General features: G+C 60.0%; 97 protein-coding genes and 10 pseudogenes (2 of these 107 running past the window's edge). 65 read left to right on the top strand and 42 right to left on the bottom strand.

The features are described 5' to 3' along the window. The 7 genes from KFO72_RS02475 to KFO72_RS02505 all read left to right on the top strand — a co-directional run. Window positions 1–356 carry the final stretch of a Gfo/Idh/MocA family protein gene (locus KFO72_RS02475; protein WP_060607953.1) on the top strand. The gene continues 652 nt to the left of window position 1, outside the view, so 356 of the gene's 1008 nt are visible here — the last part of the coding sequence; the start codon falls outside the window, past its left edge; its stop codon occupies window positions 354–356. Continuing rightward, the gene (locus KFO72_RS02480) at window positions 353–1204 is read left to right on the top strand and encodes a shikimate dehydrogenase family protein (protein ID WP_225031311.1); all 852 of its coding nucleotides are present in this window, start codon (window positions 353–355) and stop codon (window positions 1202–1204) included. Before KFO72_RS02475 ends, KFO72_RS02480 begins: the two co-directional genes overlap by 4 nt. Before the next feature lie 183 nt (window positions 1205–1387). Further along, complete coding sequence (locus tag KFO72_RS02485; protein WP_054932114.1) at window positions 1388–2404, top strand: aldo/keto reductase; 1017 nt, start codon at window positions 1388–1390, stop codon at window positions 2402–2404. A 128-nt stretch (window positions 2405–2532) separates the two neighbouring features. Continuing rightward, window positions 2533–3555 (top strand): zinc-dependent alcohol dehydrogenase, encoded by a 1023-nt coding sequence (locus KFO72_RS02490; protein ID WP_225031312.1) that lies wholly within the window; start codon window positions 2533–2535, stop codon window positions 3553–3555. A gap of 69 nt (window positions 3556–3624) precedes the next feature. Then, complete coding sequence (locus tag KFO72_RS02495; protein ID WP_225031313.1) at window positions 3625–5112, top strand: sugar ABC transporter ATP-binding protein; 1488 nt, start codon at window positions 3625–3627, stop codon at window positions 5110–5112. Between the two features lie 3 nt (window positions 5113–5115). Next, a complete protein-coding gene (locus KFO72_RS02500) occupies window positions 5116–6108 on the top strand; it encodes an ABC transporter permease (RefSeq protein WP_197496932.1) in 993 nt (330 codons plus the stop codon). A gap of 27 nt (window positions 6109–6135) precedes the next feature. Continuing rightward, window positions 6136–7074 carry a substrate-binding domain-containing protein gene (locus KFO72_RS02505; protein ID WP_225031314.1) on the top strand — a complete coding sequence of 313 codons (939 nt, stop codon included), beginning with the start codon at window positions 6136–6138 and terminating at the stop codon, window positions 7072–7074. Between the two features lie 627 nt (window positions 7075–7701). Here the strand turns inward: KFO72_RS02505 and KFO72_RS02510 are convergent. The 5 genes and pseudogenes from KFO72_RS02510 to KFO72_RS02530 all read right to left on the bottom strand — a co-directional run bounded on the left by KFO72_RS02510 (window position 7702) and on the right by KFO72_RS02530 (window position 14163). Next, entirely contained in the window at window positions 7702–8040 is a 339-nt protein-coding gene (locus KFO72_RS02510; protein WP_225031315.1) for a hypothetical protein, read from the bottom strand. A gap of 277 nt (window positions 8041–8317) precedes the next feature. After that, complete coding sequence (locus KFO72_RS02515; protein ID WP_225031316.1) at window positions 8318–9463, bottom strand: YncE family protein; 1146 nt, start codon at window positions 9461–9463, stop codon at window positions 8318–8320. 1116 nt (window positions 9464–10579) lie between these two features. Continuing rightward, entirely contained in the window at window positions 10580–11845 is a 1266-nt protein-coding gene (locus tag KFO72_RS02520; protein WP_225031317.1) for a diguanylate cyclase, read from the bottom strand. Between the two features lie 869 nt (window positions 11846–12714). Further along, window positions 12715–13388: pseudogene (locus tag KFO72_RS02525) on the bottom strand (hypothetical protein); the annotation flags it as partial. Window positions 13389–13836: 448 nt separating this feature from the next. Further along, entirely contained in the window at window positions 13837–14163 is a 327-nt protein-coding gene (locus tag KFO72_RS02530; RefSeq protein WP_060610412.1) for an H-NS histone family protein, read from the bottom strand. 359 nt (window positions 14164–14522) lie between these two features. Here KFO72_RS02530 and KFO72_RS02535 point away from each other — a divergent pair. Continuing rightward, a pseudogene (locus tag KFO72_RS02535) lies at window positions 14523–14816 on the top strand (IclR family transcriptional regulator C-terminal domain-containing protein); the annotation flags it as partial. A 147-nt stretch (window positions 14817–14963) separates the two neighbouring features. Here KFO72_RS02535 and KFO72_RS02540 read toward each other — a convergent pair. The 5 genes from KFO72_RS02540 to KFO72_RS02565 all read right to left on the bottom strand — a co-directional run bounded on the left by KFO72_RS02540 (window position 14964) and on the right by KFO72_RS02565 (window position 18221). After that, entirely contained in the window at window positions 14964–15281 is a 318-nt protein-coding gene (locus KFO72_RS02540) for a hypothetical protein (RefSeq protein ID WP_225031318.1), read from the bottom strand. A gap of 704 nt (window positions 15282–15985) precedes the next feature. Then, a complete protein-coding gene (locus KFO72_RS02550; RefSeq protein WP_054923536.1) occupies window positions 15986–16174 on the bottom strand; it encodes a ribbon-helix-helix protein, CopG family in 189 nt (62 codons plus the stop codon). A gap of 146 nt (window positions 16175–16320) precedes the next feature. Continuing rightward, window positions 16321–16548, bottom strand: a complete 228-nt coding sequence (locus KFO72_RS02555) for a hypothetical protein (RefSeq protein WP_007740954.1) — start codon at window positions 16546–16548, stop codon at window positions 16321–16323. Between the two features lie 255 nt (window positions 16549–16803). Continuing rightward, window positions 16804–17190 (bottom strand): hypothetical protein, encoded by a 387-nt coding sequence (locus tag KFO72_RS02560; protein WP_263627263.1) that lies wholly within the window; start codon window positions 17188–17190, stop codon window positions 16804–16806. Between the two features lie 260 nt (window positions 17191–17450). Beyond that, the gene (locus tag KFO72_RS02565) at window positions 17451–18221 is read right to left on the bottom strand and encodes a YoaK family protein (RefSeq protein WP_225031320.1); all 771 of its coding nucleotides are present in this window, start codon (window positions 18219–18221) and stop codon (window positions 17451–17453) included. A gap of 404 nt (window positions 18222–18625) precedes the next feature. On the opposite strand from KFO72_RS02565, the gene hyfB reads away from it, so the two are divergent. Genes hyfB through KFO72_RS02600 form a run of 7 tightly spaced genes read left to right on the top strand, consistent with a single transcriptional unit; the run spans window position 18626 to window position 26260 of the window. Continuing rightward, window positions 18626–20635, top strand: a complete 2010-nt coding sequence (gene hyfB, locus KFO72_RS02570; protein ID WP_225031321.1) for a hydrogenase 4 subunit B — start codon at window positions 18626–18628, stop codon at window positions 20633–20635. Further along, window positions 20632–21582 carry a respiratory chain complex I subunit 1 family protein gene (locus KFO72_RS02575; RefSeq protein WP_060607988.1) on the top strand — a complete coding sequence of 317 codons (951 nt, stop codon included), beginning with the start codon at window positions 20632–20634 and terminating at the stop codon, window positions 21580–21582. Before hyfB ends, KFO72_RS02575 begins: the two co-directional genes overlap by 4 nt. Continuing rightward, the gene (locus KFO72_RS02580; protein ID WP_054932125.1) at window positions 21583–22251 is read left to right on the top strand and encodes a hypothetical protein; all 669 of its coding nucleotides are present in this window, start codon (window positions 21583–21585) and stop codon (window positions 22249–22251) included. Then, a complete protein-coding gene (locus KFO72_RS02585; protein WP_062917946.1) occupies window positions 22244–23704 on the top strand; it encodes a hydrogenase 4 subunit F in 1461 nt (486 codons plus the stop codon). The genes KFO72_RS02580 and KFO72_RS02585 overlap by 8 nt, the downstream gene beginning before the upstream one ends. Before the next feature lie 3 nt (window positions 23705–23707). Beyond that, window positions 23708–25270: an NADH-quinone oxidoreductase subunit C gene (locus tag KFO72_RS02590; RefSeq protein ID WP_225031322.1), complete on the top strand. Its 1563-nt coding sequence runs from the start codon at window positions 23708–23710 to the stop codon at window positions 25268–25270. Beyond that, window positions 25270–25800: an NADH-quinone oxidoreductase subunit B family protein gene (locus tag KFO72_RS02595; RefSeq protein ID WP_225031323.1), complete on the top strand. Its 531-nt coding sequence runs from the start codon at window positions 25270–25272 to the stop codon at window positions 25798–25800. Before KFO72_RS02590 ends, KFO72_RS02595 begins: the two co-directional genes overlap by 1 nt. A gap of 19 nt (window positions 25801–25819) precedes the next feature. After that, the gene (locus tag KFO72_RS02600; protein WP_062917949.1) at window positions 25820–26260 is read left to right on the top strand and encodes a hypothetical protein; all 441 of its coding nucleotides are present in this window, start codon (window positions 25820–25822) and stop codon (window positions 26258–26260) included. 120 nt (window positions 26261–26380) lie between these two features. Here the strand turns inward: KFO72_RS02600 and KFO72_RS42400 are convergent, their stop codons facing one another. Beyond that, window positions 26381–26662 (bottom strand): universal stress protein, encoded by a 282-nt coding sequence (locus KFO72_RS42400; RefSeq protein WP_412101751.1) that lies wholly within the window; start codon window positions 26660–26662, stop codon window positions 26381–26383. 1289 nt (window positions 26663–27951) lie between these two features. On the opposite strand from KFO72_RS42400, the gene KFO72_RS02610 reads away from it, so the two are divergent. The 6 genes and pseudogenes from KFO72_RS02610 (at window position 27952) to KFO72_RS02635 (ending at window position 36075) form a co-directional block, all read left to right on the top strand. Continuing rightward, window positions 27952–29454, top strand: a complete 1503-nt coding sequence (locus tag KFO72_RS02610; protein WP_060608000.1) for an efflux transporter outer membrane subunit — start codon at window positions 27952–27954, stop codon at window positions 29452–29454. Further along, entirely contained in the window at window positions 29451–30521 is a 1071-nt protein-coding gene (locus tag KFO72_RS02615) for an HlyD family secretion protein (RefSeq protein WP_225031324.1), read from the top strand. The genes KFO72_RS02610 and KFO72_RS02615 overlap by 4 nt, the downstream gene beginning before the upstream one ends. Before the next feature lie 5 nt (window positions 30522–30526). Next, on the top strand, window positions 30527–33304 hold the full coding sequence (rbbA, locus tag KFO72_RS02620; protein WP_225031361.1) for a ribosome-associated ATPase/putative transporter RbbA: 2778 nt from the start codon (window positions 30527–30529) through the stop codon (window positions 33302–33304). Between the two features lie 2 nt (window positions 33305–33306). Then, complete coding sequence (locus tag KFO72_RS02625) at window positions 33307–34434, top strand: ABC transporter permease (RefSeq protein ID WP_263627256.1); 1128 nt, start codon at window positions 33307–33309, stop codon at window positions 34432–34434. Between the two features lie 270 nt (window positions 34435–34704). Further along, window positions 34705–35241, top strand: a pseudogene (locus KFO72_RS02630) (ATP phosphoribosyltransferase regulatory subunit); the annotation flags it as partial. Between the two features lie 372 nt (window positions 35242–35613). Further along, window positions 35614–36075: a Type 1 glutamine amidotransferase-like domain-containing protein gene (locus tag KFO72_RS02635; protein WP_318248419.1), complete on the top strand. Its 462-nt coding sequence runs from the start codon at window positions 35614–35616 to the stop codon at window positions 36073–36075. 270 nt (window positions 36076–36345) lie between these two features. Here the strand turns inward: KFO72_RS02635 and KFO72_RS02640 are convergent, their stop codons facing one another. Then, window positions 36346–36963, bottom strand: a complete 618-nt coding sequence (locus KFO72_RS02640) for an NAD(P)-dependent oxidoreductase (protein ID WP_054932134.1) — start codon at window positions 36961–36963, stop codon at window positions 36346–36348. Window positions 36964–37307: 344 nt separating this feature from the next. Here KFO72_RS02640 and KFO72_RS02645 point away from each other — a divergent pair, with 344 nt between their 5' ends. Next, complete coding sequence (locus KFO72_RS02645) at window positions 37308–37943, top strand: TetR/AcrR family transcriptional regulator (protein WP_063786992.1); 636 nt, start codon at window positions 37308–37310, stop codon at window positions 37941–37943. A 160-nt stretch (window positions 37944–38103) separates the two neighbouring features. Here the strand turns inward: KFO72_RS02645 and KFO72_RS02650 are convergent, their stop codons facing one another. Beyond that, a complete protein-coding gene (locus KFO72_RS02650; protein ID WP_224099312.1) occupies window positions 38104–38649 on the bottom strand; it encodes a TetR/AcrR family transcriptional regulator in 546 nt (181 codons plus the stop codon). Between the two features lie 86 nt (window positions 38650–38735). Between KFO72_RS02650 and KFO72_RS02655 the strand changes: the two genes are divergently transcribed. From KFO72_RS02655 to KFO72_RS02670, 4 genes and pseudogenes are all read left to right on the top strand, one after another. After that, window positions 38736–39110 (top strand): alcohol dehydrogenase catalytic domain-containing protein, encoded by a 375-nt coding sequence (locus KFO72_RS02655; RefSeq protein ID WP_225031325.1) that lies wholly within the window; start codon window positions 38736–38738, stop codon window positions 39108–39110. Window positions 39111–39157: 47 nt separating this feature from the next. Then, window positions 39158–39757: a zinc-binding dehydrogenase gene (locus KFO72_RS02660; RefSeq protein ID WP_225031326.1), complete on the top strand. Its 600-nt coding sequence runs from the start codon at window positions 39158–39160 to the stop codon at window positions 39755–39757. 57 nt (window positions 39758–39814) lie between these two features. Beyond that, window positions 39815–40186: a nuclear transport factor 2 family protein gene (locus KFO72_RS02665; RefSeq protein ID WP_176053462.1), complete on the top strand. Its 372-nt coding sequence runs from the start codon at window positions 39815–39817 to the stop codon at window positions 40184–40186. A 282-nt stretch (window positions 40187–40468) separates the two neighbouring features. Next, window positions 40469–40570 (top strand): annotated as a pseudogene (locus tag KFO72_RS02670) (cold-shock protein); the annotation flags it as partial. A gap of 81 nt (window positions 40571–40651) precedes the next feature. On the opposite strand, the pseudogene KFO72_RS42405 reads toward KFO72_RS02670, so the two are convergent. Then, window positions 40652–40837, bottom strand: a pseudogene (locus KFO72_RS42405) (integrase); the annotation flags it as partial. A 502-nt stretch (window positions 40838–41339) separates the two neighbouring features. Between KFO72_RS42405 and KFO72_RS02680 the strand changes: the two are divergent. The 4 genes from KFO72_RS02680 to KFO72_RS02695 are packed head-to-tail and all read left to right on the top strand — an operon-like array spanning window position 41340 to window position 45907. Continuing rightward, entirely contained in the window at window positions 41340–42488 is a 1149-nt protein-coding gene (locus tag KFO72_RS02680; protein WP_225031327.1) for an SGNH/GDSL hydrolase family protein, read from the top strand. Between the two features lie 7 nt (window positions 42489–42495). Further along, window positions 42496–43770 (top strand): hypothetical protein, encoded by a 1275-nt coding sequence (locus KFO72_RS02685; RefSeq protein WP_054932140.1) that lies wholly within the window; start codon window positions 42496–42498, stop codon window positions 43768–43770. Between the two features lie 12 nt (window positions 43771–43782). Further along, window positions 43783–45612 (top strand): carbamoyltransferase, encoded by a 1830-nt coding sequence (locus tag KFO72_RS02690; RefSeq protein ID WP_225031328.1) that lies wholly within the window; start codon window positions 43783–43785, stop codon window positions 45610–45612. Further along, window positions 45605–45907 (top strand): hypothetical protein, encoded by a 303-nt coding sequence (locus tag KFO72_RS02695; protein WP_054932142.1) that lies wholly within the window; start codon window positions 45605–45607, stop codon window positions 45905–45907. Before KFO72_RS02690 ends, KFO72_RS02695 begins: the two co-directional genes overlap by 8 nt. A gap of 436 nt (window positions 45908–46343) precedes the next feature. Here the strand turns inward: KFO72_RS02695 and KFO72_RS02700 are convergent, their stop codons facing one another. After that, complete coding sequence (locus KFO72_RS02700; RefSeq protein ID WP_060608015.1) at window positions 46344–46991, bottom strand: response regulator transcription factor; 648 nt, start codon at window positions 46989–46991, stop codon at window positions 46344–46346. 316 nt (window positions 46992–47307) lie between these two features. Next, on the bottom strand, window positions 47308–47565 hold the full coding sequence (locus KFO72_RS02705) for a hypothetical protein (protein WP_054935269.1): 258 nt from the start codon (window positions 47563–47565) through the stop codon (window positions 47308–47310). A 567-nt stretch (window positions 47566–48132) separates the two neighbouring features. On the opposite strand from KFO72_RS02705, the pseudogene KFO72_RS02710 reads away from it, so the two are divergent. Next, a pseudogene (locus KFO72_RS02710) lies at window positions 48133–48336 on the top strand (PAS domain S-box protein); the annotation flags it as partial. Window positions 48337–48633: 297 nt separating this feature from the next. Here KFO72_RS02710 and KFO72_RS02720 read toward each other — a convergent pair. Genes KFO72_RS02720 through KFO72_RS02730 form a run of 3 tightly spaced genes read right to left on the bottom strand, consistent with a single transcriptional unit; the run spans window position 48634 to window position 52448 of the window. Then, window positions 48634–50106 (bottom strand): PAS domain-containing protein, encoded by a 1473-nt coding sequence (locus KFO72_RS02720; RefSeq protein ID WP_054932169.1) that lies wholly within the window; start codon window positions 50104–50106, stop codon window positions 48634–48636. After that, window positions 50103–50555 carry a response regulator gene (locus tag KFO72_RS02725; protein WP_225031329.1) on the bottom strand — a complete coding sequence of 151 codons (453 nt, stop codon included), beginning with the start codon at window positions 50553–50555 and terminating at the stop codon, window positions 50103–50105. The genes KFO72_RS02720 and KFO72_RS02725 overlap by 4 nt, the downstream gene beginning before the upstream one ends. Window positions 50556–50558: 3 nt before the next feature. After that, window positions 50559–52448: a PAS domain S-box protein gene (locus tag KFO72_RS02730; protein ID WP_318248420.1), complete on the bottom strand. Its 1890-nt coding sequence runs from the start codon at window positions 52446–52448 to the stop codon at window positions 50559–50561. Here KFO72_RS02730 and KFO72_RS02735 point away from each other — a divergent pair. After that, entirely contained in the window at window positions 52435–52755 is a 321-nt protein-coding gene (locus tag KFO72_RS02735) for a hypothetical protein (RefSeq protein ID WP_054932149.1), read from the top strand. The two genes, KFO72_RS02730 and KFO72_RS02735, sit on opposite strands and share 14 nt — an antisense overlap. A gap of 21 nt (window positions 52756–52776) precedes the next feature. On the opposite strand, the gene KFO72_RS02740 is transcribed toward KFO72_RS02735, so the two are convergent. The 4 genes and pseudogenes from KFO72_RS02740 to KFO72_RS02755 all read right to left on the bottom strand — a co-directional run. Next, window positions 52777–53145 carry a DUF3564 domain-containing protein gene (locus KFO72_RS02740; protein WP_054932150.1) on the bottom strand — a complete coding sequence of 123 codons (369 nt, stop codon included), beginning with the start codon at window positions 53143–53145 and terminating at the stop codon, window positions 52777–52779. Window positions 53146–53190: 45 nt separating this feature from the next. After that, a complete protein-coding gene (locus KFO72_RS02745) occupies window positions 53191–53535 on the bottom strand; it encodes a c-type cytochrome (protein ID WP_062917959.1) in 345 nt (114 codons plus the stop codon). A gap of 35 nt (window positions 53536–53570) precedes the next feature. Continuing rightward, window positions 53571–54483, bottom strand: a pseudogene (locus KFO72_RS02750) (Acg family FMN-binding oxidoreductase). Between the two features lie 317 nt (window positions 54484–54800). Then, window positions 54801–55052: pseudogene (locus tag KFO72_RS02755) on the bottom strand (response regulator transcription factor); the annotation flags it as partial. Window positions 55053–55229: 177 nt separating this feature from the next. Here KFO72_RS02755 and KFO72_RS02760 point away from each other — a divergent pair. Then, entirely contained in the window at window positions 55230–55697 is a 468-nt protein-coding gene (locus KFO72_RS02760) for a universal stress protein (RefSeq protein WP_225031330.1), read from the top strand. A gap of 124 nt (window positions 55698–55821) precedes the next feature. Here KFO72_RS02760 and KFO72_RS02765 read toward each other — a convergent pair. Continuing rightward, a pseudogene (locus tag KFO72_RS02765) lies at window positions 55822–56358 on the bottom strand (universal stress protein); the annotation flags it as partial. Window positions 56359–56571: 213 nt separating this feature from the next. Between KFO72_RS02765 and KFO72_RS02770 the strand changes: the two are divergent. The 5 genes from KFO72_RS02770 to KFO72_RS02790 all read left to right on the top strand — a co-directional run bounded on the left by KFO72_RS02770 (window position 56572) and on the right by KFO72_RS02790 (window position 61489). Further along, the gene (locus tag KFO72_RS02770; RefSeq protein WP_060608031.1) at window positions 56572–57042 is read left to right on the top strand and encodes a universal stress protein; all 471 of its coding nucleotides are present in this window, start codon (window positions 56572–56574) and stop codon (window positions 57040–57042) included. 68 nt (window positions 57043–57110) lie between these two features. Next, a complete protein-coding gene (locus KFO72_RS02775; protein WP_054932154.1) occupies window positions 57111–58247 on the top strand; it encodes an ABC transporter permease in 1137 nt (378 codons plus the stop codon). Between the two features lie 2 nt (window positions 58248–58249). Next, entirely contained in the window at window positions 58250–58948 is a 699-nt protein-coding gene (locus KFO72_RS02780) for an ABC transporter ATP-binding protein (RefSeq protein WP_054932155.1), read from the top strand. Then, the gene (locus KFO72_RS02785; RefSeq protein WP_054932156.1) at window positions 58945–60030 is read left to right on the top strand and encodes an HlyD family secretion protein; all 1086 of its coding nucleotides are present in this window, start codon (window positions 58945–58947) and stop codon (window positions 60028–60030) included. Before KFO72_RS02780 ends, KFO72_RS02785 begins: the two co-directional genes overlap by 4 nt. Next, window positions 60008–61489, top strand: a complete 1482-nt coding sequence (locus tag KFO72_RS02790; protein WP_054932157.1) for an efflux transporter outer membrane subunit — start codon at window positions 60008–60010, stop codon at window positions 61487–61489. Before KFO72_RS02785 ends, KFO72_RS02790 begins: the two co-directional genes overlap by 23 nt. A 49-nt stretch (window positions 61490–61538) precedes the next feature. Here KFO72_RS02790 and KFO72_RS02795 read toward each other — a convergent pair whose 3' ends face one another. Further along, the gene (locus tag KFO72_RS02795; RefSeq protein ID WP_054932170.1) at window positions 61539–61982 is read right to left on the bottom strand and encodes a hypothetical protein; all 444 of its coding nucleotides are present in this window, start codon (window positions 61980–61982) and stop codon (window positions 61539–61541) included. A 209-nt stretch (window positions 61983–62191) separates the two neighbouring features. Here KFO72_RS02795 and KFO72_RS02800 point away from each other — a divergent pair, with 209 nt between their 5' ends. After that, window positions 62192–62467 (top strand): DUF1488 domain-containing protein, encoded by a 276-nt coding sequence (locus KFO72_RS02800; protein ID WP_082433906.1) that lies wholly within the window; start codon window positions 62192–62194, stop codon window positions 62465–62467. Here KFO72_RS02800 and KFO72_RS02805 read toward each other — a convergent pair. From KFO72_RS02805 to groL, 3 genes are all read right to left on the bottom strand, one after another. Continuing rightward, window positions 62361–64145 carry an AAA family ATPase gene (locus KFO72_RS02805; RefSeq protein ID WP_412101752.1) on the bottom strand — a complete coding sequence of 595 codons (1785 nt, stop codon included), beginning with the start codon at window positions 64143–64145 and terminating at the stop codon, window positions 62361–62363. The genes KFO72_RS02800 and KFO72_RS02805 overlap by 107 nt on opposite strands. Before the next feature lie 12 nt (window positions 64146–64157). Then, window positions 64158–65438: a polyhydroxyalkanoate depolymerase gene (gene phaZ / locus KFO72_RS02810; RefSeq protein WP_225031332.1), complete on the bottom strand. Its 1281-nt coding sequence runs from the start codon at window positions 65436–65438 to the stop codon at window positions 64158–64160. A gap of 123 nt (window positions 65439–65561) precedes the next feature. Continuing rightward, window positions 65562–67184: a chaperonin GroEL gene (gene groL / locus KFO72_RS02815; RefSeq protein WP_225031333.1), complete on the bottom strand. Its 1623-nt coding sequence runs from the start codon at window positions 67182–67184 to the stop codon at window positions 65562–65564. Between the two features lie 255 nt (window positions 67185–67439). Here groL and ftsH point away from each other — a divergent pair, with 255 nt between their 5' ends. After that, complete coding sequence (gene ftsH, locus KFO72_RS02820; RefSeq protein WP_225031334.1) at window positions 67440–69323, top strand: ATP-dependent zinc metalloprotease FtsH; 1884 nt, start codon at window positions 67440–67442, stop codon at window positions 69321–69323. Between the two features lie 215 nt (window positions 69324–69538). Then, window positions 69539–69976, top strand: a complete 438-nt coding sequence (locus KFO72_RS02825; protein WP_225031335.1) for an Hsp20/alpha crystallin family protein — start codon at window positions 69539–69541, stop codon at window positions 69974–69976. A 194-nt stretch (window positions 69977–70170) separates the two neighbouring features. Here KFO72_RS02825 and KFO72_RS02830 read toward each other — a convergent pair whose 3' ends face one another. Both KFO72_RS02830 and KFO72_RS41970 read right to left on the bottom strand, forming a co-directional pair. Further along, a complete protein-coding gene (locus KFO72_RS02830) occupies window positions 70171–70839 on the bottom strand; it encodes a SagB/ThcOx family dehydrogenase (RefSeq protein ID WP_054932171.1) in 669 nt (222 codons plus the stop codon). A gap of 153 nt (window positions 70840–70992) precedes the next feature. Further along, window positions 70993–71232 carry a rhomboid family intramembrane serine protease gene (locus tag KFO72_RS41970; protein WP_250637320.1) on the bottom strand — a complete coding sequence of 80 codons (240 nt, stop codon included), beginning with the start codon at window positions 71230–71232 and terminating at the stop codon, window positions 70993–70995. Window positions 71233–71684: 452 nt separating this feature from the next. Between KFO72_RS41970 and KFO72_RS02840 the strand changes: the two genes are divergently transcribed. From KFO72_RS02840 to KFO72_RS02850, 3 genes are all read left to right on the top strand, one after another. Beyond that, entirely contained in the window at window positions 71685–72335 is a 651-nt protein-coding gene (locus KFO72_RS02840) for a BON domain-containing protein (RefSeq protein ID WP_060608052.1), read from the top strand. A 63-nt stretch (window positions 72336–72398) separates the two neighbouring features. Continuing rightward, window positions 72399–72638: a hypothetical protein gene (locus tag KFO72_RS02845; protein ID WP_054932163.1), complete on the top strand. Its 240-nt coding sequence runs from the start codon at window positions 72399–72401 to the stop codon at window positions 72636–72638. A 99-nt stretch (window positions 72639–72737) separates the two neighbouring features. Continuing rightward, the gene (locus KFO72_RS02850) at window positions 72738–74594 is read left to right on the top strand and encodes a PHA/PHB synthase family protein (RefSeq protein WP_225031336.1); all 1857 of its coding nucleotides are present in this window, start codon (window positions 72738–72740) and stop codon (window positions 74592–74594) included. Window positions 74595–74649: 55 nt separating this feature from the next. Here the strand turns inward: KFO72_RS02850 and KFO72_RS02855 are convergent. Together KFO72_RS02855 and KFO72_RS02860 are read right to left on the bottom strand one after the other, a co-directional pair. Then, window positions 74650–74849: pseudogene (locus KFO72_RS02855) on the bottom strand (MBL fold metallo-hydrolase); the annotation flags it as partial. A 137-nt stretch (window positions 74850–74986) separates the two neighbouring features. Further along, window positions 74987–75949 (bottom strand): universal stress protein, encoded by a 963-nt coding sequence (locus tag KFO72_RS02860; RefSeq protein ID WP_225031337.1) that lies wholly within the window; start codon window positions 75947–75949, stop codon window positions 74987–74989. A 227-nt stretch (window positions 75950–76176) separates the two neighbouring features. On the opposite strand from KFO72_RS02860, the gene KFO72_RS02865 reads away from it, so the two are divergent. The 4 genes from KFO72_RS02865 to KFO72_RS02880 all read left to right on the top strand — a co-directional run bounded on the left by KFO72_RS02865 (window position 76177) and on the right by KFO72_RS02880 (window position 80852). Next, window positions 76177–76827 (top strand): BON domain-containing protein, encoded by a 651-nt coding sequence (locus KFO72_RS02865; RefSeq protein ID WP_054932166.1) that lies wholly within the window; start codon window positions 76177–76179, stop codon window positions 76825–76827. A gap of 159 nt (window positions 76828–76986) precedes the next feature. Continuing rightward, window positions 76987–77358 carry a hypothetical protein gene (locus KFO72_RS02870; protein WP_225031338.1) on the top strand — a complete coding sequence of 124 codons (372 nt, stop codon included), beginning with the start codon at window positions 76987–76989 and terminating at the stop codon, window positions 77356–77358. 41 nt (window positions 77359–77399) lie between these two features. Continuing rightward, window positions 77400–79838 (top strand): phosphoenolpyruvate synthase, encoded by a 2439-nt coding sequence (gene ppsA, locus KFO72_RS02875; protein ID WP_225031339.1) that lies wholly within the window; start codon window positions 77400–77402, stop codon window positions 79836–79838. Between the two features lie 9 nt (window positions 79839–79847). Further along, window positions 79848–80852, top strand: coding sequence for a 1-phosphofructokinase family hexose kinase (locus KFO72_RS02880; RefSeq protein WP_060608067.1), 1005 nt, complete (start codon window positions 79848–79850; stop codon window positions 80850–80852). Between the two features lie 193 nt (window positions 80853–81045). Here KFO72_RS02880 and KFO72_RS02885 read toward each other — a convergent pair whose 3' ends face one another. From KFO72_RS02885 to KFO72_RS02890, 3 genes are all read right to left on the bottom strand, one after another. After that, entirely contained in the window at window positions 81046–81429 is a 384-nt protein-coding gene (locus KFO72_RS02885; protein ID WP_225031340.1) for a cation-transporting P-type ATPase, read from the bottom strand. 210 nt (window positions 81430–81639) lie between these two features. Then, a complete protein-coding gene (locus KFO72_RS41980; protein WP_263627259.1) occupies window positions 81640–81765 on the bottom strand; it encodes a hypothetical protein in 126 nt (41 codons plus the stop codon). A 333-nt stretch (window positions 81766–82098) separates the two neighbouring features. Further along, complete coding sequence (locus tag KFO72_RS02890) at window positions 82099–82968, bottom strand: LOG family protein (protein ID WP_176053446.1); 870 nt, start codon at window positions 82966–82968, stop codon at window positions 82099–82101. A gap of 203 nt (window positions 82969–83171) precedes the next feature. On the opposite strand from KFO72_RS02890, the gene KFO72_RS02895 reads away from it, so the two are divergent. From KFO72_RS02895 to KFO72_RS02915, 5 genes are all read left to right on the top strand, one after another. Further along, window positions 83172–83588, top strand: a complete 417-nt coding sequence (locus KFO72_RS02895) for a hypothetical protein (RefSeq protein ID WP_225031341.1) — start codon at window positions 83172–83174, stop codon at window positions 83586–83588. A 230-nt stretch (window positions 83589–83818) separates the two neighbouring features. Continuing rightward, entirely contained in the window at window positions 83819–84511 is a 693-nt protein-coding gene (locus KFO72_RS02900; RefSeq protein WP_054932177.1) for a CBS domain-containing protein, read from the top strand. A 141-nt stretch (window positions 84512–84652) separates the two neighbouring features. Next, complete coding sequence (locus KFO72_RS02905) at window positions 84653–85009, top strand: hypothetical protein (RefSeq protein WP_225031342.1); 357 nt, start codon at window positions 84653–84655, stop codon at window positions 85007–85009. Between the two features lie 119 nt (window positions 85010–85128). Further along, a complete protein-coding gene (locus KFO72_RS02910; protein ID WP_225031343.1) occupies window positions 85129–86619 on the top strand; it encodes a PAS domain S-box protein in 1491 nt (496 codons plus the stop codon). Between the two features lie 361 nt (window positions 86620–86980). Then, window positions 86981–87994: a hypothetical protein gene (locus tag KFO72_RS02915; protein ID WP_225031344.1), complete on the top strand. Its 1014-nt coding sequence runs from the start codon at window positions 86981–86983 to the stop codon at window positions 87992–87994. Between the two features lie 186 nt (window positions 87995–88180). Here KFO72_RS02915 and arcD read toward each other — a convergent pair whose 3' ends face one another. Further along, the gene (arcD, locus tag KFO72_RS02920) at window positions 88181–89662 is read right to left on the bottom strand and encodes an arginine-ornithine antiporter (RefSeq protein ID WP_098021687.1); all 1482 of its coding nucleotides are present in this window, start codon (window positions 89660–89662) and stop codon (window positions 88181–88183) included. A gap of 188 nt (window positions 89663–89850) precedes the next feature. Continuing rightward, the gene (locus KFO72_RS02925; RefSeq protein WP_225031365.1) at window positions 89851–90708 is read right to left on the bottom strand and encodes a transporter; all 858 of its coding nucleotides are present in this window, start codon (window positions 90706–90708) and stop codon (window positions 89851–89853) included. Between the two features lie 315 nt (window positions 90709–91023). Here KFO72_RS02925 and KFO72_RS02930 point away from each other — a divergent pair, with 315 nt between their 5' ends. From KFO72_RS02930 to KFO72_RS02955, 6 genes are all read left to right on the top strand, one after another. Next, complete coding sequence (locus tag KFO72_RS02930; protein ID WP_054932201.1) at window positions 91024–92445, top strand: DUF2252 domain-containing protein; 1422 nt, start codon at window positions 91024–91026, stop codon at window positions 92443–92445. 80 nt (window positions 92446–92525) lie between these two features. After that, window positions 92526–93257 (top strand): hypothetical protein, encoded by a 732-nt coding sequence (locus KFO72_RS02935; RefSeq protein ID WP_225031345.1) that lies wholly within the window; start codon window positions 92526–92528, stop codon window positions 93255–93257. 78 nt (window positions 93258–93335) lie between these two features. Continuing rightward, window positions 93336–95126, top strand: a complete 1791-nt coding sequence (locus KFO72_RS02940) for a SulP family inorganic anion transporter (protein ID WP_225031346.1) — start codon at window positions 93336–93338, stop codon at window positions 95124–95126. A gap of 65 nt (window positions 95127–95191) precedes the next feature. Beyond that, window positions 95192–96643, top strand: coding sequence for a DUF2254 domain-containing protein (locus tag KFO72_RS02945; protein WP_063825955.1), 1452 nt, complete (start codon window positions 95192–95194; stop codon window positions 96641–96643). Window positions 96644–96722: 79 nt separating this feature from the next. Beyond that, a complete protein-coding gene (locus KFO72_RS02950) occupies window positions 96723–97328 on the top strand; it encodes a hypothetical protein (RefSeq protein ID WP_225031347.1) in 606 nt (201 codons plus the stop codon). A 261-nt stretch (window positions 97329–97589) separates the two neighbouring features. Then, a complete protein-coding gene (locus KFO72_RS02955) occupies window positions 97590–98444 on the top strand; it encodes a hypothetical protein (protein ID WP_225031348.1) in 855 nt (284 codons plus the stop codon). 1083 nt (window positions 98445–99527) lie between these two features. Here KFO72_RS02955 and arcC read toward each other — a convergent pair. From arcC to arcA, 3 genes are all read right to left on the bottom strand, one after another. Then, window positions 99528–100472: a carbamate kinase gene (gene arcC / locus KFO72_RS02960; protein ID WP_176053438.1), complete on the bottom strand. Its 945-nt coding sequence runs from the start codon at window positions 100470–100472 to the stop codon at window positions 99528–99530. Window positions 100473–100566: 94 nt separating this feature from the next. After that, the gene (locus KFO72_RS02965) at window positions 100567–101577 is read right to left on the bottom strand and encodes an ornithine carbamoyltransferase (RefSeq protein WP_060608096.1); all 1011 of its coding nucleotides are present in this window, start codon (window positions 101575–101577) and stop codon (window positions 100567–100569) included. Window positions 101578–101637: 60 nt separating this feature from the next. Next, window positions 101638–102894, bottom strand: a complete 1257-nt coding sequence (arcA, locus tag KFO72_RS02970) for an arginine deiminase (RefSeq protein WP_060610421.1) — start codon at window positions 102892–102894, stop codon at window positions 101638–101640. 1235 nt (window positions 102895–104129) lie between these two features. Between arcA and speC the strand changes: the two genes are divergently transcribed. The 4 genes from speC to KFO72_RS02990 all read left to right on the top strand — a co-directional run bounded on the left by speC (window position 104130) and on the right by KFO72_RS02990 (window position 111787). Then, window positions 104130–106493: an ornithine decarboxylase gene (gene speC, locus KFO72_RS02975; protein ID WP_225031349.1), complete on the top strand. Its 2364-nt coding sequence runs from the start codon at window positions 104130–104132 to the stop codon at window positions 106491–106493. A gap of 35 nt (window positions 106494–106528) precedes the next feature. Then, complete coding sequence (potE, locus tag KFO72_RS02980; protein WP_062917981.1) at window positions 106529–108775, top strand: putrescine-ornithine antiporter; 2247 nt, start codon at window positions 106529–106531, stop codon at window positions 108773–108775. 118 nt (window positions 108776–108893) lie between these two features. After that, window positions 108894–110138 carry a hypothetical protein gene (locus KFO72_RS02985; protein ID WP_054932186.1) on the top strand — a complete coding sequence of 415 codons (1245 nt, stop codon included), beginning with the start codon at window positions 108894–108896 and terminating at the stop codon, window positions 110136–110138. 386 nt (window positions 110139–110524) lie between these two features. Further along, window positions 110525–111787: a cation:proton antiporter gene (locus tag KFO72_RS02990; protein WP_225031350.1), complete on the top strand. Its 1263-nt coding sequence runs from the start codon at window positions 110525–110527 to the stop codon at window positions 111785–111787. A 199-nt stretch (window positions 111788–111986) separates the two neighbouring features. Here the strand turns inward: KFO72_RS02990 and KFO72_RS02995 are convergent, their stop codons facing one another. After that, window positions 111987–113369: a sensor histidine kinase gene (locus KFO72_RS02995; RefSeq protein ID WP_197496934.1), complete on the bottom strand. Its 1383-nt coding sequence runs from the start codon at window positions 113367–113369 to the stop codon at window positions 111987–111989. A gap of 17 nt (window positions 113370–113386) precedes the next feature. After that, on the bottom strand, window positions 113387–114148 hold the full coding sequence (locus tag KFO72_RS03000; RefSeq protein WP_225031351.1) for a DUF4239 domain-containing protein: 762 nt from the start codon (window positions 114146–114148) through the stop codon (window positions 113387–113389). A 259-nt stretch (window positions 114149–114407) separates the two neighbouring features. Between KFO72_RS03000 and KFO72_RS03005 the strand changes: the two genes are divergently transcribed. Together KFO72_RS03005 and KFO72_RS03010 are read left to right on the top strand one after the other, a co-directional pair. Beyond that, window positions 114408–115100, top strand: coding sequence for a DUF3313 domain-containing protein (locus KFO72_RS03005; RefSeq protein WP_082433913.1), 693 nt, complete (start codon window positions 114408–114410; stop codon window positions 115098–115100). A 69-nt stretch (window positions 115101–115169) separates the two neighbouring features. Continuing rightward, window positions 115170–115343, top strand: the beginning of a protein-coding gene (locus KFO72_RS03010; RefSeq protein ID WP_225031352.1) for an NAD(P)-binding protein. Its footprint extends 627 nt past the window's final position; the window shows 174 of its 801 coding nt (coding positions 1–174); its start codon is at window positions 115170–115172; the stop codon falls past the right edge of the window.

The raw sequence follows: 115343 nt of genomic DNA on the forward strand, positions 1-115343 counted from the left end.
GCGCCATACTCACGTTCGAAAGCGGCGCCGCCGGTCACGCGCTTGCGACGACGGCGGCGTATCCGGGTTTTCCTGAGCGAATTGAGCTGATCGGCACCAATGGGACAGCGGTTCTCGAAGGGGGACATTTGCGCGCGTTTTTCCACGATGGTCGTGTCGATGAATTTCATGATCCTTCGTCGTCGGGTTTTGGCGCCAAGCCAATGGACTTTTCCCATACGGCGCATCGTGATTTGCTCAAGGACTTCCTCTGCGCGATTCGCGAGGATCGCAGCCCATTGGTAACGGGCGACGATGCGCTGCGCGTGCAGCGTCTGATCGAACGCATTACCGCACAGACAGGACGCCGCCAATGATGCACATCGACGGAGAAACCCGGATCGTCGCCATTCTGGGCGACCCCATCGCGCAGGCAAAGTCGCCGCAACTCTTCAATGCGTGCTTCCAGCGGGACGGCGTGAATGCGACCCTCGTGCCGTTTCACGTGCCCGCTGCTCACCTTGGGCCCGTGCTCGAAGGGCTGCGTGGCATCGTCAATCTGGCCGGTGTGGTCGTCACGGTGCCGCACAAGCTCCAGGCGACCGTTCACGCGGCGCGATTGTCGGAGGCGGCGCAGCAAACGGGCGGGGTCAACTGTCTACGGCGCGAAGCCGACGGTTCCTGGACGGGCGCGATGTTCGACGGTGAGGGCTTCGTCAAAGGCCTGCCTGGTCGTGGCCACGGGGTTCGCGGCAAGTCGGCGCTCATCGTCGGGACAGGCGGCGCTGGTGTGGCAGTCGCGCATGCGCTGATCGACGCGGGTATTGCATCGCTCGATCTCTTTGACAGCAATGCGACGTCGTTGCGGCGGCTCGCGCAAGCATTGCAAAAGCGTGGGAGCGGCGTGGTCGTCCGGGAGAGTGCGCCGCGCGCTCAGGCCTGTCACGATTTGGTGGTCAACGCGACACCGTGCGGCATGCGCCCTGGCGATCCGCTTCCGATCGATCTCGCTGATGCCGGTCCGCATGCTGTCATCGCAGACCTCATCATGAAGCCTGCGCAAACTCGCCTGCTGGAAGAAGCGGAAGCCAGAGGTTTAACCACCCACCCGGGTCGTCACCTGCTTGAAAATTCGGTCGAAGCGATGGTTGCGTTTTTGCGGCTGCTTCCACCATCCCGTGAGCGTGCAACAACTGGCTGCCAGGCGTGGATCGAGTCCGCGTAAGCCGGCAAATGCTCCGGGAAAACCCCCTTTGATTGATCCTGGATCGGGGCATAGTATGAATCACAAGTAACTATCCGGTGGGTTACGTAACAGATTCGACAGTAGCCGACTTTCGTTCGCAACGACTTGCATCGGACCAGTAAATGCGCGAATAGCGCCGCCGCTGGTCGACAGGAGACAACGATGAATCCAACAGAAAAGCGCAAATGGCCGCGCTCGGGACTCGAAACAACGCTGATGGGCTTCGGCGCCGCGCCGATCGGCAACATCTTCCGGCCGATCACGGAGGAGGATTCCGCGGCCCTGATCAAGGCTGCCTGGGACGCCGGCGTGCGCTATTTCGACACAGCTCCCATGTACGGCCATGGTTTAAGCGAAGCTCGCTGTGGGCAGGGGTTGCGCTGGTATCCGCGCGACCAATATGTGCTGTCGACGAAGGTGGGACGACTTCTCAAGCCCCGCAAGCGCGCGGAAATCGACTTTACGCCGTGGGTCGACGGCCTGCCGTTCGAAATGAAGTTCGACTACAGCTACGACGGTGTCATGCGGTCGATCGAGGACAGCCTGCAGCGACTGGCGTTGGAGCAGATCGACATCGCACTGATCCACGACATCGACAGCTATACGCATGGAGACAGGCAGCCGGAAATGTTCGAGGCGGCCATGTCGGGCGCGGCGAGGGCGCTGCTGAAGTTGCGCGACGAAGGCGTCGTGAAGGCGGTAGGCGTGGGTGTGAACGAATGGCCGGTTGCGCATGAGGCCGTCAAACGCCACGACTTCGACTGTCTGCTGCTCGCCGGACGTTACACGCTGCTCGAGCAGGACGCGCTCGACGGCTTCCTGCCCCTGTGTGAGGAGAGGCAGGTGTCGGTCATCCTCGGCGGCGGCTACAACAGCGGCATTCTCGCGACGGGCGCGGTTCCCGGCGCGAAATACAACTATTCGCCCGCGCCCGATGCGGTCCTCGAACGGGTGCGCAAAATTGAGAAGGTGTGCCGGGAATACTCGGTGCCGTTGAAAGCGGCGGCGCTGCAGTTCGTGCTCGCCCACCCGACCATACCCACCAATATTCCCGGCGTGCGCACGGTCGCCCAGCTCGAAGACAATCTGCAAACGTTCCGGGCACAGATTCCATCCGCATTCTGGGCCGAACTGAAGCGTCGTGAGCTGATCCGGCAGGACGCGCCCACTCCTCAATAACGGTTCGTCGCCGACCCGCAATCGGGTAGCAGAGAACGACTCGCGGGTTCCGCGCCCGCTTCCTCCGCCGCGCAATTACGTGGCGGATGGGACCCGTCGTGCCCGCATTTCAACGTCAGGGAGAAGTCATGAAAGCTGCCGTACTTGTTGCTCCGATGCAGTTCGAGTTGCGCGACGTGCCTGTTCCTGAGTGCGGCGCGTCGGACGTGCTCATCAAGGTCGAGCGCTGTGGGATTTGCGGAACCGACTTGCACATCTATCACGGCAACTACTCGAGCGACCGCCTGCCATTGATTCTGGGACACGAGTTCTCCGGGACGATCGCCGAAGTCGGCTCGGCCGTAAAAGGGCTGAAGGTCGGTCAGGCGGTCACCGCCGACATCAATCTCGGTTGCCGCAGTTGCTTCTATTGCCGCAAGAACGAGATTCTCAATTGCACACAGATGGTTCAACTCGGCATTCATGTGGACGGTGGCATGGCCGAGTACGTGCGTGTGCCGGCCTATGCGGTCGTCCCGTTGCCCCCGGCGATGCCCGTGGAAGAAGGCGCGATGGTCGAGCCGCTTTCGTGCATCGTGCGGGCGTTTCGGAAGGGGCATCTGCGGCTTGCCGAGAGTGTGCTGGTGATCGGCGCGGGGCCGATCGGCCAGATGCATATGCAGCTCGCCGTCCGCGCGGGCGCGGCACCTGTCATCGTCGTCGAGCCGAATGAGCAGCGTGCGCGACTCGCAAAAGAACTGGGCGCGGATCTGGTCGTGACCGACCCCGCTCAGCTCGAGGCCGCCGTGCGCGGCGCAACCGATGGACGCGGCGTCGACGTCGCCATTGAAAGCGTCGGTTCCACCGAACTATACGAAAAGGCGTTCACGCTGATTCGTCCTGGCGGACGTGTGATTGCGTTTGGACTTGCCAAGCCGGGTCATACGTTCAGAATTTCCGCGCTCGATTTCGTGCTGCGGGAGCAGGGTGTGCAAGGCAGTGTTGCCGGCATGGGCGATGACATGCACGAGGCCGCGACCCTGCTCGGCTACAGGCGCGTGAACGTTGCGCCGTTTCTCACCACGATCTATCGCCTCGATGACGTTCAGGCTGCGTTCACGCGCCTCGCTGAAGACAGGAACGTATTGAAGATCCAGTTGCAGGTCGCGTGAATTGCCCGGCCGTCGCAGCGGTTCGAAGTCATGTCAACACGGTGTTGCATCGCCTGGCAGAGGCAGTCCATGAATGCTCTCGAAGTGAAGGGAATCAGCAAGACCTACCCTGGTGTACGGGCTCTGGATCGCATTGAATTTTCATGCAGCCGTGGGTCCGTGCACGCGCTGGTTGGAGAAAACGGTGCGGGCAAATCAACGCTGATCAAGATTCTGAGCGGCGCCACTGCACCCGATGAAGGCGAACTGTTACTCGACGGCAAATCCTACTCACCGGCATCGCCGAGCGAAGCAGTGACGGTGGGCGTATCGACGATTTATCAGGAGTTCAATCTGATCCCCGGCTTGAGTGTCGCCGAGAATATTTTTCTGGGCCGTGAACGGATCAGTCGTGGCTTGCTCGATGCCGCATCCATGCGCAGCGAAGCGAAGGCGCTGCTCGCGCGCATCGGCGCACCGATCGACGTGCGAAGGCGTGTCGGCACGCTGTCGGTAGCTGAACAGCAACTCGTCGAGATCGCCAAGGCGCTCGCCGTCTCAGCGCGCGTGCTGATCATGGATGAACCGTCAGCGACGCTTTCCGATCGTGAGATGACTCTGCTCTATAACGTCGTGCGAACCCTGTCGCGCGATGGAGTGACGATTCTCTATGTGTCGCACCGGATGGATGAGATTTTCGACCTTTGCCACACCTGCACGATCATGAAAGACGGTCGCTCGGTCTGTACGCGTAGGGTGGCGGACCTCGATCGCGCATCGCTGATACGGCTCATGGTGGGCCGCGAAGTCGATACACGCTTTCCTGATCGGCGCGACAACGGCGACGAACCTGCTGCGCAGATTGTGCTCGATGTAAAGGCGCTGCGACTCGCGGAGCGCGTAAAGGACGTCACTTTTAGCATACGTGCCGGTGAGATCGTAGGCCTCGCGGGACTCGTGGGCGCGGGACGTACGGAAGTGGCCCGTGCGATCTTCGGACTCGACGACATCGCGTCAGGCGAGATATCGCTGCGAGGGCGTGCACATCGCCCGAAGACGCCCGCCGAGGCGATCGAATCAGGCGTCGCATTGGTGCCGGAGGATCGCAAGGCTCAAGGGCTGGTGCTCGGCCTCAGCATCCGCGAGAACGCGATGCTTCCCACACTCAAGAGCATTTGTCGCTTCGGCTTCGTTAGCCGACGCCGCGAACAGTCACGAGTGGCGTCCGTGTGCCGGCAACTCGCGGTGTCGGCATCGAGTGCGGAAGTGCCCGTCGGAACTTTGTCGGGTGGCAATCAGCAGAAGGTCGTGTTCGGCAAATGGATTGCCCACGACTACACACTTCTGATTCTCGACGAACCGACGCGGGGCGTTGATGTCGGCGCGAAGGTCGAGTTCTACAGGTTGATTGACGAGATTGCACGCTCTGGCAAGGCGGTTCTGTTGATCTCCTCGGAAATGCCTGAACTCCTTGGCATGGCGGACCGCATCGTCGCGCTGCGTGATGGCGTAGTGACGGGGGAAGCTTCCGCTCATGGCGCAACAGAAGAGTCGGTCCTTCAAATGATAGCGAGGTAAATCATGGCATTCGCAGAACCTATGTCCGGGACTGCTTCGAGCGGACGATTTTCAGGCGGCGCCTATCGGCGCATTGAGCTCATCCAGCGCTTTGGCATTCTCGCCATCTTCATGCTGCTGTGCGTGACGGCGGCAGTGTCATCGCCTTACTTTCTCACGGCCGAGAACCTGTTGAATGTCGTACGCCAGGTGTCGGTGGTGGGACTGACATCGCTGGGCATGACGTTCGTGATATTGACGGCGGGTATCGATCTTTCCGTCGGATCGATTCTCGCGCTCACGACGCTCGCCATTGCGGGTCTCAAGCCATATGGGCCGGTGGCATCGCTCGCGGGTGGCCTCGCAATCGCGCTGATTTGCGGGTGGGCCAACGGCGTTATCACGACCAAAGGCCGTATCCAGCCGTTCATCGTCACGCTTGGCATGATGACGGCGCTTGTCGGCGTCGGACTCGCTTATTCGGATGGTCAGCCGGTCATTGGTGTTCCGGCGTCGCTTGCATGGATTGGACGTGGACGCCTCGCAGGCGTGCCCGTTCAGGCGCTGCTTTTCATCGTGATGGCCGTGGCATCGGCGGTAATTCTGAGAATGACGCGCTACGGAAGGCACGTGTATGCCGTGGGCGGCAATGCGGAAGCCGCGCGCCTGTCGGGCGTACCTGTCGACAGGATTCGCGTGATTGCCTACTGCCTTTCCGGGTTGTTCGCGGGGCTCGGTGGTCTTGTGATGTCGACGCAACTGAACATCGGTGAAGCGAACCTCGGAAAGGGGCTTGAACTCGATGCGATTGCCGCTGTGGTGGTCGGTGGCACGAGTCTGTCGGGTGGCGCGGGTGGCATCGGAGGCACGATCGTTGGTGTCTTGCTGATCGGCGTGCTGAACAACCTTCTCAATCTGCTCAACATCCCTGCCTATACGCAGTTGATCGTCAAGGGCGCAATTATTGTCGGCGCGGTGTTGATCCACGCGCAACTCAGTCGTTCAAAGGGCCGATAGACCGGTCGAAAATCCCAGGAGACAACGATGTTCAACACGAAGCTGATGCAGACAGCGGCAGCCACGACTCTTGCATTCGGATGTGTCGCGAGCGCGCTCGCTGCCGACACGATTGGCCTTTCGCAGGAGAGTCTCGATCATCCGTGGCTCGCGACCCAGCGCAAGCAGATCAACGCCGCTGCCTCAGCGGCCGGCGTACGCGTGCTCGCCACCGACGGGCAGGGCAATGTCGCGGGCCAGATCGCAGGCATCGAAGACATGGAGTCGAAGGGGATCAAGCTTCTTCTGGTGCAGGCCGGGAAAGCAGAGGGGTTGCGTCAGGAACTGGCCTCGCTAAAGGAGCGAGGCGTGCCGTACATGTTCGTGGGTAAGCCGATCGAGAACGCGGGCGCAATCACAATGGTATCGGGCGATAACCGCGCACTGGGTGTGGATGCGGGTCAGTACATCGTCGAAACGCTTACAAAAAAGTACGGCAAACCCAAAGGCAACATCGTATTGCTCGAAGGCATTCCAGGTGACGAGACATCCGTGAACCGGATAGGCGGCGTCACGTCGGTGACCGGGAAATCCGCGGACATCAAGGTCATCGCGAAACAACCGGCCGATTACCGCCGGCCGAAAGCCTACGCTGTGATGCAGAACATCCTGCAGGCGCATCCTGCCGGCACGGTCGACCTTGTATTCGCCGCGAACGGCGAGATGGCGCTCGGCGCGATCCAGGCGATCAAGGAGAGCGGCCGGTCGAGTGAGATCAAGGTGTTGGGCCTCGACGGGCAGAAAGAAGAGTTTGAAGCGATCCGGGCCGGTGACGAAGCGGCCACGTGGCTGTATCCGCCCGCTGGAACTGAAAGCATGGCAGTCGCGCTAAAGATCCTGAAAGGGGAGAAGGTGCCGCCCAAGGTTGTGTTGCCAACTGTCCGGGTCACGAAGGAAAACATTGACTCGGTGAAGCCGGCCTTCTAGAACGGCCGACGAAATTGCGTCAGTTTCTGAAACGCGCGGATCTCTTCTGGCGTTCGGCAACTCGCATTTCAGATCCCGCGAACATCATGATCTACAAACGTTAAACGGGTAGCGGATGGATCGAACAGGATACTTCCCGATATCATCTTGATCTTAAGAATCTAGGGTTGCCGCTGGTGGTCGTTTATGTAGCGACCTCGATCGGCAGTATATCGGGCGGGTGGCTATCGTCGCGCCTGATCGCTCGCGGATGGGATGTCACTCGAGCACGTCAGATCACCATGCTTGGCTTGGCGTTCCTCGTGGTAGCCATAGCGTTTTCGCCCTGGATCGACAACATGTGGGCAATGGTTGGACTTCTCAGCCGATTGTCGGAATGGGAGGCATGGCTGGCGCAATTGGTGGAACTGTCTTTCCCTTGTTTGTCGGTGCGCTTCTTGATCACTTCAAGGCTCTCGGAAACGTCAATGCGGGCTACAACATATTGTTTGCGATATGTGGGTCGGCATACGTGATCGCATCGACTATCATGCGTCTGATTCGGTCTTCGAATCCGCGAACGGACCTTGGGTCCATGCGAGCCGATTCAGTGACTTGATTGCAGTCTGAGGTTAATGCCGGAGCCGTTCAAACATCGAATGGATTGGAGTCTTCATGTGCTAGCCTAACGCTACCGAGAAGAAGAAATCTGGGGCGGCGTGCCATTCGACACGTCCCGCGAATGTCGAGTAGCGGGGGATCGCCCTTGACCAGCCCAGCGGCAAACGCCGCAAAGAAGCTCTTGCCCGGATGCTCGCCCAGCAGCCCGGCACCCTGCTCCTCGACGTGAGCATGCGCCGTCTCGGCCACCTGTCCCAGCATCTGCTGGGCGTCGTCGGCATTGATACCTTGATCGGCTAGTGCCTGGGTTGCCTGACTCCCATGTTCCGACGCGAGAAATTCAGAAACCAGTTCCTGCATGTCCATGACAAATGCTCCAGAAATCGAGGCGTTGGAAGGACCGACCTGGAAAAGGCGGCTGCAACACCTTGCTCGGCGTATGAGCAGCGATGCCTGCCCCATTGTCGCTGGACAACCTTTCGGACGGACCACACTGCGCGCGGACGCCGCGCGGCATAACTCCACGGCAGTCGACCAGTCATATTTCGATGAAGCGAAAAAGCCAGCGCACAATTTCTTGTCCACTGGCTGAACACTGCGACGACCGGAATCTCGTGCAGAGACCGTCTACGTGAGGACTCGACTACTTCGTCGCGAAGACCGAGATTCCGCCGTTCGGAAACGCGGCGGCGCCTGGCTGGAACGGCACATAGACCTGGCCGAGGCCGCTGTCGATTGCAACCGAGTGCGCGCCGGTGCCTACCGCGACGGTGTAGAGCAGCTTGCGCGTCGCGCCGTCGATCACGCCCATCTGGGGCGTGAAGCCCGATGCCGCCGCCGTTCCGCTCGTCACCCAATGGCGCGCCGGCAGGAAATAGCGATTCGAGCCGGGATCGTAAGCGACCTGGTCCGTTCCGCCAAAGGGTATCGACGCAAGTTGGGCCCCCGTGTTGCGGTCGAGAATCAACGTGATCAGCGGATTACCCGCGGACGGATCGCAGCCGATCAGCACATCGCTGTTAGGCCCGAGTGCAATGCCAGACGGCTCGCATTTGCCGAGTGAAAATGCCTTGCTGACAGCAGGCGTACCCGATGTGACGGAACTGGCTGTGATGACGTCCAGTTCGCCCGTCGGATTAGCCGTCGTTCCGTCGTTATTGATGAGGAAACTCTTCGACGCCGCGTCATACGTGCAAGCTTCCAGTCCCGATGAGCCGGTGAAAGTCAGCTTCGATACGACTGCTTGCGTCGTTGTCGAGATGAACGTGACGTACGGCGGCGTCTCGCCCGGGCTTGCGAACATGATGAGATGATCATCGGGATCGTAACAGCCTTCGTCGACGCGCGAACCTGACGTACTGATCGGAATCGTCTTGACCGTTTTCATCGCGGCCGTATCGACGATTTTCACCGAATCGACGTCGCCCACATACAGCGTGTTCGTTCCCGTCACACCGACGATGCCGTCGGGCCCGGACGCATCCGTGCTCGCGCCTGCGCCCGTAAAACCTCCCGTAATTTGCGCGATCAGCGTGTTCGATTTCGTGTCGACGACGTCGACGGATTTGTTATTTCGGTCCGCCAGATAGTACCTGCCTGCTTCCGTGTAGCCGATATCGAAACTGAACGCCGGCGTCGTGGAATTAGGCACGGCGATGGTCGTCAACAGCTTGGACGGCGCGGGGGCGGGTGTCGATGAAGCCGGCGTCGATGCGGAGTTGTCTCCTCCGCCGCACGCTGCAAGCACGGCCGTCGCCACGAGTAGAACGACCAGTAACGGTTTTTTCATCAGTCGGCTCCTTTGAGCAGCAAAACAGGTGAGAGAAACGCTTGAGTGCTGTGTGCAGTGCTTCGTTCCGGTGGTAAGGATGAGGAAGGAGTGGCAAGAATGCACAGAAAATAATTTGATGGTTTGTATAGATAGGTGCGAATGAATGTATGGATAACGAAATATTCATACACTTGCCTGTCGATATTTTCGTAATGTTGAATTCCCGTTTAGGACGCTGAATGACAATGAGAAGCGATGCAGGCACGTCGACAACAGAACTTATGCGGCATTGCCGCATTCATTTATATCGTTGGTGGAATTGTGGAAAGTGGTGCTTGATTGGGAACAACCTGCCGTCAAGTTACCGTGTAGAGACTGACATGCTGTACTTCGCCTTGCTCTCGCGGCTCTGTAAGGCCAGGTTATGCAGTAGAAAGCGTAAATTTCAGTGAGCAGAGAAAAACGCGGCGGGAAGAACATCGAAGGTCAGGGAAAACGCCTGGCACCGGATCCGTTCATTGACGAGATAAGACATTGCAACAAGAAATAATGCCTTCTTTAATAAATTTCCCGGATGATTCGCGTAATTATTGCCGGAATATAAAAATAAATATCAGATGCCATGAAATGCCTCCTCCTCTTAATCAAAACCTAAGATTGCGGGAATACAATTCATTGCTCTATTGCCCGAACTCCAGAAACGAAACATTCGCTTCCAGAAAAGTGAGATGTCGACAGTTTATGTTGGGTCTGCCCAGAACGGGTTTACACGTATCGACGAGAAGTGGCGGACGTTTCGGAGAGGATGTCGATCGTCCGCTCCTGTCAGACCACAGCCCGATAGTGGCGGTCCATCGGTGATGGCGGCGTTGTCGAGCCAAGTGCGGTTACTTGACGTAAAAACCGAACGCGCCGGTCTTCGCAGTGAAATGCGCTCGACGGGCGTCAGGTCGTCGCCACCGCGACCAGCCGATCCCTGGTTCGGCTCACAACCTGTAGGCCCATAGCGCTTTAAAGGTCGAACCCACCAATCCCGAGCGCTTACGACCGTTTTTACATCACCGGGCCCTCGCTCATCCGGTCCGCGTCAGGACTGCGTGCGGCGTGCGTGTCCCGTTCTGCTAAAAACATGATCTATCCCGCTTCGACACGATTACGGCCAGACTTCTTGGCCCGATAAAGCGCGCGGTCCGCACGCTTCATTAACGTCTCCACGTCGGCCTCGTGTGTTTCGCGGGTAACCACGCCGATGCTCACCGTGAACGGAATCGGTTTGAGGTGCGATACGTGCGCGAAATCCTGTCGTTCGTAACGTTCGCGCAACGCGTTCGCGATGTCATACGCAACACGGGCATCAGCGCCCGGCAGCGCTGCCACAAACTCTTCGCCGCCCCAACGCGCGAACAGACATGGCCGGCTCGTCATTGACGCTCCAACTTTCGCGAGCGTGCGTAACACTTCATCGCCAGCATCGTGTCCATGCTTGTCGTTTATTTCCTTGAAGAAATCGATGTCGAGAATGAAAACTGAAAACACGTCTGTATTGCCAAGTAACGCTTCTATGTATTCCAGACACTCCCGACGATTCGGCAAACCTGTTAGCGCGTCGGTCGTGGCCTGCTTCTTCAGCAGTTCCATTAGCCTGGCGCGATCGGTGATGTCGCGTACCACCGCCATGAATTCGACCCCACCGTTCAGGTCGATTCTGGACACCGCGATTTCGACGGGTATGATCGACCCGTCACGACGTCGACCGTACACGCTATTGGTTTCGTCCATACGTGGAGCAGTCGCCCGCCGCAGGTTCGGCTGGTAGGAGTCCGCGAACTGCTTCACCCTGCGTGGATGATCAGCGCGGAACTTCTCGGGCAACAGGGTAACGATCGGCCGACCCATCACTTCGGCTGACGAATAACCGAAGAGGTTCTCCGCCGCGCGGTTGAACAAAGTGATGTTGTGCTCCTCGTCCATCGTCACGATCGCGTCGTAGGCCAGGTCGACCAAGGCGCGATAACGCGAGGCCTCGACTTCTGGCTCCTGTCGCTGGTCGATCCGCGCGCTCATGTCGAGACCCGTCATGAGAATCTTGTGCACACTGGCGCCGTTGCTCTCATGCCTGATCGGTTTAAGCGACAGACGCCACCAGACGGTGCCTTTGCGGATGTCGTGAGTTTGCTCTGGTTGCTGCACCCAGCCGGACCGAAAGCACGCGAGCAGTTTCTCGCGAAATTCATTCGCTATGGAACCCGTGACCATTACGTCGAATGGAACTGGAAAAGTCTGTGCGTCGTTGACCGGTGAGCCCGTCAACCGGAAAAACTGGTTATCGCAAGCGGTGACGATGAGCTGCTTACGCTCATCAAGTCCGATCATGGCGACGCATGTGGCGATGTCATTCACGACTGGGTTTCTCTTCCTTGAACCGATCAGACAGGCTTCGCCTTACTTCACCTTACAAAAAGCGCGTTCATCGCCAGGGCAGTGATGGATAGCCGTCGGACAGGCAGTAAATCTAAAACGTTCACTGATTTATCGGCCGTTTGCGGCAAAAACTTTATGAGAGTTCATCGAGATTCGAGGACCGATGCGTGTGGGTGTCAAACAGGGCTGTGAGCGATCCGGTGGAAGGTGACCGGGCTCGCTGGAAGTGGCGACCAGAAGGGGCGGTCTGTGACACTACCCGGATCCGCGTACTGAAGAACAATCGCCTCAGGGTACGTCGGTGGTCGCCGTTGAGGTGGTGCCACTCGTTGAGAGCGGGATCAGACGGCGGATCCATTTGGTACGAGGTCGGCCCCGTGTTTCTCCCGGGGCGCGGAACGTCGGCCGGACGCGCACGACAAGGCAGCGGTGCTCCGGATTGCAAGGATTCTCTTCGCCGATCGCTGTATCTCAGCGCGGCGACTTACGTCGCCACCTCACGTCAGAACTTGTGACGTATCCCCACCTGCCGCGCAGGTTGGTCGTTGTATCGCACGGAACGAGTGCGTTGACACTTTTATGTGCCTTCGGCTCGCTATCAAGGCGTCAACCTGCGTAGGTCCGTATTTGATGGAGGAGTTTCAAAGACCAGGTGCAACGCGCGAGCCGGTTGCGCGCCGATCATGTTGATCGGGCAGAGGAAAATTGGGGCTAGCGGTCAAGCGGTCGGCAAAGGCGAGGCGCAAATCGCCTAATCGTCGGCTGCGGCGGAGAACGCCTCGTCGCGAAGAAAGTTATCAAGGGCACCAAGCAGGCTGCGTTGTCATAGATCAGGTGCCGTTGCCGCCGGGGAAAATATCGACATTAGGTTGCGGGCTGACGACGATCGACGCCTTGTCTTCCGCGACGTCCGACGAAACTATCGAGGGGCTGTCCGAATCGTGCAAGGCGGTTGCACGCTCGCGCCTGGTGCGCGTCTTACCGCCCGAGCGGTCGGCTTTCGCGCCGTCGATCGTTGCTAGGGCAGGCGGCTCGTGTTGCTGAACGGATGCCCGACCACGTGGACCGGGTGCAAGCATGTCCGACACGGACTCTGGAATCTCGCCTTCGGTGCGCGGGTTGTCCAGCCAGCCAACTGGGGCAGTCCGAGTCGCTCCGTGAACCGGCTCGCTTCGACACTGTCGATGCGCTTCTTGCCATTCGGGCGATCGGCGATGTCGAAGCCGCTCGCGGAGGCCCGCGCGAGTGCTTCGTACCCGGCGTCGAATCCTTCATCGATCTGAACGAAGTCAAGCAGCGACTTCAGGCGAGCGATGGTCTCGTCCGCGAGGGCGGGATTGGGCTGGTCGAAAAAGCCGTGCGGTAACCCGAGCGTGGTTTCCATGTGAAAGGCGGTCTCGGGTGTGAACCTTTTACCTTTCATCAGTTCGGCCACACGCGTCATGCTCGATGCCAGCGCGATGGCGATATTGTCTGCGCCTACCGCGTTGACCAGAAACTGAAATGATCGTGTCTTGACAATACAGGCCGTGTCCGAGGAGTCTCAAGGCGGCGTCTTCACATACGGTTGGCCCTGCCGGTCAGGCGCGGCTTTTTTTCCGTAGTGGGGTTTGCCGCTCTGACGAGCTTTAACTCATAAACTGGCGTTCCGTACGACGTTCGAAATAGGAGTATTCGGTTGTAGGCGAGGCCATATTTCATTCCATACGCCCGTAGCTACCCCCGCCATTTTAGACCTCGGTCTGAATGTTCTCCTTCGCGGCCATACCAGATGCACCAGGCACACGCCGTTTTTAGGCCTTCCACCGGTAAAGGTGAGAGATCCGAAGAAGCGGAGATGCTGTCGACGCGATGTGTACCGGACGGCCTTTCCGTTCTCGCGCGTTCCCACAGACTGGTAGGGAATAGGGCCTGTGCGATCGGACACACAACGTCGTAAGCCGCATTAGTCCAGTACGAAGGCGAACTCGTCAGTCGGCGTGCTGTCGCGCGAGTGGGCTCCCTGCGAAAGGGTCGTCCCGCCAGTTGATTGTCTTTTGCCGCGTATCAGGCATCGATGACGCTGACGCCGTCTCAAAGTGATCGAGTCTCTGTCCCGCGCTAATCGCCTGCTTCAGCCACTGGGGCATTTCCCCGTCGCCTGTCCATGTGTCCCCAGTCGCATTACGATATCGGGCTCGCTCCTGTAGTTCCTGATCACCGGCTATTGCCGAAGCCAGGTCGTCCGGTTCAATGTCATATTCTTCCATCCGGTGGCGGAGATAAGCAATCATGCTGTCCCGCTTACGTTCATCCATATCGGTTCCATCGGTGAGTACCGTCCAACTGTCCTTCCACATGATCTGCGGACAGCCGTTCTTCAGCGGATTCTAATCTGCTCAATCTTACCGGATCGCAGAAGGGTGCTGGTTTCCAGCAGAAGATTAAAGCAGCACGTATCTCATCAGCCGCATATCAGCGGTCGTGGTTCCGACGCCGGGGCTGATTGAATCCGGTTGGTAGAGTCCCGGCTGCAGCTTCCATCCTGGCCCGGGAGTCGCGGTCGCTTGTCAGTCAGGGAAGGCACCGCCGAAGCGGGCACCGCAGAATCCGGTAGCGGCTGAGCCAACCAGTGTTAGCACGCCGGCGCCCGTCTCAGCCTGATTACCTCGTATTCCTGTCGCGCACGAATCTCGTGCCGTATACGTCGTCGACCGTGTATCAGCCGCGCAAGATCAAAGACCGCATCGCGCAGATCCGAAAGCAGGGCTACGCGTATGTTGAAGACGAGTACTTCGTCAGCGATATTTCGACAGCGGCGGCGATCACCAATGCGCACGGGCGAGGGATAGGCGCGTTGAATATCGCTGTGGCCAGATCACGATGGCATGCATACCGCGACGAGCGGCGCTTCACCGATCCGGTGATTTCCACGGCGTCGGCAATTTCGACGCGACGTCGCGTCGAATAGCGCTCCCTACTTGTCGCTCAACCCGCCCCGTGCTGGCCGGAAGGCCCCGAGCCACGAATAGCAATACAACTCGCACCAGTTCCGAGCGCGGATTCCAAGTCTGGCGACGTAACAACACAACGTCATAAGAATCAGAGATCAATTAAGTTAAGCATCGCCACATATGTGCTTCGCCGAAACAATTTCTTCGCCTAAAGATGCGAAATATGCTCTCCAAAATCCCACTGCTTCTTCTGCAGACACCTGATCCGGAAGACACTCGATCTCGAAAACGTCACAATCTGAAAGGTGTCCAAACATGCACCATCTCTTCAAGGCCGCGTCTGCTCCGCCGCTAATGAGACTGATGATATTCGCGCGACGTTGCTCTATGCTCCCCGCGACATAATCAATAAACAGGCTGGAATCTGATGGTCGAGAGACCCCAAAAACCTGGTATCGAATCGGATAAGGTGAGCCTTCCATCGTACCCTCCTTCAGTCTCTATCGATCGCTAAACATTGATGGTGCAACGAGTAGTATTGCTCTCGCGTGAGCAAGCCCGTCGGCTGTGCTCGATCGCCGCAGGGGCCTTCTGCCGTGATAACTGCTCCATCGAGCATGTGTTTGAGCCGTCAGCGTACAGGAAAAAAATCGGCAACTATGTGCGCTGCCGCTTATGGGAGTCACAGATGCCGCAGTTTGAGCGCTCAAGGTGAGAAATTCGCAAGGGGCGCAAACCGTCTGTCCTGCCGTGCCGTTGCTGTTCGACACGCGCTTCGCGCCGGAGCCCTATCTGGCCGCGTAGAAGCTTCGACGCGAAGATCGATGGACGGGGGCAGGCCGATCTTGGGGGCGACCTCTGGGCAGTGGTGGCAGGGATTGGATTACGCGGGCAATGGACTATCGAAACCGACGGCTGCCGGGGCTGGCAGCCGTATGGGAGCGTCAATCAATCGCGGCGCGAGTGCAGTGGCGGCGTGAACACACGGTTTGGGAGCGACCCGTTTCATCCGCGCGAAGACGCCACCTGGATACGAGTTGCCGGCGGCGTCACGACGCTGCGTTCGCCGCATTCCAGCACCTACGCACAGGCTGGTTACCGGCCCTGGTGGGCAATGCCGACGGTGGAGGAGGTCGAGGCGTGCAGGGTGATCCTGAGCTTCGTTAAGCGTGTTGGGCAGAAACTGTCATCGCCGTGTACGTGCGCCGATGGTACTCCGCGTTTTCCACGTCACGCCGTGCTGCTCGAGGTAGTCTCTGATAAGCTGCCGCACAACCTGGGATGGTGTCAGGTCCTGTGCGGCGCAGAGTTTCTCGAACGCTTCTTTTTTTACGGGGTCAATCAGGACTGTCAGTCTGGCGCTTTTCGATTCCATGGTGGCAGCGAAGGTTGGAACATGTTAATCAAATTATAATGGATTGTTCGCTTTCGCTACAGTAATTGATGTCACGGCGCTCAATCGACAGGCGTGCGCTTAAGTCCAGGTGGCAGTTCTAGCGGCCGCCAGCAGCAACAAGAGCGTCAGATTTGCGTCCGCCCAAGCAGAAAACTGCGTCCCGCCTGGGTGAGCGTCGTGGCCCCGCGACCGTTTTCGGAGACGGCAACAAACCCGGCACGGATCAGTTCGTGAGTGACGGACCAGCTCAGGGCTGGTGTGTCGCGCCCGTAGCGTGGTTGCGAAAGGCGCTCGAGCGCCCAGATCGCTGCGTGGCTTAATGTGACTGGCTGAAGGTCCGTAGGCTCGGTCATGTCTCGTCCTTGTAGTGGCGTGGTTCAGGATGGGAGAAGCGGGGTGAATTCAATCCGGCTGGGGGAGTGTGTCTGGTCAGGTCTGTGAGCAGGCCGTGCGTTCGTCCCAGTCAATCCTTTTGCCGTATTCGATCCTTATCGCCGCTACGGTCTCATCGACTCCCCATTGGGCCGTCACCCGAATCAAAGCATCTACCACAGCGTTTCTCCCTTCCTGCGCGTCGGTCCTATCAGGCCGATACGACTCGAATCGACCTAGTGCAGACGCCGTCCAACAATGTCCGCAAGAAAGCTGCGCAACGCATCGTGCCATGTCTCGCTGTCCAGCATCACGCAGGTAGTATCGACGGGTCGCATATCGGCGTCGAGATAGACCGCGCGGACAGCTCTAGGCGGTAGTGGTGTTCGAAAGAGCCGGCCATCGCCGTCGAGAAAGAGGCATGGCTTTCCGCGATAGCGGGCGCCACGGATCGAGACCGCGTCGAACACATGGCGCGCCGATGCCTTCGGATAGACAAAAACGATGTTGATTCCGTGAGCGTCGAGACTGTCGGATATCTCCGCAAACCGGTGAAGCATCTGGAACCCGCGTTCCCCGGCCGTGCCGACGCCGACCACGACCAGGCCGTGTTCGCCCTTCATGTCCCGAGCGAGTCGGCATGCGTGGTCGTACGACAGCAGGGCAGCACCAGGATCAATCACGTTCTTTCCTTGCCGGTCTTTCGGACACGTTTCGCACGTCTGTTCGTGGCACCGTCTCAAGACTTGCTACAGGCAGCCCGGTGTCAGTGTATTTCGTCAGACTGAAGCGCAAATCAAATGATAATGACATTATCATAACATGTGCGTGTTTCGCCGACATGGATGAGGTGACTCCGCGCCCTGTCAGTTCGTCGCCGCGGTCATTGCGGCTTGCGCGCGGGCCGCCACGGGCGCTCCCGAAGATCGTCAAGCAATGGAATGATTGCTAGCGCCGTCAGCACGGCCGCGAGCGGAATGGTCGATGCGTAGCCGACATGCTTGAAACCGAGGGCACCTGTGATGCCGCCCGCAAAGAAACTCGCGAGCATGCCGGCGTGCACCTTGAGTCGCTCCCGGTTGGCGATAACGGGTTTTGAGGCAGGATCATCGTTCGACGCGTTCCAGTAAAAGAGCTTGCCAAGTTCGATACCGATGTCGGTGACGATGCCCGTCATGTGCGTGGTGCGGATTTCCGCGCCTGACAGCTTGGTGATCATGGCGTTCTGCAGTCCCATGATGAAGCAGAGCAACACGACAGTGGCGGGCACGAACAAGGTGTCCCGTAGAGCCAGATGACTGCCGACCAGGCCGAAGCACAGAAGCAGGGCGGCTTCGAGCATGAGTGGGGAAGCATATTGACTGTGCAGGCGCTGACGGCGTCCCCAGTTGACGAGCACCGCCGAGCAGGCCGCGCCCAGCAGAAACGAAATCAGCGAGCCGATACCGGCAAGCACCAGCGCGACATCACCCAGCACCGCCTCGTCCGCGATCGCGGAAACGATGCCGCTCATATGCGAGGTGTACTGCTTCACGGCCAGATAACCGCCCGCGTTCGCCGCGCCTGCCACGAACGCAAGGGAAAACCCGAGGCGCCTGTTCGCCTCGGTACTGCGGTCCTTTCCGGTCAATGTTCGAAAGAAGTGCGCGGGCATGCGTGAAAGACTCCTTCCGTCACACGATAGGTATGCGGCCTTGCGTGGGCGTGAATAGCCATTTGATGGGAGTGAAAACACGACGGCGCCGTGGCGCAGCGGGTGTCATCGCTGCCGTATGGAATCCTGCGGGCAAAGCTGATAGGATGATAACGACATTATCATAATCTGATAACTGTATGTTCCTGGCGCACGATCCCGTACGTGTGGATCCCCGCCTCGTGAGGAGACATCCAATGCAGTGCGGATTTGCAGCAGGCGCACAGCTTCTTCAACTGGACGGTCAGGCAGGCGGGCGCTCAGGCGTCACCGATGCTGGAGGACGTGCTACGCAAGTCGTCGATCGCTTCGCGTCTGATGCGGCTGTAGGCCGCGAATAGGCAGACAGCGCAGAGCGACGCACGATGGCCTCTCTCACCATCCTTCCGTTCGTGCTTGCCGTGATAGCCGGTTGGCTCGTTGTCGGGGTGCTGGGACTCATAAGTCTGCATCGAACGCGAGTCGTTGCACACGCGCTGTTCCCGGCAGGCGCATTGTTTGGGTTGCTGCTCTGCGCGCTGGGTATTGCCAGTATCTTTTCCCCTTCTCAAGAGGCGATCCTGCCACTGGGTCTGCCGGGTCTGCCGTTCCATGTCAGGCTCGATGCGCTGTCGGCATATTTCCTGGCTGTACTCGGCATGGTTAGCGCAGGCATCAGTGCCTTTTCCGCCGGCTATTTCCGCAAGGGTGAAGGCACGCCCCCCGGACTGCTCTGTTTCGAGTACCACGTGTGCCTTGCGGGCCTCGCACTCGTCCTCGTGGCAAACGATGCCTACGCCTTCATGGTCGCCTGGGAAACGATGACGCTGTCGGCGACGTTTCTCGTCATGAGCAACCATCGCATTCCCGAAATCCGGCGGGCCGGCTACCTGTACTTCCTGATTTCGCACGTGGGCGCGCTCGCTCTGCTGCTGTGTTTCGGGCTGTTGCAGGCGGGGACGGGCGACTACACGTTTGCCGGCATGCGGCAACAGCATCTGGACATGTTCTGGGCATCCATCGCGTTCGCGCTGGCGCTGCTCGGCTTCGGGGCGAAGGCGGGGATTTTCCCGTTGCACGTCTGGTTGCCCGAGGCGCATCCGGCGGCACCCTCGCCTGTGTCGGCACTGATGAGCGGTTTTGTTCTGAAGGCAGGGCTTTACGGCATGCTGCGGACGGTGTTCGACCTGATGCACGTACAGATCGCATGGTGGGGTGTCGTGATGCTGGCGCTCGGCCTTTTCACCTCGCTGTTCGGCGTTGTATTCAGTGCGATCCAGACCGACATGAAACGGCTGCTCGCCTACTCGTCGGTCGATAACATCGGTCTGATGTTCGTCAGCATGGGACTCGCGGTCCTGTTCCGGGCGTTCGACATGTCGGCGCTCGCCGCGTTGTCGCTGACGGCGCTGCTCTACCAGATCGCAAGCCATGCCGCGTTCAAGAGCCTGCTGTTCATATCGACAGGCTCCGTCCTGCATGCAACGGGTGAGCGCAATCTCGGACGCCTGGGCGGACTGATCCGGTTCATGCCATGGACCGCATGGGTCGCATTGCTGGGCGCGCTTTCGAGTGCTGGGCTGCCGCCCTTGAGCGGGTTCGTGTCCGAATGGCTGCTGTTGCAGAGCTTCCTGTTCACGCCCGACCTGCCGGACTCATTCCTGAACATGATCGTTCCGCTCGTCGCGGCGCTGATCGCACTCGTTGCCGCGCTCGCCGGTTATACGATGGTGAAGTTCTTCGGGATCATCTTCCTCGGGCAGCCGCGCGAGCCAAAGCTTGGTAACGCGCGGGACGCAAGCCCATGGGAGCGTGTCGGCTTCGTATGGCTCGCGGCGACGTGCGTGCTGCTTGGCTTGCTGCCCGTGCAGTTCGTGGCCGTGCTCGATCGTGTGACGCAGGCGCTGATCGGCGCAGGCATCGGGCCGGCGGTCGCCCGGAATGGCTGGTTGCTGCTGGCGCCCACGAACATCGGTCGTGCGAGTTACATGCCATTGGTCTTTCTGCTGTTCTTCGTCGGCTGCTGCGCGCTGGCCTGGATACTGGTGCGCCGGTTCTACCATGGGCGGTTGCGCCGCGCGAGTCCGTGGGCTTGCGGCCATCCGTTCGTGAATGCGCGCATGCAGGATACAGCCGAAGGGTTCGGGCAGCCGATCCGCGAAATCTTCGCGCCACTGTTCAGGATCGAACGGCAGCTCCCGTCGCCCTTCGACGCGCGCCCCACATATCGCGTCGCCGTGACGGACCGCACGTGGGCGATGCTTTACGAACCCATCGAACGCATTGTCAGACGCATCGCTGCACTGGCCGGCCTGCTCCAGGCGGGCCGCATCGCTGTCTATCTGATGTACAGCTTTCTTGTGCTCATTGTCCTGCTGATACTGGTCAGACGATGATCACGCTGTCCGGACTAACCTCGCAGCTGCTCGAAATCCTGCTGGCGCTCGCGGCGGCTCCGCTGCTGACGGGCTGGATCAACATGTGCCGTGCCTGGCTGCAGAACCGTCGCGCGCCATCCATCTGGCAGCCGTACCGGATGCTGCACAAGCTGTTCAACAAGGAATCGGTCGTCGCACATCACGCGAGCCCCGTGTTTCGCGGTGCGCCATACGTGATCTGGGGCTGCATGACGCTCGCGTGCGCCATCGTACCGACGCTCTCGACCGATCTGCCGTTGTCGACCGCTGCCGACGCCGTTGCCCTGGTCGGGCTGTTCGCGCTGGCGCGCGTGGCAATCTCGCTCGCCGCAATGGATATCGGCACGGCATTCGGCACGCTGGGCGCGCGTCGCGAGATGCTGGTCGGGTTCCTGGCGGAACCGGCTCTGCTGATGGTGCTTTTTTCCGCGTCGCTGATTACCCACTCGACGCTGCTCACGCATATCGTGGGCACGCTGAGCCATCAGGAGCTTGCGATCTATCCGAGCCTCGCATTCGCGGGCATTGCGTTCACGATGGTGTCGTTGGCCGAGAACGCACGATTGCCCGTCGATAATCCGACCACGCATCTCGAACTGACCATGATTCACGAGGCGTTGATCCTCGAGTATTCCGGGCGGCATCTCGCGCTGATGGAGTGGGCGGCGAGTCTCAAGCTGTTTGCCTACTCGTGCATCGGGCTGTCCCTGTTCGTGCCCTGGGGCATCGCGGAGGCCGGCAATCCCGTCGCGCTGCTGCTCGCCATACCAACGCTGTTCGTCAAGCTGCTGGTAGGCGGCGTGGCGCTCGCCGTGGTGGAGACGACCAACGCGAAGATGCGCATCTTCCGGGTGCCGGAGTTTCTCGCCACGGCCTTTCTGCTCGCGGTGATCGGCATGCTCGTCCACTTTCTGCTGGGGGCATGAATGCACGGTCTCCACGGTCTGTCGACGCAGATCATCAACCTGTTGGCGGCCGTGTTGTTGATGGTGTCGTTTGCGATGCTCAGCCAGCGCCGCATCCTGTCGCTGATTCACCTCTACACGCTGCAGGGTATCGCGCTGGTATCGGCGAACTTCGTGCTGGGCTTTGTTTCGCAGGACGTTCATCTGTACGTCTCCGCGCTGCTGACACTGGTCCTCAAGGTTGGCCTGATCCCGTGGATTCTTTACCGGCTGGTGCAGCGCCTCAACGTCAAAACCGATGTCGAGACACTGCTCAATATCCCGACGACGCTGCTGATCGGAATCGTGCTCGTGATCGTGGCGTTCAACGTGGCGACGCCGATCAGCCAGCTCGCGTCTTCGGTTGCGCGCGGCACGCTCGGCATCGCGCTCGCGTGCGTGCTGCTCTCGTTCATGATGATGATCACGCGGTCCAAGGCGATACCACAGGTGATTGGCTTTCTTTCGATGGAGAACGGCCTTTTCTTCGCGGCGGCAGCGGCGACTAACGGCATGCCGATGATCGTCGAACTCGGCATCGGGCTCGACGTGCTGGTCGGCATCCTGATTCTCGGCGTCTTCATGTTCCAGATCCGCGAGCAGTTCGACAGCCTGGACATCCACCACCTGGAAAAGCTCAAAGATGACTGAAGCGTGGATCCTGCTGCTGGTCTTCGGCATTCCGCTCGTCGCGGGCGGATGTCTGGCACTCGTCGGACAGCACCATCTGGCGCCGGAACTCAACGTAGCCTTCAGCTTCCTGACCTTCATTGCGGCGATGCTGCTGGCCGCGCAAACCGTTGCCCACGGTCCGGCCTTTGCACTCGGAAAGCTTTTCTTCGTCGATCCCCTCAACGTCTTCCTCGTTGCACTGACGGCGTTCGTCGGCTGGACCACGTCGATTTTCTCGCGGCCGTACATGCGCATCGAGCAGGGGCGCGGCAAGATGACGGCGGCGCGTATGCGTCTCTATCACAGCATGTATCAGCTGTTCGTGTTCGCGATGCTGCTCGCGCTGCTCACCAACAACGTCGGCATCCTGTGGGTCGCGATGGAGGCCGCGACGCTCGCGACGGTGCTGCTGGTGAGCGTCTATCGCACGGCGGCCAGTCTCGAAGCGGCGTGGAAATACTTCATCCTGTGCGGGGTCGGCATTGCGCAGGCGCTGTTCGGCACGATCCTGCTTTATCTTGCGGCAAGCCGTCAGCTCACGGGCGGCGATGCCTTGCTCTGGACCAGTCTGAGTGCGGTGAAGGGCGCGCTCGACCCAACCATCATGTCGCTTGCGTTTGTTTTTCTGCTGATTGGTTATGGCACGAAGGTCGGCCTCGTTCCGATGCACAACTGGTTGCCGGACGCGCACGCCGAAGGGCCTACGCCGATTTCCGCCGTGCTCTCCGGCCTGCTGCTCAACGTGGCGCTGTACGCGGTATTACGTTGCAAGGTGCTTGCCGACGGGGCTCTGCAGAACGGTCTGCCGGGGCGCCTGCTGGTCGGGTTCGGACTGGTGTCGGTGCTGGTCGCCACCTTTTCGCTGTTGCGGCAGAAAGACGTGAAGCGCCTGTTCTCGTATTCGTCGATCGAACACATGGGCCTGATGACGTTCGCTTTCGGACTGGGCGGGCCGACCGCGACATTCGCCGGTCTGCTGCATATGACCGTGCATTCGCTCGTCAAGTCGGCGATCTTCTTCACGGTCGGCCATGCTGCCCAGAAGGCCCACACGCAGATGATCGACGACATTCGCGGGCTGTTGCGCGTGAGCCCGACGGTCGGGTGGGGCATGATGCTGGGTGCGCTGGCCATTCTCGGCATGCCGCCGTTCGGCGTCTTCGCGAGCGAGTTCCTGATCCTGACGACGGCCATCAGCGAACTGCCGTGGGCGACACCTGTGCTTCTGATCGCACTTGCGGTGGCGTTCGCGACCATCTTCGCGCGCGTGCAGCACATGGTATTTGGCGAGACGACGGCAACACCGCTCGAACACCCGCCGGCACTCCTGCCCGTATTTGTGCATCTGGGCCTCGGTCTCATGCTGGGGCTTTACATTCCGCCGTATCTTGCCGCGTGGTACCGGCAGGCGGCAGCGATGATTGCGGGGTGACGCATGCGGATCGACTCACTCGGACTTTCGGACCTTACGCGGATATCGGCGTCGGCCGGCCGGGCATCTGCCTGGCTGGCACACACCGACGCCGCAACGTGGGTCCGCATCGCCAGCACAGCGCGAGAGGGGGGCGACCGGCTGATCTCGTTGTGGGGTGCAGAAGCGGGTGCGGGCACATGCGTGATGTCGGCAGCCTATGCGATGCAGGATGGCCTGTTGTGGGTGCGGTTGCCTGTCGCGATGGGTAATGAAGGCGCGGCAAGCTATCCGGATCTGTCCAGCATCTTTCCATGTGCGTCGCGCATGCAGCGTGCCGTCCACGATCTGCTCGGGCTGTACGCGACGGGCGCGGCGGACACGCGACCGTGGCTGAATCACGGCAACTGGCCATCCGACTATTTTCCGCTTCAGAAACTGTCGTCCGGAAACGAGCGCTTCGAATCGCAGGAAGCTGACTACCCGTTCGTGCAGGTCGCTGGAGACGGTGTTCATGAGATCGCGGTGGGACCGATACATGCGGGCATTATCGAGCCGGGACACTTTCGCTTCTCCGTCGTCGGTGAGAAGGTGTTGCGACTGGAAGAGCGGCTCGGTTATACGCATCGCGGCATCGAGCGGCTGTTCGGGCAGACGCCGTTGCTGCTCGGACATCGTCTGGCGGGACGGATTGCGGGCGACACGACGGTCGCTTTCTCGTGGGCTTATTGCATGGCCGCGGAACGCGCACTGAACGTCTTTGTGCCGCCACGCGCGCAGTGGTTGCGTGCCCTGTTGCTCGAACGTGAGCGTATCGGCAATCATCTGGGCGATCTCGGCGCGCTTGGCAACGATGCCGGCTTCGCCTATGGGCTCGCGCAGTTCTCCAGGCTGAAGGAAGACTGGCTGCGTCTGAACGACCGGGTATTCGGACATCGCTATCTGATGGACCAGATCGTGCCCGGTGGGGTGGCGCGCGATATGGCTGTGGAGTTCATCGAGGCCGTCACTGACCAGTGCGAGCGAACCGAAGACGCGGTCCGCGTGATGCAGCGCATCTACGAAGAGCAATCGGGATTACAGGATCGCTTTGCAGGTGCAGGCAAGCTCCAGACGAACGTGGCCACGCATTTCAGTGTGTGCGGTCTGGCGGCGCGGGCGAGCGGTCTTGGCATCGACGTCCGCGTTGATCATCCTTACGCGCCGTATCACGAAGTCCAGCCTCAAATGGTGTGCGACAACCGGGGCGACGTGGCTGCTCGCGTCGCCGTGCGGTTCAACGAGGTCTACGAGTCGTTGCGGCTGATTGGCGTGCTCCTCGACGGTCTGCCTGACGGCGCCGTCGTCACGCCGGTCGAAACCGGCCAGTCGCCATCCTGCGGTGTCGGCTGGGTCGAAGGTTGGCGCGGTGATGTGTTCGTGGCCATCGAGACGGGTGAAAACGGGACCATTTCCCGGTGTCATTGCCATGACCCATCGTGGCAGAACTGGCCGGCGCTGGAGCACGCGATCATCGGCAATATCGTTCCCGATTTCCCGCTGATCAACAAATCGTTCAACCTGAACTACGCGGGACACGACCTGTAATGTGGCAACTTCTCAAACAGATCGCACGGACAGACATTCCTGCCGGTTCCGTCCCGGACACGAACGATGCGTGGACAACCTCGCATCAGCAACAGATACAGCGGGAGATTCTCGACGTGCTTGGTCGCGCGCTGTGCATTCGCCAGGTCGATGCGGGCTCATGCAATGGATGCGAACTGGAAATTCACGCGCTGAATAACCCTTACTACAACATCGAGGGTCTCGGCATCAAGTTCGTCGCGAGTCCGCGTCATGCGGACATGCTGCTGGTCACCGGTCCGCTCACGCTGAACATGAAGGAAGCGGTCCGACGGGTATGGGACGCGACACCCCATCCAAAGCTCGTGGTTGCAGCAGGCGATTGCGCATGCACGGGTGGCATCTTCAGGGACAGCTATGCCGTGTGCGGGCCGCTGTCCAATCTGTTTCCCGTGGACGTGGCCATTCCAGGCTGTCCGCCACCACCGGTCGAGCTGTTAAGAGGCATTCTCACGGCGCTGCGTTCGAGGCCGGACGTACGCGCGCCGTAATCATTGCAGGAGAGAAATAGTGGACCGCTTGGGAGCAGTCTGCCTGGCAGTGGTGCGCGGCACGTGGCCGCAGCTCGTCACGCTTGCGGGGTTCCTGGTGGCAGTTGGCCTGAGGTTTCCGGGCTGGTTTGTCGCTCTCTCGATAGCAGTTACTGGCGCTGTCGTGTGGCACATTGGCCACGGCGTTGAATCGGGCGGGGCGCCAGCGCGTCATGCCCCAATGCTGGGTGCCGTTCTTGTGGGCAGCGGACTGGCGTCGATCGTCCTGACGCTGAAATGGTGGTTGGTGGAAAAGCAGATGCAGTTGCCCTCTGGCAGTCTCCTGTATCTGGCCGGCCACGCTGAAGCGACAACGAATCCCTCACTGGCATGGTCAAGCGTGTTGACCCAGTGGAGCTCATGCCTGGTTTTCCTTGCCGTCGCGGCCATCTGGGCAATTCGTAGCGGTCGCGTGGACTGAGCATCGGGACGGTCGGCGCACGGTTCAACTGTCTCTGATCTCTGCCTCTCCGGTCGGTCTGCGACATCGTGGTGATGCAAGCCGGATAGTAGCCAGCGCCACGATGAACATCTGGTTTGTCTACTGCCCTGAGTCTCTGGGCGTACCGTGTTCCTTTCCGCTGACCGCCTCAAGCGTCACAGACGACTGGACCACCAGCACGGGAATGTCGCTGTGCGTGAGTACCTTCTGCGTCTCGCTGCCGAGCAGCAGTGACCGATTCCCGCGACGACCATGAGAGGCCATCACGATGAGATCGCATTTCTGCTGTATTGCGACGCTGATAATAGCTTCATACGGATGCGCTCGCGTCGCCGTTATAGTCTCGCATTCAACGCCGGCGAGGCTCGCTTCTTTCTTCACCGCTCCGAGGTAGTCATCCGCGTGCTACTGGGCGACCTAAAGAAATCGTTCCTCAGTGTCTGCAAGCAGTTCCGTGCCGTACGCAAAAAGTGGAACTCCGGTATAACGTGAAGCGCCGTCATTTTCGCCATGTTTTCGCTGGCGAGTGACACTGTCAGCAGGACATCGGATTTTGAGAGTACCGAGCCGTCCGTCGCCACGAGTAGATGCGTGAACATGATAATCCTCTGCGGCCAGACTCAATGTCTACCGCGTTCCGTCTGCCGCCTGAACCGGAACGACTGCCCTCGGTATGGTCGGCTGATTGAAAGAATGGCAGTTTGCGAGTTTAGAGGGTGCCTGAAACATTCGCACGGAGACTGCTCCGGACACCGTTGATAAATCTGCAGCGAGGTGGCATCGCCGGATGTTAAGCATGGCGACGACCGCATTCTGCTGGTCGCCCGAGCGGGCGCGAGATGGACGTTGCCAGGCGGCAAGATCAAACGCGACGAAGCGCCAGAGTCAAAACCTGGCGGCGCTTTCCGGGCAGTAGTGTAAGCAATTTAACCTGACAGTGCCGCCGCGATGTATTTCGTGCGCACAATTGACGAATCGCGCGCGACGCTCGCGTTGTCCGTACAGAGCGCGAGCAGAACGCTGCCGTTGCGGTTGCCACATTGCGCGATGCATCGCCCCAAGCCCTGAAAACACTCTTCGCCGATTCCGAACTCTAAATGACTCACGCGGCTCGCGGCAGCTCCGCTATGCCGGCTCGCGTGCCTGCCGACAGACATCATTTCATATAGACGCTTTAACGGCCGCCGCATCAGCGTTCATTCGACGTTATGTATTTTTTGTGCATGATCCTCATGCGCAATTGGAATTGGACGTGGCCGGGCCATTTCGAGACTATCCCGCTCTCGCTCGGTGGCACCAGAATGGTCGACGATACCCCTCGCGGTACAGCGTACGACAGCCGTCGGGCTTCGCTATCAAATAACAAGGTCGATTTCTGCCGGATGCAGTCGGGCCGACGACAGCATCTGTCGTCGGCTAACGGTAGGACCGTGTGCGGGCACTTTCGGACATTGTCCAGCCTCTCTGCAGAGACGTTCGAACGCCATCTCCAACAGAATTCCGCTCATTCCCCGCTGGCCGGCTGGCCCGTTGACTTGCGTCAACGACGCGCGGCCAGGACGCGGCACCATAGGCGCAGAACCTGCTCGTCGCTGCCCGTCTGCCAAATGCATCACCGCTTGTGCGCGGATGGGGCGATGCGATGCGAATAGCCTACCTGCAGCTATGCCATGCGCAACGATGCCGCTCCCAGCGAACGCCTGAAGCAGTATGCCTGTCGGCTGCACGCGGCCGTCATGGCGCTCGCGCTGTCGCTATCACTGTCTGCTTGCCTGTCGCTCGCGCCGCAATATGAACGCCCGATATTGCCGGTCGCCCCCTCGTGGCCGACCGACGCGCCTGACGCGGGCCAGTCAACTGCCGCCGACATGGCTTGGCGCGACTATTTTCCGGACCCGCAGCTTCAGGCCCTGATCGCGCAGGCGCTCGAGCATAACCGCGACCTGCGCATCGCAGTGCAGCGTGTCGAAGAGGCGCGCGCCGCATACGGTGTACGCCGCGCCGATCAATTCCCTACCATCCAGGCGGGTGGGTCGTACATCCGCTTCCGGACGCCGGGCGGCATCCTGGGCAGCCAGCCGATCGACGGCGCAGGCTATAGCGTGAGCCTGACGGAAAGCAACTGGGAACTCGACTTCTGGGGACGCGTGCGCAACCTGAAGGATGCCGCGCTCGAAAACTATCTGGCCAGCGACGCATCGCGGCGCGCCGCCGCCCTTACGCTGATCAGGCAGGTCGCCGACGCTTACCTTCTGCTACGCGAGTTCGACGAGCGCATTGCAATCGCGCGCCAGACGATTGCGACCCGCACGGAATCCTTACGTATCTTCCGGCGGCGATACGAGGTCGGCGCGACGTCGAGGCTCGACCTGACGCAGTCGCAGATTCTGCTTGAACAGGCGCGTACTCTCGCCGCACAGCTACAGCAGCAGCGTGCCACCGATGCTCATGCGCTCGACGTGCTCGTCGGCTCGCCGACGGCGCTGTCGCCGCCGGCACCACTGGACGACAACAGCATTCGGGCCGATCTCGGTGCGGGCCTGCCATCGCAATTGCTGGAAAATCGCCCCGACATCGTCGCCGCCGAACATCAGCTGCGCGCAGCCGATGCGAACATCGGCGCGGCGCGCGCGGCCTTTTTCCCGCGCATCACGCTGACCAGCACGATCGGCACCAGCAGTACCGCGCTTCAGGACCTGTTTTCGTCCAGCACCGGCGCGTGGATCTTTCTGCCGAGCGTGTCGTTGCCGGTCTTCGACGCGGGACGTAACCGCAGCAACCTGGATCTCGAAGAGGCGCGCCAGAAAGAGGCGCTCGCGCAGTACGAAAAAAGCATTCAGTCCGCGTTTCGTGACGTGGCCGATGCGTTGTCGGCACGCGTGTGGCTGGCCGACCAGGTTCAATCGGCACGCGCGACCCTCGATGCGCAGACCGAGCGCGCGCGGCTTGCACGGCTGCGATACGACAGCGGCGCGACGCCGTTCCTCGAAGTACTCGACGCACAGCGCGATCTGCTGGACGCGCAGCAGGCGCTCGTGCAGACCCGCAGGGCGCTACTGTCGAGCCGAGTCGCGCTCTACTCGGCGCTGGGCGGCAATCTGGAGCACGAGGCCCGGGCCGGCCAGCCGCCGTCGATAGCCGGACATTCGACCTCACAGGACCCGTCGCAATGAACGTTGCAACAACAAAAAGACTGATTGCCGTCGCAGCGATGCTCGTCGCCGCTGCCGGCTATTATGCGTGGACGCGATTGCACACGGACGGCCCGGGCGACGCGTTCGCGAGTGGCAACGGCCGTGTCGAGGCGACCGAAATCGACGTCGCGACGAAGCTCGCCGGCCGCGTCGACAGCCTCTATGTCGACGAAGGCGACTTCGTGAAAGCGGGCCAGCCGCTTGCGAGGATGCAGGTCACCGTGCTCGAAGCACAACTCGACGAAGCGCGCGCGCAGCATCAGCAGGCGATCAACAACGCGGCGAGCGTCGAGGCGCAGGTCGCGCAGCGCGTGAGCGACAAGGCCGCGGCTCGGGCGCTCGTGACGCAGCGCGAAGCCGAACTCGACGCCGCGCAACGCAAGCTCGCGCGCTCGGAAACGCTGTCGCGCGAAGGCGCTTCGTCGATGCAGGAACTCGACGACGACCGCGCGCGGATGCGCAGCACCGAGGCAGCAGTGAACGCCGCCGTCGCGCAGGTCGCGACCGCGACGGCCGCGATCGACGCGGCCCGCGCGCAGCTCGTCGCGGCGCGTTCGATGGTGGTTGCCGCTCAGGCCACTATCGCGCGGGTCAATGCCGATATCGTCGACAGCGAACTCACCGCGCCGCGCGACGGCCGCGTGCAGTACCGCGTCGCGGAGCCTGGCGAGGTGCTCGCAGCGGGCGGGACGGTCCTCAACATGATCGACCTCTCCGATGTCTACATGACCTTTTTCCTGCCCGAGACGGTAGCCGGCAAGGTCGCGCTCGGCGCCGAAGTTCGCGTGGTGCTGGATGCCGCGCCCAACTACGTGATCCCGGCCGCGATAACGTTTGTTGCCAGCACCGCGCAGTTCACGCCGAAGACCGTCGAAACCGCGAACGAGCGCCAGAAACTGATGTTTCGCGTCAAGGCGCGCATCAGCCGCGAGTTGCTGCTCCAGCATCTGAAGCTCGTCAAGACGGGGCTGCCGGGTGTCGCGTGGGTCCGTATCGATTCGCGAGTCCCGTGGCCCGCGAACCTGTCGATCCGGGTGCCGCAGTGAGCGCCATGCTGCCCTGCCTCGCCGACGACCTCCGTAGCGGCGACGCGAGCGGCGCGCCGGTCGTGAGACTGCATGACGTGACACTGCGCTTCCGCGAGACGGTCGCGCTCGACGGCGTCACGCTCGACATTCCCGCGAAGCGGATGGTGGGCCTGATCGGGCCAGACGGAGTCGGCAAGTCGAGCCTGCTCGCGCTGGCGTCGGGCGCCCGCAAGGTGCAGCACGGCACGGTTGAAACGCTGGGCGGCGACATGGCGTCGGCGCGCCACCGCAACCACGTCTGCCCGCGCATCGCGTACATGCCGCAGGGCCTGGGGAAGAATCTGTACCCGACGCTGTCGGTCGAAGAGAACCTGCAATTCTTCGCGCGGCTATTCGGCCACGACGCAGCCGAACGCCGCCGCCGCGTTGACGATCTGACGCGCAGCACGGGGCTTTATCCGTTTCTGTCGCGTCCAGCGGGCAAGCTCTCCGGCGGCATGAAGCAGAAGCTCGCGCTGTGCTGCGCGCTGATTCACGACCCGGACCTGCTGATTCTCGACGAGCCGACCACGGGTGTGGATCCGCTCGCGCGCACGCAGTTCTGGAACCTGATCGCGCGCATTCGTGATACGCATCCCGCGATGAGCGTGATCGTCGCCACCGCCTATATGGACGAAGCAAAGCGCTTCGACTGGCTCGTCGCGCTCGATGCCGGACGCGTGCTCGCGACCGGCACGCCGGCCGCGATTCTCGATCAAACGGGCTGCCGCACGCTTGAGGCAGCATTCATTGCGTTGCTGCCTGAGGCGAGACGACGCGGGCACCACGCTGTCCAGATCACACCGCTGCAGACGGGCGACGAAACGGACCTGGCGATCGAAGCCCATGATCTAACGATGCGTTTCGGCGACTTCGTCGCGGTCGACCACGTGAGCTTCCGCATCCGCAGAGGCGAGATCTTCGGCTTTCTTGGCTCGAACGGTTGCGGCAAGTCGACCACGATGAAGATGCTGACGGGACTGCTGCCCGCTACTGAAGGCTCCGCCACGCTGTTCGGGCACCCGGTGGATCCTGACGATATCGACACGCGCCGACGCGTCGGCTACATGTCGCAAGCGTTCTCGCTGTATGGCGAGCTCACCGTGCGGCAGAACTTGATACTCCATGCGCGGCTGTTCCATGTGAACGAGCGCGAGATTCCCGCGCGCGTCGACGAAATGGTGAACCGCTTCGGCCTCGCGCACGTGCTCGACACGCTGCCCGCGAACCTGCCGCTGGGCGTCAGGCAGCGCCTGTCGCTCGCGGTGGCGATGGTGCACAAGCCGGAACTGCTGATTCTCGACGAACCGACCTCGGGGGTGGACCCGATTGCGCGCGACAGCTTCTGGCAGCTGATGCTCGATCTGGCCCGCCGCGACCGCGTGACGATCTTCATCTCGACGCACTTCATGAACGAAGCGGAGCGCTGCGATCGCATCTCGCTGATGCACGCCGGGAAGGTGCTCGCCAGCGACGCGCCGGACGCGCTCGTGCGTGCGCGCCGCGCGGCAACGCTCGAAGCGGCATTCATCGGCTATCTGGTCGATGCGGGCGGCGAGCCGGCCATTGATATCGCGTCGCGGGGCACGACGATTGCCCCGCCGCGCGAAGCGGCCGCCCGCGCGACCAGCCAGCGCCGCTTCAGCCCGATGCGGATGCTCAGTTACATGTGGCGCGAAGGGCTCGAGCTGCGGCGCGACCCGGTGCGCGCGACGCTCGCGCTGCTAGGCTCGCTCGTCCTGATGTGCGTCATGGGCTTTGGCATCAATTTGGACGTCGAAAAGCTCAGCTTCGCGGTGCTCGACCGTGACCAGACCGAACTGAGCCGCGACTACGCGCTGAACATCTCGGGCTCGCGCTACTTCGTTCAGCAGGCGCCGCTTGCCGACTACGACGACGTCGACAGGCGCATGCGCAGCGGCCGGCTCTCGCTCGCCGTCGAGATACCGCCGGACTTCGCACGCGACCTGCAGCGCGGTAGACCGGTCGAGATAGGCGCGTGGATAGACGGCGCGATGCCGCAGCGAGCGGAGACGATCCGCGGCTACGTTCAAGGCATGCACGCGGCCTGGCTCGCAGATCAGGCGCAGCACCGGCTCGGCGCTGCGCCTGCCGCCCGGCTCGACATCGAGACGCGCTTTCGCTACAACCCCGACGTGAGAAGCCTTCCGGCAATGGTGCCCGCGATCATTCCGATGCTGCTGCTGATGCTGCCGGCGATGCTGACCGCGCTTGCGGTCGTGCGCGAACGGGAATTGGGTTCGATCGTGAACCTGTACGTCACGCCCGTCACGCGTGCGGAATTTCTGCTCGGCAAGCAGGTGCCGTACGTGCTGCTCGCGCTCGTCAACTTCCTGCTGATGACACTGATTGCGCGCTTCGCGTTCGGCGTTCCCGTGAAGGGCAGCTTCATCACGCTGCTTGCGGCCGTTCTTGTCTTCAGCATCGTGGCGACCAGCCTTGGGCTCCTTGCGTCCACATTCACGCGCAGCCAGATTGCCGCCATTTTTCTCACCATCGTCGGCACCATGGTGCCGACGATCCAGTTCGCGGGGCTGATCAATCCGCTTTCTTCGATGGAAGGCAGCGGCCGGGTCATCGGACACATCTATCCCGCAGGTTACATGTTCACGATTAGCCGCGGCGTATTCAACAAGGCGCTGGGCTTCGACGAATTGCGGACACAGTTCTGGCCGCTGCTCGTCACGATACCCGTGGTGATGCTGGTGACGATGGCGATGCTGCGCAAGCAGGAGACGTGACGATGATACGCAGGTTCTCGAACATCTACCGGCTCGGCATCAAGGAACTGTGGAGCCTGCGCCGCGATCCGATCATGCTCGTGCTGATCGTCTACACGTTCACCGTATCGATCTACTCGGCCGCGACAGCGCAACCCGATACGCTGCACAAGGCGCCGATCGCGGTGGTCGACGAGGACGCGTCGCCGCTTTCGGCGCGGATAGTCGAGGCATTTTTTCCGCCGCAGTTCGACACGCCCGCGCTCATTTCGGCATCGGCCGTCGACCGGGGTCTCGACACCGGCACATACACTTTCGCGCTCGACATCCCGCCGAATTTCCAGCGCGACATCCTCGCGGGCCGGCGCGCCGTCATCCAGCTGAATGTCGATGCGACCCGGATGAGTCAGGCGTTCACCGGCAGCGGCTACGTGCAGCAGATCGTGAGTAGCGAGGTCGATACGTTCGCGCGACACTATCGGGCGAATGCGACGCCGCCCGTCGATATCGCCATACACATGCGTTTCAACCCGAACCTCGAACATGTGCGATTCGGCGCATTAATGGAGATAATCAACAGCGTCACGATGCTGTCGATCATTCTCACCGGTGCGGCGCTTATCCGGGAGCGCGAGCACGGCACCATTGAACATTTGCTGGTCATGCCCGTGACGCCGGCGGAAATCATGCTTTCGAAGGTCTGGTCGATGGGGCTCGTCGTTCTCGCTGCCGCTGCGTTCTCGCTGACGTTCGTTGTACGGGGGGCGCTGCACGTGCCTGTCGAGGGATCCGTGGCGCTATTCATGCTGGGCGCCGCGCTGCACCTGTTCGCGACGACGTCGATGGGCATTTTCCTCGCGACGCTCGCTCGCAGCATGCCGCAGTTCGGCATGCTGATCGTGCTCGTGCTGCTGCCGTTGCAGATGCTGTCGGGCAGCATCACTCCACGGGAGAGTATGCCGCAAATCGTTCAGGACATCATGCTCGCGGCACCCACCACGCACTTCGTCGAACTGGGTCAGGCAATACTTTACCGCGGCGCGGGCATCGACGTGGTGTGGCGGCCTTTCTGCGCATTGATCGCGATTGGCACGACGCTGTTCGCCCTATCGCTGCGCAGGTTTCGCAAAACCATCAACCAGATGGCCTAGCTGGCCCGCGAGAAGTTCGCCGACCGGAACAGCCGGGTCGCTTCGCAAGCCCGTTCAAGTCGTCGACAACCTTTAGCCGCGTGACTCGTTTGGGCCGTTGAGATCGCGCTGCGGACCTCGTCACATGCGGAGCGGTTCACAGGTCACAATTGATGTGCCAATATTGCTGACATGGAACCCTGTCTCGTCTCGAACCAACCTCGTTATCATCACGGTCGTCACTCGATGCGCCGTGGTTCGTTACGCCCATAGCAGGACAATGGAGTAGAGGAGGCGATTGTCCCCGCGCTGTGGTCGCAAGATACATTCATTCAAAAAGCCGGCGGCAGCGAGATCATCGACCAGACGTGGGCCTTTCCCGATAAGAAGGGACACGCCTGCTGCCTGATTCCTGAGGCAACGGCACGGTTCCAGAAGCGATGCAGCGAGTTGCTGGGCCGACAACGGGAGCGAATGTTGTTTTATATCGCTCGATGCTATCGCTACGAACGACCTCAAGCCGGCCGCTACCGCGAATTCTCCGAGCTTGGATTTGAGTGTTTATGCCTCAACCCAGAATTCGCGGTCAAGCGCAGCCAGGAAGTTGCGATCGGCTTTTTCGATTCACTCGGCATTCGCTATGAAATCGACGATTCGGCGCGCAGAGGCCTTATTTACTATCTGAACGGTCGGGGCTTCGAAATGCGCTTTACGGAACTCGGGGCACAACAGCAAGTGGCTGGTGGCGGCGCCTATCGGGAGGAAGCCGGTTTCGGCATCGGCGCTGAACGACTATTGTTGGCGATGACCGATCAAGGGCTTGTGTAACGAACTCCAATGCCGACGCAGCTTGCGGCTAGGGATAGTCTCGCGAGTCTGATATCGCCAGTCAAACGTAGCCGAGCGATGGCGTGATTGTCCGCCTTCCGTAACTCGATCGTCCTTGGTGGCTCGGTCTCGGCCAACCGTATCGAGGAGGAGTCGGGGGCAATCCAGAAATTCTCTTTTTGTTCACTGGAGGCTTCGCAGTGCGCATATACCTTTCATCCTTCGATGTGGGCGCCAGACCAGAACAACTCGTCAGCCTGGTCGGAGGTCAATTGCGGGCGGGAATCGTCGTCAATGCGCTTGAACACCGCGAACTAGTGCGCGCAATGGCTGGAGAGTCAGACAATCAAAGTTCGAGCACTTGGGTTCGCGGTGCAAGAACTCGATCTTCGGCATTTCTTCGGAAGAACTGATCGCCTAGTCGACACTCTCGCGCAGTTCGACGCGGTGTGGGTCAATGGTGGGAACGCGTTCATACTTCGCAGAGCGATGAAGCAGAGCAGATTCGATCTCGCGATAGCGGAATCGCTGAGACACGACAGGATCGTCTACTCGGGATTCAGTGCAGCAGCAGTCATCGCGTCTAGCACGCTGCACGCACTCGATCACGTCAGCGACCCGATCGAAGTTCCGCCTGGATACGATCCGGCCGTAGTCTGGGACGGGCTTGGGATCTTGCCATTTTCTCTCGTCGTGCATTTTCAATCCGATCATCCCGAGTCGCACAAGGTCGGTCAGGAGGTCGCATTCTATGAACGCCACGATATGGAATACAGAACCTTGAAAGACAGTGAGGCAATTTGTAAGAGACAATTCGCGGAGCGAGATCGATAGCCCGTAGCGTGCCGTTCCGAATGACGGTATTGGGAATCGCGAGTGTCCGTTGTGGGTCGGGATGCGGCAGTCGGCTCTCTGAAATTATCGCCGGAAAGCGGCCATTGGTTTTTCGCTGCCTGAAAGCGGCCAGTCGGCAACGCGAATTCCGGACACTGAGCCGACGGTCGAGCGACCGCAACTGACTCGGCAACTTCCGAACTATAACGGCCATTCACTCTCACCAGGAGCTCGACGGACAATTGGTTGTGGCTGCACTGGGGCCCTCGTCTAACCAATGATGGGTGACTGCCGCAGCCACGAGTCGCTTGTGAGTTGCCCGACCATCCATTCTGCCAGGTCGGCACGGGTCATACTGTGGCTTATCCTCGAGCCGTCAATAGATGCCCTGACACCGCCACGCTGAGGTTTGTTCAACAGGCGACCCGGACAGACGTTCACATAGTCAATGTCCGAAGCAAATAGTAGATGTTCGGCGCGCTTTTTGTCGGCGAAAATGTTTCTCAAGAGCACCCCTTGCAGGACGGTTTGCATTACGTTGATACGCTTATGCGATTCCTGCGCACCCCATGCTGAAAGGTTCACAAACCGTCTGACACCGTGCCGTTTCATCGAAGCCAGGATATTACGCATCAAGACTTCCTGAACGTGACTAACTTTCAGCGAGCGCGGACCAAAGGCGGATATAACAGCATCTTGTCCCTGCATGACTTGATCCATCAAATCGGGATCGAGCACACTGCCTGCAACTATCTGCAGATTTTCGTGCACGGTCCCAACGGCTTCCGGTCGTCGCGCCGGAGCTTTAACGCAATGGCCCGCCGCAAGCAACCGGGGAAGGATTTCTCCGCCTGTGCCCCCGGTGGCGCCGATCAACAACACTTTCATGACTATCCTCGCTTGTGAAGAAATGGAAATTCGGCCTGCTGTTTGCCGATTCATAACCCTGTTCCCCGCCACTCCCATCACGTGAAGTCAGTATTACTTAGGAAGGGCGCCAATAGTTTTGAGTGTGACGCGAGGTCAGACCGACACACGGACGCGTAATTGCGCGCGTCCCTCTTATTCGAGGGATGACTGTCGGCCTGCGTTGTATCAGATGACGTTTGCTTCTCGCGACGAGTCGGTACGCACACGGCTTGCAGCCGAAGCACGGCCTGTGTCAACGATACGATAGGGTATCATATCGTCTATGTGGCGATAATACAGCCTATCGTTTGGAGGTGCAAGGCATGAGAGCATGGTCGACCGACCATCCCAAGGCAAAGTTAATGACGCGGAAGCGGGCGGCCATTCTCGCTGCCGCGAAAACGTCATTCCTGGAGAATGGCTATGCCGGCACAAGCATGGAGGCCATTGCAAAATCGGCCAATGTCTCGATCATGACGCTGTATCGGCACGCGAAGAACAAAGAGGATCTGTTTCACGCTGTGATTTCGAATGCATGCGAGCCGGCTGATGACGTGGAACGAGCCGCGCTTGAGGGCATCCTTGCAATGCCTATGGAACAGGCTCTCGTAGAATCGGCGCTGCACATGCAGGCGACCCTCATCGAAAAGGACAGCGTTGCGCTGTTACGAGTCGTTCTCGCCGAAGCGCCGCGCTTCCCCAGATTGGCCGAGTTGGCATACGGTGGATTTGTAGGGCGTTTGGAGAGCGCGATTACATGGGCGCTCTCCACGATGGAAAAAACCGCAGGCTTAACCGAGCAGGAACGCCGTCGGCTAGGCAGCTTGTTCGTGGAAAGAATTGTCGGACCTGAACTGCTGCGCGCGCTGCTGGGGCTTCCCGGACCGACGGACGCAGATCAACGGCTTCGCGCGGAAAGAGCGCGCGACGACCTGCTCCGGGAGATCAGTAAGATTTGAATGGACGAAGCGGTTTGAGATGACGATAGCGTAACGTCGACCCGATGCTCCCCCATGAGCCGCCAGGGACCGTACGAACGCAATCTGATACTTCACCGAGCTACCTGCTTGGCTGCCTCCCTCGCGCTCCTTCCAATCGGTCCGAGACACTTCATGCAGTTCAATTGGTCAGGATGGCACTGACTATGACCTTGAAAATTCGGTCTGCACGAGACGCGTGCGACGACTGCTCGCGCAGCCAGGCGAGGGCCGCGATGATATCGAAAAGTTCAGCACCGTCCAAATCGGCGCGTGCCTTCCCATCTTTCTGCGCCCGAGCCAGAAGCGAGGCGCCCGCACTGCGCAAAGCAACACATGAGGCATGCAGCGCCGACTCTGGCTCCTCAATCGCACCCATCATCGGCGCGATGATGCCGCGGTGCTCATGAGTGAAGGCAATGATTTCTTCCAGCCATGCCACCAACGCTTTATCGGAGGCACTCGACGTTTCCAGACTTTTGGCCCGCTGAGCCAGCTCGTCGAAGCTCGAACGCAACAATGCATCGAGCAAAGCCTCGCGAGTCGGGAAGTGGCGATACAGCGTGCCGAGGCCAACCTCGGCTCGCCGGGCAATATCCCGCAACGAGGCTTCCGCTCCCTGTTCGGCAAAGACCTCACGAGCGATCTTCAGCAGTTGATTAAAGTTTCGTTGGGCATCCGAACGCATACAGCTCCTTGACAAACGGAACAGTGCTCCATATATTCGGAGCACTGTTCCGAAACGATAGCCGATTTTGGCTCGAGGAGAAAGAGATGTTGCCCAAAATGATGAAGGCAGTTCAACAACATGAGTTCGGCGGCCCGGATGTCCTGCGTTACGAAGACGCACCGATGCCTGTGCTAAAAGCAGGTGAAGTTCTTGTGCGCGTACATGCGGTGGGTATCAACCCACCGGATTGGTATCTTCGCGACGGATACAAGATGTTGCCGCCCGAATGGCAGCCACAGGTGACGTTCCCGCTGGTCCTCGGAACGGATATTTCCGGTGTTGTTAACGCGATCGCCGAGGACGTCAACGGATTTTCCATCGGGGACGAGGTGTTTGCGATGGTGAGATTCCCCACCGGTCTTGCCGGGGGGGCAGCAGAGGCTATGCGGAATACGTCAGCGTACCGGCTTCCCAGATAGCACTCAAACCAGGCGGCATCGACCACGTCCAAGCCGCAAGTACGCCGATGTCACTGCTCACTGCATGGCAGTTCCTTGTCGATCTTGGTCATGACGAACCTAATCCGCTGCAGGTGAATCGGCATGTGCCGGTTGAGCTTGATGGAAAGACCGTACTCGTGAACGGAGCGGCGGGCGGCGTTGGTCATTTTGCGGTGCAGGTCGCCAAACTAAAGGGCGCGCGCGTGATTGCGGTCGCGTCCGGCAAGCACGAGACACTCTTGCGCGAGCTTGGTGCAGACGACACCATCGACTACACCAGAACCACACCCGAAGATGTCGTTCGCGACGTGGACCTCGTCGTTGATGCGGTTGGCGGACCGACTACAGGGCGGTTCCTGCGAACGATCAAGCGTGGCGGCGCCCTGTTCCCCATCTTTCCCCTTGGATTTTCGGAAGCCGAAGAGGCGAACAAACTCGGCGTGACCGTTTCAGCAACTCAAGTCCGCTCAAATGGCTCGCAGCTTGCGGAACTGGGCCGCTTGCTCAGTACAGGCGCGATTCGTCCTGTGACCGATAGCACTTTTCCTCTTGCGGAAGCGAATAAAGCACATGAGCGGGCAGCACGTGGACACATCCAAGGCAAGCTCGTCTTGAAAGTGCTTTGATGAAAAACAGAATGGGCAGGATGCGACTACTCACCCAACGACGAAGATCTAGCCAAAATGACCACGATCAAGCGTGCAATCGATGACCTGTTCAACAATCCGCGGCTGACAACGACGGAAGCGCTCGAACGGCACTTCGATCCAGGCTTCCGTCAACGAGTCAACGGAGATTGGGTCGAATACTCCGCATTTCAGGCTCGCATGGACCACCTTCGCAGCATCGTCGATCAAGCCACCATCACCATATACGACGAACTTTTCGTCGGTAGCCACTATGCGGAGCGACATATGATTGATCTCTGTATGCGCGATGGAGAACGCGTGCTTCAAGAAGTGTACCTCTTCGCGCAGCTAGGCCACGATGGTCGCTTTCGCAAGATTGAGGAGGTGACTCTGGCGCTTCCAACTCAAGCAGGAGGCTGCCGTTAGGGAAAGGAAGAACCGGCACACTCGACCTACTACAGCCAGACGATCCCGTCCAAAGCGGTCAGTCAGCCGAATCAGAGATTTGCGCACTGGAGCACGTTAAAGCGGCCGTTGGCGACCTCACCCTGTCGGTCGCGAAGGGGCATCCAGCAACGCCGGCAAGAGTCATCCGGTGCAGTCGACGTCAAGCATCTGAAAAGCTGTGCATGGTTCGCCGACACCCGGGCATGGCACTGTAGTTTTCGCCAGTAGTTCGCCGATCGTCCGTGGGCAAGCTTCGTATCTGAGACTGAAGGTTTCAAATCCCTGCAGGAAAACCAGCAAGTGATCTTCGACGTCAAGATGGGGCCGAAGGGCAAGCAGGCTGCGAACATCAAACCTGTATGACCGGTCGTGCGGGTCGCACGGCAACCTGAAGACCGCGTTGCAGCGCGGGGCGAAAGCTGCATATTCCCGGACGCAAGGCGTGCGCACCAGCGCCCATTCGCCGTCCGTAAAAGCGCGCGAGGCGTCGAGCGCGGTCGGACTGCTGCCGCGCACCTTGATACCTGCAAACGGATTGGCGAGCACATAGCGCTGCTCGACGGGCCAGCGGAACAGCGCGCCTAGAATTGTTATCGATATCCACTCTTTGAATGCTTCGAGCTGCCCGGAAACCCAGATCGGGTTTGTGCGTGCTGTCCCTCCTTTCACGCCGTTCGTGTTTTAAACAGCGAACGAAAACTCCGTAAAAATTTGCCGATTTCGACTAGCGTATGGCGATCGAATGGCAAAACGTGCTTGTATGTTATGAAAATTGAGCGCCGGTGATATGTCGGGCACATGAATAAGCAGACGACCCAACGAGGTAGAGCAGTCGCGAGCGATACGGCTGCCAGCGGGCTCGCTCAGTGCGTGAATTCGAGCGCGGCGACGCTGGCGTTGTCGCGAAGTTGCGCAAGCGTCTTAACGTCGAGGCAGACAACGAGAGAAGACCCGTGGACTTCGGTGCACGGGACGAAATCGATTCAAGTGTTTCACGGGGATAGCGTGGAGACTGAACGATAGAAGCAGAGGAGACGCATCCTCTGCGACATGCAATGTGGGACGTCATAGATGATTTGTCGAAACTGTGGAAGCGGGGGCGAACACCCGGGAATCAGGAGACGAGACGATCATGAGCGAGCACACACAGGATGGAGAGTCGCCCGGTCTGCATCGGCGCTTGATGCGCTACGATCCGATTTTAGGCTACCGTTTCGCGCCGGGCCTTAAGCTTAGGATTCCCCATGAGGGTGGCGGATATCTTGTGAAAACCAATCGCGACGGTTTTCGCTGTGATCACCCGGTGACTCACCGCAAGCACACTGCACATCGTGTGCTGGTTTTCGGCGATTCCTACACCGCGGGCGATGGCGTCAGCAACGGCAAACGGTATACGGACATTCTGGAGCAGCAACTGGCCGATACCGAGGTACTCAACTTCGGTCTGAGCGGCAGCGGTACTGACCAGCAATACCTGGTCTTCCAGCAATATTCCGGTCAGATCGACTACGACGCCGTCGTTATTAGCGTGCTTGTGGAGAACATCCAACGCAACATGGTTCGCGAACGCGATTGGGCGGACCGCGCAGGCGAGGCGATTCGTGTGCCCAAGCCGTGGTTCGAACTTACGGCCGGCAATGATTTGAGCCTGAGAGGCATCCCCGTTCCGCCCCCGTACAGGCACGTGTCCCTCCCATCGGGAGGCGGCATGGCGTCGGTGCGTTCGAGTCTGCGCAGGATGGTCAACAGGATCGGCCCTGATTTCAAGGATCTTTGCCAGCGGATAACTAGATTCCAACCCCTGCCAGAGTACAGCGCCGCGAGCAATGATAGCTGGAAGCTCATGCAGGCTATCCTCGCAAAGTGGGTATCCGAACTTTCAGTGCCTGCTGTTATCGTTGTCATGCCGGTGTATCAGTACGTCGAGGAAACCGCAAGCTACAAGAATATCCGCATGCGTTTTGACGAACTCGCCAAGTCGATCGACGTTCTCATTTATCACGTTCTCGACGACTTCCAGCGATTTCCAGCCAACAAAAGGCGACAGTTGCGTTTCCGGATGGACTGCCATTACACCCCAGTTGCGCACCAGCTCATGGGACGCGCACTGGCGAAGGTCGTTGCGCCGTTGCTGCGAGCGGGCGTGCAGATTGACGATGGTTCGATGCACGATGCAGCTTCCGGAATCGTTGACGAGGAAGAGAGGTCAAGGCACGTCGATTCTGTTAAGCGGGAGCCGGGCGCGGGACGGGCGTCCCCCTCGCAAGGCATTGCCACATGAGGGACACATGGACGTTCTGGAGTCGGGCACGTGCGAAAGAACGTGGGCAATCGTCGATACCTTGTACTTCGATTCCCGCCGGCATCGCTTTGTGCGCGGTGACATAGAGATCGAAGGCGGGCGCATCGCGGGGGTGATGCCGCCACACACGTCGCAGCGTGCCTGCCTGATGCCGGGCGATTCAACCGTCTGTCTTCCCGGCTTGATCGAAGCCGACGCGACGCCGGCTCATCAGGATTGGAGCGGCTATTCACTGCAACTTGCCTCATATGGGGTCACCACGGCGGGCATTTTTTTCAGGAACCCTGCAGATTGCGCAGCATCCGACGAAGCGCACGGGCCGCGCCGCCTCTTCTATGTTGAACTCACTGAAGATGGCGGCAGCGCGAACGGCGCGGAAGCGGGCGCACGAATGCTGGAAGGCATTGTGCGCTTGAGCCATTCGTTCAGGCGGCAATACTGCACGTTCATGCCTGCAGTCGTGCCTGGCGAGGTCGGATCTGCCGCAACGCTCGTTGCCGCCGCTCGGGTTGCTGAGCGGCTCGGGAGCCGGCTCTGCGTCCGACTCAGTTCGACGGCGACGGACGCGATGCTCTATAAGGAAACGCGCTACTTCACGGAGGTGGGACTGCTCTCGTACTTGTCGCTGCTGTCACAGGCAACTATTTTCAATCTCTCACAGCTGTCCCGATGCGATGTCGCGATGGTGAATGAGTCGGCCGCGACCCTGGTTTGCGCACCTGGGGCCGTCAGCGAATGGCTGCTGGAAGAGCGCTTTGCTCGCTTGTCGTTGAAGGATCGCGCGTTGGCGTTCTCGATCGACCGACATACCACGGTGCGTGGTAGTCGCTACAGGTCGCTGACGGCGCTGTCGTCCGCGCTGACCCATCAACCGGAGAAAGCGGCGACCCTCGATGACTTCATGGTCGATGCATTGACGTGCTCTGCGGCCCGGGCGTTAGGCATAGCCGATATCGGGCAGATAGCGGCAAACATGAAAGCAGATCTGTGCCTGTTTGATCGGCCAGATGGCCTTGAGGAAAACGCCGGCAGCCGGGACTTTATCGAACTGATCACGTATAGCGAACCGCGCGATGTGCTGATTGGCGGTTTGCCGCTGACACGCGGGCGCATCGTTACGCGTGAACTGGAAGAATCATATGCAGGGATGCATCCGCGTGGCGTCATGGATACTGCCGGGTATGAATACATCCAGTACAACGGAAGAACACCAGGGTCGCGTCAGACACGAAAATTCACAGCAAGCGGCGTTCGATCGTAGAGGAGGGGATTCATGTCCAGATACGTACTCGGCGTTTCGGCCTTCTATCACGACTCGGCCGCGGCGGTACTGAAAGATGGAATGATTGTCGCTGCGGCGCAGGAAGAGCGGTTCAGCAGGAAGAAGCATGATCCTCGCTTTCCGCGTGGCGCGATCAACTACTGTCTTGAGGAGGCCGAGATCGACGGCGGCGAGCTCGCGGCGATAGCATTCTATGACGATCCTGCGTTGACGGCGGACCGGATTATCCGGTCATCGATCGCATTTGCGCCCGACTCCGAAGCCTCTTTTAGCCGTGCGATCGGCTCTTTCTTTGCCGTGAAACCCTATTTCAAGGATCTGATTGAGGAGATGTTGAACTGTGAGGTCCCCATCTACTTCGCGCGACATCACTGTTCACACGCAGCATCAGCGTTTTTTCCGTCGCCGTTCGAGGAAGCTGCGGTGCTATGCGTCGATGGCGTCGGAGAGTGGTCGACGACGAGCCTGGGAATAGGGCGCGCCAGCGAGATCGAAATCCTCAAGGAAATCCGTTATCCCCATTCGCTCGGCCTGCTGTACAGCGCGTTCACGTTCTTCTGCGGCTTCAAGGTCAATAGCGGCGAGTACAAGCTGATGGGTCTTGCCCCCTATGGAAGGCCTATCTACGCAGACAGGATCAGGGAGCACCTGATCGACATCAAGGACGACGGCTCGTTCCGGCTGAATCTCGAGTTCTTCGATTTTCATCGTGGGTTGACGCTGACAAACGAGCGTTTCGACCAACTTTTCGATGGGCCGCCGCGTGTGCCCGAGTCGAGAATCAGAAGGCGCGAAATGGACCTCGCTTCATCTATTCAGGCGGTGACGGAAGAGGTCATGCTCAAGATTTCGCGTACTTTACGCGATATGACGGGCGCGGCCAACCTGTGTCTTGCGGGGGGCGTCGCGTTGAACTGCGTGGCGAACGGCAAGATTCTGCGTGCAGGGATTTTCGATGGTATCTGGATCCAACCGGCAGCGGGCGACGCGGGCGGCGCGATCGGCGCGGCGTATCTAGCGGACTTCTACATGCTTGGCGGCACCCGACCGAAGCACGATGGTGCTGGCGATTCACAACAGGGAAGTTTTCTCGGGCCGGATTTCAGCGACGATGACATTCTCACATTTCTGTCACAGTCGGGTGCCAGGTATCATCCGTTGGACGATCCCGATAACGACGCGATGGTCATCGCCTCTTTGCTCGCGGAACAAAAGATCGTCGGGATGTTTGCTGGCCGTATGGAGTTCGGTCCGCGCGCACTCGGCAACCGTTCGATTCTCGGGGATCCACGCGCGGCGACCACGCAGTCGCGCATGAACCTGAAAATCAAGTTTCGAGAATCATTCCGGCCGTTCGCACCGATTATCCTGGAGGACGATGCAGCCGACTATTTCGAGCTTGATTCGACCAGTCCTTACATGCTTATCGTTGCGCCCTTGAGGAGTGTTCATCGTCGGGTGCCGGAGCCATCGCCTGATCCTGAAGACATGCTGCAAATTGTCAATGGGTTGCGCAGTACTGTCCCGGCCATTACCCACATCGACTACAGCGCGCGGATCCAGACGGTGGAGAAGGACGTGAACCCGAAGATGTTCGCTTTGCTGCAGGCATTCCGGACACTGACGGGGTGTCCGCTGCTTGTCAATACCTCGTTCAATGTCCGCGGCGAGCCGATCGTCTGCACGCCAGAAGACGCTTATCGATGCTTCATGCGCACCGACATCGATGTGCTCGTTATGGGAAACTACATCCTCTACCGTGACGAACAGAAGCCCATCGAATCTGACGACTCGTGGAAAAAGGAGTACCAGCTTGACTAACATTGATATCGGAAGGCTATTCCGTTCAAAACTCGCGGGGACAAAGCCGCTCGTCGCGCCTTTCTTGCTGGAGAAGGCGGACTCCACGTGTTCATCGTATTTTCTTGACGTCTTCGAGCCGGACCCGATCGTAGTCGAGAAAGATATGATCGACTCGTTAGTCGCGATATGGCGCGAACAGGGGTTGGAGGAACTCGCGTTGTTCGAGCCCGAGTTGCGTAAGATCGCCAAGGCGCTTCGTGCCCCCGACGAACAGGCTGAGGTGATATCGCAATTCGTCTATGTGATGTATTGAGTCTGTTTCTCGCTGGCAGTCAGCTCGCCAGGACCGTTTGTCTGAATTCATTGGTTGGTGACCGCCCTTCGTCCTGCTCGAAGGGGCGGAGAAACTTGCCCATCGCCAGCGCCATCGTCTCAAGGTCGGAAGAAGCGCATTTTCATTGATGTGCGTTGCTCTAAAGCCACTGCGGACGGTAGTTGGAAGAGGATGTGATGTTCGAACCAGGCGAGCCGGACGAAATACGTATCAAAGCGGGAGTTTTCTTCTCACTGGCGAAAGTAGTGATAGCGGAAGTGGCTGTCTGTACGACTTCGATTTCCGTATGCCGCCGATTTACATTGGCACGCGGCGTCCTTAATACGTTTGCCGGCGACTAGTTGGGGCCTCCGCGCGGGGATATGGGTAAGAGTAAGACAAATTACGAGGCGCCAGTTGCAAGTCCGACATCTGGCTAAGGGTCAACCTCATCCTCGAAGAGTTTGTGCCGTATCGCGTAGCGGATGAGCGCGCTTTCATTCCCCGCCTGCATTTTTTCGATGATATGCGTCTTGTGCGTGCTGACTGTCTTCACGCTGAGGCACAGTTCATGGGCAATCTCGGTGAGGCTCTGGCCTTCGACAATTCGTCTGAAGACATCAAACTCGCGCTCGGATAGCCGCTGATGGGGCATTGCCTCCGCCGGTTCATTCAGGTTCTGGGCGAACCGCTCGGCCATTGACAGGCCCACATACACCCCACCGGATGCGATTTTCGTGATCGCATTGAGCAACTCGCTGCTCGCGCTTTCCTTGGTCAGGTAACCCGATGCGCCTGCCTTGAAGGCCCGCGCAGCGTACTGGTGCTCCGCATGCATCGACAGCACGAGTATCCGCAAGGCAGGGTTCTCGTCCTTGATCTGCCTGATGAGATCGATACCGTTCTGCCCAGGCATCGACAGATCGAGCAGGAGTACATTGGCGCCGACGGAGCGCACCATCGCGATGGTCGTCGTGCTGTCCCACGCTTCACCCGCGACTTCAAACCCGCTGGCGTCGAGCAGGACATGGCGTAATCCGTCGCGTACCACCGCGTGGTCATCAGCCAGTAGAACCTTTATCACGTCCCTTCCTCCTGTCGAGGGCCGCGTCAACGATCACGCCGATGAGCGGCCACACGCGCCTGCCTGAGTGCGCTGGCAGACCGGATGCTCTGCAGCTTCAGGGGAATCTACTCATCGGGCTCACAGTTGGCGACATGCGCTGTCAACCTCGGCCATGCCGCGTTCAAGCGCGAACTGCCTTGCCTCGTCCGCGTTTCCGAAACTGCCCAGTACCGACGAGGCCCTTTCCCTGCCGTCGGGTGACTGCACGATAAACATCGCGACATATTCGCCGCTCTCGTACGCCGCCAGAGGCTGGAGACGATACCCCCTGTACTTAATCCGGGTGCTGTGCATGCATCCTCCCCAGGCGACGCGATATCGCCGACAGACGCTCGAGCAGATCCTGTTTCTTCGTGATGACCTGCGCTGAGCTGGCGACGACGCACGTGCCCAGAAGCCGTCTGTGCCAGTAGTCGGGATCGGTGATGAACCGATGTTCCGAAGCACAGCCAGCAAGGTTGAGGTTTTCCAGGCGGGTTACCACCGCCTCGATATGAAGCAGATCCTGAATTTCCAGTTCATCGGTGCTCATGGTTTAACTCCTCGGAAAGCCAAACCATTCCTGCTCCGGCAGGCGCTTCGCCGTCTGCAACAGCCCTTCGCGGTCTGCACGCTTGCCTTGTCGGTAAGTTTATCCAGCCGTTTAGTCGTTTTGAATGACAGGAAGTAAGATAGTAACGATCTGCTCGATATGATCCAGAATTGACACATCTATTTCTGAACATGCGCTGAACACTTCATAAGCAGCCTATGTCGGCGCCGGTCGCGAAACCACGCCAATGCCGGCGACAGACGGGTGACTTTCGGTGCAGCGCTGCGGGAGTAAGTCGGGAGACGCAGGATGGGCGAGTTGATGCCGCCATCAGCGCTGTTCCGTTGCGCGTCGACACGGCGCCGGGAAAAGAAGTGGTCATTGAAGTACGGATTCCGTGCATTGCCCAGACGCAAGCTTCAGCGCCCGGCGAAACACAATCCGGTGCCTGGCCGGCGCGGAAGAAAGGACGGCCCGCCCGCAGTCGGCTATGCCGCCTCGGACGGGGCTGGATGCCAGGGAGACTGCCATGCCGCAAGGAAGACCGATTGGCGGGAGTTCCGCAATCTGAGTGACATCGAGGCCGATCATCGCTACCGGCTGCTGGTCGAAGCGGTGCAGGACTACGCGATTTTCATGCTCGACCTCTCCGGCAACGTCACCAGCTGGAACCCCGGCGCGCAGCGCGCGAAGGGCTATTCTGCAGAGGAAATCACCGGCAGGCACTTTTCCCTCTTTTATACGTCGGAGGATGTCGCCGTCGGGAAGCCATTGTCACCGAACGTATTCTCGTCGTGCGACTGGGAGAGGTAACGGGTAACGCCTTTCAGGAGTGGATCGTCGAATGCCGAAATACTGATCTGTCCGCCATAGCGGTGCGAGTGGGTTGAGATTCTTGCCAATTCCTCGCCTTCAATTGGGATTGTTATGCAGGCGGCCAGAATTGCCGAGCCACAAAGTATTTGTAGACGACGTACCGTGATGTGCCTTCCCGGTTTTGCCCACCGTTGTGCGCAAAGGGCGTACTCCAGCGATCCGTTTTCGTAGAAGTGACCTTGCGCATGGCGTTCAAAGGCTCTTCGCCTCAACAGCGGAGAGCGGCAGCAAAACGGTTAGCGCGAAGCCTTGCCCCGGTGCGGTCTGGATCGTCAGTTCGCCGCTCAAGGCTGCGACTCGTTCGCGCATGCCTATTAGCCCGAACGAGCTGGGCGACGGTCGAACATCGCTTCGACAGCCGTGTCCGTTGTCCGCGATACGCACGATGCAGTGCGATTCGCTGCTGGCAATCTCCAGCGTCACCTGTGTCGCGCTGGCGTGGCGCGCCACGTTGGTCAGCGCCTCCTGAACGATCCGGAACACGGCAGTTGAGCTGTCGTGATTGAAGTCGATATCTTCCGCGTCGATATGCTGGACGACGGAGATCGCGTATCGCGACGAAAATCGTTCGATGAACCACTCGATAGCGGACAGCAGCCCAAGATCGTCGAGCATGGCGGGACGCAAATCTGTGGCTATGCGTCGTACCGAAACGACCAGTTGATCGATCAGCGAATAGATATTACTCATATCGGCTGTTTCTTTCGTCGTGTCGATATCCTTGGCACGATTGCTATATTTCGAGCATTCAATCTTGAGCGCGGCCAGTTGTTGACCGAGATCGTCGTGCAACTCGCGTGCAATCCGGGTCTTTTCTTCCTCGCGAGCACGCTGAATGCTCGCCGACAGCCGCTTCAGTTCTTCGCGCGACTCGCGTAGCGCCTCGTCGGCGAGACGCCGCTCGGTGACGTCGATAATCCATCCGACCATGCGGTACGCTTCGCCGGACTGATTCCACAGCGCTTGGCCTCGCGCGTGCATCCATCGGTACTCGCCAGTTCTTACACGTATCCGGTATTCGATTTCGTAAGTGCACCTTTGTGCAAGGTGCGCCGCGAGTTGCGCCCTGACTCGTTCGATGTCGTCCGGATGTATCAGGTCGAGAATGAGCTGACTGTCGTTGGGTAGTTCATGCCCCTCGTACCCCATGATCTGTTGGAATTGGGTCGACAGATAAACGGCGCCCGTCTGTACGTTCCAGTCCCACAGTCCGGCGCTTGCACCGCTGACTGCAAGCTGAAACCGTTCCTCGCTTTCCTTGAGCGCCATCGCGATCTGATGGCGTTCAATTGCGTAACGGATCGCGCGACCTAACTCGGACGAGCTGATATCGCGCTTCGAAAGATAGTCCTGTGCGCCTTCCTGAATAGCTCTCAGGCCCACGGACATATCGTCAAGTCCTGTCAGCACGAGTACAGGAAGTTCGGCGGCATGGTGCTGGAAGGTTCGGAACGTGCCGATTCCTTGCGCGTCCGGCAACCCCAGGTCCAGCAACACGATGTCGAATTGCGTTGACTGAATACGATTGAGCGCATCGGACAAAAGGCCTGCATTGAACAAATGATGCTGAAAATCGAGCACATCAGACAGTGCTTCCTTTATCAGCAAGGCGTCTGTGGGGCTGTCCTCAACGAGCAGAATCCGAACCTCCGGTGGCGCATTCATGATCTGGCGGGGGGCAAGGTCACCACGCCGAACCAGAATTCATTGATTCTGCGCACGACCTCGACAAACCTGGTGAAGTCGACCGGCTTGGCTATATAACAGTTCGCATGCAATCCGTATGTCCTCGCCACATCTTCTTCTGATTTGGAAGTCGTCAATACGACGACCGGGATGTTCATCAGATCGGGGGCGGCTTTCAGTTCTCGTAGAACTTCGCGTCCGCTCTTTTTGGGCAGGTTGAGGTCGAGGATGATCAAGCCGGGTCGTGGCGCGTCGCTATACCTGCCTTCGCGCCTTAAAAACTCCATCGCCGCAACGCCATCCTCGGCTACGTGCAAAGGATTGAGCAGTTTGTAGTAATCGAACGCTTCACGCGTAATCATGACGTCGGTCGGGCTATCCTCGACCAGAAGGATATGGGTCAGTTCGTCGGCGGCCTGCGTAAGCATGAGCTACTCCCGCGGGTTGTCCTGGGATGGGGTACCGTCCCCGGTTACTGCCATTAGCGTGAAAAAGAATGTCGTTCCGTTGCCTGGTTCGGACTCGACCCAGATGCGTCCACCGTGCTGCTCGACAATACGCTTGCATAGTGCAAGGCCAATTCCCGTTCCTGGGTAATCGATGCGAGAGTGGAGGCGCTGAAAGATCATGAATATGCGGTCGAAGTATTGCGGGTCGATGCCGATCCCATTATCCTTCACCGAGATCACCCAGTTGTCGCCTTCACGGTGTGCACCGATGTCGATGCACACCGCCCAATCGACCCGCCGAAACTTGACTGCATTGCCGATCAGATTCTGAAAGAGCAGCGCGAGCTGCGTCGGGATCGCCATGACGGAAGGCAATGCACCACGAGTGATCTGCGCGCCGGACTCCTGCAGCACGACGCTCAAGCTCTTCAAGGCCTGATCAAGTGCGGCAGCACATTCGGTCCACTGCTGAACTGCGCCCGACCTTCCGACACGGGAATAGGAGAGCAAGTCGTCGATCAGCTTTTGCATGCGCGTCGCGCCATCCACTGCATGCATGATGAACTCGTCCGCGCGCGCGTCCAGTTGTCCTTGATAGCGGCGCTGAAGTAACTGAAGCGGACCCGCAACGGCGCGTAACGGCTCCTGTAGATCGTGGGACGCCACGTATGCAAACTGTTCGAGATCCTGGTTCGAGCGCGCGAGTTCTTCCGTCCGGCGTATGAGCTCCTGCTCCGCGCGCTTTCTCTCTGTGATGTCGACAATGGCGGCGAGCACGAAATTTTCATTGGAAGTTGTGACGGGGTTGAGCCCAATCTCGACAGGAAACTCTGAGCCGTCCAGACGACAGCCGTACAGGTCACGACCCGTGCCCATCCGGCGCGGTTTCAGATCATGCAGATAGGCAGACCGGGAAACCCGATGCCCTGTCCGGAAGCGTTCCGGCACAAGCGTTTCAATCGACTTCCCGAACAACTGCTCGCGGCTGTAGCCGAACAGGTGTTCGGTCTGCGCATTCACGAGGACAATCTTCCCTTCCTGATCCACCATCACCATCGCATTCGGCGCAGCTTCCACCACTTGCCGGAAGCGCTCTTCCAGGCGTTTGCGTTCCGTGATGTCCACGATGGCGGCAAGCACGAATATGCCCTCGGTCGTCGTGACGGGGTTCAGCCCGATCTCGACGGGAACTTCGGCGCCGTCCTTTCGCAGCGCAAAGAGGTCACGGCCGGTACCCATCGGTCTGCTGCTCAGGTCGCCGTAGAACATGCGACGGTATTCCGGATGCGCGCCGCGCAGGCGCACGGGCACGAGCATGTCCACACTGTTGCCGACAAGTTCGTCGCGCGGATAGCCGAAAAGCTTCTCCGCCTGCGCATTGACGAGAACGATCAGACCGTCGCGGTCGGCCATGACCATCGCGTTGGGTGCAGCCTCCACGACTTGCCGGAAAAGTTCGTGAGTCAAACTGTTCAGTGGCTTGTACGGCTCCATTCGATCTCCGTCGCTTAAGGTTGCAACCGCTACGCCGGCAACGCGCTGGCCCGGGCGGCGTGCGTGCCGCGGTTGCAGTGGCCCGTTTATAGCTTGCGCACGTATGAAATATGATCGCTCGTTTCTGGCCGGATGTGTGCTACGACAGCTTCGTACCCGCCAGATAAGGTCTCCGGGTTTTCCCTTTCCCGCAGCGACCTTGCAATGGGAAGGTCCGAGGGCAAGGTCTCCGCTCTCGCGTGAGTGCACATGGTCAAGCTGGTTGATACAGGTCAACGACGACAGTCCGGCGCACGCGATGATGTCAGGGTATCCGAAGCGGTTAGCAACGCGCGGTTGATCTGGGCGTCGGACGGAGGCGAAGATGGGCATTGGCATGCAGATCGTCTATCTGGGCTTCTGTGGTACAGCACGGCTGGAAGGCGAGGCTGCCGCGCAACTGGTGCGTCTGGAACCTTACAGCGGGCTTCTTTCGAATTGCCATCTGGCGATCGAGGAAATTCATTCGCCGTCGGCCAGACCGACTTACGACGTTCGCCTTGACCTGATCACTCGCGCGCGAGACCTCAAACCCATCGAACATTATTCGAGTGAAGATGCGGAACAGGCAGTCCGCTGGGCGTTCGACGCCGCGGAAAAAGAACTTCAGGCGACAGAAGGCGCGGCGAGACTGCGGCGGCAGTAATGTTCGGCCGGACAAAGCGGATCAGAGGCCACCTTCGGCGAACACGCCGTTTTCGGGATCCGATTCTGCGTTATCGACACACTGAATGTGCCACTTACCGGGTATCGGCGCGTGATGAGCATGGCGATACCACAACGCTTGTCCCGACTCGCCCTCGCACGGGCTTGCGGGCGAACCGAGGTTCAGTCCTGTGAGCTCGCAGATCGCGCGGTCATGGCCTGCACCATGAATGCGCGTGTTTCTTTGCGGGTACGTCAAGGCACCCCACGCTGGCAGATCGATTACTGCGTGTCCTTCCCGTGACCACTTACGCGATTCGCGGTCGAGCCAGAGAACCGCATAAGCAACATCAGCGCATTGAAATGTATCGAGGTGGACGGTAATTCTCATTAGTCGCTCCGTGATGGAAGAAGGTGAAAGACGCCGATACGAAGTTCATTGCGACATGACCCACTCGACCAGTTTATGTGCATCTTCGGCGGATAGCGGGCCGCCGCGCTCGGCCGGCAGAGGCATGGGCGTGTCGCCCCAATGCGCACGCCCACCTTTTCTGAGCTTGATTTCCAGCATCGCCTTCGCGTCCGGGACGTCCCGATACCGGTCCGCGATCTGACGAAACGAAGGCGCAAGAAAGGGCGCATCCGACGTGTGACAGAACATGCAATGCTGCTGGTCGACCAGTTCGGTCGGTTCATCGACGCGCGCATTGGCCGCGTCCAACCCGGCGGCGAATAGAACTGAGGTGAAGGCAAGCAGAACGGACCAGCGGGCATGACTCACAATAAACGCTCCACTATTGATTAGATGATTTCCCATTAGTCGACGACGTCCGATAGAGGCCGCCTTGACGAGTGATGGACCTGCGGCCCGCGGCTCATACGCGGCAGCAACTGCGGCATCGCATCGACGTTCAGCAGGCCCCTTTGCGTTTCGCGCAGCGTCGTCACTTCAACAGGCTGATTGAGGTACGACGCCGTGAGCCCCCTGGACACCGCGAGCAGCAGCATCCGTCAAACACACGCACGACTGACGTGACGAGGAGGGGCGCCGCGAAATTGAGCAGCCCCCGACAGCCGCGCCATATGCGGGCATACCGTCGTCCCGGCGGCGCGAGTGAATCCAGCTGGCGAGTTCCCTCCGAAAGCGCGCATCGGCGAATTGCGCGTGATCCGCCTCAGCTATCAACTGGGCGATCGCGTGACGTGCAGTGTCCGCCTCGACACAGGTCGCGATGGCACCTTCCGCGTCGCACGCGGCGACCAGATCCGAGTGAAGGCGTGGCTCCACGGGTTCGTCGACGAACGGCGTCCGGGTTGTGACGCGGACCGTCAATGCGGTGAACAGACTGGCGAGCGCCTTGTCTAGATGACCTTCCCGTGAGACGCGCACCTCGGCGATCACGTCGGGATCCGACTCGGAGGGGAACACGGTGATTGCATAGGACAGCCCGAAATGGCTCGGTGCGACCCGCAGGTTAAGCAGCGCTGCTCCACAACTCATGAGCAGTTCTCGATCGACCGGATTGACAACGGGCAACGCCCGCGTGCGATCTGCGCATACCTGAACCGTGTGACCGTCGACGATGAACCGCCACGGCTGCGCGTTGTGATTAGAGGGGGCGAGAATCGCGTACTGAAGCGCAAATCGCAACTGCTGGCCGAGCGACGCACGATCATCGAAGTCCGTTTCGTTCGGTTCCCACGCGGACGGGGTTCTTGCGTTGTTCATGGGAGATATTCCTTGGCCAGTGCGACGAGGACGCCCTTTGCTTTGCATTATCGTGGCATGCCGTAATGACTCGTCTTTGAGGCAAATCAAGTCTTTATTGACGTCGACAGCCGGCACGTCCTGGTGTTATGCGCAAGTGAAACTCAGCGGCCGAAAAGCCGCGCGTCTTGAAGCGTCGGCGCGATGGCGGCGTCGATATGCTTCAAGTATCGGCGCGCGTAAGGCTAAAAAGGATTAGCGACGCTTTAAGTGGAGATAGGAAGCGAGGTAGCAAATCCAGTAAAATTCCCACCTGCGTAAATGATGTGAAAGTGGATTTATATCTCGTTGTCATCGACGAGTTTGTGGCGAATCGCGTACCGCACTAGCGCGTTCTCATTTGCCAACTGCATTTTCTCGAGTACGCGCGTCTTGTGCGTGCTGACGGTCTTCACACTCACACATAGTTCATGGGCGATTTCGGTGATGCTCTGACCGGCGACGATTCGTCTGAAGACTTCGAACTCACGGTCCGAGAGCCGCTGATGCGGTAACGCTTCCACGGGGTCGTTCAGCGTTTGTCGCGCGCGTGACCCGGCAACGTTCGCTTCCTCGTGCGCTACATACACTCATCGTCATGCAGTATTCGCGGGACCTCAGTCCGGTTGACCTGAGTCAAGCGCTGACTGTGGGACTGGAACACACTGCCTTTCATGCGGCCTGGTCCCTGTTCTGGGTGGCCGAAGCATCACGACTGGAGGTTCATCATGTACGACCGGATCCTTGTTGCGCTCGACGACAGCGCGAGCGCGCAGATGGCGCTCGGCGAGGCGGTCAGGCTCGCAAAACTGTCCAGCGGCGTGGTGTATGCGCTGTCCGTCGTGGACCGTGGCCGGTGGCCGGGCGAGGTGAGCGCGCGGTTCGAGTTCGAACCTGAACCTTCCGCCGCGTCGAACGCCGCCACTCGCCTGTTCGACGAGGCGAATGCGCTGTTCCGGGAATCAGGCGTCAGCGGGAAAACGCGGGCGATCGATGCTTACGGTGAAAGTGTGTCGGAGGTACTGGCGCGCGCGGCGGAAGAATGCGACGCGGACATCATCGTGATCGGCACGCACGGAAGGCACGGCGCCCAGCGATTCTTGCTGGGCAGCGTCGCGGAGTCGCTCGTTCGCTCGACGCAACGGCCTGTTCTGCTGCTCCGGCATGGTGGTTCCCGCGCACAGACACAAGGGTGACGCGTCACGAAGCGGCGTCGGGTTCATGCAGATGCAGTTTGCACGCAATTCTTCTTCTATTGCATTGCAAAAGCGACCGAGTGGCGCGATACCGAAGCGATGCGCATCGTCGCGCCGTTCGCGCTCAATGCGACATCAGCACGGGCAGTGTCATCGATTCCAGCATCGCTCGGGTTACACCGCCAAACACGCGTTCGCGTGCGCGGGAATGGCCGTAAGCGCCCATCACCAGCAGGTCGGCTTGCATGTCCGACGCGCGGTCGAGCAGGGACGTGCCGACGTCCGCACCGATGTGTGTGCGTGTCGTGGAAAGCGATGCGTTCACCCCATGCGTATCGAGCCACGCCGCGACGTCGATTCCCATGGGCGCCTCGCGCGTCCCATCAGCGTGTTGCACGATGTCGACGCTCACGTAACGAGCGCTCTCGAGCAGCGGCTGTGCGTCGGCCACGGCGCGAGCCGCTTCGCGGCTGCCGTCCCACGCGATCAGAACGTTTTCCCCGGGAGGGTGCAGGCTGCCCGTATGAGGGACGACGAGCGCCGGACGGCCTGCGTCGAGGACCAGATTGCCGACGAAATTTGGCGCCACATACGAAGCAGCGTCTTTTGGGTCGTCCTGACCGAGGATGAGAAAGTCGGCGTGACGGGCATGGAGCTTTGCTGTCCACTGTATGACGGCCACGTCTCAATCCATTGAGGCATGTCAATCGAAGGGGCGATCCCGGCGAAACACAGCTTACTTTGCGAGACGTCAAGCCTTGATTCAGGTCAAGCGCGCCTCCGCGCAAGCACCGAAGATAAGAAGCATGCCATGCGACGCGTCATGCAGCGCGGCGAATCATGGTGCAGGGGATACATCAAGGAGGCGGTCATCATGTACAAGCAGATCCTGATTGCACTGGACGGTAGTAAGACGTCGGAACGAGTGCTGAACGAGGCAGTCAAGATGGCCCGCCTCACGGGCGGGAAAATTCAGGCCGTGTACGTGGTCGACAAGACGCCCCTCTTCAGCTATGCCGGATATTACGACCCCATCGCGCTCGTCGACGCGCTGCGTAAGGATGGCCGTACCACGCTGCAGAACGCGGAAGCAGCCTGTCGTCAGGCGGGTGTCGCTTGCGATGTGGAACTTGTCGAGACCGAACGTCTGAACGAAGACGTGGCGACGACGCTTCAGCATTGCGCCGAGCGCCTGGGCGCGGATCTCGTGATCCTGGGTACGCATGGCCGGCGCGGTGTGCGCCGCATCGTGCTGGGCAGTGTGGCCGAGCGTTTCGTCCGGTTTGCGCAGTGTCCGGTGCTGCTCGTGCGTGGCACCGAATCTGAACACGGAGAACAGGGCTAGGAGCCGACATCCGGCGGCGGTCGAGACCGATGCAACGGCTTCGACCGCCGACCAGATGAGGACGAAAAATGAAAGGCATCCTCAGGCTCGCATTCAAGCTGCTCGTCAACGATAGCGCCAAGTTCACCGCGCTGATCGTCGGCATCACGTTCGCGGTGTTCCTGATGATCGAAATGACGTCGCTGTTTGCGGGCATTCTCAACAAATCGTCCTCTACGGTGATCAATGTCGGCGCCAAGATGTGGGTGATGGATCCCGCCGTACAGACGATCGCGAGCAGCATCGGCATGCCGGACTATGTGCTCGACGCTGTGCGCAGCATAGACGGTGTCAAATATGCCGTGCCGCTGTATTCAGGGGCTGCGCTGGTGCGTCTGCGCGATGGCGCGTATCAGGCCGTCACGGTGATCGGGCTGGACGATGCGAGCCTGTTCGGCTGGCCGAAGATGAAAGCAGGCCGGATCGAAGACATATACGCGGAGAACGGTTTCATTGCCATCTATGATGCGGAATTCGTCAAGCTGCACAACCCCACGCTCGGCACGGACTTCGAACTCAACGACCATCGTGGCGTCGTGGTCGGTATCGCGACCGTGACCAGTAGCGGCCTGTTCGGCACGCCGACGCTCTACACGACGTACAAACGGGCAGTCGAATACATTCCGTCGACGCGCTACACCACGTCCTACATTCTCGTTGAGCCCAAATCGGCCGCGGACATCGCACATATCAAGCAGGTTGTCGCGTCGCTCGGCTACGTTGCCTACACGAAGAAAGAGTTCATGCAACGCATCTCGCACTTCTACAAGTACGAAACGGGGCTGGGCACGAACATCCTGTTGATGACGGCGATCAGCTTCATTGTGGGCCTGTCGATTTCCGGCCAGACCTTCTACACGTTCATCCTCGAAAACCTGGAGAAGTTTGGTGCACTGAAGGCGATCGGCGCAAAGGGCCGTGAACTCGTCGCGATGATCCTCTTTCAGGCAACGTTTACCGCATTGACGGGTTACGGACTCGGCGTGGGTCTCTGCGCGGCGTCGATCAGTCTCGTCCGTCTGCGCGTGCCGGACTACGCGGCAATGATCACCTTCGGCAATCTCGCACTCGCATTTGCGATGGTCGTGGTGATCGCAGCCTCATCGAGCTACCTCGGTGTGCGGCGTGTGCTGCGCATCGAGCCGTTCGATATTTTCCGGGGCTAGCCGTGGCCGCCGTTGCGATCGACGCGCGCGGGCTGAACAAATGGTTCGGCGAAGGCGACGCGCGCACGCAGGCGCTGTCGGACGTGGCGATGCAGGCTCGCTTCGGCGAAATGCTACTGATAGTCGGTCCGTCTGGCAGTGGCAAGACGACTTTGCTGAGCGTGATCTCCGGGATACTGCGCCCGGACTCGGGCGCGGTGTCGATAGACGGCGTCGATCTCTGGCAACAGGGCGACAACGACATCGCGGACTTCCGTCTCAAGCGAATCGGGTTCGTGTTTCAGGACTATCACCTGTTTCCACGTCTCACCACCGTGGAGAACGTCGCCATTCCGCTGATCCTCAGACGCCGCGACTGGGACGATTCGATCAGCGAGGCCATGACGTGGCTCGACGTGGTCGGGTTGCGCAACCGTGCCGCGTTGCCGCCGATGAAACTGTCGGGCGGAGAGCAGCAGCGGGTCGCGATTGCGCGCGCGATCGTCAGCCAGCCTGACATCCTGATCCTCGATGAACCGACGGCATCGCTCGACGGCGACACCGGACGTTCGATCATCGATTTCGTGAAGCACAAGGTCCTCAACCACCATCGCTGTATCGTCATCGTGACGCACGACAGCCGGATTTTCGACTACGCGGACCGCGTCATGCATATGGAGGACGGCAAGCTCAAGACCATCGACGCGGGAGGCGGAAAATGAAACAGCGGCTTCTGTTTCTGCTCGCGTTCGCGGGATTCGTCGCGAGCATTGCGGCGGCGTGGGTCTATGGGATCCAGCAGCCGCCCCAGCCGCCTGTCTTCGATCCCGCGTCGAATCCGTATGCACACGGCGTGTACGCGACTGGCATCGTAGAAAGCGATCAGCCCGCCGGCGCGAACATCAATATCTACCCCGATGTGTCCGGCGCTATGACCAGGCTGCTGGTGCACGACGGCGACTCCGTTCGCCGTGGCGACGTGTTGCTGGTCATCGACGACGCCGTCCAGCGGGCGACAGTTGCGCAACTCGAAGCACAGGCGGAAGCTGCGCAATCTCTGCTCGACGAACTGCGCGCGCAGCCGCGTCCCGAAACGCTGGAGGTGGCGAGCGCACAGGTCGGCGCAGCGGCGGCCAGCCTCAAGATGGCGCAGGATCAGTTCGACAAGCAGAGGCATGCGTACGAGATCGACCCGAAGGCCGTCAGTCGCGACACGCTCGACAATGCCGCGAATGGAGTCGCCGTTGCGCGCGCCAACCTCGACGTAGTGACGCGGCAGTACCGCTTAACTCGCGCAGGCGCGTGGACATACGACGTGCGCAACCAGGCGCGTCAGGTCGATGCGCTGCGCAAGGCCGCTGAGGCTGCATCGGCGCAACTGGATCGATATACGCTGCGTGCGCCCGCCGACGGCGTAGTGCTGTCGGTGAACGCGGCGCCCGGCGCGTATCTGTCGTCTCAGGGCGTGTACGACACATATGCGCAGGGTAGCGCACCCGTGCTCGTTCTCGGCACGCCGTCGAACCGGCTGGCCGTGCGCTGCTATGTCGACGAGATTCTGATCAGCCGGTTGCCGGACCTGCATGCGTTGAAGGCGCGCATGTTCATACGCGGTACGTCGGTGCAGGCGGATCTGCAATTCATGCGTGTGCAGCCCTATGTGACGCCGAAAATCCAGCTGACGGACCAGCGTACCGAACGTGTCGACGTGCGCGTTTTACCCGTGCTTTTCCGGGTCGTCACGCAACAGCCGACACGCCTGTTTCCAGGGCAGATCGTCGATGTGTACATTGCCGCCAGTTGAGCGCTGCAGGCGCGGTACGGCCGCGCGTATTACGCGAGCCTTGGCGTTGGCAGCGGGCGTCGCGCTCGTCGCGGCTTGCACGGTGGGCCCGAATTTTTCGCGGCCCGCCACGCCGAGTGTCGAACGCTATGACGCATCAGACGCATCGTACATCGCCTCCGGAAGACAGCAGCAGACCTTGTCGCCCGCCGTCCCGCTGCGTGACGACTGGTGGACCTCGTTCGGCTGCCACGCGATCGACATGGCCGTCGACGAGGCCCTGACGGGCAACGTCGCGCTCGAACACGGAGAGGCGACGTTGCGGCGAAGCGAATACCTGTTGCGCGCGGGTGCCGGCGTCTTTTTTCCTCAAGTCGATGCACAGGGCGACGCGTCCCGTCAGCGGTTTTCTCCTTTGCGCACAGGCATCGACGCGCCGGCGTCGATCTTCAATCTGTTTACGCTGTCAGCGACCGTCAGCTACACGCTCGACATCTGGGGCGGCGAGCGCAGGCAGGTCGAAGCGCTCGCGGCACAAACGGATGCGCAACGCTATGCGCTTGTCGCGACCTACCTGACGCTGGCCGCCAATGTCGTCAATGCGATGATCGCGCGAGCTGCCTATAACGACGAAATTGCCGCGACGCATGAAATACTCGAACTCGTGCGCGAACAGGTTCACATTACGGAAGCCCAGGTTGCGGCGGGCACGAGCGCGTGGTCGGCCGTACTGTCGCTTCAGAACGAACTGGCGACGCTCGAGGCATCGCTGCCCGGACTCGAGCAGAAGCGCAACGAAACCGAGCATCTGCTCGCGCTGCTCGCGGGGATGTACCCCGAGCAATGGAGCGCACCTGAGCTGTCGTTGGGTGAGATCCAATTGCCATCCGTGTTGCCGCAGACACTGCCGTCTTCGCTAGTCCGGCGGCGCCCCGATATCTTGCAGGCGGAAGCCGTGCTGCATGTGGCGAGTGCGGATATCGGCGTTGCCACGGCGGCGATGTTTCCTCAGATCACGTTGTCCGCTTCGGGTGGTGTCGAAAGTGCGGTGCTTCATTCTCTCGGGACACCGGCCGGACAAGTCTGGAGCGTCGCCGCGGGCGTGACGGCCCCCGTGTTTCATGGCGGTGCATTGTGGTTCCAGCGTAAGGCTGCCGTGGCAGCCTATAACGAATCGAGCGCCGCGTATCGCGAGGTGGTACTCGCGGCGTTTGCCCAGGTCGCCGATGCGCTGCGGGCGCTCGAACACGATTCGCAGACGGTCGACGCGCAGACCCGTGCGGTTCAGGCCGCAGGCGAGGCGCTGCGGCTCATCAAGGACGCGTATCGGGCGGGGACCGTCGGCTATCTGCAGATACTCGTTGCCGATGGTCAGTATCATCAGGCGCGGATTGCGTGGCTGCAGGCCATCGCGCAGCGCCTGCAGGACACCGTTGCGCTCTATGCGGCGCTGGGCGGCGGTCTGGTTGCCGACTCCTGATCGCCGTCGGCAAAGGCCGTGTCGAACGTTCGTCGCATCGCGCTGCGATTTACGTCGCCTTCTCGCAAACGGGAACCGGGGCTTCGGGCAACTCGCCCCAGCCGATGGGTGCGAAGACGGTTCCACCCGCCAGTTCGATCAGTTCGGTGAACCTCAGCAGTGTGACGCCTGCCATGATGTGAATCTGCGTGCCGTGAAAATAGCTTTCAGTGCGCAGCCAGGGCGACGCGCCCGCATTGAGTTCTAACACGCTTAGCGAATGACCGTTGAGTCCGGCCTCGGGCGGGAAAAGCGGGCCGTCGAAAGCGACCTTCAGAATCTGATCGGTGCTGTCGCCGTAGGGCAGATGCGCATGAAGCTGATACGACGCCTTATCCCAACCTTCGCCCCATTGTCTGTCGAGACCGATGCGAGTGAAATACGCCCACGGCCCGCGGACGAAGCACAGGCGATAGATGTTGCCCACTCCATCCAGATCGACCCGCAATGTCATCTTTGCACCCCAACCGCATACGGAACACATGAGCCTTCGATACCTTGAAGGCGGCAACCCAATCGTTGCACGCGCCGGACGGATCGTGTTGATGCAGGTCAACCGTGCGCGGTGATCACGGTCTCGCAGGCGTTGACGTGCATCAAATCCACCGGCAGGCGCTGGGCTAATCTGGCGTTGCACCTTGCGGTCCAAATGGAGTCGTAGCCATGCAGATATCGTTTCCTTCCTGTCGCCCTGATTATTGCGCGCGCGACCTGGTGTTAACGTTTCCCGCGCTCGTCGATCGCCAATCCGTGCAATGCGCGATTACGGCAGAAGCGCTCGAAGACCATTTCGGCGCGAGGTCGTTACGAGAAGAAGACCTGATAGGCGCGTTCACTGCGCATCGTCATGAGATCGAGGTTGCCGCCCGGCGGATGCTGAACGAGGTCGGCGGGAATCCTGTTCTGCTGCACAGCGGTTATTTTCGCTTTTGCATCTGATGCGGCAGGTAATGGACGCAGATTCGGTGACAGGCGAAGACATCAGATCGAGTACCGGTTTCCAGAAGGCTGGGTCATCGAAGGTCTGCACGGGAACGTTGGTATCGAAGGCAAAGGTCTGCGCCGTTTCGGCCGAGGTCAGCGGCTCGGCGGTGGCGAGTTGCAGCGACAACGTGGACGTATCGGCGTCGGAGGCATCGCGACGATTGCGCTGACGTGTGACGATGCGCTCTGCCAGGATGTCGGGGGCGGCGTGAAAATCCAGTACGCGCGTCGGTACGCCCAGGCGCTCCCCGAGCGAGAAAAAGGCGCTGCGGTGGCGACGCTCGAGGAAAGTCGCGTCGACGATCACGCTGTAGCCTGCCTGTAGAACAGAGGTTGCGAGGCCGATCAGGTGGTTGTAGACGGCGTGTCGTGCTACTTGCGTGTAGTGCGTCGCGTCCAGGCGAGTAGTTGCCGCGGGCGTGGACTCCAGACGCTTGCGTTCGACATCGCTCGACAGACACACTGCGCCGCTCGACTCCGCCAGTGCCTGACTGGCGACGGATTTACCGGAACCCGAAAAGCCATGGCAAAGCAGCAGGACGGGCGGCGGATTTTTTGACTCGGCTGCGGCGATATCCATGTAGCGGGCGGCATCGCGCGCTGCTGCGGCGGCTTTCGGATGCAAGCCGTTTTTGCTGTAAAGATACGCCACGAGCGCTCGAACCAGAGCGCGATATGCGACATAGAGCGGCATAAGATCGAGTGCCGCATAGTCGCCCGTTGCCTCAAGCCATCGGTTCAGCAGCCGATTCGACAGACGCGTTCCTGCGCGCGCCCGCAGATCCATGACGAGGAAAGCAATGTCATTGGCGATATCGATCCAGCGCAGCGCATCGTCGAAGTCGATGCAGTCGAACATGGAAACCTCGCCGCGCCAGCGCATCACGTTGTCGAGGTGCAGATCGCCATGACAGGCGCGCACGAAGCCGTCGGCACGGCGCCTGTTTATTGCGCCCGCGCGTTGCGCAAGTTGTTGTTTGCACCAGGCGGCGATTTCACGCAGAGCCGGCTCGTTACAGCCTGCCTGCAGGGACGCATTGACAGCGTCGACCTGCGCCTTGAGTAGCGCGGCGCTGCCATATCGGGCGAGCGGTGCGTCTCGCGGCGCATGCCGATGCCAGGCCGCAAGTCGATGGGCAGCACGATCGACATCGTGCGGCGACAGCGCTCCGCTTCGCGCGAGACTGGAAAAGAGCCCGGATTCGTCGAAGCGACGCATCTTGACTGCGTGTTCGACTGTGCGGCCCCCCGATTCGAGCGTGAGCGTACGTCCACGGCGCATGATCGGAAGCACGCCGAGGTAAAGTCCCTGCGCAAGCGGTCTGTTCAGCCGCACCTGGGCTTCGCAGCAACCTCGCCTTGCCTCTGGCGCGGTGAAATCCGCGAATCCCGGCGCGACGGGCTTGATGATCTTATATGCGAACCGGCCCGCGAGGTACACGATTGAGATATGCGTTTCTATTCTGATGATCCGGCCAGCCGGATGCGCATAGGTGCACCCTCGCTGCATGGCGGCGTCCACACCCTGCACCTGACGTCTCGCAGCCCGGATGCGGTTCGCGCCATGGAGCGGGCCCGAATTTGTTGAATGAGCGCGCCGTTTCGTCGTTCTGTGTCTGAATGGTTTGGTCACGCCTGCCTCCCGCTACGGGTTGGTGTGTCTTTGGGTTGTCTGATCGGTATGCTCAAAGCCGATTTCCTCGATTTCACGCCAGAATCCGCTCAGAGCTGGATGAACGGCGTCGCGCCCGCGTGAGCCCGTGAAAAGGTCATAGTGATTGCATGCCGGAACGGTTATGTGACGGTCGTGCGGTGCCGAGGCACCGCACAATATGTGAGCGCAGTGCGTCTGGCCGGCGCCGGTGATGTCGTCGAGTTCGCCTTCGACGGTGCACAACGGTGTGCGGGAGAGCGCGTTCAGTTCGACGCGCCGACCTTGGACCCACCACGCATTGCGCGGTAGCAAATGCTCCTGGAAGACGATGCGAAGGATGTCGAGGAAGTAGCGTTCCGCCATGTCCAGTACGGCGGCGTACTCGTTCAGTGCTCGCAGCGACTGGACGGCGGCGCGCGTGTCGCCTGCCAGCCAGTGCGACCAGTAAGCCAATTCGAGACGGACGTGCCGTTCCGGATGCGCTGCGAAGATAGCGGCCTGCTGGATGAAGCCGGGATAGACGCGCCTTCCCGCACCGCGATACGGCGGCGGAACAACGTCGATCACATGGTTGCGAAACCATGTCAGCGTGTGCGATGTGGCGAACCGGTCGATTATGGTCGGATTGAGGCGGGTATCAATGGGCCCGCCAATCAGCGAGATGCTGGCGAAGGGCGCCGTACGCTCGCTGGCAAGCAACGCTGCGGCGGCGAGTGCGGGTACGGCCGCCTGGCACACGGCGACGACGTGTATCGGCGGTCCGTGTGCGTGGGCCGTACTGAGGAAGCATTCGAGCGCAAGCACATAGTCGTCGAGCGACAGAGGACCGGCATCGGGTGGCACATCACGCGCGTCAGCCCAGTCGGAAACGAACACGTCGCGCTCCTCGAGCAATGTTTCGACCGTTTCGCGCAGCATGACGGCGTGGTGGCCCGCCAGCGGCGCGCAAAGCATGACGGGCCAGCCGACTACCGCCTGGGGCGCCACGCGGACACGAGTGAATTTGCGTAGTGTGCCCGCCGGCAGGGAACGGACGACGCTCTCTTCAACATCGATCCCGTTCCCGTTGCTCGTCACCGCGTGGATTTCGAACGGCGGCGCTTGCCCGTAGGCACATGTCGATCTGAGTAGCCAGTGGCTGAACGCGTTTGCCATGTCTGCCGTGTCCGTCGCGGGCATGTGTGTCGAGACGCCGCAGATGTCGTTGCGCAGCGTTCCCCCTGCAATCGTTCGGGCGAGGCGCCGTTGTGCATCGATGAAGGCATACCACATTGTCAACTCCGTGGGCCATCAATAGCGCAGAAAACGTTGCCGCACCGGCTGGCACGCATCGGTAGTGCGAGACATGATCGCCCCCGTAGCATTCAGGACCTGGCCATGCTCGATTGAGGGAACTCATGCAAATTCCCGGCCCCAGTCGCCGCGACCTGCACCATCGGCGCGATCCTTCGGCGGATGCACGATCATGCAATCGGTCGTCAGCAGGAGCGACGCCACCGAGATGGCGTTCTGCAAGGCGGTGCGCGCCACCTTGACGGGATCGACTATGCCTCGTTGGATCATGTCGGCATAGTCGCCGTGAGCGGCATCGTAGCCGAATGCATCGCCCGCTTCGGCGACGGCATGGACGACAGCCTGCGCATCGGCACCGGCATTTTGCGCGATCTGTCGCAGCGGCGATGCAAGCGCGTCGTATACGATCCGTGCACCGATTTTCTGTGCCTGCGTCTCGCCGTAATGTTCGAGGACACGGCGCGCGCGCAGCAGCGCGACGCCTCCGCCAGGCACGAAGCCTTCCTCGACGGCGGCGCGTGTCGAATGAAGCGCGTCTTCGAAGCGGTTCTTCCGTTCGCGCAGTGCGGTTTCGGTTGCGGCGCCTACCCGGATCACGGCGACTCCGCCCGAAAGCTTGGTGAGCCGTCGGTTGAGGTTCTCACGCTCGTATCCGTCGGTGCTCGCGTCAATGCGCTTCCTCAGTCCGGCTATGCGATCCGCGACGCGCGCATGATCTCCATTGCCTGCCACGATGGTCGTCGTGTCGCGCGTAATTTCGACGCGCCGTGCAGCACCGAGATCTTCGAGGGTGGCGTTTTCGAGCGTGCGTCCCGTCTGCGCCGAGACGACGGTCGCCCCCGTCAGGGCAGCGAGATCTGCTAGTTGCTCGGTGCGGCTCTCACCGAAGCCGGGCGAGCGGATCGCGCAGGACTTGAACGTGCCGCGCAGATGGTTGACGACGAGTGTGGCCAGTGCTTCGCCTTCTATCTCGTTGGCAATCACGAAAAGCGGCTTGCCTGTTCCCATGACTGCTTCGAGGATGGGCAGCAGTTGTGGGATCGACGAGATATTCATATCGCACAACAGCACCCTCGGTTCGTCGAGCACCACATTGCGCTGGTCTTCCCCGAGATAGAGCGGCGAGACGAGACCTCGGTCCAGCAGAGATCCGTCGACCGTCTCGAGTTCGTCGTCGAGTTTGGAGCCGTCCTCGATACTGATTGCGCCTTCTTTCCCGACGCGCGTGACCGCGTCGGCCACCAGCGTGCCGATGCTTGCATCGCCGCTCGCGGAAATCGTCGCGATCTGCCGCATTTCGTCGACCGTCGAACACGGGCGTGCGAGCCTGCGAAGTTCGGCGACGACCTGTTTGCCCGCATCCTCGATGGCACGCTTCAGGGCCATCGGATCGTGCCCTGCCGTCACGCATTTGTTGCCTTCCACGACGATCGCCTGTGCAAGCGTTGTGGCAGTTGTCGTGCCGTCGCCCGCGACTTCACTCGTGCGCGTTGCGACCTCGCGAAGTAACTGAGCGCCCATTTCTTCGTACGGATCAGGCAGATCGACCGAGCCCGCGACCACCACCCCTGAGTTTGCGACGAGCGGCGCGCCCGGCACGCGCTCGACGATCACATTGCGGCCGCCGGGGCCAAGCGTGACCTTGACGGCCTCAGCAAGCGCGTTCACACCGTTAAGCAGCAACTGCCGCGCATCCTGATGAAATACGAGTGATTTGTGCAACACGAGAGACCTCCGCGGGCGTTGTCCGATAGCGCATTCGGTGCGGCTACCGTAATGGACTGTTTGCCTATTTAAGTCCCCGCAGTCGGGAAGGCTGTTGATCTGTGTCAATCGGCCCGAGGCGATGGCGGCAGAACATCATGAGACCGGACACGCCGCTCCTCGATGCCCCGAGAAACCATGATGCCCACACAGCGTCCATCGCGCGCTCCGCGCAAATCGCCCAGGTGGTTCGGCCTGGTGAGTATCGCGATCACAATGTTCTTCGTTATGGTCGTCGTACTACAGTTCCTGACGGCGCAAGGCATGACGACGGAAATTGCGTACAGCGATTTTCAGCAACTGGTTGCTGCGGGACAGGTCACCAACGTCGAGATAACGCCCACCCGCATCACGGGGGCGCTCAAAATGCCGGGTGCCGCGTCACTGCTGCCGGCGTCCGACACGGCAGCGCTCAACAGGAATGGCGAGCCGTGGCGCTTCACGACGGTACGTGTCGCCGATGACGGCCTGGCTGACACCCTTACCGCAGCGGGCATCCGCTACACGGGTGGCGTGGACAGTGCGTGGCCTGGCATGCTGTTTTCCTGGGCCGTGCCATTGCTGGCCATGTTCTTCGTGTGGAATCTGCTAGTGCCGCGCATGGGCGGTTTGCAACAGTACACAAAGATGGGCCGCGGCAACGGCCATATTCTCGTGCAGAACGAAACAGGCATCACCTTCGACGACATCGCGGGAATCGATGAAGCCAAGGCGGAACTTAGACAGATCGTCGCGTTTCTGCGCGACGCCGACCGGTATCGCCGTCTTGGCGGCAAGATTCCGAAGGGTGTGCTAATCGTCGGCGCGCCGGGCACGGGTAAAACGCTGCTCGCCAAGGCCGTTGCGGGTGAAGCGGGCGTGCCCTTCTATTCGGTGAGCGGCGCGGGATTTGTCGAAATGTTCGTTGGCGTGGGTGCCGCCCGCGTGCGGGATCTTTTCGAGCAGGCGCAAGGCGAGGCGCCTTGCATTATTTTCATCGACGAACTGGATGCGCTCGGCAAAGTGCGCGGAGCCGGCCTGACTTCAGGCAATGACGAGCGCGAGCAGACGCTCAACCAGTTGCTCATTGAGATGGACGGTTTCAATTCGAATTCGGGTGTAATCATCATGGCGGCGACGAACCGCCCTGAGACGCTCGACCCCGCGTTGCTGCGTCCCGGCCGGTTCGACAGGCATATCGCTATCGACCGACCCGACCTCAACGGCCGCCGTCAGATTCTCGCGGTGCATACGCGCCACGTGAAGTTGGCGGACGACGTCGATCTGAACGAACTGGCCTCCCGTATGCCTGGCTTCGTCGGTGCGGACCTCGCGAATGTCGTCAACGAAGCTGCGCTGCACGCCGCTGAAGCCGACAAGCAGGCCGTCGACATGTCCGACTTCGATGAAGCAATCGACCGCGCGATGACGGGCATGGAACGCAAGAGCCGCGTCATGAACGCGCAGGAAAAGATCACGATCGCGTATCACGAGGCGGGGCACGCTCTCGTCGCACATAGCCGCAAGCACTGCGATCCCGTCAAGAAAGTGTCGATCATTCCGCGCGGCGTCGCCGCGCTCGGTTACACGCAGCAAGTGCCGACGGAAGACCGCTACGTGCTGCGCCAAAGCGAACTGCTCGACCGGCTCGATGCGCTGCTCGGCGGCCGCGTCGCAGAGGAACTGGTCTTCGGCGATGTATCGACCGGCGCGGAGAACGATCTCGATCGCGCGACGGCGATGGTGCGGCATATGGTGAGCCGTTACGGGATGAGTGAACGCATCGGGCTGGCGACGATGAGCGAATCGACGACTGCTCTGGACGTGCCGGGACCAGGTGGATGGCGCGGGTCGTCTTGCAGCGATGCCACGGCCCGTCTTGTCGACGAGGAAATTCGCCGGATGCTCGAAGAGGCTCATGCACGCGTCAAAGCCACGCTCTCAAACCAGCGCGCGACGCTCGAACGCATCGCCCGGCTGCTGCTCGAGCGCGAGGTGCTCGATCACGAGATGCTGCAACGCGCGATCGACGGCACATCGAAGACGGTCGAGCAGGTCGGCGTGACACGCACCGGTGCAGATGTCGATGCGGGAGCACGCAAGGAATCGTGCTCTGGATGAACGCGGACACTCGCGCGCGTTTCGCCCTCGCGGCCGGTGAGTGCGCTTGACATGAATCAACGGCGCGGCGCGGGTTCGGGCTAGGCTGAAGGCACGACTCACGATACTGCTCGTCCCGAACAGCAAGGGAGAGCTTCGATGAAGATGTGAACCGGCTTTCGAAGGTCGGACAACTGGGGCCATGTCCTGGCCTGCTTACCTGAAGGAGAAGTGCAATGAGCAATCTGACGCGTTTTGACCCGTTCTCGCTGGACCCGGTCGTTTCGGATCTGTTTCAGGGTTTTTTCCGGCCCATGCGGTCGATAGCGACGCCTCAGGAGGCCGAGCTTGCGTCAATGAAGATCGACGTGACGGAAAACGATGGCGCCTACACGGTGAAGGCTGAGCTTCCGGGCCTCGACAAAAAGGATATTGACGTACATATCGACGGGCGCATCGTCTCGATCAACGCGAAGGTCGAACGCAACAAGGAAGAAAAAGAAGGCGAGCGCGTGATCCGGCGGGAGCGCTATTCCGGCGCATTCAGCCGCTCGTTTTCGCTCGCAGGCGAGGTGGATGACGCCAGAGCGACGGCCGAGTACAAGGACGGCGTGCTGTCGTTGAACCTGCCGAAAAAGGCGCCGGCCGACCAGAAGCGCCTGACGGTGAACTGATACGTGCGCGGCGTGCCTTGCTTGTCATGGCGCGCTTTTCGGGGTCTCCGTGCTGCGAACAAAAGAAGCCGAACGGATCTACGGGGAATTCGAAACGGGCCTGATTTCCAGGCCTGTTTCCTTTGTTGGCGCAATGTGGGGATTGCGGGCGCGGACGGCCACCGTCGCCCGCTGTCCGGAGGAACAAGATGATGTCAATCTGCGAGCGAGGTTAGCGTCGTTCCTTGCGCGCCGACCGTTTGCGCAAGGATAGGCAGTTCGTCTTCGTTCAGCTTCAGTGCGTCGCTCAGCAGACGATGATTGATCCAGCCACGCACGACGCAGCCAAGCCCTTCGGAGGCGCAGTACAGCGACACGTTCTGCGCCATTGCGCCCGCAGAAACGGCAGAAAAGATATCGCGCTGTTGCGGCGGCATGTCGAGCAGACGCGACATGTTCACCACATACACCAGGTCCAGCGGCGCAGCGCCGACAAAGTCCTGATAACCGGTCAGATTGCGCGCATCGCTAGCATGCTTGAGGACGAGCCGATGCGCGGGCGCATCGTATCGATAGACGCCATTCGGCATCACGGCATACAGATCGACTTCATTGAACGCATGTGCCGATGGCGCGGTGCGGCCGCCCGTGCGCGGCCGATTGATGCCATCGGCCGCCCACAGCAACGCGCCGAGTGTGGCGGGGGTAAGGGGCGCGTCGGAGAACTCGCGCGTGCTGGCACGTAGCGCGAGCGCTTTCATCAGCGGCGCGCCCGAGGTCATATCGGGTTTCGGAAGTTCGATAACGGCAGGGGCGTCGCCCCGGGCACGAGCCGGCGCACGACCATGCGCGGGTTTGTAAGTCAGCAGTTGCGTGTCGGACATGATCGACTCCTTCGTGGATGGGCCGATGCATTCGCATAGGCGTCGGTGCATCGCTTCCAGGATAGAGGCGGGTCGAGTTGCGACTGTTGACTTCAGTCAATCGCATCGCGATGCGGTTTGTGCGACCAATGCCAATGACAGTGACAGCGCCGATCATCCCGCCAGGTGCGCGAAATGCGCGACGCCCGGCGCTTCGTGCGAAACGCGCAGCAATAGTTCGATCAACGCATAGCCGGTGGCGAAGAGCCAGGCGGGCATCGGAATGGGCGGAAACAGCAGCATCACCCGTCTGGGTGGAAAGATCAGCGCATAGGCGACGAGCGCGTCGAACACGCCCGCCGATGCGCCGATCGCCGGATAGGCGTCGCCTGTCGACGTCAGGCCCGCGAGCAACTGCGCGACACCGCCGCATAAGACGCTCGCGAGATAGAGTCGCAGGTTCTACCCGCCCCCAGCACGCGCTCGACCCCGCGCCAAACATGAACAAGCAGAGCATGTCGAACACAAGATGCGCGACGTTCGTATGCAGCGCACCGTAAGTCACGATTTGCCAAATGAGGAAAGCGGGGACGCTTTGCGTTGGCGTGATAAAGCGGCCACAACGCGATCCGGTCGATCGGCGAAACGGGGCTCGCCGCTTCGATTGCAAATGCAAGCACGTTCAGCGCAATCAGGAAGCGTGTCATGGCTCTGGGCTTACGGGAGTGGGACCTGCGGATAAAACTGGTATCAGAATAATGCTGAGAAGTCCCGCATGCTTGATCTGTATCAGTCCCATTGTCTGCCCGCGGGACGAAGCTTCTCTCTGGTGGCGCGAGCCACGATTCAGATCGAGGAGATGCGCGATGAAATCAGACCGCCAGTTGAGAAAGCAAGTCGAGGATGAACTCGAGTGGGACCCCGCGGTGACAGCGACGGACATCGGGGTGGAAGTGACGGACCGGGTGGTCACGCTTTCCGGCCATCCTCCAAGCTACGCTGAGAAGCTCGCCGCCGAAAAGGCGGCGCATCGTGTGGCGGGCGTGAAGGCTGTCGTGGTGGACATGCAGGTCCGGCTGCCGCAGAAGGACGAACGCACCGATGAAGACATTGCCAGTGCCGTACACGATATCGTGCACTGGACAGTCGGCCTGCCGGACGATTCGGTAAAGGTTCAGGTCGAAAAAGGGTGGGTCACGTTGACGGGCGCGGTGGACTGGGGATACCAGGCCCACATCGTCGCACGAGCGATCAGCCACATGCGCGGCGTGCGCGGCGTCGGCAACCGCATCGAAGTGCGTGGCCATGTCGCACCGCAAGACATCGGCGCACAGATCGCTCGCGCGATGCAGCGACATGCGGATCGCGAAGTCAAACACATCGGCATCGATGTCAAGGATGGCACGGTCACCCTGACGGGCAGAGTCGGCTCTTATGCTGAGCGCGCCGTCGCGAGGGGGGCTGCGTGGAGCGCGCCGGGGGTGCGAGCCGTGGTCGACGATCTCGTTGTCGAATGACATACCGCCTCTCGCCGCCGCGCCTTCTCGTGATGCGCGGCGGCGCAGGAAAAGGAGCTTGTGATGACCTTGTCGGGAAACGTGCAGGAAGCAGAATGGTCCGTGAACGTGCAGACGGAACCGGTTGAAGATGGCGGGTATCGGTCGACGATCCAGGTCCGACATTCATCGCCGGAAGGCGACTTCGAACATACCTTTCAGCACGGCAAAAAATTCAGCACGGAACGGGATGCCGTGCTGGACGGATTGCGCGAGGGAATGACGTGGATCGGGCTGAAGATGGCACGAACCATCAAGGTGTAAAAACTGAACGTGCTTTTGGCAGATTGACGCAGGTCAATTGTTCGAATCCGTGCACGCGTAACGTAGGCACGGGTCACTGGCAGGATCAATCGAACGACGATGGCAACGCTTCCTCTGACGACCGACGAAAAGCTACAACCATTGCCGGAACATACGGCTCGGCTCACGACGCCTACCGCTGCGTCCCACGTTTTTCGAGGCGATACACGGGGCGACGCCCAGACCGGTTGTCACGGGGAAGGGAGATCTCACCCCGTGCTTTCGCGCGACCTTCTTGATCGCGCCGCGCATGCCGGAGTCGCTGCCCTGACGGGCGGCCTGTCCCCGACGTCTGTGGCGCTTGCCATCATGGATTGGACGCTGCACATGGCCGTTGCGCCGGGCAAGCTACTGGAGCTTTCGACCGCGGCTGCATTGGCGGGCGCCGAGGTTTCACACGACGCCATGCGCGCAACCGTCGCTGAGCCCAGGCGGGAGCACGCGCCCGGCGATCCGCGCTTCGCCGGTGACGATTGGGCGGCGTGGCCGTTTCATGTGTATCGCGACGGCTTTCTCCGGCTCCAACACTGGTGGGAGTCTGCAACGACGGCGATACCGGGCGTCGAAAGACATCACGAAGAACTGGTGCGCTTCCTGGCTCGCCAATGGCTGGATGCGTGCTCGCCCAGCAACTTTGTCGCTACCAATCCAGTGGTGCAACGGGCAGCGTGGTCGAGCGGCGGGACGAGCTTCGTCACGGGCGCATTGCACTGGCTTGCAGACCTGCGTGACCTTGTGCACGGCGGTCCGGGCGGCGAGCACGCCTACCCGTCGGAATGGCAGCCAGGCAAACACGTCGCCATCACTCCGGGCAAAGTGATCTGGCGCAGCGAGTTGTGTGAATTGCTGCAGTACGCACCGACGACACTGACGGTCGCAGCAGAGCCAATCCTGATCGTGCCGTCGTGGATCATGAAGTACTACATTCTCGATCTTCAGCCACATGATTCACTGATCCGCTATCTCGTCGACGCTGGCTATACCGTCTACACGATTTCGTGGCGCAATCCCGGCGAGGCGTTCCGTGACGTCGGACTGGAAGCGTATCTGCAGGAAGGATTGCTCGCAGCTCTTGCGCAAGTGCGCGAGCGTGACGCCCAGCAGGTGCACATGGTTGGCTATTGTCTTGGCGGAACCTTGCTCGCGATCGCGGCGGCGGCGCTCGTTCGCGACGGCAGAGGCGACGAACTGAAAACCGTGACGCTGCTCGCCGCTCAGACGGACTTCACCGAACCCGGCGAACTCGGCCTTTTCATCGACGCCAGTGAACTCGCGGCGCTCGATGCGCTAATGTGGCGCCAAGGTTATCTCGATGGGGCGCAGATGTCGGCGGCATTCCAGTTGCTCAAGTCACGGGATCTGATCTGGTCGCGGATGATGAGCGAGTATCTGCTCGGCCGCCGTTCGCAGCCAAACGACCTGATGGCATGGAACGCCGATACGACGCGCCTGCCGTACCGGATGCACAGCGAGTATCTGACCTCGCTGTTTCTCGACAACGATCTCGCGGAAGGGCGATACTGCGTCGGCGGACGGCCTGTTGCGCTGTCCGATATCGAGGCACCCATGTTCGTCGTCGGCACCGAGCGGGATCATGTCTCGCCCTGGCGCTCCGTTTACAAGCTGCACCTGCTCACACACAACGAACTGACGTTTCTGCTGACGGCGGGTGGGCACAACGCCGGCATCGTGTCGCAGCCGGGTCACCCGGATCGCTATTACCGCTGCGCGACGCGAGCGGCGGGAGAGCCGTATCGCGGCAGACAGGAGTTCCTCGCAGCCAACGAACCTGTCGATGGCTCATGGTGGCCGAGGTGGAATGCGTGGCTGCGCGAGCATTCGGACGGCGAGGCGCCTGGGCGCACGATCGTCGACGGACTGGACGATGCACCGGGCACCTACGTGTTCGAACGATAACTGCGCGACGGGGCGGGCAGACTCGACAGCCATTGCAACAGTTCGCGGTAGTCGGCATGCGCGGACAGCGGCGAGCGCGGCGCCGCGTGTACCAGCCGCGACCGTTGAACCCGTTGCGCACGAGTAGCGGCAGATAACAGCTGTGATCGATGTGCGCATGCGTGAGTATCACCGTGTGGATGGAATCGGCGGCCACAGGCAGCGGGGCCAGTTGCGCATCCGCAGGTTCTTGACGCCCTGAAATAGACCGCGATCTGCGGGGACTGCTGCGCATCGACGTCGGACCGGCCGCTTGAGTGAGCCCATGAGACGCGACGAAACGGCAACCGGCAAGCCTCCGCCGGTGAGGAAGGCGCCTTAGTAGCTGGGGCGCCGTCTCACCGGCCGTGCTGTCACGTCGTGGCAGCCATTGCTGCGCAGTCGCGCACGAGTAAAACGGGAGTGTCGGCAAGCCGCACAGTGCGGGCCGCTACGCTACCGACAAGCCATCGTTCGAAGCCTCGCCGGCCATGAGTGCCGAGAACGAGCAGTTCGCCTTTCCAGTCCTGAACGTCGCGTACGATGGCGTGAGGGACGTCATCCCGGCTTTTACGTGTCTTGATCAGTGCCGTCTCCGCGTAGCGCCCCCGTTCGGCGCAGATGCGCGCTGCGCGCTCAAGGACAGTGCAGCCCTCCTCGAGATAGACATTTTCCAGCAGGTCGATGGCCGCGCCATCCATCACGTGGCTCGCTCGATCCACGACATAGATCGCACGCAATTGGGTATCCGGGGTCGCCAGTTGAAGGCCCGTTCGCAACCCCACGATAGAACAGGCGCTGCCGTCCAGGGCGAAAGCCATGCGTTGAGCGGGTTTGTCCGTCGGAACGCGACTGTCCTGCGGAACCAGCAGCAACGAGCAGCTTGCGCGGCGCGCAACAGGTTCGGACACCGTGCCTTCGACCCAGCGCAGCAGGCCCCGATGGTGCCGCATGCCCATCATGATGAGGTCCGCGTGCCAGTGTGACGCGGTATCGAGTAATGCGTCAGCAATGTTCCCGCGGTGCACGGAAAGATCGACCAGGCCGGATTCGAGCTTCGTCCCGGCAAACATAGCCTCGATCCTGGCGAGCGCTGCGCGCGAATCGGCCACGATTTCGTCCCTCGCAGACGCGAGAAAGTTTTGCGTGGTTGCGCCGAGTGGAAGTCGCGTGCGCGGATTCTGCGCAACCGTGACGACCCGGATCGTCGCGCGACCGGCGAACAGGGCCTTCGCGTACTCGGCTGCGCGTGTCGTTGCTTCTGAATCGTCGATCGCCAGCATCACGCGCCGGAACGCGCGCCCGGCCGTTGACTCCACGCTGGATGCTTGCGCCATGGTGTTTCTCCGTATCGGGCGAAAGGTTGATCCTGATTCTCCATCGAAAAACGCGCTTCCGATTGATCGACGTCAAGCCACCCGGACGCGTCCTTATAGCGCGACGCACGCGTGGCACAGCAACCTGCTTGACTTCGATCAACTGCGCGGGATGCACACGGATTAGGCTGACCGTGTGAACCGTGCGTTCAGTTCGCGAACTGAAGCACTTCAGGAGGAGCGTTGCCATGAAACCGGACAGTCAACTGCGTCGCGAAGTGGAGGAAGAACTGGCGAACAATCCGGCTATCGATGCGAACCGGATTGGCGTTGCCGTCGCGGATGGCATCGTTACGCTCAGCGGGCACGTTTCGGACTATGCGCAGAAGCTCGCCGCCGAACGATCCGCGCTGCGGATTGCTGGCGTGGTCGCGGTCGTTGCGCATATGGACGTGACGCTGCATCAAACCGATCAAAGAACGGACGAAGACATTGCATTGAGCGTGCGCGCCGTGCTCGACTGGATATCGGGTCTTGAAGAAGACGCGATCAGGATCAAGGTCGAAAAAGGCTGGGTGACGTTGAGCGGTAGCGTCAAGAACGGTTACCGCAGCCATATTGCGGAGAAACACATCGGGCACATGCGCGGTGTCACGGGCATCACGAACAACATCAGGATATCGGGTAGCGCTTCGCCTACCGATATCGAGTACAACATCCGCAAGGCCATTCAGCGTCATACCGAGCGCGAAATGAAGCATATCGAGGTTCAGGTAGACGGGGGCAACGTCACCCTGTCCGGACACCTCAGCTCGACGGCTGAACGCGCGATCGTGTGGGGCGCAGCGCGCGCCACGTCGGGTGTGAAAGCCGTCGTGGATCGGCTCGTGATTGATTGACAGAACGCTGGCGCAATCACGCGGCGGACATGATGTAACAGGCAATGATTGGAGGCACAAATGAACTGGTTGACGGAATACTTCGCGCAAGGAACTCGCACGTTGAATCTTTCGTTGTGGGCATATTCACCGGCTGTCATGGGTCCGGATGGACCGATCGTGCAGCCTGCCGCGTTGTGCGCCCCGTATCCTGGTATCGAACTCGTGTTCTCTCCCGCGGGAAAAACCCGGCACGGCGATAGAACCTACGAGCTTCCAGCACGATACGACAGCACGGGTCCGATGAAAGCGACAACTGCGGCTGCGGCAAAAGACCATGCGAACTTCTTTCGCGAGGTCTCCATTTTCGCGCCATCGCATCTGAACGGCGAAGCCGTCGTTGTGATCAACCATGCGTTCTCATTCACACCGCGATTTGCTGCAGACGGCACGCCCGGCTTCGTGGGACTGGCCATGCCGGATTCGGACGACTATTTCCGCGCCGGCCAGATGAAGCTTCCGTGGATGTTTGCCGGATACGTGAGTATCTGAGCGGACCGCAATACGCGTGAATCACGAGCGAGGAGTAGTCCATGAGCAGGAATGGAGCGGAGGTCATCTGGTTCGACGCGCTGCGCCGTACCGATGTGCCGACCGTGGGCGGTAAGAATGCGTCGCTGGGGGAGATGGTGGGCTGCCTCGTCGGCAAGGGCATTCGTGTTCCGCCCGGCTTTGCGACGACTGCCGACGCGTATTGGCAATTCATCGACGCCAACGGCTTGCGCGAAACCATCTCGACGGTGCTATCGGAGTTCCGTGCCAATCGACGCTCGCTTGTTGATACCGGGGAAACCATCCGCCGGGCAATCCTCCGGGGCGAATGGCCGGACAGCACGACGCGTGCCATTTGTGACGCGTATGGCGACCTCGCACGCCGCGTCGGCATCGACGATCCAGACGTCGCTGTACGCTCCAGCGCTACGGCCGAAGATCTGCCGGATGCGAGCTTCGCGGGGCAGCAGGAGACCTTGCTGGCCATTCGCGGCCCGCACGCGTTGATGGATGCGTGCCGCCGCTGCTATGCGTCGCTATTCACGGATCGCGCTATCAGTTACCGCGAGGCACGAGGCTTCGATCACATGAGAGTGGCACTCTCGATCGGCGTGCAGCAGATGGTACGCTCGGACCTTGGAGGGGCGGGCGTGGCATTTTCGATCGATACCGAAACCGGCTTCGACAAGATCGTCCTGATCAGCGCGGCATGGGGGCTCGGCGAGAACGTCGTGCAAGGTGCCGTCGATCCCGACGAGTATGAAGTGTTCAAACCGCTTCTGCACAACGAAGCCTTCGCGCCGATCATAGGCAAGAAGCGTGGCAGCAAGCTGAAAAAAATGGTGTACGCGAAAGGCGGCGCGCATCCGACGAAGAACGTGCCGACTTCGAAAGCCGAGCGCGCTGCGTTTGTTCTTTCCGATCGTGACGTGCTCACAATCGCGCGATGCGCGTGTGAAATCGAATCGCACTACGGGCGGCCGATGGACATCGAATGGGCAAAGGACGGCCTGGCAGGCGGCATCTTCATTGTTCAGGCGCGGCCCGAGACCGTCCAGTCGCGGCGCGAGTCAACCGCCATCAAGACTTTCCGGCTCGAGTCGGCGGGACGCGAACTCGTCACAGGCGTCAGCGTGGGCCAGGCGATCGCTACCGGGAACGTGTGCGTCATCGACAGTCCCGTCGAGCAGGACCGTTTTGTCGATGGCTCCGTTCTGGTGACAGCGGCAACAGATCCCGACTGGGTGCCCGTGATGCGGCGCGCGGCGGGCATCGTGACGGACCACGGCGGCCGCACGTCGCACGCTGCCATTGTGAGCCGCGAACTCGGCCTGCCGGCCATCGTCGGCACGGGCAACGCGACGCGGGTTTTGCACGACCAGCAGGAAGTGACGGTGTCCTGCGCGCAAGGGGAAGTCGGGCGCGTATTCGAAGGCATCGCGGACTATCAGGTCGAGGAGATCGACTTTGGGGCTATTCCGCATACCCGCACTCAGGTCATGCTGAATCTCGCCAACCCGGACGCCGCGCTGCGCTGGTGGCGCATGCCGGCGGACGGCATTGGACTGGCGCGGATGGAGTTCGTCATCAGCAATCACATCAAGATTCATCCGATGGCGCTCGCATGCTATGACCAGTTGAAGGATTCCGACGCCGCCCGGACTATCGCTGCGATGACGGAAGGGTATGACGACAAGACTGAATACTTCGTCGACCGGCTTGCCTGCGGACTCGGCCGCATAGCGGCTGTGTGTTATCCGCGTCCGGTGGTGGTGCGTCTGAGCGACTTCAAGACCAACGAATACGCGAATCTGATAGGGGGACAGGCTTTCGAGCCGGTCGAAGAAAATCCGATGCTCGGTTTTCGTGGCGCATCGCGCTATTACTCGCCGCGCTACGGGCCGGGCTTCGCACTCGAATGCCGCGCGCTGCGGCGTTTGCGATTGGAAACGGGGCTCGACAACGTGATCGTCATGGTGCCGTTCTGCCGGACACCGGATGAGGCGGATCGCGTCCTCGAGGCGATGGCGGCCAATGGCCTCAGGCGCGGCGAGAACGGTTTACAGATCTATGTGATGTGCGAGATTCCGGCGAACGTGATCTTGGCAGAAGCATTCGCACAGCGGTTCGACGGATTCTCGATCGGCAGCAACGATCTGACGCAGCTCACACTTGGAGTCGACCGCGACTCCGCTGAACTGGCATCGCTGTTCGACGAACGCAACGAAGCCGTGCGGTGGATGATTCGCGAGGTTATCGAACGGGCGCATCGTGCTGGCGCGAAAGTCAGCCTGTGTGGTGAAGCGCCGAGCGTACATCCCGAGTATGCAGGCTTCCTCGTGGAATGCGGCATCGATGCGATGTCGGTGAGTCCCGACAGCTTCATTGCCGTCAAGCGGCACGTCGCGCAAGCGGAAGCGCCGAATGGTTCGACGGGTGGCCAGCCGCGCAAATCGATGCTTTCTGAAATGGTGCGGTAGGGGCTTGCCATGATCGACGTTCTCACAGTCACACTCAATCCCGCGGTCGATTTATCGACGGCTGTCGACCGCATCGTCGACACACACAAGCTGCGATGCGAAGTCGCGCAGCGCGATCCGGGCGGTGGCGGAATCAACGTTGCGCGGGTGTTGCATCGCCTTGGCAGCGAATGCGTTGCACTGTTTGCCGCCGGTGGAGCGACGGGCCGCATCCTCAGCGATCTGCTCGATGGCGAGAACCTTCGCACCCAGCGCATCGACATAGAAGGCGAGACGCGGGAAAACTTCTCTGTCAAGGAGACGTCCACCCGTCGTGAATACCGCTTCGTGTTGCCTGGACCGGCTCTCGCGCCCTCGGAATGGAATGCATGTCTGCGCGGCGTGTCCGCTCATGTGGGCTCTGCGCGCTTCCTTGTCCTGAGCGGAAGCCTGCCTCCCGGTGCACCGCCGGACGCCTACGCACAGCTTGCCCGCGCGGCCACTGGTGCGCGGCCGAACATCCGGGTTGCCGTGGATGCGTCGGGCTCCACGCTCGCAGCGGCACTCGATGGCGGCCACGTCGACATTGTCAAGCCGAGTCTGAACGAACTGCGCGAATTGACGGCGCTGCCGCTGAACGATGTCGACGACCAGATCGATGCCGCCCGAATGTTGATCGCGCAACGCAAGGCGATGATGGTCGCGCTCACGTTAGCCGATAAAGGTGCAGTGCTCGCGACGCACGACGAAACATGGTTTATGCCTGCGTTGAAAACGGAAGTACGAAGTGCAATTGGCGCGGGAGACAGTTTCCTTGCCGGACTTATATGGGCACTCGATCACGGCGCCGTTGCCAGCGAGGCACTCGCCTATGCGACGGCTGCGGCTTCGGCTACGATGAGGCAAACAGGTACGCGGCTTTGCGATGCACGAGACGTGGCACGCTCATACGCAAAGGGGGACGGTGCTGTACCCACGCGAGCTAGCGCGCGCCCTCGCCACGCGCACGGGGAGTTGGCGCCGTCGAAGCAGTGAAGTGCTTTGCTACGAACGCTTCGATCCTCGTGACGCGCAATGCAACGTCTCGTGCCTGCACCGCACCTTACTACGTAGCTGAAAAGGATCAGGACCAGGGCCGGCCAATACGTCGATGGCAATGTTGTAAGTCCAGGCATCTTGCCGATGGCGCTAAAGGGGCAGGCTGACGCCCGCGATGGCAACTGCAATGCTAGTCGCAATCAGAGCCGAACTTGTTTGCCGTCTCGAACTGCGAATCGACGGGTGCCGTGCTGGCGTGCGCATTCTTTTCGCACGGCATCGATACCATCACTCCGATCATGATCGGGGCACGCGGATCGCCCAGAACATACGATGCCGTGGCAAGCACAAGGAGCAGCAGATCGAGGGGATTCAGCGTTCTGTTGATGAGTTCGCCGACGAGGGGGTGGTGCGTATCGTGGACGACCCGGTTCGGACCGGTGACTCGCAGGCGACGTACGGCTTCGTCAGCCGTGAGTCCGCCTGCTGTGCTGTTCATTCGCGCGAGTATCTCCTCCGTCGACCGTTGAGCGTGGTCTGCGAGGGAGACGGCATCGATTGTCCGCTGATGCACTGCGTCACGGGAAGAACGCCAGAGGCGCTCCCAAAGCGCGGGGAATGATCACACGCTGTGTGATTCGGCGGTCTGCATTGTGATGACGCTTTCGAGTCGTAGACAACCAGAGCCTGGTGCACGCGATCCGACAGCTATTGATCTGTGTCAATCACCATGAGAAGAAGGGCGCTCGCCGACCTGCACTGCAAGCGGGCAGACCGCGGCTCGTCAATGCAGCGACCCGTCGAGCAACAGGTTGCACACATCGGCGACGAAACGGTGGAGCGACGACAGCGAGCCCGTTACGCTGTGATAGCTTTCACGTCCGATCCGTCCATCGAGCATCACTTGCATGCCCGCGCGACGTGCTATGGCAAGGATAGTGTCGTCGGAAAGCACGCACGTCGGGGACTTCGTCGTGCTTTCGCTGGCGGCATGGCAGGACCGCTCGGAACGGCTTTCAGTACGCGCTTGTATGACCGCGACAGAGGATGACATGATCGTTCTCCGAATAGGCAGATTCAGTGCACATCGGTTTCGGCCCCACCTGAAGAGACTCGAAATCCACGATTGAAGTATCGACGGTCGCGGGCGTAACCGCTATCAGCGCGGGATGAACGTTGACTAGGATATGGTGGTCAGCTATCGGAATTTTCCTAGCGGAGCATGCAAGGCGCTTGCGCAAGATCACGGCGGTGCTTCATGGGCATCGTACCAGTCGACGATCGACTGCCATACGGCTTCAGCAGTCTCACGAAAAACAAGCAACCGCATGTCGTCCTGCGAGATCATTCCCTCGCTTATCATGAAGTCGAAATCGATTGTGCGTCTCCAGTAAGACTCTCCGACGAGAACCACAGGCAATGGCTTGATTTTCTGCGTTTGCAGCAGCGTCAGGACCTCGAACAACTCGTCGCAGGTGCCGAATCCACCGGGAAAGAACACAGCAGCGCGCGCGCGTTCCAGCAAATGAAGCTTGCGGATGGCGAAGTAATGCAGCTTGAAGCAGAGTTCCGGTGTGATATACGGATTCGGTGCCTGTTCGCGCGGCAAGGAAATATTCAAGCCGATACTCGGCGCGCCGGAATCAAAAGCTCCCCGATTTGCAGCTTCCATGATCCCGGGGCCGCCCCCCGTCACCAGCGCAAGTGATGACAGTGCACCGCTGCATCGTGCAGAACCGGCTATACGGCCCAGTTCTCGCGCAATGTCATAGTAACGGCTTCGTTCAAGTTGCGATTTCGCGACTTGCAGCGCGTGGTGTGCCTGCGGATCGTCGCATTCTTCTCGCAGCATGCGCCCGGCGTCTTCGACTCGTTGACGCGCGACAGACGACGCGGGGATACGGGTACTGCCGTATACCACAATCGTGTGGTCGATCGCGTGGCGCTGCAGCGCCTCCTCCGTTTTCCAGTAGTCGAGTTGCAAGCGGACGCCGCACATCTCGGGGCGTCTGAGGAATGCGAGGTCTTCGTCCGCCTGAAGATAGGTCGGACTTTCGATCAGGCCTTGCACGCGCGAGGCAAGCGCCGATGGGTAACCCGGACCGTTTTTCATAGGCTACGTAACGGATAGCGATGACGCGCGCGCACGCGGCGAGCGCTAAGTTGCATAAAGACGTCCCCAGCGGTGGGCCGGGTCGGGATCACCCCCAAGCGGCACTTTGCCGCCGGACACGCGCCGGCAGTTTTCTTCGTTTTGCGTTCATCCGTGCTGCGCGTGTGCAGGCGCGTCGCTACCGAGGGCCGCAGGATATAAGGTTGCTTCAGGCGAGCCGAGAAATCGAGGCTGCCCGGTACGCTGCGGCTTCTGTCTTTTCGCGCGATCCGTTCGGCAAGTCCCAGCAGGACGACAGCGCGCTTCGAGCGGCGCGCGTTCAACGAACCCGTAGTAAACGGTTGCCTTTCTTCCACGACAACATTTGCATGATGAATCTCGATGCGGCATTCGGACTTCGCGCCAGCCAGTTTGATCCAAGCGTCGTATGCGCCCGCGTGGCGGCGATGTCGCCGACAGCGAAAGCAGAATCGGGCAGGATCAGTGACGCGTTGATGCTGATATCGGGCGTCGATAGCGTGCATGATGAAATCACCTTCGCAGACTGCGAGATTCGACTTTCCGCGCTGTTCTGCGGTCTCGGATATCTATTAAGCGCGCTCCGTGCGTCGTGCCATTGACGCGTGTCAACGATTGAGGCGCGACCATCGCTGGTTATTGAAAATCCGTTCCCTGCATGCGTGTCCGAAAGCAGTCCGTCTAACGAGAATGTCCGATATATGAACTCGCTTGATATCGATCAACTTGAAGCGGCAGCGCTAGCCGAAGATTCACTTACGCGTTGACGGTTGTTCGAGGGCTGGACATCAGAATGCCTGCCGTTCACGCAACCCGCATGGAGGAAGCAAGAATGCGCGCAATCGACGTCATGACTACGTCCGTCATATTTGCACACCCTGATATGACGGTGCAGGAAGCAGCCAGAACGCTGGCTGAGCAACACATTAGCGGCATGCCTGTCGTCGATGAAAAAGGCGGGCTGGTCGGCATGATTACGGAAGGCGATCTGCTGCACCGCGCCGAGATCGGCACGGGGATGCCCAAGCGGGCCTGGTGGCTGGATCTTCTCGCGTCGACTCGCGAACTGGCGAGCGAATATGTAAGGGAGCATTCGCACAAGGTGAGTGATCTGATGACGACGGCCGTCGTTGTCGTCGACGAAGATACGTCCGTTGGCGAAATTGCGGAGTTGCTCGAACGCCATCGAATCAAGCGCGTGCCGGTCGTAAAGGACGGAAGGATTACCGGTCTGGTGAGCCGCGCGAATCTGATCCGCGCGCTCGCGAGCATTGTTGCCGCGCCGGACGCGGCGGCTTCAGCGGACGATCTGTCGATCCGGGACGGTATCGTGGCCGCCCTGAAGAACACGCGTTGGTCGCTGCCGCGCGAAAGTATTCTGGTGAAGAATGGCGTCGTGCACCTTTGGGGTGTCGTCACGAGCGATGAAGAGAGCGACGCTATTCGCGTGGCTGCCGAAAACGTGCCCGGGGTGAAAGAGGTGAACAGCCATATGGAGTATCCGGTGGCGCTCCCGGCGATGTAGACACGAGTGAAGCGAACCGTATCGCGATAGAACTCGGTGCGATGGAGACCCCCGATTCTTTAGCACCAACTGATCTTCAATCCAATGGGTCGCTCGCAGCCGGGCGCTTCGCCACGTCACACCGGGGCGGCGGATCGCGGCTTGGTCGAGATCAATGGCGGCGGGCTGGACGGCCGTACATTCGACGTAATCGCAAACAGGTCGCGCATGACTACGGCCTGTGAGGGAGAGCAAATGATGAATACATCATCCGTAACAGAAGCACCGGAAGCGACGGCTAATCAGATCCGCGCCATCATTGGGCCATTCGAAGACGACGTCGTGATGAAGATCATGCGCTTCAAGCCCACCGTCGACGACGTGAGCCGAGCCTATTCATGGCTCCGGTCCGACGAGTATCTGCAACGGCACCTCACGCACAACCTGCCTGCGCGGGCCGCTGATGTTTTCGGGGTTCTCGCAGATGAGTATCCGGAGCTCGGCGACCCTGTGCTGTGATGGCGTTCTGCCGTGCCGACGTACAGCCGTACAGCCGTACAGCCGTACAGCCGTACAGCCGTACAGCCCTTCCCGGCCGGTCGAATAACCAGACACAGCGTTGATGACGGGAGGCGCAGGTGAGCGGCGCGAGCGCACGAGGCATGGGCGATGAGAACCCCAGACCGGAAGTCAGTCTTTCCGGGGAGCACCGCTATCATTTCGCCATTGATATCGACGGCGAATTCGCCATCTTCACGCTCGACACGCATGGTCAGGTCGAGACATGGAATGCAGCCGCCGAACACATCACAGGGTATGGACCGGAGGACATCCTCGGCAAGCCGTTTTCGGTGCTTTATCCGGGCGGCTCGACTGACATGCCCGACCGGTCCGACATTCTCGCCAGAGCCGTAGCGACCGGGCAAGCGCGTTACGAGGGATGGTACGCGCGCAAAGACGGGACACGGTTCTGGGCGAGCGTACTCATTATTGCGCAAAAACGTGAGCAGGGCGACCTGGCTGGCTTCGCCGCAGTCGCGAACGATTTCTCGCAGCGACATCTGACCGAAGCACGACTTCGCAGAAGCGAGCAACGGCTGCAGGCGATGATCGACAGCGTCGAAGACTACGCGATCTTCATGTTGAGTCCGACAGGCGAGGTGACCTCCTGGAATACGGGAGCGCAGCGAATAAAAGGCTATTGCGCCGCCGAAATTATCGGGTGCCATTTTTCTGTCTTCTATCCGCCGGAGGCACGGGCGGCAGGTCTGCCCGAACGCATGCTCGAGACTGCGTCCCTACAGGGTCGCTCCGAAGCCGAAGGATGGCGCATCCGGCGCGACGGCTCGCGTTTCTGGGCGGACGCTATCATTACGCCGATCCGGGATGACAAGGGAGCGCTCCAGGGCTTCGCTAAAGTGACACGTGACCTAACGGAGCATAAGCGGCTGGAGCAACTCGAACATGTAGCCGGACTCGCTGCAGCGACTGAGCGGGCACGGGAAGAGGAAAAGAAGAGAATCGCTCGCGAATTGCATGACGACCTCGGTCAGCAGTTGACCGCCTTGAAGATGAGCGCCGTCATCCTGCAACAGGATGTCGAAGCCGGTCACTACACCTCGGCGACCGCCGCGAAGGCGCGCGGGCTGGTCAGGCAGACCGACGAGACGATGAGTGCGATCCGGCGCATCGCGTCGGATCTGCGTCCCACCATGCTGGACGATCTGGGATTGCTGCCCGCCATAGAGTGGCTGGCGGATGAGTTCAGCAAACGCTACGGGATCAAGGTGAACACCCGTCTGTCGGCGGGAGAACTCGATTTCAGCGATACGGCCGCCACCGCGATCTTTCGCATCGTTCAGGAGGCGCTGACCAATGTCGCGCGTCATGCATTCGCGACAGAAGTCGTCGTCACAATCGAGTCTAAAAACAACGAATGTGAAGTCCGGATCGATGACAACGGACGCGGCGCCGCTTTAGCGTCCGGTAACAAGCCGGACTCATTGGGCCTGCGAGGCATGCGCGAACGCGTCCGGCAACTCAACGGTGCTGCGTGGTTTGTGAACAGATCGGATGGAGGATTTCGTGTCGAGATAAAGTTCCCGATCGATACTATTGTCCGCCGCTGATAGAGGCTCCGTCGTAGCCCCATTGACTCAAATCAAACGAGCCACGCCGACTTGCTCCTATTGTAGCTTTGCCAGCGGCCGCTTTAGATTCACCTCCCGGCTGTCTGGTGTTGTTGCTGACATTGAAACCCCGCCAGTTGCGTAGCTGGAACCCTCGCGAAGGCGACGCCTGGCGGGTCTTTTTCCTCGGATGATCACCTGGCTGCTCCTTGCTTTCTCCCGCAGCTCACTACTGTGCATGGCCTGCCAACCGCGACACGGCGCAAGAAGTGCTGTAGCGGCTCAATCTCGCCGCACAGAAGCAGGTTGAGCGCATGGAGAATCGGAAGCAGCAAGGACAAGCCAACCCGGAGAGCGACACATGGGCATGCTCAGCGATTTCCTGCTGCACCGGCGAGCACCCTCGGATCCGGACAGAGAAACCAGGATCCACGACGCAGTCGCACGCGTGCTCGCAATGAATCCACGACTAAAAAGCGCGCGTCGACACGAGGCGCGTCTTGCTCAATCGCTGAAGACGGCACTCAGCTACACGGACGATCTCGTCGCATCCTTGCCGCCCGTGCGCGATGCCAATGCCGAAGCGTGGTCGTTGGACCCGGTGATGCGTTCATTTTTCGCCACGCCTGGCGATCTGGCAGAAGCTTTTAGCCGCTCGGAAGCATTACGCGCGCTGTTCGAGCGCGACGCTGGATTGACGGACGCGTATGCCGTCCTTGGCATGGCACTGACCGAGCGGCACATATTGGGCGTTGCGCTCGAGGGCGATTCGATCCGTCACGACGTGCCGCAAACTACACTGTGTTTCAGTGATCATCGTGTCAGAATTTGCGGCAGTTCAGAGAAGGCGTTACGTACCGAAATCGGAAGCAGGCTGATCGATCAGCTGGCACTGGCTGGTTTCGAACGTCTTGCGGCAAACCGGCGCGATCTGGCAAATCAGTCGAGAGCCCTCGTCGACAAACGCATTGCCTTGCTCGAAAGCCGGGGCGCGGGCTTGCGTGACGTTGTCGGTGAACCTGCGATCACCGCGCCGGATGAACTGGCTCGGGTCCAGACAGAGATCGAGAACAACTCACGTGCGCTTGCGAAACTCAGAGTGCCGGAGCAATCGCTCGAACTCGAACTGGAGTGTGTTTGCAACGTGTTCCAGAATCCAGCCGATCATCTGCACATGAAGAGCAGGCACGTGAGGATCGATTCAATGAATGTCGTACAAGCGCCGGATAGCAAGGCCGGGACGAATATCGAATTTCATTTCGCCCGCATTCCCGGCAAGCGGGCCACAATCCGGTCATTCGTGCTGGTCAGATTTCCGCGCCGTGAACTGTTACCCGGCGGGCTTGTCATCGATGCTGCGATGCAGGCCCTGTGAAAAGCCGTAGCGCTAGCGAGCCGATCCGGGAATCGAAATCGCCCGGAACGAATGACCGCCGCCCGGGTGGCGCCCGGGACGCTCGCTATGACCGTGATCATGTCGACACGTGCCTTGTGCGGCTTGCCTGCGGCCGGTTAAACGCCATACTTGATGGTTTCGGCGTTCATCGTGTGTCTCCGGCCATCAAAGCGTGAGAAAACCCTTATAAAGTCCAAATGCCGCAATGAGTGCACCTGCCACGACCGCCGCGAAGACAAGCTTCTCGACGAGCGTGAATACGGGTTGCCCGGTCTCGCGCTTCGCCTTGGCAAAAAGCACGGCGCCTGGCGCATATAAAAGCGCTGACAACAACACGTACTTTAGTCCGCCGGCGTAGAGCAGCCACACGGCATAGATCACGGCGATGGCTGCAACCAGCAGGTCCTTGTTGCGCTGCGCGGGCTCCTGCTCGTACGTATCACGGCGCCAGGCAACGAGCAACGCATAGGCTGCCGACCAGAAGTACGGCAACAGGATCATCGAGGTCGCCAGATAAATGAGCGAAAGATAGGTTCCTTTCGAAAAAAGCGTGATGAGCAGGAATGCCTGTGTCAGACCATTGGTGAGCCAAAGCGCGTTAGCTGGAACCTTCTTCGCATTCTCCTTGCGCACGAAGCTCGGCATCGTGTTGTCCCGCGCGGCCGAAAAGATGATCTCGGCGCACAGCAGAACCCACGAGAGGAGGGCGCCCAGCAGTGAAATCACGAGGCCGACGCTGATGAGAATGGCGCCCCAGTGGCCCACGACATGCTCGAGTACGCCAGCCATCGACGGGTTTTGCAGCGCGGCAAGCTCCGGCCGCGCCATGATTCCGAGCGACAACACGTTGACGAGCACCAGCACGAGCAGCACGCCGATGAATCCCATAATCGTCGCTTTGCCAACATCGGTCCGTTTCTCTGCGCGTGCGGAGAAGATGCTCGCGCCTTCGATACCGATGAAAACCCAGACTGTCACGAGCATCGAGCCTCGAACCTGGTTCGCCACGCCGCCGAGCTTTGGCGTATTCAGGCCGAAGAAGTCCGTGGTAAAAAAGTGTGCGTTGAACGCAAACGTGCAGATCACGATAAACAGAACGATCGGCACAATCTTCGCGACTGTCGTGATCATGTTCACGAACGCGGCTTCCTTGATGCCCTGCAGGACGAGGAAATGAACGCCCCACAGCAACACGGAGGCACAGGCGATCGCGACGGGTGTGTTGCCTTCGCCGAAGACGGGGAAGAAATATCCGAAAGTACCGAACAGCAGGACGAAGTAGCCTACGTTTCCGAGCCAGGCGCTGATCCAGTATCCCCACGCCGACGAGAAACCCATATAGTCGCCGAACCCCTGCTTTGCATAGATATAGACCCCACCGTCCAGATCGGGCTTGCGGTTCGCGAGCGTCTGGAACACGAACGCCAGCGTCAACATGCCTACGGCGGTGATCGCCCATCCGATCAGCACCGCTCCCGCTCCGGCACTGACAGCCATGTTTTGCGGCAATGAGAAGATGCCGCCACCGATCATCGATCCCACGACGAGAGCAGTCAGCGCGCCGAGATGCAACTTTGGAGCGACCGCGGACGTGGTTGACGGACCTGTTTTCGAGTCGGATCTGGGTTGAGATACGGAATCTGACATGTCACCTCTCCTTTACCTGTTAGAGTCCGGGCGACGATGCGACCGGACGGACTCATCACGCGTATCAGCATAGAAACGCTCGAAGCTTCTCAGTTGACCTTCATCAAAGGAGGTTCCGTATTTCCGCACTCCGGCATCGCGGCGAAGAAAGCAGCCAAAGTGAATCGCGAGACGTGGATAAAGGTGCTTCAGTGGTTGAACCATCGATATTGAAGTGTCAGGGAGACCGACTTGTAGTTTCCTCCGGCCCTGACCATGAACCCGTTTGACACGGCAAGTTTGGCAGACCAGTCGCGCCTGATCGGAAGCGAGAGCGTGAGGCCGTAGCGTGCATTCTTTTGCGCGTCGTCGTTGATGGCTCCGTTGACCGACGTCGCGCCGCCGGTGTAGAAGCCTGCGTCGGCGGCCAGCCACAAGCCGGGGCGAAACGTGTATCCGCCGTGCAGCTGGAGCACGCCGAGTGGTGCCTGGCTTCGTCGCCTGTTACCGAGAAACGACGTGTTGTCGGTGAAAAACCAGACGCCCGCCGTGGCTTCAGCGAACCAGTTTCCTAGCGGCTGCGAAACGCCTACCTCTGGTTTGAACGCCCACCGGTTGCTTCCGAGATTGACGAGATGCGCGGGTTCGTACTGCCCCGTTGGCGCGATGATCGTCAGGCTCGTGCCGACGACGGTGTCCGGTGTGCGACCCGCGAATTCTTCGGGTGTCAGCGCGGGACCACCCAGAAGATCGACCGAAAGCCTCAGACGGAGATCGCCGAGGCCCGCGCGATGAACCTGATTCGGTGCGTCGAACACGTTACCGGAGATGGAACCGCTGATAAACGGAGCGAGCAGGCCAACGGAGGCCGCATGACCGGCAAGGTTGAATACGTGCACGTATCCAATGGATGCTGAATTGATTCTTGCGTGGACATCACTGATGGGAAGTGATGGATCCACCAGAACCTGACCACCCAGCCACGCATACGTGAGCCCGATAAAGTTCGTGCCAACAGGTGCGGGCGAATACGCGCGCGGCTCAAGTTCTTGAGTCGCTCCCTTCATGACGGTCAAATAGAGGCACGCACCGACAAGCGCTGCGCGCCAGTTGCACGTGGCAGGAAATGGTACCTCCATAGCGGGTCCTGAGCGTGACTGCGCCGGGAAGCGACGCTCAGCTGACGTCGTCGACCCAGGGTAAGTGCAGTTCGATACCGGCAGCATTGATTCGATGCTGAGTCCATCACGAGGAAATCCGCGCCCATGGTGCGTCTTGGGGCCTTCGAAGCGTTGACCTTGATCAACTTGCCGGGTTGTTGCCCGGGTATCGTGAATCTCATACGGAAGTGGCGACGTTTGATTCCGTTCAGGAGCGACATGATGGACAAGGCCGTTTCGCACAAGGCAGCGCGTGATGCGGACGCGACGCGCGTTTCATATCGGACCCCCGATGAGAGGGCGGCGCAAGGGCGGCTGGTGCGTGATGCAGTGCCAAGATCGTCGCAAGCAGGGTGGAAGGCACCTGAACGACGCCAGGACCCGTTGGAGCTTCTCGACTTGTCCAACGAAGGTCGATTGCCGAGCCTGGTGCCGATTCGCTTCGGACGAATGTCTGCCTGTCCGTTCGCTTTTTACCGTGGGGCCGCCATTGTGATGGCGGCCGACCTCGCTGGAACGCCCACGAGCGGATTGCGCGTGCAGGCGTGTGGTGACGCTCACCTGATGAACTTCGGTGGCTTCGCGACGCCTGAGCGCAATGTGATCTTCGATATCAACGACCTCGACGAAACGCTTCCGGCGCCGTTCGAATGGGATCTGAAACGCCTCGCAACGAGCGTCGTGATCGCGGGGCAGCATCTGGAATTGCCATATAGCGATGCGACCCGCGCGGCAACGGATCTCGTGCGCGAATACCGTGAGCGCATGCATGACTATTCGTCCATGCGCGCGCTGGACGTCTGGTACGACAAAATCGATCTTCAGAAGTATCAGGACCGCAGTGGCGATCCCGCTGTCATTGAAGCAGTCCGCAAGCGCATCGCGCAGCGGCTCGAAGTGGAGCGCGGCAAGACCGTGCCTGATCATTTATATCCAAAGCTGGTTTCGGAAGAAGGCGGGCGACCCCATATCAAGGACGAGCCGCCGCTGATCTTCCATCCGACTGAAGACGTGGCGCCAGGCCTTCATTCGGGTTACTCAGACGCAATCGCTTCATATCGCAAGAGCCTTGCTGAGCACGTGCGCGTGCTGTTCGACAGATATGAGTTCGTCGACCTTGCGTTGAAGGTGGTCGGTGTCGGCAGTGTCGGCACGGTGTGCGGCGTCGGCCTGTTCATGGCATCTGACAACGACCCACTCTTCCTGCAGGTTAAGGAGGCACGGAAGTCGGTGCTCGAACCGTATGCGGGAAAAAGCCTGCATGCGAATCAGGGGGAGCGGATCATCGCAGGCCAGCGCATCATGCAGGCGGCCAGCGATGTATTTCTCGGCTGGAGCCGCGGATCAGGTGGCCGGGACTTCTACATCCGCCAACTGCGCGATATGAAGATGTCGGTGGTCATCGAATCGCTGGATGTGGGGTTGCTCAGGCAATACGCGCGCATGTGTGCGCATGCGCTCGCGCGCGCACACGCGCGTTCTGGCGATGCTGCAATGATCGCCGGTTATATGGGATCGGGTCAAACGTTCGATGACGCGATCACCGAATTTGCGACCGATTATGCCTCTCAAAACCGGCGTGACTATCGCGCGTTCATTCAGGCCATTCGCGAAGGCCGGATCCAGGCGACCGCAATAGAGTAGCGGTGCCCCAACATCGTGGCACGGAGACACGCATCCTTCGTCGAATCGTGGTGCGGAAGCTGGATTGGTGGAGGCATTTCATGTGGACGTTTTCTTCTGCGATTCACACGGCCATAGCGAGATCGCTACTGTGCCTGGCTATTGTCGTTCCGCTCGAAGGATTGACGCAGCCCGCTCGTTCTGTTGCACCGGCCGACCTGACGACGCCTGCTGAGCGTGCCGGATTCTGTACGAAAATGCGCGACGCGCAGACCCATGCGGAACGCCAGGCAATCGCACAACAATGGCACGATCTGCTGGTTTCGCGTGCGAAAGAGCGGGGCGTCGACTTACCCGGCTACATGGGTAGTCATCACTCGATGATGGGCTATGACGACGGCATGCCAATGGGCATGGCGATGGGCTCGGCATGTGCCCATATGGGAATGGATACGCCGCTTTCCTCCGAAACGGGAGAGCCGGCCGTCGCTCGCAGTCTGGGTATCGCGTATATAACGGGTGGCGTGGGCGCCGAGGAAGCAGCCGCGATGCGTGCGCTAGCGTCCCACTACAGCTTGCGTGCGCGCTTCACCGCGAATGGCGGCGAATTCGTCTCCGATGTGGACGTGCGCATATTGACCAGCGATGGCCGTTTGATCTTCACGGCCGTTTCGGATGGTCCATATCTGTACGCGCGAGTTCCACCGGGACGATACCGGCTCGTCGCAAAGCTGGACGGACTCGAACGCTCCCGCAATGTCGATATTCCCACTCGCGGCGGCATCACCGTGTTATTGACGTGGCCCCGCATGCGAACCGCTACGGGCGGTTAAGGCATCGTTTGATACGGGCTCGAAACGGGCTGGCCGGCACGATTGAATGCCGCATGGAACGCCCGGAAGGAGGGTTACATGGATAACCAACAGGTCTCCGGCATCCCTACGGAAATCGAGACACCCGCTACCGGCTGGCGCGCGATATTTCCGCCGGCACAGTGGCTATACCACTATCAATGGCGCTGGCTTTCCTCCGATGCGGTTGCCGGTGTGACGCTCGCTGCCTACGGCATACCCGTGTCGCTGGCCTATGCAACGCTGGCGGGGTTGCCCCCGCAATACGGCATCTACTGCTACCTGGCTGGCGGTCTGTTCTACGCGGTATTCGGATCGTCGAGGCAACTGGCCATCGGTCCCACGTCCGCGATCTCCATGCTCATCGGTGTGACCGTCGCGGACATGGCAGGCGGGGACCCTGCGAGATTCGCGTCCATTGCGGCCCTGACTGCGGTGATGATCGCTGTGATGTGCGTGGTCGCGTGGATTCTTCGACTGAGTTCTCTCGTGAACTTCATCAGCGAGACGATACTGCTCGGCTTCAAAGCGGGCGCGGCGCTGACTATTGCATTGACGCAATTGCCCAAGCTCTTCGGTATCAAGGGAGGCGGCGAGCAGTTCTTCGAGCGTGTCACGGTTCTCGTCGGACAGCTTCCCAATACGCAACTGGTCGTACTGGCCTTCGGTATCGGTGCGCTCGCTCTTCTGCTATTGGGTGAAAAGTTTCTTCCCGGCCGGCCTGTTGCTTTGCTTGTCGTGCTGCTATCGATCGTATTGCTGACGGTGACGCCGCTCCGTGAGATGGGTTTCAAGGTGGTCGGTACATTGCCTCGCGGTTTGCCGGAGTTTCATCTTCCAGCACTGCGCGTGCGCGACGTCGACGGCATCATCCCGCTGGCCTTCGCATGCCTGTTGCTGTCATATGTCGAGAGCGTTTCCGCCGCGCGGGCTATTGCACATAAGAACGGCTACGAGATCGATCCGCGACAGGAACTGCTGGGGTTGGGTGCGGCCAATCTCGCGGTCGGGTTATTCCATGGCTATCCGGTAGCCGGTGGTCTGTCGCAATCTTCCGTCAACGATAAGGCGGGCGCGAAGACACCGCTTTCGCTCGTGTTCGCTTCAGTCGCAATCGGTTTGTGCTTGCTGTTCTTGACGGGGCTGCTCACCAATCTGCCCAATGTGGTACTTGCCGCAATCGTGCTCGTGGCGGTCAAGGGACTGGTGGACATCCGCGAGTTGGGTCATGTATGGCGTGTGAGCCGCTATGAGTTTCTCGTGTCGATGGTCGCATTCGTCGCAGTGCTGCAGTTTGGCATCCTGAAGGGTGTGATATTCGCGGTTCTCGCCTCGATGCTGCTGCTCATCCGCCGCGCTGCCCATCCTCACGTAGCGATGCTGGGACGCATTCCAGGCACACAACTCTATTCGGATGTCGAACGTCACCCCGATAACGAGAGCGTGCCGGGGGTCTTGATGTTTCGTGTGGAGGCGTCGCTGCTTTACTTCAACACCGAACATGTCCTGGCGACGGTATGGAAGAACATCCGTTCGAGCGCGAGTCCTGTCAAGCTGGTCATCTGCGACCTGTCCAGTTCTCCTGCCGTCGATATTGCGGGCGCGCGGATGCTGGCGGCACTGCAAGCGGATCTCGCGAAAGCAGGCATGCGTCTGCGGATCGTGTCAGCACACGCGGATGCGCGCGACATTTTGCGCGCCGAGGGACTCGAGGAGCGGGTAGGTCATCTTGGGCGGCGCATGACTGTGAGCGACGTAGTCGAAGCGTTCCTGCGAGGCACCGACCCATCAGTCGTTGCGGTGAAGGACGAAGGAAAAGGGACGTTTCTGGACGCCACCAGGCTCGCATGAACCTTGGAGCGCGCGTACATTGGGGCTCGATGTGCCCGTGTCGCAACTGGACAGGGAGATTTGGCATGGCCTGGAACCGACGATACAGCGTGATCAGCTATGTTCGCTCCTCGCTGTGGATCGTGCCCATTCTTGCGGTGATTGCCGGCATTGCGTTGAAGCGCATTGCCGAGTATGTGGGTACTTGGCTGGCTACCTACCATGCATATGATCTCCAGAGCGGATTCCTTGCCGTCAATGCCGACGAGGCTCATTCGATTCTCGACCGGATATTCACGCTGAACCTCTCCTGTCTGGTATTCAGTTTCGGTTCTTTGCTCGTCGCCATTCAGGTGGCAGGTGGACAATACACGCCACGCATCATTGCCACGACGCTGCTGCGCGATAACGTCATCCGGTGGATCGTAGGACTCTTTGTTTTTTCGCTTCTGTGGACGCACAGGACGATGGCGGAGCTAGGCCAGTCCGTGATTGTGCCGCAACTGCAGGTGTTTCTTGCCACGGTTATCGGACTTGCCTCGCTGGTCGCATTCATACTGCTGATCGATTACTCGGCGCGGTTGCTGCGCCCGGTCAGCCTGATAGGGCGCGTGGCCGATCAAGGCTTCGCGGTCATCCGTCACATTTATCCGTGCACACTCGATGAAGACGGGCGCCAGGGAGTTCCAGCCACACAGGCCTTCGGGCATACCGCGATACCAGCGTGGGCCTCGGCAGCAGATGGCGATCGTGCGTTGAAGGACGGTGTGCAGGGTCGGCGAATGATCCCTTACCGGGGACACTCCGGGGTCGTCCTTGCGGCGAATCTGCACGGGCTGGCTCGGGAGGCCGAGCGTCTCGATTGCCTCATTGAGTTCGCAGTTCAGGTTGGCGATTTCATCGCAACGGACGAACCGCTGTTTTATCTGCACGTTGGGAGCGTCGCGATCGGCGAAACCGACGAGCGCAGGTTACAGAGCCTCGTTGCCCTCGGTACGGAAAGAACCATGGAGCAGGATCCAATGTTCGCGTTTAGGATCGAGGTCGATATCGCACTGAAAGCTTTATCTCCCGCTATCAACGATCCTACGACAGCCGTGCTGGCTATCGATCAGTTGCACAGGCTGCTGCGCGTGGTCGGCAAACGATCGCTTGCCGATCGAACGGTAAGGGACGGCCGAGGTGAGGCCCGCGTGCTTTTTCGCACCCCCCAATGGCGCGACTACGTGCACATCAGTATCAGGGAAATACGGCAATGCGGCGCCGGCAGCATGCAAATCGACAGACGTTTGCGCGCAATGATCGAAAACCTGATGAAAACGCTGACGGTGTCGCGCCATGAGGCGTTGCGCCGTGAACTGGAGCTGCTAGATGCCGCGATCATGCGAGAGCACATGTTCGAGGAGGACAGGGCGCTAGCGAGGATTCCCGACACCCAAGGGCTGGGGGGTGCATCGGAATGCGTCACTCCAATGACATCGGCAATCGACATCGAACAGAAGCAAATGACAGACGCCAGCCAGGGGCAGGTTCCGTAAGCATGGGGGCTAACCTAGAGCATGATCTCCTCGCCCCGTGCGAGGCCACCCCTGATCTTTTAACCGGGAGAACATTTTCATGAGCGTTCAATGGATTATCAAATCTTTCATCGCCATAGTTGCGCTGTCGGCGGCGATGGGAACAGCGGTCGACGCCTTGGGTCAAGAGCCCAAGCCGACCGACTCGACACAATCGACGCAATTTTCCGGGACTAGTGTGGTCCACACGAAAGCCGTCATCTTCGGGATTGATGTCGAGCGAAATAGCATCACTCTTCTTCAAGACAGCGGTGACCCGGTCGACGTGCAAGTAGATCGGTCCGTAGGCGACGTCAGCACGCTAAAGACGGGCGATGAAGTCTCTATCACCTATCGCCGTGCGCTTCTCATTCGAGCGGGAAAGAGTCCGTCGAATGGAATTCGTGAGCGCATCGACAGTGGATTTAGCACCGCGCAGTCGGTAGCGTCGTCGCTGTCGATGCACAGAGTCCAGGCGTTGGTGACGGTCGAACAGATCGATCGTGCGAAGCATCAACTGACGTTGCGCGGTGCGACCGACACGGTGACGTTGGAAGCATCGTCCGATGGTCTTTTAAATGGGCTGAAGGTAGGTGACAGTGTGCGCGTCGATTTTGCCGAGGCCACGGCCATCCAGATATCGCACGGCGGCGTCCCGATACGGTAGCTGCCTGGAGAGACACGGCACGCTCATCTTCGATTTCAACAAGTGCGGCGTGCAGAGCGGTAATCATTGCATTGGGCGGGTAATCGACCTGCGAATAATAACTCGAAGAGTGCGGCTCGCAGAACCTGTAGATCGCGATGGGGTGACGACGCCGGGTTCGGAGGGTCACAAAGCTGCTGTATCGCGGCCGCCTTCGATGCAATATTTTTACCGGAGAACAAGGTGATCTTACGGTTTCTCACGCTCACGAGGAAGCACAGCTTGCTCGCCCTCGCATGGCTTGCGATTCTGCTTTCGTCGCATGCCAGCGCTGCTGTTCATCACGTTCCCGGCGCGGGCCCGCCCGACGTGGGGGCGGTTACGATAGCTCCGTCGATGCCTCGAGGCGACAGTCTCGACGATGTACTGGATCAAAACGGAATCGTTCCGGGATCTCAGAAAGCCCGTGTTCTGGCGGAGTGGGTCGACATGATCGTGCACGATCCCACTATTGGAGCGCGTATCCCAGGTGGAATGCATGCTCTCTTTCAGGTCTTTGTCGACGAGAGAAAACGGGAAGCGATGATGTCGAGCGGACTTGCGCGCCTGACGCCGAATGAACGTCTGGATTACCTGAAACTCTTTACACGTCTGCTCGATGAACTGGTTCCCGTGAACTGTTTTGAGCTTGTCGACATGCACGCAGTGATGAATCGCATCACGTTTTCCCAGATGTCCGATGAAGACGCAGCGCTCTATCTGAGGTTGCTTTACAGAGTGCTGGTGAGTAGCGTATCCGACATCACCGTGCGGCTTCCGACGCAGGCGGAGTACGACTCGGCTATCGAGGGACTGTCTCGGGCTATCGTCATGGAACTGGATGCGGACCCCGCAAGTATGGACCGTTATCAGCAATACGTAGTCCACCCGTCCGCGGCGACGCCGGCTGACGTGTGCTGGACGGCAAGAGTCACGCTGCATGCCATTGCCAGGATGTCCGAAACGGAGCGTGACTTTGTGCTGCTGCCCGCGATAAGCGGGTCGGCGATGGAGCCGTTCGAGGGAACGTCGGAGGACAAGCCAGCACAGGCGCCGCTTCCTTTACGAGAACAATCAACCGGCAAGGCGATACATTGAATCACGGTGCGGTTAAACCAGGGTTATTTGTGCATCTGGAGGCTTTGAAAAGCATGACGTGAATCAACTTCCCGAACGTCTATCCTCTTACGATGGGATACGAGATCGACGGGTTTTTGTCACTTACACATTCTCAAGGCGACACCTGTAACCGTGGTGGCTCGTTGGATGTGGTCTCTCTAGCAGACATCGCACATGGCCAGTCGACTCGCTCATTGCCCGTCGTCATGTAGCAGCGGGCGCGGAGGCAGTGCGCGGATTTCCTGTGTCTTGCGGCTGCGGACGCTGAACCTGATGTTGCCGATGCTACATACGAACCCTCGCAGCCGCACCGACACGACCCCTAACATGAAAGAGACACAACATGGAGTTCTTTCTTCTTGCCGCAATCTTCCTCACATCAAGTGGATTCCTGATTGGCGCAGCGGTGGCGCCGGACCCGCCGGGTGCAATCGAACAACCGGCAGTCAGGCTGTCCGTGGAGCAATCCACGACGACACGGCAGCCGCGTCCGCAAGTTTTGTCGAGACCGGGCTCAGCATCGGGACAACAGAACGCTGAACGACCGGGACAACCGCATAAACGCTTAGATGCTTGCGAGTGGTGCGACGGCTAGATGTAGGGCGAGTGAGGGGCTGTAAATGCCGATCGCCAATGCGCCGAGGGCACCTTCATTAAGGCGAAGACAGGCGATTCGCGCTATATGTGCCAGCGAATGTGCTGCCGCGGATGTAAGGACACGATCAGCGGCGGCATCGCGTATCTGTGAACGCCACGCTCATAGCCGGTCTCAGTTGTCGTTTCCATCTCAAGCATCGGCTTACCCGTAATCGAATTACCACAGTGACCGTGACGGCCGCTGCCCGCGATACCACACCGCTTTGCGTTGGAATGGCGCATTACCTTTCGTGGCTCGCGCGAATCGGCGGAATGCCGGCGGGCGATTCGGTACCCTGTCAGGATAGCAGCGACACCAAGTATGCCGTGACTGCGGAGAACAGCAGGCGGTCGGGGTACCGGTCTGCCATGGGTCGTACTTTAAATTGACAAGCGCTTACCAGACCGTCCGCCTGCATAGGTGCGTTAGCTGGAGGGAGAGGCGCGATATCGGACCCCTGGCGTGCCTATGCTCACGCATGTACCGGCCCGGCGTTCCGTAATAGCCTTGATTTCGGAAAGTGAGCCGATGACGGCGTCCTTGCCTGTAAGACGGGCAAATTCGATCGCCGCCTGAATTTTCGGACCCATCGAGCCACTTGCAAAACCGAGCTTTTCGAGTTCGTCAGGGTGTGCCTGCGCGATGGCTCGACTATCCGGTGTACCCCAGCCAACGTACGCGGCATCGACATCGGTTGCCACGATCAACATGTCTGCAGCCAGTTCGTGCGCGAGCAATGCGGAGCATAGGTCCTTGTCGATAACCGCTTCGACGCCGATCAATTGGTGATTAGCGTCGTAGCAGGTTGGAATGCCGCCACCGCCCGCGCAGATGACAATCGTGCCGTACTCGAGTAACCACCTGATAGGGCGGATTTCGAAGATGTGTTTTGGGCGAGGGCTCGCGACCACCCGACGGAATCTGTCGCCGTCCGGCGCGATGCTCCACCCCCGCTCTTTTGCAAGCCGCTCAGCTTCCTCCTTTTGATACACCGGACCAATCGGTTTGGTCGGATGCTGGAAGGCGGGATCATGTGGATCGACCTCGACCTGCGTGAGAATCGTTGCGAACGGTACGTCGTAAGGCAGCAGGTTGCCGAGTTCCTGCTCGATCAGGTAGCCAATCATCCCTTCCGTCTGCGCGCCGAGAACGTCGAGCGGATAAGTTTCGACTTCCTTGTAGGCTGCGCCCTGGAGGGCCAGCAGCCCGACCTGCGGACCGTTGCCGTGCGCAATGACGATTTCGTTGCCCGGCGCGACCAGCGCGATCTGCCGGGCGGCAAGTCGCACGTTGTCACGCTGGTTTTCGGCCGTCATCGGCTCACCCCGCCGCAGCAGCGCATTCCCTCCCAAGGCAATCACGATACGCATGATGTAATACCTCCTGGTCCACGGCCGACGGCGCATGGCGCAGGCGTCGCTGACGCTCGCGCCATGACGTCGCAGCCGGTTCGATAAGGGTTGCTCAGATGTCCGCGAGTGTCGAGACGAGGATCGCCTTGATTGTGTGCATGCGGTTTTCCGCCTGCTCGAACGCGATATTCAGGGGCGACTCGAATACGTCATCGGTCACCTCGATTCCGTTCGTAAGCGCCGGGTATTTTTCGGCAATCTGTCTGCCCACTTCTGTTTCGCTGTTATGGAAAGCCGGCAGGCAGTGCATGAACTTCGCCCGCGGATTCTTCGTCGCCTTCATCAGGTCCATGTTGACCTGATATGGAAGCAGGGCAGTGATGCGTTCGCCCCAGGCGTCGAAAGGTTCGCCCATTGACACCCAAACATCTGTGTGAACGAAATCGGTGCCCTCGACGGCGGCCTTGGGGTCTTCGGTGAGCGTGAGGCGTGCCCCGCTTTCCTCGGCAAATTTCCGGCATGCCGCGACATGTTCATCAGAAGGCCAGAGCGATCTTGGCGCGCCGATGCGCACGTCCATGCCCAGCTTGGCGCCGATCAGCAGCAGCGAGTTACCCATGTTGTTGCGTGCGTCGCCGAGATACGCATAGCTGATGTCGTTCAACGGCTTGTCGCTATGTTCGCGCATGGTCAGCACGTCCGCGAGCATCTGCGTCGGATGGTATTCGTCCGTCAGACCATTGAAGACAGGCACGCCTGCATAGCGCGCAAGTTCTTCCACGACTTCCTGGCTGAATCCGCGGTATTCGATCGCGTTATACATGCGCCCAAGCACGCGCGCCGTATCCTTCATGCTCTCCTTATGTCCGATCTGGGACGAATGCGGGTCGATATAGGTGACATTGGCGCCTTGATCGTGTGCGGCGACCTCGAACGCGCAGCGAGTGCGCGTCGAAGTTTTCTCGAAGATGAGCGCGATTTCGACGCCTTTGAGGTGCTGCTGTTCAGTGCCCGTATACTTCGCGCGTTTGAGGTCGCGCGACAGGTCGAGCAGGTAGCGAAGCTCACGATTGGTGTGATGCATCAGGCTCAGCAGGCTTCGGTTGCGCAGGTTGAAGGCCATGGTGTTCTCCCGTCCAGGTCAGTTCGGAGGCGGCGCGCTGGCGGCGACCGCCGCCGTGAGTCAATAGTCGATGGGATCGCGGACGATCGGGCACGTCATGCAATGACCGCCTCCGCGGCCTCGTCCCAGTTCGCTCGCGGTGATCGTAATCACCTCGACGCCTGCCTTGCGCAGCAACGTGTTGGTGTAGGTGTTGCGGTCGTAGCCAACCACCACGCCGGGCTCGATGCAAACCACGTTATTGCCGTCGTCCCACTGCTCGCGCTCGGCGGCAAAGCTATTACCACCCGTCTCGACGACACGCAGCTTTGGGAGTCCGAGCGCATCGCCGACGACGTCGATAAACGGTTTGTCTTCCCGGCGGATATCGAGCTTCGTTCCCGTAGACTCGTCGGGCCGCACCGAGAATGCAACGATCTCATTGACCACTTCGGGGAATATCGTGACCAGATCGCGGTCACAGAACGTAAATACCGTATCGAGGTGCATTGCAGCGCGGGACTTCGGCAGGCCGGCCACGATGATGCGCTCGACGACACCCTTCGCGAACAGGTTCTGCGCGAGTTCGCCGATGGCCTGGCGCGACGTGCGTTCGCCCATTCCGATGAGCAGCAGTCCCTTGCCGATGGGCATCACGTCGCCGCCCTCCAGCGTGGACATGCCGTGGTCGCGGTCCGGATCGCCGTACCAGACGGCAAATTCCCCGTTCGCAAAGTCCGGATGGAACTTGTAGATCGCCGTAGTCAGCAGGGTTTCTTGGCGCCGGGCTGGCCAGTACATTGGGTTGAGGCTGACACCGCCATAGATCCAGCAGGTGGTATCTCGCGTAAACATCGTGTTCGGCAGCGGCGGCAGGACGAAGCTGGAGTAACCCAGATACTGCCGGAACATCTTGAGCGTGTTCGATTCGGCCGTATCGGGGATGTCTTCCGCGACGACACCGCCGATGAGAAACTCGGCCTGCTTGCGAGGCTCCAGTTCCTCCATCCACGCGCGAACCTCGTTGGCGAGCCCGATGCCGACGGTATCCGGACGGATCTTGCGATCCAGGATCCACTTCAGCGCTTCGGGGTTATGCACTGCTTCTGTCAACAGGTTGTGCATTTCCAGTACTTCGACACCGCGCTCTCGCATCTTGGTGACGAAGTCAAAGTGATCGCGCTTAGCCTGACCCAGCCAGATAACATCGTCGAACAGGAGCTCGTCGCAGTTGCTCGGCGTCAGGCGCTGGTGCGCAAGTCCTGGCGAACAGACCATTACCTTGCGCAGTCTGCCCGCTTCCGAATGAACTCCAAATTTCGTTCTTTCCGTGATCATCATGTGTCTCCTGCGATCAGAGCGTGAGGAACCCCTGTAAAAGCTCAATGCAGCGATTAGCGCTCCAGTTGCAACCGCCGCAAAGACGAGTTATTCGACCATCGTGGACGTGGGCTGGCCCGCTTGGCATTTCGCTTATGCAACGCCTGACCGCCTGGCCAGCGGTGTCAGTTCAACCGAAGAACTCACTGCCAGCATATGAGCGGTCCCTGGTTACCGATTGACCTGCGTCAACGTGTCATCGGGTAACCAGAAACGCGGGAAATTGGCTCCGCGCAGTGAGTGGAGAGCGCGAAGTCATCTGATGTGTTGCCGCTCGACCGCACGTGATTGAAGGTTTTCGAAATCAGCTTTGGTTAGCCGGTCCGTGACCGCGAGACAGCGTCGGATCTGCTGGGATAGTCATTTGTAACGGAGGAAATCCAGATGATGCTGAGCTTCGCTTCGTTTCACATCAGAGTATGGCGGCGACTGAAGCGACGACGCTCAGTCACGTTTTCGCCAGGGAAACGTATCGATGGAGTACCGCAAGCCGAGGCCTTGAACTGCCGGTTTGCCGCGCTTACTGTTCACCTCACGCGCCGGGGCCGGCGGCACTTTCACGGGCATTGAAGATGGACAAGTCGCTTCTATACAAGGTGTCTGCGAACCGTATCCCGATCCCGGGTTCAACGTTGACACGGGCGCGATAACATTTGATGCGTAATGCAGACACAGCCACTCGACATTACCCGATTGCAGCGGGTCGCTTTCCGACAGCCAGTTGGTGCCGCACAGGCTGCAGCGAAAGTGGCGAACGACAACCGGGGGCCGCCCGAGGCGATGCAACCGCGTGGGACTGCGTCTTTCCGTCAGCCACGCGTGTGCGATCGGGTTTTCGCTATCTTGCATTCTCGCGCACGCTTCGCAGGACATAGGGGCAACTCGGACTGGTAGACAAGTTCGAAGTGGTCGATACGCCTCAGGCCGGTTGCAGTTCACCAATCTTAGATCGGCGAGGGTCGCCGCAGTCTTCGCCGCGCGCATTTGCGCATCACTGGTTTCATCACTGCCGTGCACCACGATCTCGTGTCGTGAGCAGGTTGCCGGGCAGCGACCGGACACCCCAGGCTGCATGCGCACCGCTCCTCAGGTATGAAATCAGGGTATCGACACGTTCACGGGTGGGATTGATCTGGGTCAATCAGTGCCCGCCTCACAGTGCTTGAATCAAGGTGCAAACAGCAGGAGCGACCATGGTTCCCCGTTCCGTCAAGGCACCGACCATTCCCATCCCCTTCCACAAATTGCTGAAGGTCGTGGCGATCGTTGACCGCAACGATCCCGATACCAAAGAACTTGTCGACGGGATTGCGGCGGAGAACATAAGGGTTGAGGTCACCGACAGCACCGCGCGGGATTTCGATGAAGACGCAGATGTTGGCGCTTATATCGTACGAGTCGACGGCGAACACCTTGAGCAGGCGCGTAACCTTGCGATTGGCGTGCGCTCGATCGGTTTTCATATCCCGCTCTGGGCGTTGGCCGACACCCATCGCATCGCCGACCTCGTCGTGGCGGGCGGGCTCGGCGAAGTCGATGGCTATATCTACCTTGGCCAGCAAACTCCCGCCTTCTACGCGAAACAGGTCGCCGCAAGTCTTGTGAAGTACGGCATGAGCCTCCTTCCGCCTTTCTTTGGAGGGCTCGTTGCCTACGACGCGGAAGCGAACATCGCTTTCGACTGTCCCGGACATCAGGGCGGACAGTTCTACCGGAAATCACCCGCGGGACAACTCTTCTTCAAGCACTTCGGTGAAAGCATTTTCCGTAACGATCTTTGCAACGCGGACGTCGATCTCGGCGACCTGCTGATCCACGAAGGACCGGCGGCGGATGCCGAGCGTCACGCGGCTGAGGTATTCGGTGCGGACCAGACCTATTTCGTCCTTAACGGTACCAGTACCTCGAACAAGATCGTAACGGGTGCGGTGCTGCGACGCGGCGACCTGGTGCTGTTCGACCGGAATAACCACAAGTCGGTGCATCAGGGCGCGCTGGTGCAGGCGGGTGCCATTCCCGTTTTCCTGCCGACTGCACGCAATCCGTTCGGCATGATCGGCGCGGTCGACTGGGACGCATGGGACGAAGACTGGCTGCGCGAGCAGATCCGGGCAAACCCGCTTGTGAGGGATCCTGCACGCAGCAGGGCGGAGCGGCCATTCCGTCTCGCGTGCATCCAGCTCGATACCTATGACGGCACTATCTACAACGTACGCAGGGTGCTGGAGAAGATCGGACATCTGTGCGAATACGTGCTGTGGGACGAGGCATGGATCGGCTACAACGCGTTCCACCCGTTGTTCGAAGATCACAGTCCGATGCGCCTGAAGCAATTGACGCCCGATATGCCGGGACTGTTTTCGACGCAATCCGTGCATAAGCAGGGCGCCGGCTTTTCACAGGCGTCGCAGATTCACAAGCGCGATGAACACATCCGTGGCCAGAAGCGCTTCATCGAACACAGGCGGTTTAACGAATCGTTCCTGATTCATGCGAGCACTTCGCCTTTCTATCCGCTCTTTGCCTCGCTTGATGTGAACGCGAAGATCCATGAAGGAAAGGCGGGCGAGATGCTGTGGGACGGTTGCATCGAACTGGGTATCGAGGCGCGCAAGAAGCTGCGCGAATTTGTGCACCACTACGCGGCCACGGGGCAGTGCACAGAAGAGCAGTGGTTTTTCGATCCCTTCGTGCCCGACGTTGTGACACTACGTGATTCGAGATTCATGGCGGACGTCGAGAACGTGGCCTGGGAGTCGCTGCCGACAGACGTCATCAAGCGCGAGCAGCAATGCTGGGCATTCGATCCCGAGGCGGCATGGCACGGCTATGCAGGCTACGCCAAAGGGTACGCGATGGTGGACCCGAACAAGCTCACGCTGCTGACGCCCGGAATCGATAGAAAGACGGGCGGCTATCTGAGCTTCGGCGTTCCCGCGACTGTCGTCGCAAATTATCTGCGCGAGGAGGGTGTTGTTCCGGAGAAGTGCGACCTGAACAGCATCCTTTTTCTCATGACACCGGCCGAGGACGAAAGCAAGCTGAACACGCTGATCGCCAGGCTCGTCAGGTTCAAGAACCTCTGGGATCGCGACGCGTCACTGGCCGAAGTGCTGCCAACATTGTACACCGCGCATAGCGCACGATATGCAGGCTACACGCTCCGTCAGGTTTGCAACGAGATGCACAACTTCTATCGCGAATCCAACGTAAAGGAGTTGCAGCGCCTCTGCTTTCGCGCGTCAAGCTTCCCTGAACTCGCAATGCCACCCGAGGCCGCATACGGGTCGCTTGTCGCAAACGATGTCGAGTATGTGCCGCTCGACGCCGTTCGTGGTCGCATCTCCGCGACGCTTGCGCTGATCTACCCACCCGGCATTGGCGTTGTCTTGCCCGGTGAACGTTGGGACGAGCGCGCGCAACCGATGCTCGACTACTTCATGGCTTTCCAGGAATCATTCAACCGGTTTCCCGGCTTCAACTATGAAGTGCAGGGCGTGTTCCAGGAACGGGAAGGCGGCCGTATCCGCTTCTATACCTACGTTGTCCGGGAATAGCCGGCGTCGAACGGTCCAGCCGTTGGGAGGCAAACATGTCTGATCAACCCAGGAAGATGAGCGTCGTGCAACTGACGTTCATTGTTACGGTAAACATGATGGGCTCGGGCATCATCATGCTGCCCACCAATATGGCAAAGGTGGGGGCAATCTCCCTGCTGTCGTGGCTCGTCACGGCGGTCGGGTCGCTGGCTATTGCCTATGGCTTCGCCGAAGCGGGGCTGCTGAACCAGCGCGCGGGAGGAATGGCAGCCTATGCTGAGGATGGCTATGGCAAGGACGGCTACTTCCAGGTGTTCTTCCTCTACTTCCTGTCAATCGCTATCGCGAATGTTGCGGTCGCAAGCTCGGCGCTCGGCTATCTCGCGGCGTTCTTTCCTGTGCTCACATCGTCACCGGTCGCCACCTGCATTGGGGTGATCGCGCTGCTGTGGCTCACTACCGTCGCAAACTTTGGCGGCCCGAAGGTCACGGGACGCATTGGCGCGGTGACCGTATGGGGCGTCATCCTGCCCGTTGGGTTCATCTCGATCGCCGGGTGGTTCTGGTTCCACGGCGGAACATTTGCCGCCGCCTGGAATCCCAAGGGCGTCAGCCTGCTTGAGGGCATGGGTTCAAGCATTTCGCTGACCCTCTGGGCGTTCCTCGGCATGGAGTCGGCAGTGCAGAACTCATCGGCCGTCGAGAATCCCAAGCGGGACGTCCCACTGGCGTGCATGTTCGGCACATTGGGCGCGGCGGTGATCTATATCCTGTCCACGGCAGCTATCCAGGGCATTGTGCCCAATGCTGACCTCGCCGCATCGACGGGGCCGTTCGGCCTGGCCTTTGCGCGCATGTTCAACCCGGCTGTCGGTTCGATCGTGATGGCGCTTGCGGCGCTGGCATGCGTGGGTTCACTGCTCGGCTGGCAGTTCACACTGGCCCAGACGGCCAAGGATGCGGCGGACAGCAGGATGTTCCCAGGCATTTTCGGCAAGGCGAACAGCATGGGCGCACCTATCGCAGGCATGGTCATCATGGGCGTTGTCCAGTCGCTGATGGCGTTGTCGACCATTTCGCCGAATCTCAGCGAACAGTTTGCGGCACTGGTCAATCTGGCTGTCGTCACCAATGTGCTGCCGTACATCATTTCGCTGTCGGCGTTGTTCACGATGATGCGCAACGCAGGCACGACGCCCGCCAAATACCGTCTCAATGCGATTGTGACGGTTATCGCGCTCGCGTACTCCGTCTTTGCGATTTATGCGTCCGGCAAGGACGCGGTGCTCGGCGGCATGCTGGTCATGGCGATCGGCTATGTGATCTACGGCTTCATGGCGTTCCGCTTCACCACGGTGACTTCATCCGGACGATCGTCCGCGGCCTCTGCGGTGGCTGCACTGGCAATCGCTTTTCTCGTGCTGGCTGGCCTGCTGCCACGGCCAGCCCACGCAGATGAGCCTGCTTCAGCGGGAACGCTGGCGAGAGTCAAAGAGTCTGGCACGATCAATCTGGGCTACCTCAGCGACGCGCAGCCGTTTTCCTACAAGGACCAGACTGGCCGCATCACCGGTTACACCGTGGCGCTGTGCCAGAAAATCGCCGATGAGATCAAGGCCGAGGGCGGTCTCGGTACGTTGAAGGTCAACTGGGTAGCCGTCACGCCTGACGTCCGTTTGCGCGCCGTGCAGGAGCACCGGATCGACCTGTTGTGCGGAGACGCGGACACGCTTGCGGGCAGGGCCGGCATGTCGTTCTCGATCCCCGTGTATCCGGGCGGTATCGGCGCGGTCGTGCGTTCCGATGCGCCGGCCGGACTGAAGGAAGTCCTGTCCGGAGCGAGTCCATCGCATCCCACCTGGCGCGCCGTTCCGGCGCAACTGATTTCGCGGCAGACCATCTCGGTGATCGATGGTTCGCCCGCACAACGCTGGCTCGGCGGCAGGCTTGCGCAATTCCAGATTACGGCGTCCGTCATTCCTGTCACCGATGTGCAGTCGGGCGTGCGCAGGGTTCTGGACCGCCAGTCGAACGTGTTTTTTGGCGAACGCTCGCTGCTGCTCGCAGTCGCCAGCAGTAGTCCGGCGTCAGGTGACCTGACGGTACTCGATCGTCACTTTACCTATCTGCCCGTGGCCATCGGAATGGCGCGGGGAGACGACGATCTGCGCCTGCTGGTCGATCGCACACTGAGCCGGCTATTCGCTACTTCGGAGTTTCCCGCGTTGTACGCGAGGTGGTTCGGTTCGCCTGATGCGGATACGCGCAATTTCTTCCGGCTCAGTGCGCTGCCGGAATGAGATCAGCGGGTCAGCGAGGCGGTCCGTAGCGGGCAGTCTGTCATTGCTCAGGTGTGGATGGTGGCTGAGTTATTCGCAATCGGGGATGAGTCAATCCAGCGTAGGAGGGTACCAAACCATGAGTCGTTACCTGGGCCTGGGACCAAAAAGGTCTTCACACACGGCTCCGTCCGCTAGCGATATCTTGCAGGACACGCAGAATTTCTCGCTGGTGCTGGGCGGCCCGCTATTTCAGTTGCTGCGCCGGACTCATATGGCCGACGATGCGATGGAACTGATACGGCAACGGGTGATCGTCATCACGCTCGTGGCCTGGCTGCCACTTCTTGTGCTCGCAGCACTTGAGGGGCACCTTCTGAATCGCAGCGTGGCTGTGCCGTTTTTGCTGGATCTGGAAGTTCACATTCGCTTCCTGGTTGCTGTGCCTATCCTGATCATCGCCGAGCTTGTCGTGCATCGTCGACTTCGTCCAATCACGCGAGCATTCATCGACCGGGGAATCATTCCTGAGGGCTCCGTAATGCGGTTCGACGAGGCCATCAGGGCGGCATTCCGGCTGCGCAATTCGGTAGTGGCCGAGCTGCTGCTGGTCGCGCTCGTCTATGGTGTCGGCATCCTCATCGTCTGGCGTCAGTACACCGCACTGCAAACGACGGCGACCTGGTACGCAGTACCCACATCAGGCGGCCTGAAGCTGTCGCTCGCCGGCTTCTGGTATGGCTACGTGAGTGTGCCGATATTCCAGTTCCTCCTGGTCCGCTGGTATTTCCGATTGTTTATCTGGTCACGGTTTCTCTGGCAGGTATCGCGCATCGACCTGAACCTCGTTCCTACACATCCCGATCGTGTCGGCGGGCTGGGATTTCTGGCCAATACCGTCTATGCGTTCACGGCCTTGCTTGTCGCGCACGGTGCAATGCTTGCCGCCCAGTTCGCCGGCCGCATCTTCTTCGCTGGTGCCGCACTCACGGAATTCAAGGTTGAAACGGGTGCGATGGTTTGCTTCCTGCTGTTCCTCGTATTTGGCCCCTTTCTGGTTTTCGCGCCTCAGTTGGCGCAGGCGAAGCGTATGGGCCTGAGCGAATACGGCGCGCTGGCCGAGAGGTACGTGCGCGAGTTCGACGCCAAATGGCTGCGCGGCGGCGGACCTGCCGGCGAGGCGCTGGTGGGGAGTGCAGATATTCAGTCGCTCGCGGATCTCGCCAACAGCTTCGATGTAGTGCGGACCATGCGTATCGCGCCCATTACGCGGGACGCCATCGTGCGGCTCGCGGCTGCAGTGCTTGTACCCATTGTACCGCTGGCGTTGACCATGATGTCACTGGAAGAACTGCTAAAGAGACTGTTTGGACTGGTCTTTTAGGAAACAATCGCTACCCCTGAGTGTCGACGTTGAGTCCGGCGTGACGCTTTGCACGCTATCGGGCGCTGCCGCCATCCGCCTGCCGATGGCTCACGCGGAGACGGTCCGCACAAACAATACCGCGCAAGCGAATGTCGATAGTCAAACCGAAGCGGCGCGCGAGGGTGGGTCGCCTTGCGTGGTACTTGACATGCATCAATCAGCATTCGCCCGATCGGCGGTGTGATATAGGCGTGTCAGGTCAATGTTCGTGAAGGCAATCACGAACGGGGCAGGTCTCGTCGAAGTGTAAAACTTAACTGCATGCTGCCGGCCTCGCGTGCATCCGCTAAGTTTTCCGAGCGCGGCGTGCAGATCTGCATGTCTTTTAAACAAGGACATGAATAATGCTCATTATTGCGGTATTCATCGCAATGGTCTTTCTGTACAGCTTGCTATCGGAGAGACTGGAGCGGACCATCTTCACCGCACCCATCATGTTCACAGCGGTTGGTGCGCTCATGTCTGTTTCGCACGAAGCGCTTTACGAACTCGCGCTTGACCGCAAACAGCTTCTTCTGGTTGCCGAGCTAGGGCTAGTGATGACGCTCTTCACCGACGCCGCCCGAGTCAGTCCCCGCATGCTCAAAGGAGAGACTAATCTGCCTGTGCGCCTCCTAAGTACAGGCATGCTGCTTACGATAGCGATCGGCATCGTGCTCGCGGTCCTCGTATTCAGGTCACTTACCTGGTGGGAAGCTGGAATCGTGGCCGCTATTCTGGCACCGACCGATGCTGGGCTCGGACAGGTGATTGTGAATAGCGTACATGTGCCACACAGGATCCGTCAGGCGCTGAATGTGGAGGCAGGTCTGAACGACGGTCTGTCGGTCCCCTTCCTGATGTTTTTCATCGCATTGGCAGAGGTCACAGAGACGAGTCGAGGTGGCGCGGTGCTCACCCGCTTTCTGATAGAGCAACTCGGATATGGAACGCTCGTCGGACTCGGCATAGGACTGATAGGTGGCTGGCTGCTAGGTCTCGCTGAACGTGAAAATTGGATGGCCGAACGTGCCGCGCAACTCGGTGTGTTAGCGTTGCCGCTCGGGTGTGTGGTGGCTTCAGAGGTGACAGGAGCGAGCATGTTCATCGCTGCGTTTGTGGCGGGCCTCGCGACACAGGCAGGTTTCAAAAAGGTCGGCGAGCACAACGTCGAATTCGCTGAGGGCTTCGGACTGTTGTTCAACTACTTCGTCTTCTTCCTGTTCGGCCTCCTTGTCACCCGAGTATGGTCGCAGTTCGGTTTCGCGGTCTTAATCTATGGAGTGCTGAGCCTCACATTGGTTCGTCTGATTCCGGTGGCGATCGCTCTAAGCGGCACGCACCTAAGCTGGCCTACCGTACTGTTCATGGGATGGTTCGGTCCGAGAGGATTGGCATCGATCGTTCTCGGGCTTGTCTACCTCGAAGGAGACAGCGGACTACCTGGCGAGCAGACCATCAAGGTTGTGGTCATGGCCACGGTATTGCTCAGCATATTCGCACATGGTCTCTCCGCGTCCCCCGCGATAGGTCGATATAAAAAGGCAATTGCTCCTCTCAGCAGTGGTGCCCCTGAGCACGCGCACGAAGGGCCAGGCACTGATCAGACGACTGCTGGAAATGCGTGAGATGACCGTGTCATCCAAAGTCGAGGAAAGCGTTCTTCAACCCCGCGGCGGCAAATGGAACTGGCCCGGTGCCTCGGCATGACCTGATATGAGGCAAACGCATACATGTTTAATCTTGAATGCGACGGTGAATTGCATCTGCATAAATCCCTCGCTGAAACTCGGCGTGACGCGCGGATACCTATTGAGCCATACACTCCTACTGTGCAATGTCAAAAGGGAGTGTGATATAGAACGTGGCTCCTCGACCGGAATTGTTCTCCGCCCAGAGACGCCCGCCATGGGCCTCGACGATGCTGCGGCTGATCGGCAGACCGAGTCCGAGACCCTGCGGCTTGGTCGTAAAGAACGGCGTGAAAATTTCATGAATCTGATTCTGTGCGACTCCCGGCCCGCGATCTGTCACCGCGATACACACGGAGGAGTCAGGACGAGCCGAAACTTGCACAGAAACGATGCGATCTGCCGGGGCGCAGTCACACACCGCATCGAAACCGTTTAGTAGGAGATTAAGCACGACCTGCTGCAACTGCACCCTATCGCCGCGCACGACGGGTAGGTCGTTCGCGACACCAAGCATGATTTTCACAGCGCGAACAACTGCGTCGCTGTGCACGAGCATAAGAGCGTCTCGCACGATGCCGCCCACGTCCAGCGACTGCATCTCCGTATCGCTCTTTCCCACGAGCGCCGCTGTTTTGCGGATGATTTCGCCAGCCCGGCAGTTGTCCTCGATAATGTCATTCAATGTTTCGCGTACCTCGAGGAGATCGATAGGGTTCGCGTCGAGAAATCGATGCGCCGCCTGTGCGTTGCTCAGTATTGCCGTAAGAGGCTGGTTGAGCTCGTGTGCCAGCGAACCTGCCAGTGCGCCTACAGCCGAGACGCGGGCAAGATGGATGATCTCCCGATGGACATGATGTCGTTCGCGCCTGCCGCTGAACTTCACAATTGCTGCGAGTAACGCTGGTGTGCCGGCATGCAGATACACTCGCGTTGTCACGCTCACCAGAAGCTCATCCCCGTCCTGCCGCTTCGCAATAAAAGTAGGCGCAGCGAGCGCCCACCATGAGCACGTAGGCGACGACGCGGCCTCAAGTATCGCGTATGCGCTATTTCCGCAGAGTGTCGGGAAAATTAACGTGATGGACTCTGTGACCAATTCCTCCCGGCGAAACCCAAACAGCGCTGCCGCCTCTGGGTTCGCATATAAAATCCGGTCTTGCCTGTCGATTGCAATCAGCGCGGTAGGGACCACGTCCAGGGCTTCATTCAAACCGTCCGCGGATGGCAATTCGCGGCCCGGTCTGGCGCGCGTCGCGGGCCACGGTAGGCGCGTTGCGAGTTCATTCGCAACGTGCAGCAGCGTACCCCGTCGCCATGCAGAGCCAGGCGACAGTCTGGCCGGCTCCCGTTTTTCCCCTTTGTTGTCGATGAGCAGAGAGATGGTCTCCGGCGACCGCAAGCGGGTCGAGCTAACGGAGACGTGTGCGCCGAAGTTCAGCAGGGAGCGCACACATTGCGTCAGCATTGCAACGGTTCCCGGCTCAATGATTTGTGATCTTGGGGCGGGTATCTTCATGGTCGATCCAGTCATTTTTAGTGGCCAAGAACTGCCAGCGCTTCGTGCATCGGCGACATCGATACGGTCACCATTCCGTCGAGCGGGGTGTTCATTTCCAGGATCAGGAAGATCGCGACGGATGTAGATAGCGCGCCCAGAAACAACGCGATGACAACCGTCGTATTTGCAGGTGTGAAAAGGCCAAATGCGCCGAAGATAATGCATAGCCACAGCACGAGGGTGATAAGGAGCGCGCCAGGGGGAGAGCCCGCAGCCTGCAGAAGGCCGGTTTCGCGCACGGCGAGCGCGTCGTTGGCCATCTCGATCGCGCGTGTCTGCAAGCGCCGCTGCATGTCGTTTTGCGGTGCGAGGGACTCGAGTTTGCGCAAAACAAATTCTGCGTGCTCCAGCGCCTCGGGGCCGTACAACGCTGCCAGTTGCGCCGCGTCGCCTGACGCAATCTGCTCGGTCGTCCGGGCGACAATCTGCTTCAGCACGTCCCGGATCTCCTGCGTTTGCGGCCCATAACGCGCGAGCACACGATCAAGCAGGATGATGTTGGCAGCATCGCGTGTCACGCTGGCGTCCACCATGTCCAACGAACTCTTCGCCGATGAGATCAGCAAGCCGAGCACCAGCGCTGCCATCGTGGCGATCAGGCTCGTCGCCAGTTTGACGACGCCAATCGAGTCGTCGTCAAGGTGGTGCTGCGGAAGTAAGGTACGCAGATACAGACCGAACAGTGCACTGCAAAAAACGCAGGCGAATATGATCAGGGCGACGCTCAGATGGTGCATCGTTAATCCTCCTTGCGTCGGCAAGGACCGACGGACCACGCGCATGGTCACCGCGTTGCGTGCAACCCCGGCTCAGTCCGTTTTCCGTCCATACCTCTGCGTCGCCGAAAAGTGTCCATCAGAGGGCAGCGTTGCGTTGATCGCGCTAATTGCATAGGTCGAACCGCATTCGGAATTTGCTGCGGACCGGAGCGTAGGTCCAGTTTCGCACGGATGCGACTTGCGCAATTTCTACTGACCGACGAGCGAAGGTGTGACGATGCGAAATTTGACTTTTTCCGGAGCGTCTGCAATAGCAGTCGCAGCTGCATTCGTTGCGGGATGCGCGAACAACAACGTGCCGACAAAGACTGAATATTCAGGATTTCTCGGCGACTATTCGAATTTGCAGCAAACGCAGGATGCCAAGGGAGAGACGCTCCTGAGGTATATCAATCCTAAGTTAACCCCGGCAAATTACAGTGCCGTCATTGTCGACCCGGTTTCGATATATCCAAAAGCCGAACCAACTGAACAACTCAGCCAGGCAACCATCGATCAGGTGCGCAACTACGGCACCACTTGTCTGAGGCAGGCGATCGCTTCAAGGGTCCGGGTCGTCGACGCTCCTGGCCCAGGCGTGCTCCGGTTGCAGGTCGCCATCACAGGCGTCGCCAGCACCGCAGAGGGACTCAAGCCTTACCAGGTTGTGCCAATGGCGTTTGTCGCCACTATGGCGATCAACACTGTTGCAGGTGCTCCGCAGCAGGCGAAACTGCTGGTCGAAGCGCGTGGCACGGACAGCGAGTCAGGCGACGTCCTCGCGAAAATTGTACGCACGCATACCGGCGAGAAACTGGGACGAGTCGCATCGAATGAACCTGTGATCACGTTCGAATCGGTGAGACCGATCATGGACGACTGGTGTGACACGGTTTCCAAATCCGTATCGCAATACGTAAAGCCCCGATAGCTGGAAGCAGCTACCGACTCGGCCCTCGCGTAGTGTACGGTGCATGCAATCAAACGGCGTGGTGCTCTAATGTGGATTTATCGTGTCGATGAGCCGCGTCTCGGCGCGGTTCGGGTGCGTGAATGGAGACGCCGCGCCCGCCACGCAATCGCTCTCCTGGTGTTGGTGCTCACTGCAGCAACCACGGGGCTCATGTTACTGGACGAATCGAACGCGCCGTTTGGCAAGCGACTGTTCACAGCT

Origin of the sequence: Paraburkholderia sp. XV (assembly GCF_020177535.1) — a bacterium.
Lineage (GTDB): Bacteria > Pseudomonadota > Gammaproteobacteria > Burkholderiales > Burkholderiaceae > Paraburkholderia > Paraburkholderia caribensis.

Bases quoted from the DNA above. Each gene is read 5' to 3' on its own strand.
- KFO72_RS02480 (WP_225031311.1), top strand. From the start codon at position 353: ATGATGCACATCGACGGAGAAACCCGGATCGTCGCCATTCTGGGCGAC.
- KFO72_RS02485 (WP_054932114.1), top strand. From the start codon at position 1,388: ATGAATCCAACAGAAAAGCGCAAATGGCCGCGCTCGGGACTCGAAACA.
- KFO72_RS02490 (WP_225031312.1), top strand. From the start codon at position 2,533: ATGAAAGCTGCCGTACTTGTTGCTCCGATGCAGTTCGAGTTGCGCGAC.
- KFO72_RS02495 (WP_225031313.1), top strand. From the start codon at position 3,625: ATGAATGCTCTCGAAGTGAAGGGAATCAGCAAGACCTACCCTGGTGTA.
- KFO72_RS02500 (WP_197496932.1), top strand. From the start codon at position 5,116: ATGGCATTCGCAGAACCTATGTCCGGGACTGCTTCGAGCGGACGATTT.
- KFO72_RS02505 (WP_225031314.1), top strand. From the start codon at position 6,136: ATGTTCAACACGAAGCTGATGCAGACAGCGGCAGCCACGACTCTTGCA.
- KFO72_RS02510 (WP_225031315.1), bottom strand. From the start codon at position 8,040: ATGGACATGCAGGAACTGGTTTCTGAATTTCTCGCGTCGGAACATGGG.
- KFO72_RS02515 (WP_225031316.1), bottom strand. From the start codon at position 9,463: ATGAAAAAACCGTTACTGGTCGTTCTACTCGTGGCGACGGCCGTGCTT.
- KFO72_RS02530 (WP_060610412.1), bottom strand. From the start codon at position 14,163: ATGGATGAACGTAAGCGGGACAGCATGATTGCTTATCTCCGCCACCGG.
- KFO72_RS02540 (WP_225031318.1), bottom strand. From the start codon at position 15,281: ATGGAAGGCTCACCTTATCCGATTCGATACCAGGTTTTTGGGGTCTCT.
- KFO72_RS02550 (WP_054923536.1), bottom strand. From the start codon at position 16,174: ATGGAATCGAAAAGCGCCAGACTGACAGTCCTGATTGACCCCGTAAAA.
- KFO72_RS02555 (WP_007740954.1), bottom strand. From the start codon at position 16,548: ATGACCGAGCCTACGGACCTTCAGCCAGTCACATTAAGCCACGCAGCG.
- KFO72_RS02560 (WP_263627263.1), bottom strand. From the start codon at position 17,190: ATGAAGGGCGAACACGGCCTGGTCGTGGTCGGCGTCGGCACGGCCGGG.
- KFO72_RS02565 (WP_225031320.1), bottom strand. From the start codon at position 18,221: ATGCCCGCGCACTTCTTTCGAACATTGACCGGAAAGGACCGCAGTACC.
- hyfB (WP_225031321.1), top strand. From the start codon at position 18,626: ATGGCCTCTCTCACCATCCTTCCGTTCGTGCTTGCCGTGATAGCCGGT.
- KFO72_RS02575 (WP_060607988.1), top strand. From the start codon at position 20,632: ATGATCACGCTGTCCGGACTAACCTCGCAGCTGCTCGAAATCCTGCTG.
- KFO72_RS02580 (WP_054932125.1), top strand. From the start codon at position 21,583: ATGCACGGTCTCCACGGTCTGTCGACGCAGATCATCAACCTGTTGGCG.
- KFO72_RS02585 (WP_062917946.1), top strand. From the start codon at position 22,244: ATGACTGAAGCGTGGATCCTGCTGCTGGTCTTCGGCATTCCGCTCGTC.
- KFO72_RS02590 (WP_225031322.1), top strand. From the start codon at position 23,708: ATGCGGATCGACTCACTCGGACTTTCGGACCTTACGCGGATATCGGCG.
- KFO72_RS02595 (WP_225031323.1), top strand. From the start codon at position 25,270: ATGTGGCAACTTCTCAAACAGATCGCACGGACAGACATTCCTGCCGGT.
- KFO72_RS02610 (WP_060608000.1), top strand. From the start codon at position 27,952: ATGCGCAACGATGCCGCTCCCAGCGAACGCCTGAAGCAGTATGCCTGT.
- KFO72_RS02615 (WP_225031324.1), top strand. From the start codon at position 29,451: ATGAACGTTGCAACAACAAAAAGACTGATTGCCGTCGCAGCGATGCTC.
- rbbA (WP_225031361.1), top strand. From the start codon at position 30,527: ATGCTGCCCTGCCTCGCCGACGACCTCCGTAGCGGCGACGCGAGCGGC.
- KFO72_RS02625 (WP_263627256.1), top strand. From the start codon at position 33,307: ATGATACGCAGGTTCTCGAACATCTACCGGCTCGGCATCAAGGAACTG.
- KFO72_RS02640 (WP_054932134.1), bottom strand. From the start codon at position 36,963: ATGAAAGTGTTGTTGATCGGCGCCACCGGGGGCACAGGCGGAGAAATC.
- KFO72_RS02645 (WP_063786992.1), top strand. From the start codon at position 37,308: ATGAGAGCATGGTCGACCGACCATCCCAAGGCAAAGTTAATGACGCGG.
- KFO72_RS02650 (WP_224099312.1), bottom strand. From the start codon at position 38,649: ATGCGTTCGGATGCCCAACGAAACTTTAATCAACTGCTGAAGATCGCT.
- KFO72_RS02655 (WP_225031325.1), top strand. From the start codon at position 38,736: ATGTTGCCCAAAATGATGAAGGCAGTTCAACAACATGAGTTCGGCGGC.
- KFO72_RS02660 (WP_225031326.1), top strand. From the start codon at position 39,158: ATGTCACTGCTCACTGCATGGCAGTTCCTTGTCGATCTTGGTCATGAC.
- KFO72_RS02665 (WP_176053462.1), top strand. From the start codon at position 39,815: ATGACCACGATCAAGCGTGCAATCGATGACCTGTTCAACAATCCGCGG.
- KFO72_RS02680 (WP_225031327.1), top strand. From the start codon at position 41,340: ATGAGCGAGCACACACAGGATGGAGAGTCGCCCGGTCTGCATCGGCGC.
- KFO72_RS02685 (WP_054932140.1), top strand. From the start codon at position 42,496: ATGGACGTTCTGGAGTCGGGCACGTGCGAAAGAACGTGGGCAATCGTC.
- KFO72_RS02690 (WP_225031328.1), top strand. From the start codon at position 43,783: ATGTCCAGATACGTACTCGGCGTTTCGGCCTTCTATCACGACTCGGCC.
- KFO72_RS02705 (WP_054935269.1), bottom strand. From the start codon at position 47,565: ATGAGCACCGATGAACTGGAAATTCAGGATCTGCTTCATATCGAGGCG.
- KFO72_RS02720 (WP_054932169.1), bottom strand. From the start codon at position 50,106: ATGAATGCGCCACCGGAGGTTCGGATTCTGCTCGTTGAGGACAGCCCC.
- KFO72_RS02725 (WP_225031329.1), bottom strand. From the start codon at position 50,555: ATGCTTACGCAGGCCGCCGACGAACTGACCCATATCCTTCTGGTCGAG.
- KFO72_RS02735 (WP_054932149.1), top strand. From the start codon at position 52,435: ATGGGCATTGGCATGCAGATCGTCTATCTGGGCTTCTGTGGTACAGCA.
- KFO72_RS02730 (WP_318248420.1), bottom strand. From the start codon at position 52,448: ATGCCAATGCCCATCTTCGCCTCCGTCCGACGCCCAGATCAACCGCGC.
- KFO72_RS02740 (WP_054932150.1), bottom strand. From the start codon at position 53,145: ATGAGAATTACCGTCCACCTCGATACATTTCAATGCGCTGATGTTGCT.
- KFO72_RS02760 (WP_225031330.1), top strand. From the start codon at position 55,230: ATGTACGACCGGATCCTTGTTGCGCTCGACGACAGCGCGAGCGCGCAG.
- KFO72_RS02770 (WP_060608031.1), top strand. From the start codon at position 56,572: ATGTACAAGCAGATCCTGATTGCACTGGACGGTAGTAAGACGTCGGAA.
- KFO72_RS02775 (WP_054932154.1), top strand. From the start codon at position 57,111: ATGAAAGGCATCCTCAGGCTCGCATTCAAGCTGCTCGTCAACGATAGC.
- KFO72_RS02785 (WP_054932156.1), top strand. From the start codon at position 58,945: ATGAAACAGCGGCTTCTGTTTCTGCTCGCGTTCGCGGGATTCGTCGCG.
- KFO72_RS02790 (WP_054932157.1), top strand. From the start codon at position 60,008: ATGTGTACATTGCCGCCAGTTGAGCGCTGCAGGCGCGGTACGGCCGCG.
- KFO72_RS02795 (WP_054932170.1), bottom strand. From the start codon at position 61,982: ATGACATTGCGGGTCGATCTGGATGGAGTGGGCAACATCTATCGCCTG.
- KFO72_RS02800 (WP_082433906.1), top strand. From the start codon at position 62,192: ATGCAGATATCGTTTCCTTCCTGTCGCCCTGATTATTGCGCGCGCGAC.
- phaZ (WP_225031332.1), bottom strand. From the start codon at position 65,438: ATGTGGTATGCCTTCATCGATGCACAACGGCGCCTCGCCCGAACGATT.
- ftsH (WP_225031334.1), top strand. From the start codon at position 67,440: ATGTTCTTCGTTATGGTCGTCGTACTACAGTTCCTGACGGCGCAAGGC.
- KFO72_RS02825 (WP_225031335.1), top strand. From the start codon at position 69,539: ATGAGCAATCTGACGCGTTTTGACCCGTTCTCGCTGGACCCGGTCGTT.
- KFO72_RS02830 (WP_054932171.1), bottom strand. From the start codon at position 70,839: ATGTCCGACACGCAACTGCTGACTTACAAACCCGCGCATGGTCGTGCG.
- KFO72_RS02840 (WP_060608052.1), top strand. From the start codon at position 71,685: ATGAAATCAGACCGCCAGTTGAGAAAGCAAGTCGAGGATGAACTCGAG.
- KFO72_RS02845 (WP_054932163.1), top strand. From the start codon at position 72,399: ATGACCTTGTCGGGAAACGTGCAGGAAGCAGAATGGTCCGTGAACGTG.
- KFO72_RS02850 (WP_225031336.1), top strand. From the start codon at position 72,738: ATGGCAACGCTTCCTCTGACGACCGACGAAAAGCTACAACCATTGCCG.
- KFO72_RS02860 (WP_225031337.1), bottom strand. From the start codon at position 75,949: ATGGCGCAAGCATCCAGCGTGGAGTCAACGGCCGGGCGCGCGTTCCGG.
- KFO72_RS02865 (WP_054932166.1), top strand. From the start codon at position 76,177: ATGAAACCGGACAGTCAACTGCGTCGCGAAGTGGAGGAAGAACTGGCG.
- ppsA (WP_225031339.1), top strand. From the start codon at position 77,400: ATGAGCAGGAATGGAGCGGAGGTCATCTGGTTCGACGCGCTGCGCCGT.
- KFO72_RS02880 (WP_060608067.1), top strand. From the start codon at position 79,848: ATGATCGACGTTCTCACAGTCACACTCAATCCCGCGGTCGATTTATCG.
- KFO72_RS41980 (WP_263627259.1), bottom strand. From the start codon at position 81,765: ATGCAAGTGATGCTCGATGGACGGATCGGACGTGAAAGCTATCACAGC.
- KFO72_RS02890 (WP_176053446.1), bottom strand. From the start codon at position 82,968: ATGAAAAACGGTCCGGGTTACCCATCGGCGCTTGCCTCGCGCGTGCAA.
- KFO72_RS02900 (WP_054932177.1), top strand. From the start codon at position 83,819: ATGCGCGCAATCGACGTCATGACTACGTCCGTCATATTTGCACACCCT.
- KFO72_RS02915 (WP_225031344.1), top strand. From the start codon at position 86,981: ATGGGCATGCTCAGCGATTTCCTGCTGCACCGGCGAGCACCCTCGGAT.
- arcD (WP_098021687.1), bottom strand. From the start codon at position 89,662: ATGTCAGATTCCGTATCTCAACCCAGATCCGACTCGAAAACAGGTCCG.
- KFO72_RS02925 (WP_225031365.1), bottom strand. From the start codon at position 90,708: ATGAAGGGAGCGACTCAAGAACTTGAGCCGCGCGCGTATTCGCCCGCA.
- KFO72_RS02930 (WP_054932201.1), top strand. From the start codon at position 91,024: ATGGACAAGGCCGTTTCGCACAAGGCAGCGCGTGATGCGGACGCGACG.
- KFO72_RS02935 (WP_225031345.1), top strand. From the start codon at position 92,526: ATGTGGACGTTTTCTTCTGCGATTCACACGGCCATAGCGAGATCGCTA.
- KFO72_RS02940 (WP_225031346.1), top strand. From the start codon at position 93,336: ATGGATAACCAACAGGTCTCCGGCATCCCTACGGAAATCGAGACACCC.
- KFO72_RS02945 (WP_063825955.1), top strand. From the start codon at position 95,192: ATGGCCTGGAACCGACGATACAGCGTGATCAGCTATGTTCGCTCCTCG.
- KFO72_RS02950 (WP_225031347.1), top strand. From the start codon at position 96,723: ATGAGCGTTCAATGGATTATCAAATCTTTCATCGCCATAGTTGCGCTG.
- arcC (WP_176053438.1), bottom strand. From the start codon at position 100,472: ATGCGTATCGTGATTGCCTTGGGAGGGAATGCGCTGCTGCGGCGGGGT.
- KFO72_RS02965 (WP_060608096.1), bottom strand. From the start codon at position 101,577: ATGGCCTTCAACCTGCGCAACCGAAGCCTGCTGAGCCTGATGCATCAC.
- arcA (WP_060610421.1), bottom strand. From the start codon at position 102,894: ATGATCACGGAAAGAACGAAATTTGGAGTTCATTCGGAAGCGGGCAGA.
- speC (WP_225031349.1), top strand. From the start codon at position 104,130: ATGGTTCCCCGTTCCGTCAAGGCACCGACCATTCCCATCCCCTTCCAC.
- potE (WP_062917981.1), top strand. From the start codon at position 106,529: ATGTCTGATCAACCCAGGAAGATGAGCGTCGTGCAACTGACGTTCATT.
- KFO72_RS02985 (WP_054932186.1), top strand. From the start codon at position 108,894: ATGAGTCGTTACCTGGGCCTGGGACCAAAAAGGTCTTCACACACGGCT.
- KFO72_RS02990 (WP_225031350.1), top strand. From the start codon at position 110,525: ATGCTCATTATTGCGGTATTCATCGCAATGGTCTTTCTGTACAGCTTG.
- KFO72_RS02995 (WP_197496934.1), bottom strand. From the start codon at position 113,369: ATGAAGATACCCGCCCCAAGATCACAAATCATTGAGCCGGGAACCGTT.
- KFO72_RS03000 (WP_225031351.1), bottom strand. From the start codon at position 114,148: ATGCACCATCTGAGCGTCGCCCTGATCATATTCGCCTGCGTTTTTTGC.
- KFO72_RS03005 (WP_082433913.1), top strand. From the start codon at position 114,408: ATGCGAAATTTGACTTTTTCCGGAGCGTCTGCAATAGCAGTCGCAGCT.